Source organism: Gemella sp., from assembly GCF_057272915.1.
This window is the reverse complement of record NZ_DBHIUF010000006.1, coordinates 1-109,308: the sequence shown is the minus strand read 5'-3', so window position 1 is coordinate 109,308 and position 109,308 is coordinate 1. Positions and strand designations below refer to the sequence as shown.

90 protein-coding genes, 1 other RNA gene, 1 riboswitch and 2 other annotated features are annotated in these 109,308 nt (G+C 30.3%); of the genes, 77 read left to right on the top strand and 14 right to left on the bottom strand.

Annotated elements, in window-relative coordinates; translation table 11 throughout:
• The 10 genes from ACO6OL_RS04110 to ACO6OL_RS04065 form a co-directional block, all read left to right on the top strand.
• Positions 1–966, top strand: a 966-nt coding sequence (locus ACO6OL_RS04110) for an energy-coupling factor transporter ATPase (RefSeq protein ID WP_485502225.1), incomplete at its 5' end; no start/stop codon positions are given.
• Complete coding sequence (locus tag ACO6OL_RS04105) at positions 951–1,838, top strand: energy-coupling factor transporter ATPase (protein WP_485502224.1); 888 nt, start codon at positions 951–953, stop codon at positions 1,836–1,838. The genes ACO6OL_RS04110 and ACO6OL_RS04105, both read left to right, overlap by 16 nt.
• Complete coding sequence (locus ACO6OL_RS04100; RefSeq protein ID WP_485502223.1) at positions 1,831–2,619, top strand: energy-coupling factor transporter transmembrane component T family protein; 789 nt, start codon at positions 1,831–1,833, stop codon at positions 2,617–2,619. Before ACO6OL_RS04105 ends, ACO6OL_RS04100 begins: the two co-directional genes overlap by 8 nt.
• A 25-nt stretch (positions 2,620–2,644) precedes the next feature.
• The gene (locus tag ACO6OL_RS04095; protein WP_485502222.1) at positions 2,645–3,676 is read left to right on the top strand and encodes an L-threonylcarbamoyladenylate synthase; all 1,032 of its coding nucleotides are present in this window, start codon (positions 2,645–2,647) and stop codon (positions 3,674–3,676) included.
• Between the two features lie 15 nt (positions 3,677–3,691).
• Entirely contained in the window at positions 3,692–4,654 is a 963-nt protein-coding gene (locus tag ACO6OL_RS04090) for a glycosyltransferase family 2 protein (RefSeq protein WP_448905292.1), read from the top strand.
• A 6-nt stretch (positions 4,655–4,660) separates the two neighbouring features.
• Positions 4,661–6,229 (top strand): hypothetical protein, encoded by a 1,569-nt coding sequence (locus tag ACO6OL_RS04085; protein WP_485502226.1) that lies wholly within the window; start codon positions 4,661–4,663, stop codon positions 6,227–6,229.
• The gene (locus ACO6OL_RS04080) at positions 6,210–7,409 is read left to right on the top strand and encodes a leucine-rich repeat domain-containing protein (RefSeq protein ID WP_485502221.1); all 1,200 of its coding nucleotides are present in this window, start codon (positions 6,210–6,212) and stop codon (positions 7,407–7,409) included. The genes ACO6OL_RS04085 and ACO6OL_RS04080 overlap by 20 nt, the downstream gene beginning before the upstream one ends.
• 339 nt (positions 7,410–7,748) lie before the next feature.
• Positions 7,749–9,692: a threonine--tRNA ligase gene (thrS, locus tag ACO6OL_RS04075; RefSeq protein ID WP_314161150.1), complete on the top strand. Its 1,944-nt coding sequence runs from the start codon at positions 7,749–7,751 to the stop codon at positions 9,690–9,692.
• A 209-nt stretch (positions 9,693–9,901) separates the two neighbouring features.
• A complete protein-coding gene (locus tag ACO6OL_RS04070) occupies positions 9,902–10,486 on the top strand; it encodes a peptidylprolyl isomerase (protein WP_314161151.1) in 585 nt (194 codons plus the stop codon).
• 263 nt (positions 10,487–10,749) lie between these two features.
• Complete coding sequence (locus ACO6OL_RS04065) at positions 10,750–12,030, top strand: solute carrier family 23 protein (RefSeq protein ID WP_060914076.1); 1,281 nt, start codon at positions 10,750–10,752, stop codon at positions 12,028–12,030.
• Positions 12,031–12,162: 132 nt separating this feature from the next.
• Here ACO6OL_RS04065 and ACO6OL_RS04060 read toward each other — a convergent pair whose 3' ends face one another.
• A complete protein-coding gene (locus ACO6OL_RS04060) occupies positions 12,163–13,380 on the bottom strand; it encodes an MFS transporter (protein WP_485502220.1) in 1,218 nt (405 codons plus the stop codon).
• 74 nt (positions 13,381–13,454) lie between these two features.
• Positions 13,455–13,889 (bottom strand): ArsR/SmtB family transcription factor, encoded by a 435-nt coding sequence (locus ACO6OL_RS04055; RefSeq protein WP_448905498.1) that lies wholly within the window; start codon positions 13,887–13,889, stop codon positions 13,455–13,457.
• Positions 13,890–14,091: 202 nt separating this feature from the next.
• Between ACO6OL_RS04055 and ACO6OL_RS04050 the strand changes: the two genes are divergently transcribed.
• The 15 genes from ACO6OL_RS04050 to ACO6OL_RS03980 all read left to right on the top strand — a co-directional run bounded on the left by ACO6OL_RS04050 (position 14,092) and on the right by ACO6OL_RS03980 (position 25,947).
• Entirely contained in the window at positions 14,092–14,976 is an 885-nt protein-coding gene (locus tag ACO6OL_RS04050) for a YidC/Oxa1 family membrane protein insertase (protein WP_485491669.1), read from the top strand.
• A 264-nt stretch (positions 14,977–15,240) separates the two neighbouring features.
• Positions 15,241–15,312, top strand: a sequence feature (ribosomal protein L21 leader region).
• Between the two features lie 19 nt (positions 15,313–15,331).
• Positions 15,332–15,640 carry a 50S ribosomal protein L21 gene (gene rplU, locus ACO6OL_RS04045; protein ID WP_003144981.1) on the top strand — a complete coding sequence of 103 codons (309 nt, stop codon included), beginning with the start codon at positions 15,332–15,334 and terminating at the stop codon, positions 15,638–15,640.
• A gap of 2 nt (positions 15,641–15,642) precedes the next feature.
• Positions 15,643–15,972 (top strand): ribosomal-processing cysteine protease Prp, encoded by a 330-nt coding sequence (locus ACO6OL_RS04040; RefSeq protein WP_314160904.1) that lies wholly within the window; start codon positions 15,643–15,645, stop codon positions 15,970–15,972.
• A 5-nt stretch (positions 15,973–15,977) separates the two neighbouring features.
• Positions 15,978–16,259, top strand: a complete 282-nt coding sequence (rpmA, locus tag ACO6OL_RS04035) for a 50S ribosomal protein L27 (RefSeq protein ID WP_003145565.1) — start codon at positions 15,978–15,980, stop codon at positions 16,257–16,259.
• A gap of 221 nt (positions 16,260–16,480) precedes the next feature.
• Entirely contained in the window at positions 16,481–18,115 is a 1,635-nt protein-coding gene (locus ACO6OL_RS04030; RefSeq protein WP_485502219.1) for a Na/Pi cotransporter family protein, read from the top strand.
• A 239-nt stretch (positions 18,116–18,354) separates the two neighbouring features.
• Positions 18,355–20,442 (top strand): polyribonucleotide nucleotidyltransferase, encoded by a 2,088-nt coding sequence (pnp, locus tag ACO6OL_RS04025; protein WP_060914082.1) that lies wholly within the window; start codon positions 18,355–18,357, stop codon positions 20,440–20,442.
• A 9-nt stretch (positions 20,443–20,451) separates the two neighbouring features.
• Positions 20,452–20,715: a DUF2129 domain-containing protein gene (locus ACO6OL_RS04020; RefSeq protein ID WP_314160268.1), complete on the top strand. Its 264-nt coding sequence runs from the start codon at positions 20,452–20,454 to the stop codon at positions 20,713–20,715.
• A 97-nt stretch (positions 20,716–20,812) separates the two neighbouring features.
• Positions 20,813–21,367, top strand: a complete 555-nt coding sequence (gene rsmD / locus ACO6OL_RS04015) for a 16S rRNA (guanine(966)-N(2))-methyltransferase RsmD (RefSeq protein ID WP_485502218.1) — start codon at positions 20,813–20,815, stop codon at positions 21,365–21,367.
• Between the two features lie 2 nt (positions 21,368–21,369).
• The gene (gene coaD / locus ACO6OL_RS04010) at positions 21,370–21,861 is read left to right on the top strand and encodes a pantetheine-phosphate adenylyltransferase (protein ID WP_274459379.1); all 492 of its coding nucleotides are present in this window, start codon (positions 21,370–21,372) and stop codon (positions 21,859–21,861) included.
• Positions 21,862–21,863: 2 nt separating this feature from the next.
• Positions 21,864–22,946, top strand: a complete 1,083-nt coding sequence (locus tag ACO6OL_RS04005) for an undecaprenyldiphospho-muramoylpentapeptide beta-N-acetylglucosaminyltransferase (protein WP_485502217.1) — start codon at positions 21,864–21,866, stop codon at positions 22,944–22,946.
• A 1-nt stretch (position 22,947) separates the two neighbouring features.
• Positions 22,948–23,550, top strand: coding sequence for a phosphatase PAP2 family protein (locus tag ACO6OL_RS04000; RefSeq protein WP_485502216.1), 603 nt, complete (start codon positions 22,948–22,950; stop codon positions 23,548–23,550).
• Entirely contained in the window at positions 23,543–23,797 is a 255-nt protein-coding gene (locus tag ACO6OL_RS03995) for a YhdT family protein (RefSeq protein ID WP_314160272.1), read from the top strand. The genes ACO6OL_RS04000 and ACO6OL_RS03995 overlap by 8 nt, the downstream gene beginning before the upstream one ends.
• The gene (gene panF / locus ACO6OL_RS03990; protein ID WP_485502215.1) at positions 23,787–25,241 is read left to right on the top strand and encodes a sodium/pantothenate symporter; all 1,455 of its coding nucleotides are present in this window, start codon (positions 23,787–23,789) and stop codon (positions 25,239–25,241) included. The genes ACO6OL_RS03995 and panF overlap by 11 nt, the downstream gene beginning before the upstream one ends.
• A gap of 45 nt (positions 25,242–25,286) precedes the next feature.
• Positions 25,287–25,463, top strand: coding sequence for a DUF6501 family protein (locus ACO6OL_RS03985; protein ID WP_003146501.1), 177 nt, complete (start codon positions 25,287–25,289; stop codon positions 25,461–25,463).
• A gap of 16 nt (positions 25,464–25,479) precedes the next feature.
• Positions 25,480–25,947 carry a LysM peptidoglycan-binding domain-containing protein gene (locus ACO6OL_RS03980; RefSeq protein ID WP_314160274.1) on the top strand — a complete coding sequence of 156 codons (468 nt, stop codon included), beginning with the start codon at positions 25,480–25,482 and terminating at the stop codon, positions 25,945–25,947.
• A 38-nt stretch (positions 25,948–25,985) separates the two neighbouring features.
• Here ACO6OL_RS03980 and ACO6OL_RS03975 read toward each other — a convergent pair whose 3' ends face one another.
• From ACO6OL_RS03975 to ACO6OL_RS03955, 5 genes are all read right to left on the bottom strand, one after another.
• Positions 25,986–27,197, bottom strand: a complete 1,212-nt coding sequence (locus ACO6OL_RS03975; protein ID WP_485502214.1) for an L-lactate MFS transporter — start codon at positions 27,195–27,197, stop codon at positions 25,986–25,988.
• 116 nt (positions 27,198–27,313) lie between these two features.
• Complete coding sequence (locus ACO6OL_RS03970) at positions 27,314–28,495, bottom strand: aminotransferase class I/II-fold pyridoxal phosphate-dependent enzyme (protein WP_314160276.1); 1,182 nt, start codon at positions 28,493–28,495, stop codon at positions 27,314–27,316.
• 21 nt (positions 28,496–28,516) lie between these two features.
• A complete protein-coding gene (locus ACO6OL_RS03965; RefSeq protein WP_314396645.1) occupies positions 28,517–29,344 on the bottom strand; it encodes a MetQ/NlpA family ABC transporter substrate-binding protein in 828 nt (275 codons plus the stop codon).
• A gap of 20 nt (positions 29,345–29,364) precedes the next feature.
• Complete coding sequence (locus ACO6OL_RS03960; protein WP_485490275.1) at positions 29,365–30,045, bottom strand: methionine ABC transporter permease; 681 nt, start codon at positions 30,043–30,045, stop codon at positions 29,365–29,367.
• Positions 30,035–31,054: a methionine ABC transporter ATP-binding protein gene (locus ACO6OL_RS03955; protein ID WP_485502213.1), complete on the bottom strand. Its 1,020-nt coding sequence runs from the start codon at positions 31,052–31,054 to the stop codon at positions 30,035–30,037. Before ACO6OL_RS03955 ends, ACO6OL_RS03960 begins: the two co-directional genes overlap by 11 nt.
• A gap of 45 nt (positions 31,055–31,099) precedes the next feature.
• Positions 31,100–31,313, bottom strand: a binding site (T-box leader).
• Positions 31,314–31,569: 256 nt separating this feature from the next.
• Between ACO6OL_RS03955 and uppS the strand changes: the two genes are divergently transcribed.
• The 24 genes from uppS to ACO6OL_RS03835 all read left to right on the top strand — a co-directional run bounded on the left by uppS (position 31,570) and on the right by ACO6OL_RS03835 (position 66,151).
• Positions 31,570–32,334 carry an undecaprenyl pyrophosphate synthase gene (uppS, locus tag ACO6OL_RS03950; protein WP_485502212.1) on the top strand — a complete coding sequence of 255 codons (765 nt, stop codon included), beginning with the start codon at positions 31,570–31,572 and terminating at the stop codon, positions 32,332–32,334.
• Positions 32,324–33,097, top strand: a complete 774-nt coding sequence (locus tag ACO6OL_RS03945; protein WP_485502211.1) for a phosphatidate cytidylyltransferase — start codon at positions 32,324–32,326, stop codon at positions 33,095–33,097. The genes uppS and ACO6OL_RS03945 overlap by 11 nt, the downstream gene beginning before the upstream one ends.
• A gap of 20 nt (positions 33,098–33,117) precedes the next feature.
• Positions 33,118–34,410 (top strand): RIP metalloprotease RseP, encoded by a 1,293-nt coding sequence (rseP, locus tag ACO6OL_RS03940; RefSeq protein ID WP_485502210.1) that lies wholly within the window; start codon positions 33,118–33,120, stop codon positions 34,408–34,410.
• Positions 34,411–34,705: 295 nt separating this feature from the next.
• Complete coding sequence (locus ACO6OL_RS03935) at positions 34,706–35,845, top strand: exonuclease SbcCD subunit D (RefSeq protein ID WP_485502209.1); 1,140 nt, start codon at positions 34,706–34,708, stop codon at positions 35,843–35,845.
• A complete protein-coding gene (locus tag ACO6OL_RS03930; protein ID WP_485502208.1) occupies positions 35,832–38,858 on the top strand; it encodes an AAA family ATPase in 3,027 nt (1,008 codons plus the stop codon). Before ACO6OL_RS03935 ends, ACO6OL_RS03930 begins: the two co-directional genes overlap by 14 nt.
• 26 nt (positions 38,859–38,884) lie before the next feature.
• On the top strand, positions 38,885–42,730 hold the full coding sequence (locus ACO6OL_RS03925; protein WP_485502207.1) for a PD-(D/E)XK nuclease family protein: 3,846 nt from the start codon (positions 38,885–38,887) through the stop codon (positions 42,728–42,730).
• 227 nt (positions 42,731–42,957) lie between these two features.
• A complete protein-coding gene (dltA, locus tag ACO6OL_RS03920) occupies positions 42,958–44,460 on the top strand; it encodes a D-alanine--poly(phosphoribitol) ligase subunit DltA (protein WP_485502206.1) in 1,503 nt (500 codons plus the stop codon).
• A gap of 1 nt (position 44,461) precedes the next feature.
• Positions 44,462–45,619: a D-alanyl-lipoteichoic acid biosynthesis protein DltB gene (gene dltB / locus ACO6OL_RS03915; RefSeq protein ID WP_485502205.1), complete on the top strand. Its 1,158-nt coding sequence runs from the start codon at positions 44,462–44,464 to the stop codon at positions 45,617–45,619.
• 21 nt (positions 45,620–45,640) lie between these two features.
• Complete coding sequence (dltC, locus tag ACO6OL_RS03910) at positions 45,641–45,874, top strand: D-alanine--poly(phosphoribitol) ligase subunit DltC (RefSeq protein WP_485502204.1); 234 nt, start codon at positions 45,641–45,643, stop codon at positions 45,872–45,874.
• Positions 45,875–45,878: 4 nt separating this feature from the next.
• Positions 45,879–47,045: a D-alanyl-lipoteichoic acid biosynthesis protein DltD gene (gene dltD / locus ACO6OL_RS03905; RefSeq protein WP_485502203.1), complete on the top strand. Its 1,167-nt coding sequence runs from the start codon at positions 45,879–45,881 to the stop codon at positions 47,043–47,045.
• 318 nt (positions 47,046–47,363) lie between these two features.
• The gene (locus ACO6OL_RS03900) at positions 47,364–48,194 is read left to right on the top strand and encodes an alpha/beta hydrolase (protein ID WP_485502202.1); all 831 of its coding nucleotides are present in this window, start codon (positions 47,364–47,366) and stop codon (positions 48,192–48,194) included.
• Positions 48,195–48,224: 30 nt separating this feature from the next.
• Positions 48,225–48,965 carry an esterase family protein gene (locus ACO6OL_RS03895; RefSeq protein ID WP_485502201.1) on the top strand — a complete coding sequence of 247 codons (741 nt, stop codon included), beginning with the start codon at positions 48,225–48,227 and terminating at the stop codon, positions 48,963–48,965.
• Between the two features lie 25 nt (positions 48,966–48,990).
• Entirely contained in the window at positions 48,991–50,154 is a 1,164-nt protein-coding gene (locus tag ACO6OL_RS03890; RefSeq protein WP_485502200.1) for an ATP-grasp domain-containing protein, read from the top strand.
• 302 nt (positions 50,155–50,456) lie between these two features.
• The gene (locus tag ACO6OL_RS03885; protein WP_485502199.1) at positions 50,457–52,403 is read left to right on the top strand and encodes a fructose-bisphosphatase class III; all 1,947 of its coding nucleotides are present in this window, start codon (positions 50,457–50,459) and stop codon (positions 52,401–52,403) included.
• A gap of 491 nt (positions 52,404–52,894) precedes the next feature.
• Positions 52,895–53,073, top strand: a riboswitch (Lysine riboswitch).
• An 88-nt stretch (positions 53,074–53,161) separates the two neighbouring features.
• Complete coding sequence (locus ACO6OL_RS03880; RefSeq protein WP_485502198.1) at positions 53,162–54,658, top strand: amino acid permease; 1,497 nt, start codon at positions 53,162–53,164, stop codon at positions 54,656–54,658.
• A gap of 393 nt (positions 54,659–55,051) precedes the next feature.
• Entirely contained in the window at positions 55,052–57,229 is a 2,178-nt protein-coding gene (locus ACO6OL_RS03875) for a RelA/SpoT family protein (RefSeq protein WP_485502197.1), read from the top strand.
• 8 nt (positions 57,230–57,237) lie between these two features.
• On the top strand, positions 57,238–57,690 hold the full coding sequence (gene dtd, locus ACO6OL_RS03870) for a D-aminoacyl-tRNA deacylase (RefSeq protein WP_314160932.1): 453 nt from the start codon (positions 57,238–57,240) through the stop codon (positions 57,688–57,690).
• A gap of 1 nt (position 57,691) precedes the next feature.
• Entirely contained in the window at positions 57,692–59,137 is a 1,446-nt protein-coding gene (locus tag ACO6OL_RS03865; RefSeq protein ID WP_314160933.1) for an N-acetylmuramoyl-L-alanine amidase, read from the top strand.
• 159 nt (positions 59,138–59,296) lie between these two features.
• Positions 59,297–59,761: a MarR family winged helix-turn-helix transcriptional regulator gene (locus ACO6OL_RS03860; RefSeq protein ID WP_485502196.1), complete on the top strand. Its 465-nt coding sequence runs from the start codon at positions 59,297–59,299 to the stop codon at positions 59,759–59,761.
• Complete coding sequence (locus ACO6OL_RS03855; protein WP_485502195.1) at positions 59,748–61,901, top strand: ABC transporter ATP-binding protein; 2,154 nt, start codon at positions 59,748–59,750, stop codon at positions 61,899–61,901. The genes ACO6OL_RS03860 and ACO6OL_RS03855 overlap by 14 nt, the downstream gene beginning before the upstream one ends.
• Entirely contained in the window at positions 61,894–63,684 is a 1,791-nt protein-coding gene (locus tag ACO6OL_RS03850) for an ABC transporter ATP-binding protein (RefSeq protein WP_485502194.1), read from the top strand. Before ACO6OL_RS03855 ends, ACO6OL_RS03850 begins: the two co-directional genes overlap by 8 nt.
• Positions 63,685–63,859: 175 nt before the next feature.
• On the top strand, positions 63,860–64,267 hold the full coding sequence (locus tag ACO6OL_RS03845) for a MarR family winged helix-turn-helix transcriptional regulator (protein ID WP_485502193.1): 408 nt from the start codon (positions 63,860–63,862) through the stop codon (positions 64,265–64,267).
• Positions 64,268–64,328: 61 nt separating this feature from the next.
• On the top strand, positions 64,329–65,375 hold the full coding sequence (locus tag ACO6OL_RS03840; RefSeq protein WP_485502192.1) for an LLM class flavin-dependent oxidoreductase: 1,047 nt from the start codon (positions 64,329–64,331) through the stop codon (positions 65,373–65,375).
• A gap of 92 nt (positions 65,376–65,467) precedes the next feature.
• Entirely contained in the window at positions 65,468–66,151 is a 684-nt protein-coding gene (locus tag ACO6OL_RS03835) for a YjjG family noncanonical pyrimidine nucleotidase (protein ID WP_314160509.1), read from the top strand.
• A 75-nt stretch (positions 66,152–66,226) separates the two neighbouring features.
• On the opposite strand, the gene ACO6OL_RS03830 is transcribed toward ACO6OL_RS03835, so the two are convergent.
• Positions 66,227–67,132, bottom strand: a complete 906-nt coding sequence (locus tag ACO6OL_RS03830) for a cation diffusion facilitator family transporter (RefSeq protein ID WP_314160508.1) — start codon at positions 67,130–67,132, stop codon at positions 66,227–66,229.
• A 171-nt stretch (positions 67,133–67,303) separates the two neighbouring features.
• Here ACO6OL_RS03830 and ACO6OL_RS03825 point away from each other — a divergent pair, with 171 nt between their 5' ends.
• The gene (locus ACO6OL_RS03825; protein ID WP_448912409.1) at positions 67,304–67,951 is read left to right on the top strand and encodes a GDSL-type esterase/lipase family protein; all 648 of its coding nucleotides are present in this window, start codon (positions 67,304–67,306) and stop codon (positions 67,949–67,951) included.
• A gap of 1,151 nt (positions 67,952–69,102) precedes the next feature.
• Here ACO6OL_RS03825 and ACO6OL_RS03820 read toward each other — a convergent pair.
• On the bottom strand, positions 69,103–70,425 hold the full coding sequence (locus ACO6OL_RS03820; RefSeq protein ID WP_485502191.1) for an APC family permease: 1,323 nt from the start codon (positions 70,423–70,425) through the stop codon (positions 69,103–69,105).
• A gap of 533 nt (positions 70,426–70,958) precedes the next feature.
• Between ACO6OL_RS03820 and lysS the strand changes: the two genes are divergently transcribed.
• The 10 genes from lysS to yajC all read left to right on the top strand — a co-directional run bounded on the left by lysS (position 70,959) and on the right by yajC (position 80,336).
• On the top strand, positions 70,959–72,458 hold the full coding sequence (gene lysS / locus ACO6OL_RS03815; protein WP_371452952.1) for a lysine--tRNA ligase: 1,500 nt from the start codon (positions 70,959–70,961) through the stop codon (positions 72,456–72,458).
• Positions 72,459–72,628: 170 nt separating this feature from the next.
• Entirely contained in the window at positions 72,629–73,690 is a 1,062-nt protein-coding gene (gene ftsY, locus ACO6OL_RS03810; protein WP_485502190.1) for a signal recognition particle-docking protein FtsY, read from the top strand.
• Between the two features lie 216 nt (positions 73,691–73,906).
• Entirely contained in the window at positions 73,907–74,410 is a 504-nt protein-coding gene (locus ACO6OL_RS03805) for a PTS sugar transporter subunit IIA (RefSeq protein WP_485502189.1), read from the top strand.
• Between the two features lie 40 nt (positions 74,411–74,450).
• The gene (locus ACO6OL_RS03800) at positions 74,451–75,890 is read left to right on the top strand and encodes a tetratricopeptide repeat protein (protein WP_485502188.1); all 1,440 of its coding nucleotides are present in this window, start codon (positions 74,451–74,453) and stop codon (positions 75,888–75,890) included.
• Positions 75,891–75,900: 10 nt separating this feature from the next.
• The gene (locus tag ACO6OL_RS03795; protein ID WP_314160502.1) at positions 75,901–76,101 is read left to right on the top strand and encodes a YqgQ family protein; all 201 of its coding nucleotides are present in this window, start codon (positions 75,901–75,903) and stop codon (positions 76,099–76,101) included.
• Between the two features lie 6 nt (positions 76,102–76,107).
• Positions 76,108–76,395: a DUF1507 family protein gene (locus ACO6OL_RS03790; RefSeq protein ID WP_485481156.1), complete on the top strand. Its 288-nt coding sequence runs from the start codon at positions 76,108–76,110 to the stop codon at positions 76,393–76,395.
• Position 76,396: 1 nt separating this feature from the next.
• Positions 76,397–77,611: an FtsW/RodA/SpoVE family cell cycle protein gene (locus ACO6OL_RS03785; RefSeq protein WP_485502187.1), complete on the top strand. Its 1,215-nt coding sequence runs from the start codon at positions 76,397–76,399 to the stop codon at positions 77,609–77,611.
• A 164-nt stretch (positions 77,612–77,775) separates the two neighbouring features.
• On the top strand, positions 77,776–78,804 hold the full coding sequence (gene queA / locus ACO6OL_RS03780; RefSeq protein WP_314160499.1) for a tRNA preQ1(34) S-adenosylmethionine ribosyltransferase-isomerase QueA: 1,029 nt from the start codon (positions 77,776–77,778) through the stop codon (positions 78,802–78,804).
• 22 nt (positions 78,805–78,826) lie between these two features.
• Positions 78,827–79,981, top strand: a complete 1,155-nt coding sequence (gene tgt / locus ACO6OL_RS03775; RefSeq protein WP_314160498.1) for a tRNA guanosine(34) transglycosylase Tgt — start codon at positions 78,827–78,829, stop codon at positions 79,979–79,981.
• 91 nt (positions 79,982–80,072) lie between these two features.
• Complete coding sequence (gene yajC, locus ACO6OL_RS03770; RefSeq protein ID WP_314160496.1) at positions 80,073–80,336, top strand: preprotein translocase subunit YajC; 264 nt, start codon at positions 80,073–80,075, stop codon at positions 80,334–80,336.
• Positions 80,337–80,769: 433 nt separating this feature from the next.
• On the opposite strand, the gene ACO6OL_RS03765 is transcribed toward yajC, so the two are convergent.
• The 4 genes from ACO6OL_RS03765 to glyA all read right to left on the bottom strand — a co-directional run bounded on the left by ACO6OL_RS03765 (position 80,770) and on the right by glyA (position 85,674).
• Complete coding sequence (locus ACO6OL_RS03765) at positions 80,770–81,240, bottom strand: S-ribosylhomocysteine lyase (RefSeq protein ID WP_003145014.1); 471 nt, start codon at positions 81,238–81,240, stop codon at positions 80,770–80,772.
• Between the two features lie 114 nt (positions 81,241–81,354).
• The gene (locus ACO6OL_RS03760; RefSeq protein ID WP_485502186.1) at positions 81,355–82,668 is read right to left on the bottom strand and encodes a uracil-xanthine permease family protein; all 1,314 of its coding nucleotides are present in this window, start codon (positions 82,666–82,668) and stop codon (positions 81,355–81,357) included.
• Between the two features lie 34 nt (positions 82,669–82,702).
• Entirely contained in the window at positions 82,703–84,064 is a 1,362-nt protein-coding gene (gene guaD / locus ACO6OL_RS03755; RefSeq protein WP_485502185.1) for a guanine deaminase, read from the bottom strand.
• 392 nt (positions 84,065–84,456) lie between these two features.
• On the bottom strand, positions 84,457–85,674 hold the full coding sequence (glyA, locus tag ACO6OL_RS03750) for a serine hydroxymethyltransferase (RefSeq protein ID WP_485502184.1): 1,218 nt from the start codon (positions 85,672–85,674) through the stop codon (positions 84,457–84,459).
• A gap of 669 nt (positions 85,675–86,343) precedes the next feature.
• On the opposite strand from glyA, the gene ACO6OL_RS03745 reads away from it, so the two are divergent.
• The 6 genes from ACO6OL_RS03745 to murB all read left to right on the top strand — a co-directional run bounded on the left by ACO6OL_RS03745 (position 86,344) and on the right by murB (position 93,673).
• Positions 86,344–87,294, top strand: coding sequence for a ribose-phosphate diphosphokinase (locus ACO6OL_RS03745; RefSeq protein WP_304094048.1), 951 nt, complete (start codon positions 86,344–86,346; stop codon positions 87,292–87,294).
• A 95-nt stretch (positions 87,295–87,389) separates the two neighbouring features.
• On the top strand, positions 87,390–87,947 hold the full coding sequence (pth, locus tag ACO6OL_RS03740; RefSeq protein ID WP_314160921.1) for an aminoacyl-tRNA hydrolase: 558 nt from the start codon (positions 87,390–87,392) through the stop codon (positions 87,945–87,947).
• Positions 87,948–88,015: 68 nt separating this feature from the next.
• The gene (gene mfd / locus ACO6OL_RS03735; protein ID WP_485502183.1) at positions 88,016–91,567 is read left to right on the top strand and encodes a transcription-repair coupling factor; all 3,552 of its coding nucleotides are present in this window, start codon (positions 88,016–88,018) and stop codon (positions 91,565–91,567) included.
• The gene (locus ACO6OL_RS03730) at positions 91,560–92,123 is read left to right on the top strand and encodes a DNA-3-methyladenine glycosylase I (RefSeq protein WP_485502182.1); all 564 of its coding nucleotides are present in this window, start codon (positions 91,560–91,562) and stop codon (positions 92,121–92,123) included. The genes mfd and ACO6OL_RS03730 overlap by 8 nt, the downstream gene beginning before the upstream one ends.
• Positions 92,124–92,256: 133 nt before the next feature.
• Positions 92,257–92,778: a GrpB family protein gene (locus ACO6OL_RS03725; protein ID WP_485502181.1), complete on the top strand. Its 522-nt coding sequence runs from the start codon at positions 92,257–92,259 to the stop codon at positions 92,776–92,778.
• Positions 92,771–93,673, top strand: coding sequence for a UDP-N-acetylmuramate dehydrogenase (gene murB / locus ACO6OL_RS03720; RefSeq protein WP_485502180.1), 903 nt, complete (start codon positions 92,771–92,773; stop codon positions 93,671–93,673). The genes ACO6OL_RS03725 and murB overlap by 8 nt, the downstream gene beginning before the upstream one ends.
• A 157-nt stretch (positions 93,674–93,830) precedes the next feature.
• On the opposite strand, the gene ACO6OL_RS03715 is transcribed toward murB, so the two are convergent.
• The gene (locus tag ACO6OL_RS03715; protein ID WP_485502179.1) at positions 93,831–95,078 is read right to left on the bottom strand and encodes a replication-associated recombination protein A; all 1,248 of its coding nucleotides are present in this window, start codon (positions 95,076–95,078) and stop codon (positions 93,831–93,833) included.
• A gap of 155 nt (positions 95,079–95,233) precedes the next feature.
• Between ACO6OL_RS03715 and ssrA the strand changes: the two genes are divergently transcribed.
• The 11 genes from ssrA to ACO6OL_RS03660 all read left to right on the top strand — a co-directional run.
• Positions 95,234–95,590, top strand: a transfer-messenger RNA (tmRNA) gene (ssrA, locus tag ACO6OL_RS03710).
• Positions 95,591–95,733: 143 nt separating this feature from the next.
• Positions 95,734–96,453: an MBL fold metallo-hydrolase gene (locus tag ACO6OL_RS03705; protein ID WP_485502178.1), complete on the top strand. Its 720-nt coding sequence runs from the start codon at positions 95,734–95,736 to the stop codon at positions 96,451–96,453.
• Between the two features lie 6 nt (positions 96,454–96,459).
• Positions 96,460–97,083 carry an NfeD family protein gene (locus ACO6OL_RS03700; protein WP_485502177.1) on the top strand — a complete coding sequence of 208 codons (624 nt, stop codon included), beginning with the start codon at positions 96,460–96,462 and terminating at the stop codon, positions 97,081–97,083.
• Between the two features lie 21 nt (positions 97,084–97,104).
• Positions 97,105–98,094 carry a flotillin-like protein FloA gene (floA, locus tag ACO6OL_RS03695; protein ID WP_314397549.1) on the top strand — a complete coding sequence of 330 codons (990 nt, stop codon included), beginning with the start codon at positions 97,105–97,107 and terminating at the stop codon, positions 98,092–98,094.
• Positions 98,095–98,117: 23 nt separating this feature from the next.
• Positions 98,118–98,597 carry a crotonobetainyl-CoA--carnitine CoA-transferase gene (locus ACO6OL_RS03690; RefSeq protein WP_485502176.1) on the top strand — a complete coding sequence of 160 codons (480 nt, stop codon included), beginning with the start codon at positions 98,118–98,120 and terminating at the stop codon, positions 98,595–98,597.
• Positions 98,597–98,896, top strand: coding sequence for a hypothetical protein (locus ACO6OL_RS03685; RefSeq protein WP_485502175.1), 300 nt, complete (start codon positions 98,597–98,599; stop codon positions 98,894–98,896). Before ACO6OL_RS03690 ends, ACO6OL_RS03685 begins: the two co-directional genes overlap by 1 nt.
• Before the next feature lie 17 nt (positions 98,897–98,913).
• On the top strand, positions 98,914–99,462 hold the full coding sequence (locus ACO6OL_RS03680; protein WP_485502174.1) for a hypothetical protein: 549 nt from the start codon (positions 98,914–98,916) through the stop codon (positions 99,460–99,462).
• 55 nt (positions 99,463–99,517) lie between these two features.
• Complete coding sequence (locus ACO6OL_RS03675; protein ID WP_485502173.1) at positions 99,518–100,822, top strand: thymidine phosphorylase; 1,305 nt, start codon at positions 99,518–99,520, stop codon at positions 100,820–100,822.
• Between the two features lie 9 nt (positions 100,823–100,831).
• Complete coding sequence (gene deoC, locus ACO6OL_RS03670) at positions 100,832–101,470, top strand: deoxyribose-phosphate aldolase (RefSeq protein WP_485502172.1); 639 nt, start codon at positions 100,832–100,834, stop codon at positions 101,468–101,470.
• Between the two features lie 456 nt (positions 101,471–101,926).
• Positions 101,927–107,545, top strand: coding sequence for a ZmpA/ZmpB/ZmpC family metallo-endopeptidase (locus tag ACO6OL_RS03665; protein WP_485502171.1), 5,619 nt, complete (start codon positions 101,927–101,929; stop codon positions 107,543–107,545).
• Positions 107,546–108,527: 982 nt separating this feature from the next.
• Positions 108,528–109,308 (top strand): YSIRK-type signal peptide-containing protein (locus tag ACO6OL_RS03660; protein ID WP_485502170.1); only part of this gene is annotated, 781 nt, incomplete at its 3' end.

Genomic DNA, 109,308 nt, shown 5'->3' with positions numbered 1-109,308 from the left:
ATCAGAATGTCATTTATTATAGGTTCGTGTCACAAATGTTTGACAACTCTAGAAATATATTTAATAGCTATCCGTATTTGGTTTGAGAAAAATCGGGATATTTGTTATAATAAAAAGATATTCTGTAGAAAATTAGGTAATAAAATGATAAAATTTGAAGATGTTTTTTTTCAATATTCTAGTTCTAAAAAGACTGCATTATCAAATATAAATTTAGAAATAAAAGAAGGGCGCTGGCTTAGTGTTTTAGGAAAAAACGGAAGCGGGAAGTCAACGCTTATGAAGTTGATTTATGGGCAGAATTTAGCAACTTCTGGGAAAGTAACTTTTAATAATAAAGAATACAATAAAGAACTTTATGATGATATAAAAGATAAAATAGCTATTGTTTTTCAAAATCCTGATAATCAATTCGTAGGATCTACTGTAGAAGAAGATATAGCATTTGGACTTGAGAATAGAAATGTTCCTCAAGAAAAGATGGATGAGATAATAGGTAGAGTATTAGAAATTGTTGATATGACGGACTATAGAAAATATGAGCCCTCATCATTATCAGGTGGGCAAAAACAAAGGGTGGCAATAGCATCTTCGCTAGCTTTAGATCCTGAGATTTTAATATTGGATGAGGCTACGAGTATGCTTGATCCTAAAGCTAAAAAGTCTATTTTAGAGTATATAAAAAAAATAAATAAAGAAAAAGGAATAACTATAATCTCTATCACTCACGATGCAGAAGAGAGTGTTTATTCAGATGATATTGTCATATTGGAAAGCGGAGAAATAGTCTATCAAGGGAATTATACAACGTTATATGCTGATACTGAAATTTTAGAAAAATATAGCTTAGAGGTTCCTTTTGTAGAAAGAATAAAAAAAGATTTAAACAATTACCTGAATCAAGAAATATTTGAAATAGAAGAAGACGAGGGGAGTGTAGTAAGAAAAATATGCAAATTAGTTTAAAAAACATAAGCTATACTTATAATTATAAGACCCCATATGCCAGAGAAGTCTTAAAAGATATAAACTTGAAGATAGATGAAGGAAGTTATACGGTAATAGTAGGTAAGACAGGTAGCGGAAAGTCTACCCTTATAGAGCATATTAATGGCTTATTATTACCCACAAAAGGAGAAGTAGCAGTAGATAATATATTGATTACTAATCCACAGAGTAAAAAAGAAAGAAGAGAATTAGCTAAAAAACTGAAAATATTAAGACAAGATGTTGCGGTATTATTCCAGTTTTCTGAACAGCAGTTATTTGAAACAAGCGTTCTAAAAGATATTATCTTTGCGCCCTTAAATTATGGAGTCGCAGAAGAGAAAGCTATCTTAAAAGCAAAAGAATTAATAAAATTAGTAGGACTTGATGAAAGTTACTTAGATAAATCTCCTTTTGAATTGTCAGGAGGAGAGATGAGAAAAGTTGCCTTATGTGGTGTACTTGCCTTAGAACCTAAAGTACTAATATTAGATGAACCTACAGTAGCTCTAGATTATCAGAGTCGTGAGGAAATCATGGCTATGGTGAAAAGACTTAAAGAAGATTTTGATATGACGATAGTACTTGTAACTCACAATATGGATTATGTATTAGAATATGCGGATAAAGTTTTCGTCTTGAAAAATGGAGAAATTAGTTTTGAAGGTAAGGTAGAAGACCTTTTCTTGAATGAACAAGTACTCAAGGAGAATTCATTAGAATTACCAGAAGTATTGAAGTTTTACAAAAAATTAGAAGCAAATAATATAGTATTGGATGTATTTCCTAGGAAATATGAAGAATTAATTAATGCTTTAAAAAATAAGATAGGAAGTAGTAGAAATGAATAATTCGTTAATAAGCAAGTATATTCCATTAAATACTATTATTCATAATCTTGATCCGCGAGTTAAAATATTTTTTGTAATTTGGTACTTAGTAGATGTCTTTATTGCATATAATGTGTTAGAATTTTTTATCTTATTTTTAATGTTGGTGGCGATAGTTATACTATCTAAAACGAGTCCGGCATTTTTAATTAATAGCGTAAAAGCTATTAGTATACTAATTTTATTTACTTCATTGATTCACCTTGTTTTTAATAAAAAAGGTACCGTGTTGTATGAAGTATTAGGTTGGAAGATTTATAGCAGTGCACTTTTAGGAATTGCATTGATTACAGTCAGGTTTATTTTAGTTGTTGCGATAATGGTTGTCTTTATGGCTACTACCTCACCAACAGAAATAACAAGCGCTATAGAAAAGAGTCTTGGGTTTCTACAGAAGGTAGGGATGCCAATCTCGACTTTTGCGTTAGTATTATCTATATCGCTTAGATTTATTCCGACTATATTAGAAGAAACTAATAGAATAATAAATGCACAGGTTTCACGTGGTTCAGATTTTAATGAAGGAAGCCTAGCACAGAAAATAAGGAAGTTTATTCCTATACTGATACCATTATTTATAGCTACTTTGAAAAGGGCTGATGAGCTTGCTACTGCAATGGAAGTAAGAGGCTATTCTACTACCGGTGTAAGAAGTAAGTATAAAGTACTAAAATATAATAAACTAGATTATTTAAGTTATATATTAATAATAGTTATTACAATATTTATAATGTTAGTGTAGTATGAAATTTTAGAAAGGAGATAGGATGGAAACTGAAATAATTAATATTTCGAAAAGTAAAAGTAAAGAAGAAATATACAGTAAGTTAACTGAGTATTACAAAAAAGGAAAGCTTGTAGCTATTCCAACAGAAACTGTTTATGGCTTAAGTGCTAACGCTATGGATGATGAAGCGGTGAGTAAGATATATGAGGCAAAAGGTCGTCCGAGTGATAATCCATTAATTGTTCATTTTTATGAAATGAGTCAGCTAGATAATATCGTTGATTATAGTGATGAAAATGTTAAGAAACTGATAGATAAGTTCTGGCCAGGTCCTATGACTTTAATTTTAAATGTTAAAGAAAATAACGGTATTTCTAAAAAGGTTACTGCGGGCTTAAATACGTTAGCTGTCAGAATGCCGTCTAATGTTACTGCTCGAGAATTATTAAAAGAAACTAAAGTTCTATTAGCAGCACCAAGTGCTAATACAAGTGGAAAGCCATCTCCGACAAAATTTGAACATGTGTATCATGATTTGAATGGGAAAATAGATGTAATAATCGAAGATGAACAATCGGATATCGGCTTAGAAAGTACGGTTATTGATTGTACAAGATATCCACTTGTTATTGCGCGCCCTGGGGATATTACTAAAGAAGACATTGAGTCTGTATTAGGAGAAGCTAGTGTGAAGTATAATGAAGAAGTACTTACACAGAATGCCGCACCTATATCGCCGGGAATGAAATATAGACATTATTCTCCTGAAGCGGAATTAGTATTGTTTAATGATTCGTTTGAAAATTTAATAAATATTTTAAAAGATAAAAATCAAAAAACAGGTTTTATTACATACAAAGAAATGGAATCTAGAGTTAATGATTTAAATGTTTCTATAAAATATTTAGCAGATAATGAGAAAAGTGTTGAACAATCTAATAAAAATTTATATAATATTCTAAGGGAGTTTGATGAAGAAAAGGTAGAGGAGATTTTTATACTACCAATCGAAGAAACGAAAGAGAATAAAGCTTTGTTGAATAGACTTAATAAAGCTATAAGTAAAAAATAAAATAGGAGATTTGTAATGAAAAAGTTATATGTAGTTATACCTTGTTACAATGAAGAAGAGGTATTAAACGAAACTGCAAAAAGATTAGAAGTTAAAATGAATTCTATGATAGAAGAAGATTTAATTTCAAAAGATAGTCGTGTTGTCTTAGTGAACGATGGTTCAAAAGATAGAACATGGGAAATGATAGAAGAACTTCATGAAAAAAATCCATTATTCAGTGGTATTAACTTAAGTAGAAATAGAGGACACCAAAATGCACTTTTAGCAGGACTTATGACTGTTAAAGATCACTGTGATGTAAGTATCTCAATGGATGCTGATTTACAAGATGATATTAACGCTATGGATGAAATGATGAAGAAGTATCTAGCTGGTGCTGATGTAGTTTATGGTGTTCGTTCTGCAAGAACTACGGATACATTCTTTAAACGTTTTACGGCTGAAGGTTTTTACAAAGTGATGGAAAAACTAGGAGCAAATACAGTGTTTAACCATGCTGACTATCGTTTAATGAGTAAACGTGCGTTGGAAGGATTAGCTCAATTCAAAGAAGTAAACTTATTCTTACGTGGTATTGTTCCTATGATTGGATATCCAAGTGACATCGTTACATATGAACGTGCAGAAAGATTCGCTGGAGAAAGTAAGTATCCACTGTCTAAGATGTTGGCATTTGCTTTTGAAGGAATTACTTCTTTATCTGTAAAGTTAATTAGATTTATTACTATAGGTGGAGCATTAATGATATTTATTGCTGCGATAGTATTTTTCTACACATTGTATAGTTATTTTGCAGGTTTTGCAAGACCAGGATGGTCAAGTTTAATGATATCAATGTGGTTTATCGGTGGAATGATTATGATTTCATTAGGTATTGTGGGTGAATACGTAGGTAAAATCTACTTAGAAACAAAAGGACGCCCAAGATTTATTGTTGAAAAATTCTTAAACGAAGAGAAAAATGAAGAGGAATAATTGACAATGAACAAGGAAATATTAAATAAATTTTCTAACTTTTTAGTAAAAGTTATAGCTGTAATTTTCATGGTGCTTATGGGGATAAACTCTTTATTAGTATTAACAAAAACAGCGATATTTCCGAAAGATTATCAAGAAACTTTATATTATGAAAATGTCAGTGCTATACTAAATATTATGTTCCTTATAATATTTAGTATAGTTATCTTAATATTAGCAAGATATTTGAAAAAAATAATAAGTGTCCAAAGATTAGTATTGATAGTTATGATCTATGCCTTTATTATTAGTATCTTGTTTGCAATATTAAGAAGAGACTATGTTCAGTTTGATCCATTTAACGTAATAGATCAAGCTAATAATTTCATAAGAGAAAACTACAGTGGTCTTGATAAAGGAAATAACTATTTATACATATATTCACATCAAATTACAACAGTATTTCTTTTTCAGATAATACTATCATTATTTGGTAGAGCAACATTTATTCTATATATAATGCAAAGTTTTTCAATAAGTTTTATTATCTTTATGTTATATAAAATAGCTAATATAATGTTTGCTGATGAGGATACGAATTATCTAGTTGTAATTCTTAGTGGTCTATGTTTTCCGTTAATATTTTATGTTGCATTTGTTTACGGATTGTTACCGGGTATGTTTTTAACACTACTGGCTTATTATTATTTTATAAAGTATACTAAATATAAGCAGTGGTACATGTTGGTAATAAGTGCTATAAGTATTAATGTTGCTATACTATTTATAGGTAATAACTTAATACATATGTTAGCTATATTCTCGGCGGCAGTTATTTCTCTTATTAGAGTAAGGGATAAAAAAGCCATTGTGTTTATGGTCAGCTGTCTGTTTTTAATGAGTGCCTCTAAGAGTTTAATCTACAACTATTATGAAGTGAAAAGCCAAAAATCAATAGCTGATGGTGTTCCGAAAATCACATGGATAGCGATGGGAATGCAAGAAGGTGATCGTGAAGCTGGTTGGTGGAATAGATTTAACTATGATATTATGCCAGAAGAAGACTATGATGCGAAGCGTATAACTGAGATTTCAAAAGATTCTATAAAGCAAAGATTAGATGTATTTAAGAAAAATCCTAGATACGCTGTAGATTTTTATCAAAGAAAGTATGAAAATCAGTTTATAGAACCAACTTTCCAGAGTTTATTGGTAACTGCACCTCAAAGGAATTTTGATAATGAAACTAAGTTAGAAAAAGTAAAGGACTTTTTTATAAAACAAATTTACTTTGATGGAACTCATTACGTACTTACTTTTATTATGAAGGTATTTCAAGTATTTGTTTATGTATTTTCTGTAGTATTTGCAGTAAATGTTTATAAGAAGAAAAAAGAAATATTAATGATAATTCCTGTAGCCTTTATTGGTGGAACGTTATTCCATATGATATGGGAAGCAAAAAGTAGATATGTATTTCCGTACTTTATATTTTTAATTCCACTTGCTGCATATGGATTAATAATTGTAAGAAATAGAATAACTGAATATAGAAAAAATAAAGAGGAAAAAAATGAAAAAGGTAATATATAAAGCTTTTATCATAATGTTATTAGGATTAACAGTATCTGCTCCAGCGATAAAAGCTAACGATGTTTATGTACCCTTTGGAGAAAAGAAATTTGCAGAAATTGAAAATAGTGAAAAAATAGATTTCGATGATCTTAATCTTAAAGCCGCCTTAATAGAATACTATAAGTTTCATATTAATAAAGACTTTAAAGGTGAGGAAATAACTGTAGGTATGATGGAGCAATTTACAAGTCTGTCATTACCTTGGAAAAACATTTTTTCTCTAAAAGGGTTAGAGCATGCTGTTAATCTAAGAAATTTAAACTTATCTAATAACTTTATTGAGGATATTACACCATTAGAAAAGTTAGTAGAGTTGGAAGATTTGAATCTTACTAATAATAAAATAAAAGATCCAAAGAGCTTAGCAAAATTAACAAAGTTAAGACAACTAGTTCTTAGAAAAAACCTAATGAATAATTTAGATTTTCTGAATGACTTAAAAGTAGAATCATTAGATATTTCGATGAACAGTGTTTTAAAAGATTATATTCCGAATAATTTAAAACTAGAAAATCTAAGAAGTCTAAATATTTCAGGTATAGGTTTAGATAATATATCATTTTTAAAAAATGCAGGGAAACTTGAGAGTTTAGTTGCTGAAGAAAATGTTATTAAAGATTTAACTCCTCTAGCTGAGTTGAAATCTCTTAGAGTACTTTATTTGGATAGGAATAGTATAAGTGATATTTCAGCGTTAAGAGATTTGGTTAGCTTGGAGGAATTACTATTATATAAAAACAATATCGAGAATATAGATGCGTTAAAAGATAAAAAATATCTATATCGATTAATGTTAAATGATAATCTAGGTTTAAAAAATATAGATGCATTAAAAGATGTGCCGAATATTTCTAGCATAGATATATCTAATACTTCGGTAACCGATATTTCAGCATTAAAGGATGCTAAGTATCTATATTATATCGCTTTGAAAGATACTAAAATCAGTGACGGTGATATAACTTCATTCGAGAAAAGTAATCTAGAGGTTAAAAAATCTAATAACATAGATAAAAAGCTAGAAATAGTAAAAACAGAAGCTGCGAAATATTTTAGTATTAAAAATTATATTTTTATGGTGTTAATACTAATTTTCACTTTTAGTGGTATTAGAAGCTACTGGAGAAAAAATAAATAAAATGTAAAAGATAGATGAGTTTCCCCTTGAAATTCATCTATCTTTGTGCTAGAATTACATTAATGAAATAAATCAATATATACTTAGGACACGATATATATTTAACTTATTTAAGAGAGGGTATGGTGCTGAAAATACCTATAAGCAGTATATATTACTACCTAGCTAATAGTATTAACATAGTTAGTGAGCTTTATTCACAAAAGAGGAAGTAAATTTACTTCGAATTTGGGTGGTACCACGAAAAGATTCGTCCCTTCTTTAGTTTCGGCTAGAGAAGGGATTTTTTAATTTTTGAGTAAGTTAGACTAAGTATATAAAAAAGAAGGAGACCTTAATATGGCTAAATTAGTTTTTCCAGATGGAAATGTAAGAGAATATGATAATAAAACACCATTAGAAATCGCTGAGAGTATTAGTGTAAGTCTTAAGAAAAAAGTGATTTCTGCAAAATTAGATGAGGATTATATCGAAGTTAACAAACCAATAACAAAAGATGGTCACTTAAAACTTATCGTTGCAGATGATGAAGATAAAGACAGTTTATATGTATTACGTCACACTTGTGCACACGTATTAGCGCAAGCATTAAGAAGATTATATGGTAAAGATGTACACTTCGGTGTTGGTCCAGCTATCGATGGTGGATTCTACTATGATTTTGACGCTGAATATAAAGTGACAGAAGAAGACTTTAAAGCAATCGAAAAAGAAGTTAAGAAAATTATTAGCGAAAATCATGCAATTGAAGGTCGCGAAGTAAGTAAAGAAGAAGCTTTAGAAATCTTTAAAGAAGATCCTTATAAAGTAGAATTAATTAACGATCTTCCAGCTGATGAAGTTATCACAGTTTACACACAAGGAGATTTCACTGATCTTTGTCGTGGTGGACACGTAAGTGCAACTTCAAAAATTAAAGAATTCAAATTATTATCTGTAGCTGGTGCATATTGGAGAGGTAATAGTGATAATAAAATGTTACAACGTATCTACGGAACAGCTTATTTCACTAAAGAACATTTAGAACAACACTTAGTACGTCTACAAGAAGCACGTGAACGTGATCACAGAAAATTAGGTAAAGAATTAGGAATCTTCACAACAAGTCAAAAAGTTGGAGCAGGATTACCATTGTGGTTACCAAATGGAGCTACAATCCGTCGTACTATTGAAAGATATATCGTTGATAAAGAAGTAGAATTAGGATATGACCACGTGTATACTCCAATTATGGGATCTAAAGATTTATATATTACAAGTGGGCACTGGGAGCACTATCAAGAAGACATGTTCCCACCAATGGAGATGGACCACGAAACAATGGTTCTTCGTCCAATGAACTGTCCTCACCACATGATGGTTTATAAAAATGAACGTCACTCATACCGTGAACTTCCAATCCGTATCGCAGAGCTTGGAATGATGCACCGTTATGAAGCAAGTGGAGCAGTAAGTGGATTACAACGTGTTCGTGGTATGACTCTAAACGATGCTCACATTTTCGTACGTCCAGATCAGCTTAAAGATGAATTTAAACTTACTGTAGGACTTATTGAAGAAGCATATAAAGACTTAGGTATTAAAAACTTCAGTTACCGTCTATCATACAGAGATCCAGAAAACACTGAGAAATACTTCGATGATGATGCAATGTGGAATAACGCTCAACAAATGTTAAAAGAAACTGCTGATGAGTTAGGATTAGACTATGTTGAAGCTGAAGGAGAAGCAGCATTCTACGGACCGAAACTTGACGTACAAGTAGAAACAGCAATCGGAAAACAAGAAACATTATCTACAATTCAATTAGACTTCTTACTACCAGAGAGATTCGAATTAGAATATATTGGTGAAGATGGAAAAGCTCACCGTCCAGTAGTTATCCACCGTGGTATTGTATCAACAATGGAAAGAATGGTTGCCTTCTTATTAGAAGAGTACAAAGGAGATTTACCAACATGGTTATCACCAAACCAAGTACGTATTATCCCAGTAAACAATGATTACCACTATGATTATTCTAAAGAAATCATGCAAGAACTTAAAAAAGCTGGTGTTAAAGTAGCTATCGATGATAGAGATGAAAAACTAGGATATAAAATCCGTGAAGCTGCAAGCAAAAAAATTCCATATACTTTAGTAATTGGAGATAAAGAAGTAGAAAACAGAAATGTCAACGTTAGAACATTTGGTTCACACGATCAAAAAGAAGAAAGCTTTGCTGAATTCAAAGAAAATATCTTAAGAGAAATCAACGAAAGATTAATCGAGAAAAACGCATAGTAAAATAAATAGGGAGTGACTCAAAAATCGTGATTTCGGAGAAACAAGATTTTGTCGAGTCCCCCCCGCACAGTTTATTAGATATCTAAAAAGCTTTTATAAAGCGATTTTAGATATCAATAAACCACTGCGTCTATGTTTTTTCGTATGAACTTTATAAAATTTTAGAATTTTTGGGTAAGCTCATAATCATAATAAGGAGATATATAATGTTAACTCAATTAACAAAAAATGTAAAAAAAGGTCAAGTTAGAGTAAAAATTAAAACTACTCACGGAGATATGACTTTCAAACTATTTGAAAAAGATATTCCAAAAGCAGTAGAGAACTTTTTAACTCATGCAAAAAATGGATACTATAAAGGTATTATTTTCCACCGTGTAATTAAAGACTTTATGATTCAAGGTGGAGACCCAACTGGTACAGGTATGGGGGGAGAATCAATCTGGGGACGTAGTTTCGAAGATGAATTCTCAATGGATTACTTCCACTTCTACGGTGCGTTAAGTATGGCGAATGCTGGACCAAACACAAATGGAAGTCAATTCTTTATTGTTCAAAATTCTCACGTAGATGCTAGAACTTTACAAGCACTTGAACAAGGTGGTTGGCCACAAGAAGCTGTTGAAGGTTATGCTAAACTAGGGGGGACTCCTCACTTAGACCACCGTCATACAGTTTTTGGACACTTAATCGCTGGTGCGAAAACTCTTGAAAAAATTGCAGCAGTAAAAACTGGAGCTCAAGATAAACCAGTTGAAGAAGTTGTAATTCTTGATGTAGAGGTTAAATAATTATAAAACGCAAGGTTAATAGATTTAATCTTGCGTTTTATAATTTTTTGAAGAAATAATCATTATATAATTTTAGAATTTAGATTTGAAAGATTGTGGTAATTTAGGAAACAGAAGAGAATTTTTGTATTATAATGAAATATTATTAATTATTTTAAAAAATTTCAGGTGAAGCTTTTAAAAAAATAGAAAAAAACACTTTCAAATTGACTATTCATGTGATATAATTATGAAAGTTTGAATATAAAAAAAGGAGAAGAAGAATGGCAGAAAAAACAAGAGTAAAACCAATTCTAGATGTTCATGAAAAGCCTAACTTAGCTCTATGGGTAACGTTAAGCTTACAACACTTATTCGCAATGTTTGGAGCGACGGTGTTAGTACCGATTTTAACAGGATTACCAGCAAGTACTGCTTTAACGACATCAGGTATTGGAACACTTACGTATTTATTAATAACTAGAGGTAAAATTCCTGCGTATTTAGGATCTTCATTTGCCTTCATTAATCCGATTATTGTGCTTTCAACTACTCATAGTGTTGAAACAGCAATGCTTGGTGCATTTTTAGCCAGTTTAGTTTATGGGGTTGTAGCAATGTTAATTTACAAATTCGGTGTAAATTGGTTACTTAAACTTTTACCACCAGTTGTAGTTGGACCTATTATCATTGTTATTGGACTTGGAATTGCTCCTACAGCAATTAGTATGGCGATGTACAAAACAGTAGATGGAGCTAAAGTTTATGATTTAAAATACTTCTTAGTAGCTCTTATAACATTAGCAGCAACAATCTTCTGTTGTGTTGCTTTAAGAGGATTTGCTAAACAAATTCCAGTACTATTAGGAATTGTATTTGGATATATCGTTGCTGTAATTGCAGGATTAGTTGATTTCCAACCAGTTATTGATGCTCCTTGGTTTAGCTTACCGAAGTTCACTATTCCATTTGTAACATATGCACCAGAGTGGAATGTTGCAGCATTAGCAATGGTACCTATTGCTATAGTAACTATTAATGAACACATCGGTCACCAAATGGTATTATCTGAAGTGGTAGGAAGAAACTTCTTAAAAGATCCAGGACTACACCGTTCGATTTTAGCTGATGGAACAGCGATGATGTTTGCATCACTTTTAGGTGGACCACCAAGTACAACATATGGTGAAAACATTGGGGTTCTTGCTATTACACGTATCTTCTCTGTATTCGTATTAGGAGGAGCAGCTGTATTCGCACTTATCTTAAGTTTTGTAGGTAAGTTCTCAGCTCTAATCTCTACGATTCCATCACCAGTTATGGGTGGTGTATCTATCTTACTATTCGGTATAATCGCATCAAGTGGACTAAGAATGTTAGTAGATGAAAAAGTAGACTTAAGTATCAACAGAAACTTAGTAATTTCATCAGTAATCATTGTTTTAGGTGTTGGTGGAGCAATGCTAAAATTCGAAAGCATTAACTTCGAACTTCCAGCAATGGCTCTTGCAGCTATCAGTGGTGTGTTATTAAATGCATTCTTACCAAAAGAAGATAAAAAATAGAAATTAATTAAATAGTCAGTAACTTGTATTAATAAGTTACTGACTATTTTTTGTATAAAACAATATTTTAAATTAACATGTAGATTATATTTATAATAGTAAAGTATATTTCTAAGTAGAAATTATGATATTTTAATCTCTTATTTCTAGCAATTTTGAAAAACTAGGTAAATTCCTAATATTTTTATTGAATAACCAAAATAGAAAAATACTAAAAATTAATAAAGAAGTAATAATTATAATAGTTTTAATACTGTATTTTATACTTAATACTCCTGCTAATAGAGCTCCTAGCGGGCTAAATGCTACAGATAAACCAATCATAGTGGACATAGCGACATCTAATTTATCTTTACTTATGATGCATTGAATCATTGTTTGAGAATATGTGTTTAAAATCCCAATCAATATCCAGCCAAAAAGAAATAATGAAAAATTGATAATTTTGTTTGTAATAGAATTATTGTTAAGTATGCTAAGTGCTCCCCAAGAAAGACCGATGCCTAGTGTAAATGTAGTGTATAAAACGCTCAATCTTATATTTTTTAATATTTGGCTGTTAGAAAGAAAGGCTCCTATTAGGATACCAAGACCAGATGCACTAAGTAAAATTCCATAAAAATAACTAGTTTCTGAATACTCAGGAAGTAGTGTTAGTAACGAACTGGTAGAAAAATTAATTATTATAATTCCAATTAATAATGGTTTTAATAATGGTGTATTCCAAATTTTTATACCGCTACTTAATTTTGTAAAGTAATTTTCTTGTACAGTATTAGTATTTTTAGATAAATCATTTGATAGGAATATGAATATAGTGCTATTAATAAAAAATGTAATGCTATTTATGATGAACGCATATATTGTCCCAAAAGCTGTTATAATAAATCCGCCTATTGAATTAAAGAGTGCATCACTACCTTGATAAGCTATAGAAAATAATGAATTTGCTTTTACTAAATCTTCTTGTTTAACTATTTTTGGAAGTAAGGCAAGTTGAACAGGGTAAACAACTTGATTAATAAAACTAATACAAACGATAAAAATTATTAGCATAGTAATCTGTAGCTTATTTACGTAGATTAGATAAGTAATAGCGAGTAATATTATAGCTTGAAATAACTGTGAAATAATTAAAAACCTCTTCACATTAAATTTACTGATTAGCGGCGAGATAAATATTTGCAATATAGCGGTAAATGAGATTAAAAATAAAGTAATACCACTATAAAAGGTAGATTTAGTCAAGGTATAAATTAAAGTTAGAGTAGCTATTGAATATATGCTATCACCGAAATTAGTGATTAATCTACCGAATAGTAAAATTGAAAAGTTTTTATTTTTAAACATAGAGTCCACATCCTTTTTGTAAAATTTTTAAACGATAAAAAATATTTGACTGTTGATATATTATTTTACAGCTCTTAATGAGCTGTTGAAATAATACTAATACTAACACTATTTTTATTATCTGAGGAGAATTTCTTTTCTAGTTTTTTAACTTCATTCCAGAAATCTTCCATGTCTTCTTTATTTATGTTAAAATTAACTGAAGTATTGTTAAATAAGTCGTTGAAGATACTAGGTGAAGGTACAAATGCCTGTGCAGTCGGTAAATAATATTTTTGGATTATACCATTTATTGTATCTGTATCAACCACTTCGATAAAATTATTTTCCTCTAGAATATTAAGATGATAGTGTATTTTAGTTCTATTAATTTTTAATAGTTTAGCAAGTTCTTTTGAGTTTTTCTTTTCTGTACCGAGTGTTGTAAGAATACTTATTCTTAGAGGATCAGAAATGACCTTTAGTTTCTCGATATCTGTTATATATTGTATATCTTTAATGATAATCATCCCTTTCTTATTAATATTATATAACTAATATATTAGACTGTCAATTAATTTTGAACGTTATAATTATATTTTCGAAATATTAAATTTAGTAAAGTTAGTCAACAATAGTTTGACTAGCTCTTTTATATTTGATATAATTTACTAGGTATATTAGTTAGTAAGAACTTACTAAAACTACAAGAAGAAATAAAATTTAAGGAGAATGAAATTGAAAAAACTATCAGCAATTTTATTAGGTTTGCTTGGAGTAGTTACACTATCTGGATGTTCAGCAGACGATAGATCTGGAACATTTTATGAAACATTCGTAAAACCGATGGATATATTCTTAGCAAAAATTCATGAATATACTGGAAGTTGGGGTTGGTCAATTGTAATTATAACACTAATCATTAGATTATTAGTACTTCCATTGATGCTACACAACTATAAAGTACAAAATAAAGCAAGAAAAGGGCAAGAATTAGCTCGTCCAGAATTAGAAGTTGTACAGAAAAAACAACAAGCTGCGAAAGAAAAAGAAGCAAGAGCAATCTCTAATGAAGAAAAAATGCAAGCACGTAGTGAACTTATGGAACTACAAAGAGAACAGATGGCTATCATGAAAAAATATGGTGCAATGCCTATAAGTTTAGGTGGTTGCTTACCGATTCTTATTCCTTGGCCGTTCTTAATGGCGATATTCTACACGCTAACAAATCCATTATATTCAGCAGGGATTGTTGATTCAACGTTCCTAGGAGTGTTTAGTCTTGGAACACGTTCATATATATTACCAATAATAGCATTTGTAGTTTATGCTATTCAAACAAAATTAACTATGAAAATGATGCCGCAACCTACACAACCAGGTCAAGAACAAATGCAGCAAATGATGCAATGGCTATCACCGGTAATGATTGCAGTTTTTTCATTCATAGTAGCTGGAGCGGTAGCTGTGTATTATATCGTTGGGGGATTATTCATGATATTCCAAACATACCTAGGACACGCATTATACCCACCATATAAACCAGAAAAACAAAAGAAACAAGCTTTTGATCCAGAAAAAGTTACATTAGTTTCCAACAAGAAAAAACGTAAATAGTTGAATAAATGGTTTTGCGCCAATTAAAAAAGTTTATATGAATACTCATAGACGCAGTAGTTTATTGATATCTAAATTCGCTTTATAAAAGCTCTTTAGATATCTAATAAACTATGCGGGGGTGACTCTAAAAAATCGCATTTCTATGGCATCGCGATTTTAGAGTCACTCCCATTTTTTTCAAAAAAAAGTAAGAAAAGTTATCAATATAGTTGACGTTAAGGTATATATGTGTTAGAATTGTATTGTTGTGTAGCTCCTAAATAGCTACTACAACCGCACGTATAAGGTAAACAAGTGAGAAATCCACCTTATATGGCGAGTCTTAGTAAAAAATATTTAAGGAGGTGCAGATATGTACGCAGTAATTAAAACAGGTGGGAAACAACTACGTGTTGAAGAAGGACAAACAATCTTAGTTGAGAAGTTAGCAGCTGAAGTGGATTCTACAGTTACTTTTGACGAAGTAGTATTAGTAGGTGGAGAAACTACAAAAGTTGGTGCTCCTTTAGTAGCTGGTGCGACAGTAACAGCTAAAGTAGTTGCTCAAGGTAAAGGTAAAAAAATCACAGTATTTAAATACAAACCTAAAAAGAACAATCACCGTAAATTAGGTCATCGTCAACCTTTCACTAAATTAGTAGTTGAAAAAATTAACGCTTAATTATGATTAAGGTGGAAATCGTAAAAGAAGTTGAAGTTATTAGACAAGTAACAGTTGATGGACATGCTGACTATGCTGAACATGGTTCTGATATAGTTTGTGCAGGTGTTTCTGCTGTTGTATTCGGTTTAATAAATGCAGTAGATGAACTAGATGAAGATGTACAGTTTGACATTTCGTCTAACGAAGATGTGACTGGACATTTAACATATAGATCGTTAAAATCTACAGATAAAGAGCAACTTCTACTAAATGCAATGCTAGTTGCATTAAAAACAATTGAAGAAAATTATTCAGATTATATAACTATTGAAGTAAGAGAGGTGAAATAGACATGATGTTACAATTAAATTTACAATTCTTCGCATCTAAAAAAGGGGTAGGTTCTACTAAAAACGGACGTGACTCTGAATCAAAACGTTTAGGTGCTAAAAGAGCTGATGGTCAGTACGTAACTGCAGGTTCTATCTTATACAGACAACGTGGAACAAAAATTTGGCCAGGAACTAACGTAGGAAAAGGTGGAGATGATACACTATTCTCACTAGTTGACGGAGTTGTACGTTTCGAAAGATACGGACGTAGCCGTAAAAAAGTTTCTGTTTATCCACAAGCTTAATAAGCATAATAAAAAGAGGTATTTACTTTATGTGGATGCCTTTTTTATTTTGTTAAAATATTAGTGTTTTATAGTTAAAGTATAAAGTAATTAAAGTAAATATTTGTAATAATATTTTAATATTTCTTGTTTCAGATTTTGGTTGTACTTTTAAAATTTATATGGTAAAATTTACTTGTGTGTTATATGATACACGCAACATATACTAGGAGGACAAAAAAGTGTCAGCACTTTGGCAAGAAATTTTATTTTCTTTTTTAGGAGGTCTTGGATTATTCCTATTCAGTATTAAATACATGGGAGACGGACTTCAATTAATAGCCGGGGAGAAAATGCGATATGTTTTAGATAAATATACATCTAAACCACTTATGGCTGTCTTAGCCGGAATTATAGTTACGATACTTATTCAGTCAAGTACAGGAACAATCGTAATTACTATAAGTTTAGTAGGAGCTGGATTATTAAAAACGAAACAAGCAATTGCTATCGTTATGGGTTCTAATATCGGAACAACATTAACTTCATTCATTATTGGTTTTAATATTTCTAAATATGCACTTCCTTTGATATTCTTAGGAGCAGCGTTTTTATTCTTTACTCGTGCTAAAATAGTAAATAATATCGGACGTGTAATATTTGGTTTCGGTGGAATTTTCTACGCTTTAAAAATGATGTCTACAGCTATGGGACCGATGAGAGATATGTCGTGGTTCCAGAACGTATTAGCGCATATTAATGATAGTGCGGTAGTAGGGGTAGGAGTAGGTACATTTTTAACGGTACTTATTCAATCTTCAGCAGCAACTATAGCTATTTTACAAAACTTGTATGCAGATGGTGCTTTAAGTTTACAAGGGGCATTACCAGTATTATTTGGAGACAATATCGGAACAGCGATTACAACAGCTGCATTAGCTATGGTAGGTAGTAATATTGCAGCAAAACGTGTAGCTGCCTCTCACGTATTATTTAATGTTATTGGTACGATAATCTGCTTAATAGCATTAGTTCCTTATGGAGCATTCATTCAATTTTTAGAAACAACGCTAGGTTTAGAACCGAAAATGACTATTGCATCAGCACATGGTACATTTAATATTTTAAATACATTCCTTCAATTTCCATTTATTAGTCTATTAGTGGTTATTGTAACAAAAATTATTCCAGGTGAAGATGAGCAAATTAAATATAGTGCACAATATCTTGATAAATCACTTATTGCAAGTGCACCTGCAGTTGCACTAGGTCAAGTTCAAAAAGAATTTGTAGAGATGCTAATTTTATCTAAGAAAAGTTTACGAAACTCTGTAGAGTACTTTATGAATCGTGATGAACAATTACGAGAAAAAGGGGAAACTTACGAAGATGCAATAAATAATTTTGATGAACAAATGACAGATTACTTAACTCTGTTATTCAGAGAAAAATTAAGTCCTAAAGAAGGGTTAATAGCTTCAACATTACTAGATGGTACTCGTGATGTTGAAAGAATTGGGGATCACGCTAGAGATATAGTATTATCAGTAGATTACCAAATTAGAAAAAAATTGAAATTTTCGGATACGGCAAAAGCAGAAGTACAGGAAATGTATGATCTTTGTAATGATGTAATTTTAAAAACTATAAAATCGTTAGAGGAGAACAACATAGCTTTGGCGGGGGCAGCATTAGCAGCCTGCGAAAATATTTATGCACTTGAAAAAAATGCACGTAAAAATCATACTCAACGTATGAAAGATGGAATTTGTGAGATTCCGGCTGGCGTAGTGTATATGGATCTCATTCAGCATTTTACGCGTGTATGCGAACACACTAGAAATATTCTAGAAAAAGAGATACAAGGTAATTTATAATTATGTCAAATAAACAAAAAATATATATTATATTATTTGTTATTATGTTGTTAATAATATTAGTTTTATATAAATTATATCAATTACAATTAGTTTAGAAATTAATAAACGAAAATATAGAGAAATCAAAGTTATTTCTACTATGTTTTCGTTTTTTTTCTTTGTAAATACTAGTATTCGTGATATAATAAGGTAGTCGATTTATATAAAGTTTAAGAAAATATTGAAAGGAAATAAACATGTTTCAAGATAAAAAAGTTTATACAACACAATGGGCTGGAAAAACATTAACAGTTGAACTAGGTGAAATGGCTCGCCAAGCTAACGCAGCAGTAGTAGTAAAATACGGAGATACTGTTGTATTAACGACAGCTGTTGCTTCAAAAGAAGCAAAAGATGTTGATTTCTTCCCATTAACAGTTAACTATGAAGAAAAAATGTATGCAGTAGGGAAAATTCCAGGAGGATTTTTACGTAGAGAAGGTCGTCCAGGAACAGAAGCGACTCTTGCTGCACGTTTAATCGATAGACCGATTAGACCATTATTTGAAGATGGATTTAGAAACGAAGTACAAGTTATTTCAACTGTATTATCAGTAGAGTATGATTGTGATCCAGTAATGGCAGCAATGCTAGGAAGTTCACTTTCACTATCAGTATCAAATATTCCATTTAAAGGACCTATCGCTGGAGTGACAGTTGGATATGTAGATGGAGAATATGTAATTAATCCAACGGTTGAGCAAATGGAACGTTCTACAGTTGATTTAAAAGTAGCTGGAACAAGTGATGCTATTAATATGGTTGAAGCAGGAGCTAAAGAAGTATCTGAAGAGATTATGTTAAATGCTATAATGTTTGGGCATGAAGAAATCAAACGTTTAATCGAGTTCCAACAACAAATCGTTAACGAAATTGGGCAAGAAAAAATGGCTGTTGAGTTAAAAGTTATTGATGAGACTATTTACAATGAAGTACTATCAATGGCATTAGCTCAAATGAAAGAAGCAATTGCTATTAAAGATAAACAAGCACGTGACGAAGCTATTTCTGCTGTTAAAGAAAAAGTTCTTGAAGTATTCGAAGAACGTGCAACAGCCGAAGATGAGTTAGATATCGTTAAAGAAGCAAAATTATCATTAGATAAAATCGTAAAAGATGAGGTTCGTCGTGAAATCACTGAAGATAAAGTTAGACCTGATGGACGTGCATTAACAGAAATTAGACCTTTAGCATCTAGAGTGGATGTATTACCTAGAACACACGGTTCTGCATTATTTACTCGTGGACAAACTCAATCTTTAGGTGTTGTAACATTAGGTAACTTATCAGATGAACAAATCATTGATGATTTAACTCAAGAAGAAAATAAGAGATTTATGTTACACTATAATTTTCCAGCATTCTCAGTTGGTGAAGTAGGATTCAGTCGTGCTCCAGGACGTCGTGAAATTGGTCACGGTGCTTTAGGAGAACGTGCATTAGCTCAAGTTATCCCTTCTAAAGAAGATTTCCCATATACGATTCGTATCGTATCAGAAATCTTAGAATCTAACGGTTCAAGTTCTCAAGCTACAATCTGCTCTGGATCTATGGCTCTTATGGCAGCTGGGGTTCCGATTAAAGCTCAGGTAGCTGGTATTGCAATGGGATTAGTTAAGAAAGATGAGCACTACACAATTTTAACTGATATTCAAGGTATGGAAGACCACCTTGGAGATATGGACTTTAAAGTAGCTGGTACTGCTGACGGGATTACTGCGCTTCAAATGGACATCAAAATTGATGGTTTAAGTGAGCAAATCTTAAAAGAATCACTAGAACAAGCGCGTGTAGGTAGATTACAAATTCTAGATCACATGAACAGCATTATCGCTGAACCTCGCCAAGAAGTTTCTACATTTGCACCGAAAATTAAAATTATTAAAATTAAACCTGAAAAAATTAAAGATGTTATTGGTTCAGGTGGTAAAGTTATCAATGAAATCATTGAAAAAACTGGTGTTAAAATTGATATCGAACAAAATGGTGATGTATTTATTTCTTCACCTGAAATTGAAGGAATTAATAAAGCAATTGAAATTATCGAAAATATTACTCGTGAAGCAGAAGTTGGTGAAATCTATCTAGCTGAAGTTAAACGTATTGAAAAATTCGGTGCTTTCGTTGAATTATTCCCAGGAGTTGATGCTCTAGTTCACATTTCTAAATTAGCTGAAGAAAGAGTAAATAAAGTTGAAGATGTTGTAAAAGTTGGAGATACTCTGAAAGTTAAAGTAATTAAAATTGATGAGAAAGGTCGAGTAGACGCAGCAGCTCATTTCTAGGAGAAATTTATGGAGTTATTTGAAAAAGAAAGACGTGGAATATATGTCTATTTTAAAAGTTTTAAAGACTTAAATAAATTAGAAAAATATGGGAACTTTATTTCTTATTCTAAAAGAGGAAGATATGCCTGTATATATGTTGATGAAAACAGATTAGCTAGCATAGTAGAAGAACTTAAGAAAAAGAAATTCGTAAAAAAAGTAGAATTATCAGGAATGTCCGACTTACATTTAAGTTTTGAACATTTAGATAAAGATTTACAAACAAAATAAAAATATTAAAATAAGGGGGAAGCTAAAGCTATATTCTCCCTTATTTTAAAGATATCATTAATAAATACAGTATATTAGATATTTATTGCGAGGAAACATGAGAGTTATAGCAGGAAAATACAGATCTATAAAATTAAATGCTGTTGAAGGAATGAATACAAGACCGACAACGGATAAAATTAAAGAAAATTTATTCAATATGATAGATTGCTATGATTGTAAAGTATTAGACCTTTTTGGTGGGACAGGAGGCTTGGGAATAGAAGCGTTAAGTCGTGGAGCGAAGCACACAACTTTTATAGATGGAAGTAATAATGCAATAAAAGTCATTAAAAGTAATATTGAAAAATGTAGAATAGATGCTACAGATTATTCTTTATATAGAAATGATTTCAAACGAGCATTGAAAATTTTCGGAAAAAAAGAAGAGAAATTTGATATTATATTTCTAGATCCACCGTACGATAAAGGTTTAATAGATGAAGCATTACAGTGTATTTTAGATAATAATCTATGTAATGATGAGGCGTTAGTAATTTGTGAAAAGAGCAATACAGAAGAAATCACTATTACTGATGTAAAACTTGAAGTTATAAAAGAAAAACAGTATGGAATAACAGATATAGTAATCTTTGAATATATGGAGAAATAAAAATGAAACGAAAAATAGCGATTGTACCAGGTAGTTTTGATCCTATTACTTATGGACATATAGATATTATAAAACGAAGTTCAGAGTTATTTGATGAGATTATAGTAGCTATCTTGGTAAATCCTGATAAGAAATATTTATTTTCACTTGATGAAAGAGTGGAGATGATTGAAGAAACAATAAAAGATATTCCAAATGTTAGAGTGGATGCATTCTCAGGATTATTAGTAAACTATGCAAAGAAGGTTGGTTCAAGTGTCATAGTTAGAGGTCTAAGAGCCGTATCTGACTTTGAATATGAGATGCAATTAACATTTATGAACAAAGCTTTGGATGAAGGTATTGAGACATTTTATATGATGGCTAATAAACAATATTCATTTATTAGTTCTAGTATTGTTAAAGGTGTTTCAGGTTTTGGAGCGGATTTATCTAAGTTTGTTCCTAAAAATGTAGAAGAGCGTTTGGAAAAAAAGATGAAAGAGAGAGGATAAAGGTGAAAAAAATCCTATTTACTGGAGGCGGTTCGGCAGGTCATGTATCTGTAAATGTGGCTTTGATTCCAGAATTCAAGAAAAATGGATATGAGATTTCTTATATTGGGAGCAAAACCGGTATAGAAAATGAGATGATAGGAAAGATTCCAGAAGTAAAATATTACAAAATAAGTTCAGGTAAATTAAGAAGATATTTTTCTTGGGAAAATTTTATAGATCCATTCAAAGTAATGAAAGGAATTGTAGATTCTTTATTAATATTAAAAAAAGAGAAACCAAATTTTGTTTTTTCAAAAGGTGGATTTGTTAGTGTTCCGGTTTGTGTGGCAGCTAAGTTACTAAGAATTCCAGTAGTCTTACATGAATCAGATCTTACACCAGGACTTGCTAATAAAATTAATATTAAGTTCTGCAATCATATCTTTACAACTTTTGAAGATACGCAGAGTTTTTTACCGAAAGGTAAGGCTAGTTTAATTGGTGCTATTGTAAGAGATGATATTTATACAGGGGATAGGCAAAAAGCTTATGAATTAACAGGGTTTAATGAAGATAAACCTGTGTTATTAGTAATGGGTGGATCTTTAGGATCAAAAATTTTAAATGATTATATTTGGGATAATATTGATAATCTTACTGAAAAATATCAAATTGTTCACCTAGTTGGAAAAGGACTATTAAATAATAATATAGATAAAGTAGGGTATAAACAATTTGAATTTCTTTCAAAAGAATTGTTTGATGTACTAAAAATTACAGATTTTGTTATTTCAAGAGCAGGTGCAAATTCAATATATGAGTTTTTAGCGTTGGAATTACCTCCGATTCTTGTTCCACTTGGAACTAATCAAAGCAGAGGAGATCAAATTGAAAATGCTAGATTCTTTGAAAAAAATGGATTTGCAAAAGTAGTTGTAGAAGAGGACTTCGCAACACTTCCTATTTCTCAAATTGATGAATTTTATAATAATTTAGAAGATTATAAACATTCTATGCAAGTTTATAAAAATGAAAAACATGTAATAAACGACGTAAATGATTTTTATAGCAAGATTTTGGATAAAGTAGGAGGTGAAAAATAGGATGAAGAAATTAAGCGTACTTACGTATGTGAAGATATTAGTTTTCATAGCGTTAGCAGTTGTAGCGATAAAATTTCCAAATAATGACTTTGATAGAATAATTGCTGATTTACTTGAAATAAAAGCTTTGGGGCAAATAGCTAAAATAATATCACTTGTTTTTAATGATAAGTTATTATTATTAATAATGATTTTATTAACAGGATTTTTAGTTTGGATAAAAGAGCTTAAGAAAGCTGTATTTATATTCTTTAGTGCAGGTTTCGGAGGATTCTTCTTATCAGCATTTAAGTACAGTATTCAAAGAGTTAGACCATTACCAGAACTTCATGATGGTTTTAGTTTCCCTAGTGGTCACTCTACTTTTGTAGCATTATTTTTCTTAGCATTAATTTTTGTAATTAATAAAAAAGAAATACTAACTGTAATTGCTACCTTTGCAATTATTGCAGTGCCAATTTCAAGAATGATTCTAGGTGCGCACTTTATTAGTGACGTAACAGCGGGATTATTACTTGGAAGTATCATAGTTGATTTTATGAAAGTTTATTATGAAAATATCTATAATATATTAATGAGGTTATTAGGAAAGACAAATGAATAAATTAAAAAATAAAGAGGGGATAGTTGCACTTTGCTTAGCAATTGTACATTTTGCTCTATGGTATTACTTTGCTTATATTAAGTTTGATGTAAATAATGTAAAATCATATAAGTATGTGTTAGGACTTCCCGAATGGTTTTTCTATAGTTCTATAGTAGTTAGTGTTCTGATAATAATCTTAGTTATTGTCTTAACAAATCTTTTACTAAATGATGAGATAAAAGAGGAGGAAAATAATGACAAGTAATTTAGATTATAGAATATTAATTCTCTTTGTAACTATATTTTTAGGAATAATACTATTACCATTATTTATGAATCGTATTAGTAAAACAGAACAGAACGGTGGTTTCTTTGAAAAGTATTATTTAGCAGATAGAAAGGTAAGTGGTATTGTCTTAGCGATAACATTAATGTCTACTTATGGCTCTGCTTCTACATTTTTAGGAGGACCCGGTGTTGCTTATAAACTTGGTTATGGTTGGGTGTTACTTGCTGTAATTCAAGTGGTAACTGGCTATTTTGTACTGTTAGTTTTAGCTAAAAAGTTTAAAACAGCTGCACAAAAAATAAATGCAATAACAATAAGTGATTATTTAAAAAATAGATATGAATCTAAAGTAGTAGCTTTCATATCAACACTTGCTATGATTGTATTTTTAATTGCTGCGATGAGTGCCCAGTGGGTAGGTGGAGCTAAGTTATTAGCAGCCTTCATGGGAATTGAGTATAAGACTGGTATTGTTCTTATCTCAGTAATTATTATATTCTGTGTAGTATTTGGTGGATTAAAAAATATACTAATAACTGATATGATTCAGGGACTAATAATGATTTTCTCTACAATAATTTTATTATTTGCTGTAATTAATTATGGTGGAGGTATTGATCAGATTACAGCCAACTTGGTTAATATAAATGAAAAAATACTAACTCCGTTTGGGGCAAATGGTAGCTTAACACCAAGTTATGTTAGTTCATTTTGGGTATTAGTCGGAGTAGGGGTTATTGGTATTCCACAAATTGCTATTAACTCGATGTTATATAAAAATAAACGAAGCTTAAAACAGTCTATTATTGTCGGATCAATTGTTATCTTTATAGTAATGTTTGGAGTTCATTTAATAGGAGTTATGGCAAGAGGAGTATTCCCAGATATCAAAGACTATGATTCGGTTATTCCGATAATAACTTTAAAAGTACTTCCTTGGTATTTAGCAGCATTAGTTCTTGCAGCACCAATGGCAGCAATCATAACTACAGTAAATGCTCAATTCTTATTAATTTCATCTGCATTAATAAAGGATTTACTATTTAATAATAAATCCATTAAAGAAAAAATTACAGGTAAGAAAGTTCCTATCTTTGTATATGGTGTTAATATTCTTGTGATTTTATTGATAATGTTACTAAGTATGAGACCACCTAGTCTAATAGTAAATGTTAATCTATTTGCATTTGGAGGATTAGAAGCAACTTTCCTATGGCCGATTTTATTAGGATTATACTGGAACAAAGCTGAAAAATACGGAGCACTTAGTTCTATAGTTTTAGGATTAGTAAGTTATATACTTATAAAAACTGTGTATGTAATTAAATTTATAGAACCAGTAGTGATTTCGTTATCAATATCTCTAGTAGCTTTTGTAATAGTTTCATTATTAATGAGTAAAAAACAATTGAAAAAATAGTTATATTGTAATAAAATAAAAAATAAAGAGTAAGGAGGAATAAAAATGTCGAAAAAAGTTATAGTTAAACATACAGATGCTGAGAAATTCACTGTTAGTAATATGCTAACTGTGGGCAAAGAATATGAAGTAGTGAATGAAACAGAAGAATATGTATTTGTAGTAGATAACAGTGGAAAAGTAGGCGGATACTACCACGATTATTTTGAAGAAGTAAAATAATTCAAGGGGTAAAATGATGAAAAAAAATACTATAAAGAATACAGTTCTAGTTGGATTATTTATAATACTAGCACCACTTATTTTAGTAGGAGTTACTGCTTTAGGGAATTCTCTTGGAGGAAAGGCAAAAGATAAGGTTGTTCAGACAACAGAACAAACTGCGAAGGTTCCAGAAGAGACAAAAGCAGAAACTAATAAAGATATACCAAAAGCTAATGATTCAAAAGTAACTGAAGAAAATACTAATAAAAAAGAAACGACAGCTAGCGAATCAGAAAAGGGTGAATCAACAGGAGTAGTTAGTGCAACCCCTGTTGTAGGTCAAGATTATATTATAAAATCTGGAGATACGTTATTCACTATTGCTTCAAAGGCGTATGGAGAAGTTAATTCTCAAAGTGGTGTAGAAAAAATTAAAGAGGCTAATAATATTAGTAATAATAATATTGCAGCTGGACAAAAAATTCAAATACCGAAATTATAAAAAAGAAATCATCTCATTAGTGGAGATGACTTCTTTTTTTATTTTAATTTACGTTTTGTGTATATTGAGTAGATAACGCTAATAACAAAGCCAATAAGAACTAGTGAAATTGCTACATAAAATGCCTCTGTGAAATCTCCATTATTTTTAGCGGCTATTCCAGCAGCGTATTTAGGTGCAAAAAATGCAGCGGTAGAAAATCCTATAAAGACAATTCCATAGTTAACTCCCTGATTAATAGGTCCAAATGTTTTCATAACTAATGGAGCAAAAACTCCCATAATTCCACCAAAACATAGACCAAGGAGAACAAGACCGACTGTCAGACCAACGGTAGTTCTAATGTTAACTAGAGTTAATAATGAAATAGCAATTACCGAATATATTGCAATAAGAGTCTTCTCATGTCCTATTTTATCTGAAACAACGCCCCATACAACACGTCCGAAGGTATTTGAAAGAGCGTAAATACTAACAAAAGTTGCAGCAACTGAAGCAGTTAGTCCGAACATAGTTTGGCTTATTACTGATGCGTTTGATGCTACCATAAGTCCAGAGAATGCTCCAATAGCAAACATTGAAATAATAAAGTAAAATGATAAACTCATTAACATTTGTTTCCAATTTTTATTAGCAGCCTCTTGTTTAATTTCTGCAACAGGTTGAATCCAACCTTCAGGTTGATAATTCGCAGGAGCAACTTTTATGAAGAATAGAGCTATTATAATAATTACTAAGTATGCACTACCTAAGTAGATAAATGCATTATGAACGCCATAATTAGCTATAAGATTATGAGCGATTGGAGCAGCGATAACACTAGCACCACCCATTGCTCCCGTTATTAAACCAGCAGCTAATCCCCTTTTATCTGGAAAGAATCTAAGCGCATTACTTATAATTCCAGAGTAAGCAAATGCTTGTCCAACTCCAGATAATACACCATAGCTAAAATATAACATCCCTTTTGTAGTTGCAAATCCAGTAAGTATGAATCCAACAGCAAATAAGATTCCCCCTAAAATAATAGAGATATTTGCTTTTCCTTTATCAGTAATAAAACCTCCAAGAATAGTAGGGATAGGAGCAATAGCTGCGTTAATAGTAAATGCTAGCATTACATCGGGCATACTCCATCCTTTCGATACACTTAGAGGCTTTGCAAAAACACTAAAAGAATATAGCGAACCTGCACATAGTAAAATTGCCATTGAGGCGATTAAGACAGTCCATCTTGTATTTTTGTTCATTTAATCATCCTTTCGAAATAATCTGTTTATGTAAAGTAATATGTTAACATTAAAAATTCGGCTAATCAATAGATTAGTCGAATTTTTATGAATATATAATAAAGATTTTAATAAAATTAGCTATTATTTAAATCATTATTTAGCAATTCTAATTTTTCTATTAAAATATCAATTTGCTCATCTGAGAGACTTAAGCTTAGTCTAATATAATTTTCACCACCGTGACCGAATACATGTCCAGGCATAGTAACAATTCTATATTTTTTTAATAATAATTCAAAGAAACTTTGGCTATCATATCCGTCTTTAACTTTTAACCAGATGAAAATTCCACCTTCAGGTTTAAAATAGGAATATCCTAGTTCATCAAGTTTTGCAGTAATTTTATCTATTCTTTTTGTATAAGTTTCTTTTATATGACTAGTCAAGTGTTTGTGATTTTTTAATGCTGTAATTACTACATCTTGAACGGCACCATAAATATTTGCATGGAATATTGTATTATATTCTTTTAGACCACGAATTATTTCTTTATTACCTACTGCAAAACCGATTCTTAGACCTGAAATTGAAAAATTCTTAGAAAACGAGAAAAATTCAACTCCTACTTCTTTAGCTCCAGTAGTTTGCATAAATGCAGGAGAGTAGCCATCTTTATAGTAAAAGTCTGAATATGCATGATCTTGAAGTACCACTATATTATGTTCTCTCGCCCAACTTACAGTTTCCTCATAAAATTCTTTTGTAGCAACAGCTCCAATAGGGTTTGAAGGATAGTTTAGAAATATAAGTTTAGCGTCTTTAACTGATTTTTCAGGAATGTCAGAGTAGTCTACTAAATAATTGTTTTCTTGTTTTAATTCTATCTCTTCATATTTTGCTTGAGCTAAAGCAATTCCTTGAATGTAGTCAGGATAACTTGGTACTGGTAATAATACAGTATCATTTGGATTAAGAAGTACCGAAGGAATACTAGATAGTCCAGATTTAGTACCAAATACTAAAGCAATTTCATCTTTAGGATCTGCGTCTATATTATAGTTTTCTTTAAGCCAATGTGAAATTTCATTAAGTAATGTTGCTTTTCCATCAAATGCTCCATATCTCATGTTTTCAGGTTTTCTTATAGCTATTTCTAATTCTTTAAGTAAAAGTTCAGGGGTATCAGAGTCTGGAACTCCGATACCCGCATTTAATAATGGATTACCGCTTGAACTTTCCTCAGAGATTAATTTGAAAATAGGATAGAATACATTTTCAGGAATATTTTTAATTGTATTTGATAATTCAATTTTCATAATTAATCACTTCCTTGTTAATTATTTTCCAGGTTTGTCAAATCCTTTGAAATCTTTGTTGATGATTTCATCAAATTCTTTAGATTGAACGATTTCTACTAAATCTTTAGCAAATTGTTTGTCTTTGTTTGCTGTAGTTACTACAACGTTGTTACGGTTGTTTTCGTTCATTTTTTCTAAGATTAATGCTTTTGTTAAATCGAATTTAGCAGCAAGTGCGAAGTTACCAGGGACTGCAGCAAGTGTAGTACTGCTTAATGATCTAGCAAGTTGTCCAGCTTCTAATTCTGTAAATTTAAGTTTTTTAGGATTTTCTACTACATCGTTTTTAGTGATTTTTAGTACATCAGTATTAGGTTTGATTTTGATTAAATCAGCAGCAGCTAATAATGCATAAGCACGAGCAGCGTTTGAAGGGTCGTTTGGAAGAGTTACTTCAGCACCTTCTGGTAAATCTTTAAGATCTTTAACTTTATCAGAATATAATCCCATTGGAGCAGTTGGAACAGGAGCAAGAGCTGTTAAGTCCATTCCATTTTGTTCAGCAAATTTTTTCATGTAAATTTTGTGTTGGAACAAGTTTGCATCTAATTCACCGCTGTTTAACGCTTTGTTAGGTTGGATGTAATCTGAGAATTCAGTAACTTTAACTGTGTATCCTTTTTTCTCAAGAAGTGGTTTAAGTGCTTTGTTAACCATATCAGCATAAGGACCAGATGTTGCACCGATTTTTACTTCTTTTTTCTCTCCACCGTTATTATTGTTTGAGCTTGTAGCTCCACAAGCAGCTAATGTAATAGCTAAAAATGCTGTAAAAACAACTGTTAATATTTTTTTTAGTTTATTCATAAATATAAATCTCCTTTAAATTAATTTTTTTTGAATTTTTTTGAAATTGAATTTCCTATATATTGTGTAATTTGGACTAAGATAATTAATAGAATTACTGTAATCCACATTGTAAAGTTATCAAAACGATAATAACCATATCTGATGGCAAGGTCTCCGATTCCACCACCACCAACAACACCAGCCATTGCAGAAAAGGCAATTAGGTTGATTAATGTTAGTGTAATTGATTGAATAATTCCGAACATAGCCTCAGGTATTAATACTTCTTTAACTATTAATTTTAGAGAAGCACCAGAAGCAACTGCTGACTCGATAACTCCGTAGTCTATTTCATTTAGAGAAGTATCAACTAGTCTCGTAAATAGAGGAATAGCTGCAACTGTAAGTGGCACTATTGCTCCAGTAGGTCCAGTTGATTTTCCTAATAAAAATAGAGTAAATGGTATTAAGAATACCAAAAGAATAATAAATGGAATAGAACGAATTGTATTAACTAGGAAATCTACCGTTTTATAAATAATAACATTTTTAAATAAAAGTCTATTACTAGTTAAGAATAAAACTACTCCTAAAAACAATCCAACTATTACTGTTATTATAATAGAGACACTTATCATGTATAATGAATCAGCAAATGATTTTATTAATTCTGGTTGTAAATTTTTCCATTGTTCTGCTAAACTTAGATTATTTTCCATATACATTCACCTCCACATCATTAACTTGATCAATTAAGTGATTTACAAATTTTTCTGTATTATCAGGCTCACCAATTACTGAAAAAGTTAAACTTCCTAACTGTTTATTTTGAATGTATTCAATTCGACCAGCAAGTATGTTAGTAGTAACATTATATTTATTTGCTAAAGTCTGAATTAAAGGTTCTTTAGTAGCTTCACCTTTAAAAATAACCCTTATTACAGTTTCATTTTTATAATGTTCGGCAAGATGTTCTTCAAAATCTTCGTCATTGTGTAAATTAGCTATAAATTCTTGCATTAATTTTGTTTTAGGATTTGAGAAAATCTCATAAACAGAATTTAATTCAATAATTTCACCATTCTCCATTACGGCTACATTATCACAAATCTGTTTAATAACTTCCATTTCATGAGTAACAAGAATAATTGTAATTCCCAACTTACGATTAATTTCCTTCAATAAAGACAAAATTTGTTTAGTTGTAACAGGATCTAATGCACTCGTTGCTTCATCACAAAGTAATAATTTGGGATTATTTGCAAGAGCTTTAGCAATACCAACACGTTGTTTTTGACCACCTGAAAGTTGACTTGGATAAACATTTTTTTTATCAGAAAGTCCTACAAGTTCTAACAATTCATCAATTCTTTTCGGAATATCTTTTGAATCTACCTCACCTGCTTTTAAATTGAATGCAACATTTTCACCTACAGTCTTTGAACTTAGTAGATTGAACTGTTGGAAAATCATTCCGATTTTTTGCCTGTAAGAGCGTAAATCCTTTCTATTAAGTTTGTTAACAACTTGGTTATCTACAATTACTTCTCCTTCAGAAGGAGTTTCTAATAAGTTAAGGCATCTAAGTAAGGTGCTTTTACCAGCTCCTGAGTAACCAATAATCCCAAATATTTCTCCAGCTTTTACATGGAGATTAGTAGGTTTAAGTGCTTGAATTTCTTTACCTTTTTGATAGAAGGTTTTACTAACGTTATTAAGATTAATCATATATTTCTCCTTTCTTTATAATAAAAAGACGTACTCTAGCTTTTGCTAAAGGACGTCTTAACGTGTTACCACCTTTATTTATACAATAATCACTTATTGTACCTTAGTAAGTTACAAACATAACTTTTGCTATAACGGGCAATACCGTAGTAAAAACTATATGCTCAAAGTCCATTTCTCTTACTCCTGACTATTCTCTTTCACCAACCGAGAACTCTCTAAAAGTAGATAGTAAGATTCTACTCATCAACGCATTTAATTGTTAATGACTATATTCTAGCATAAATTTTCTGACAATGCAATATAAAAATTCAAAAGTTTATATAAAAAAAGTTAATTTTCGGGATAATAATCATCTTTAATTAAGAAGATTGTGATTTTGTTATAATAGTTAAAATGCTTAATATGGTTAGTTACCTTATAAAATTATTAATATATTGGAATACAAAATTTATTAAAAGTTTGTTGCATTAAGTCTTTTATGATATAATGAAGTGTGTTACATAGGAGGAATTATGTTTAAATTTTTTAGAAAAAATGAATCAGTGGAAAAAAATGACAAACAAGAGTTGAAAAAAATTCCGACACACGTTGCTATTATAATGGATGGTAATGGACGTTGGGCTAAAAAAAGAAATATGCCTAGAATTAAAGGACACTATGAAGGGATGCAAACTGTAAAAAAAATAACAAAATATGCATCAAGACTAGGTATAGAATATCTAACATTATATGCTTTTTCTACAGAAAATTGGGCGAGACCTAAAGAAGAAGTTAGTTATTTAATGGATCTTCCTGAAAAGATGTTCAGTAGTTTTATGCCAGAACTTATGGAAAATAATGTAAAAGTTGAAGTCATAGGTGTTGTAGAAAAATTACCAGAAAACACAAGAAAAGCAGTAAATGATGCAATAGAACAGACAAAAAATAATACTGGATTAAAGTTAATTTTTGCATTGAACTATGGTTCTAAAGATGAGATGTTAAGAGCTATTAAGCAAATTGCTAAAGATGTTCAAGATAATAAATATAGTGCAGATGAAATTTCTGAAGCTCATGTAAGTGAAAATCTATTTACGGCTAATACTCCAGATCCAGATTTACTAATTAGAACTTCGGGAGAACAAAGAATTTCAAACTTTTTACTTTGGCAAATTGCTTATAGTGAATTTTTATTCACTAAAGTTGCTTGGCCAGACTTTACAGAAGAAGAATTTTATCGAGCTTTATTAGAATATCAAAGTAGAGATAGAAGGTTTGGAGGGTTAAATGAAGACTAGGGTAATAACTGCAATAGTGGCATTAATTGTTTTCCTACCATTACTATTTTTAGGTGGAGATTATTTCAAATTTACAACATTTGCACTTGGTGTGATGGCTATGTATGAAATAGTAAGAATGACTTTTAAAGAAACAAATATAGTAGTTTTAGGGTTATCTTCTTTAGCAGGTGCATTATTATTTTTACATGAAGAGATTTCACAGTTACAAGTATATGGTTTACTATTTTTAATTTTAGTTGGTATGTTAGCGACTGTAGTTGCAACAGGGCATAAAATTAAATTAGTTGAAATTGGTTCGATTATATTTATAACTGCATATATTTTTATAGGATTTTATTGTTTATTTATGTTAAGAAACTTGAGTTTGTCGCATGTAGCTTACTTATTACTTACAATTTGGTTTACTGATAGTTTTGCATATTTTGGTGGAATGAAGTTTGGTAAGAATAAACTTTCACCGAAAATAAGTCCTAACAAATCCATTGAAGGTTCAGTAATAGGTAGTCTATCATCAATAGTAATAGCATTATTGTTTTTCTATACAACTAATATATTTTCTAATCTATTAGTTGCGATTGTTGTAACTTTAGTAGTAAGTGTCATCGGTCAATTTGGTGATTTAATTGAATCAGCATATAAGAGAGAATATCAAGTAAAAGATAGTAGTAATTTATTACCAGGGCATGGTGGTATTTTTGACAGATTTGATTCTGTAATATTATCAGCACCATGTTTAATAATATTACTAAGTTTATTTTAAAATATAGAGAGGGGTATTAGATGCAAGGTATTATAGCATTTATATTAATATTTTTTGTAGTAGTAACTGTTCACGAATTTGGTCATTTTATAGTTGCGAAAAGAGCAGGAATATTGTGCCAAGAATTTGCAATAGGAATGGGACCTAAAATATTTCATAAAAAAATTGGAGAGACTAACTTTACAATAAGACTTCTTCCAGTTGGTGGATATGTAAAAATGCCAGACAATGTTTTCGATTTTAATAATGATGTGTCGGTATATGATCTAAAAAAAGGAATGAAAGTTAGTTTAAAATTAGATGAAAATGATAAGGTCGAAAAAATAGTTTTAGATAAAAGCAATGATATGGATTTACTTCCATTAGAATTAAATGAATTTGATCTAACTGAAAAATTATTTGTAGAAGGTTTTGTTGGGGATAAAATTGAACGCTATGAAGTAAGAAAAGATGCATGCGTTGCATTTGGTGGAATGGAAGAGCAAATTGCACCAGTTGAAAGAATGTTTTCTTCACATTCATGGGGGAAAAAATTCTGGACATTATTTGCAGGACCGTTGATGAACTTTATATTGGCCTTAGCAATTTTCTTAGGTATTTCAATTTATAGTGGAGTTCCATCAAATACTACTCGCTTAGGTGAATTAGCATCTAATTACCCAGCTTACTCTTCTGGATTAAAACAAGGAGATGTAGTTGAGCAGGTGAATGGTAAGAGTGTTACTACATGGAAAGAAATGACTAATGAGATAGTAAATTCTAATGGAGCTGAGCTTACTTTAAAAGTTTCTCGTGACGGTTCACAACAAGAAATTAAAGTTACACCAAAAGAAGAAATAACTGTGAAAAAAGGTAAAGAAGTTAAAACATATAAACTTGGAATAGACCCAGCTTATGAGAAAGACTTAGCGGGTTCTATTAAGAGTGGTTTTGAACAAACTCTATATTACGGAACAGCGATTTTCATGGGAATTATTAATCTGTTTGCTTCATTATTTAGTGGTGGGTTTAGTCTAAACCAACTTGGTGGTCCTGTAGCGATTTATGAAATGTCTTCTGCAGCTGCACAGAGTGGTTTAATTACAACATTAAAATGGACAGGAATTTTAAGTGTTAACTTAGGTCTTATGAACCTAATCCCTATTCCAGTTCTTGATGGGGGACGTATCATATTTGTAATATACGAAGCAATCTTCAAAAAGCCAATTAATAAAAAAGCCCAATATTACTTAACTGTGGCATTCGGATTATTAATGGTTGCGTTAATGCTAGCAGTAACATGGAATGATATCCAAAGATTATTTGGGAAATAGATAATAAAAAAAACGAGAAGTTGATTTACTTCTCGTTTTTTATATCTTTAAAAGAAAAGTTAATTTTAAAAATTGCAAGTATAAATTTTGAAATTTATACTTTAGTTTATTTAATAGGGAATACCCTTTTAAATATATTCTATATGAGAACTCACAAACGTAATTGTATATTGAAATCTATAGGTGACTCGACAAAATAGATTACTTCAAAATAACGATTTTTGAAACACTCCCTACTATTTTTAACTGTTTTAAGCTATAATATAATAGAGAATATATAGGAAAAGGTGATAATATGGTTAAATTTTTACATACTGCTGATTGGCACATTGGAAGGAAATTACAAGGAATAGATTTATTGGAAGATCAGCAAGGTGTGTTAGATAATCTAATAACTGAAATGAAGAAAATAAATCCTGATTTTTTAATTATTGCAGGAGATTTATATGATAGAAGTGTTCCTAGTAAAGAAGCGACTACACTCCTACAAGAACTTTTAGTCAAAATTAATATAGAGTGTAATGTGCCAATTTTTGCTATTAGCGGAAATCATGACAGCAGGGAAAGACTAGCGATTGGGGATGCTTGGTTTAGCAAACATAAATTTTATCTTCACACAAGATTAGAGCAAGCTTTTGATAGAATTTCTTATGTAGATGCTGATATATATTTATTACCATATTTTGAACCTTTTGAAGCGAGAGAATATTTTGAAGATGCTACATTAACAACGCATAATACAGCAACTAAAAGAGTAATTGATGAAATTTATAAAAATTTAGATACTAATAAGACTAATATTTTAGTAGCTCATACTTTTGTTTCTGGTGGATTAGAGACCGATTCTGAAAGAGAAATATCTGTAGGTACTGTTGAAAATGTGGCTGTGGAAGTCTTTGATAAGTTTGATTATGTAGCTCTAGGTCATCTTCATAATCCGAATGCAATAAATGAGGAACGTTTGAAATATAGTGGAAGTCCAATGGCGTACTCATTCTCTGAAGCTTCTCAAACCAAAGGTATGAGAGTTATAGAGGTAACAAAAGAAAGTTATAGTGAAGAGTTTATTCCATTAAAACAAAAAAGAAAGCTACATAATATTAGTGCATCTTATGAAGAAGTTTTAACGAAAGAATTTCAACAAAATTATGATTTTAAAAATGATTATTTTAGTATGGAGCTCAGCAATCTAGAGGGAATAACAGATCCGTTACCTAGAATTAAAGAATATTATCCTAATACTCTGATACTAAAGCAAAAAAGAAATACTAGTATCGATAATGAAGTAAAATTAGATAGAGAGATGCTAACTAAGAGTCCATTACAGTTAATAGAGGGATTCTATAATGAACAAACTGGTAGTGAATTAACTGAAGGTCAAAAACAAGTACTGGTAAACATTATAGATAAGGTGAATCAAGATGAAACCAATTAGATTAGAATTAAAAGAATTTGGTCCATATAAGAACGAAATAATAGAATGGGATAAAATAATAAATGAACCGATATTTCTAATTACAGGAAAAACTGGTTCAGGGAAATCAACACTATTTGATGCTATTACTTATGCATTATACAATAAGACAACTGGAGGAAAAGACATAGCCTCACTAAGAACGAAGACAGCCTTGGATAAGGAGAAAACACAGGTTAACTTTGATTTTGAATTAAGTGGAAAAAAATATAGAATTGAGAGAACTCTGGCGTATTTGAAGGCTGGTAATAAAAACTTAACTTCGGGGAAAGTTGCTTTAATGCAATATGATGATGAAAAATTAGAAGTAATCGCCACAAAAGAACAAGAGGTAAAAGAAAAGGTAGAAGAATTGATAGGTTTAGATGATAAGCAATTTTGTCAAATAATTATCTTACCTCAAGGAAAATTTAAAGAGTTCTTATTATCGAAATCGAGTGAGAAAAAAGAAACTTTGAGATCGTTATTTAATACTTATTTCTATCAAAAATTCGTGGATCAATTACAAGAACAAGCCAAAAAATTGGATAGTTCACATAAGCAAAAAGAAAAAGAGTTGATTACTAGATTTGAACAGTTTGATATTGAGGAAGAATTTACAAAGTTTGAATATTTAAAAGACGAAAATTTTGAAGAAATACTAGGTATTATTAACTCACAAGAAGAAACAATAAAAAATGAGAAAAAAGAATTATTAAAATTAGAACGTAGTTTTTCTAAAGAAAAAGAGAAATTTATAGAATTAAGTAAGCTCAATGATAAATTTACTCAACTTAAAAATAACAAGTTAGAACTAGAAGAATTAAGTAAAAAAGAAGATTATTATAGTAAACTTCAATTAGAAGTAGAGAAGTTAAAAGAGTTACAAAAGAGTAAAGATAAGATTATAGAGTACGCTTCTTTATTAACTAAGAAAATGCAGTTGAAGAAACTTGAAGAAGCTTTATTAAATGAGGAAGATAAATACAAATTAGATTTAGATACTAATAAGAAATTAGCATTAGAATTAAATGCACAAAAAACTGATATAGAAGAACTTAGAAAGGAAACTATTGATTATAAGTTTTTCTATAATAATTTTGATGAAATAGCTTCTGCTAAAACTAATATTGAAATATATAGTAAAAAATTAAAAGAGCTTATTTTGAAAAAAGAAACTTTTAGTGAATTAGAATCTAACATAAAAGATGAAAAAGAAGGTCATTTAGAACTTAACGAGGAAAAGAATATACTAGAAAGCGGTATAGGTAAGTTAAAATTAGAAATTTTAAAGAAAGAGCAAGAAGTTGAAAAGTTAGAAGAATACAACAATAGGTTATTGGAATTAAACGAAAAAAAATCAAAACTTGATTCAGATAAAAAACAATTAGAAGACTTGAGAATAGATAAGGAAAAACTGGAGAAAGAGTTCTTATTGTTAAATAAAAATAAAGAACAAGAAATTTTAAATAATTTTCTATTGAAATTGCATGAGGGGGATGATTGTCCTTTATGTAAACAAAAAATTGAACACTTACCAGAAATCCCTAACTTAGTTGTGATTGATAATAATATAGAAAATTCACTTCAAAAAATTAATAAGGATATAATTCAACTAGAAACTCTTATTGAAAAAAATGAAGAAGATATAGAACAATTAAGTAAGCTTTTAAAAAATCAAGAAGAGAGTATAAACTTTAAATCTAAGGAAGAACTTTACCAATTAGAAGGTGAATTAAAGGATGAAAATACTAAATTAACTGATATTAGTAAAGCAATCAAAGTATCCGAGGATAAGATTAAGGGACTTGCTCAAGAAATAGAAGAACTTTCAGAGTTATTTAAAAATGAAGATGATATTAAACAAAAACATCTAGAAGCAAAAAGTAAAATCGAACAATTTGAAAAAAATGTGAAAGTAGAGTTAGATGAATTTGCAGGTTATTATGAGAAAATACAATCACAGGTTGAAGAGTTCGATAATACCTACAACCTTCTACAAAATAATAGTAATGAACTATTGGTGAGAAAAATGAAACTAGAAACAGAACAGAAAAATAATAAGACGAATTTACTGGAAGTTAGTAAAAGAATAGAAAATATTGTTGATAGTTTCACTAATTCTAAGCTTAATAAGTATTACGTAACCTTAGAAATGGCAGAAGAAGATATCGAGAAATTGAATGATTTAGAAGACTATGAATCTCAGATTAATAAATTTGAAGATACTAAGAAAATTATAGTAAACTCAATAGAAAAACTTGAAGAAGAGCTAAAAGAGTTAAATCAACCAGATTTAGAAGAAGAGCAACAGAAACTACAAGATATTGAATCTCAAGTCAATGATTTTATAGAAAAAGTTGCAATTCTTAATACAAGATTAGAAAATAATAAGAAATTATATAAAAAAATTCATAGTGAGTATATTGAACTTTTAGAATCATCTAAAGAGATAAGAGAAATCATAGCATTTAGTGATGTTGTCAGCGGAAAAACTGAAAATAGAAAATCATTAGAAACGTACGTTCAAGGATATTATCTAGACTTGATTTTAGTTGCGGGAACTAAAAGATTATTGCAGATGACAAATGACAGATATAGATTCATTAGACGTGATGAAAAATCAAAAGGTGGAGGACTTCAAGGATTAGAGATAGAAATACATGATATTTATCTAAATAGTACTCGTATTATTAGCTCTCTTTCTGGAGGAGAATTATTCTTAGCTTCTTTAGCTCTCGCTTTAGGGTTAGCCGAAGTTATTCAAAATGAAAGCGGGGGAATATCACTTGAAACTATCTTTATCGATGAAGGATTTGGATCATTAGATGCTGAAACACTTGATATTGCACTAACAACGCTAATAGATTTACAATCATACGGAAGAAATATCGGTATTATTTCACATGTCAGTGAGCTAAAAGAAAGAATTAGACCGAAGGTAGAAGTCTATTCTAAAGATAATTATGCGAAGATTAAAATGACTGGAATATAAGGTGATATAAAAAGAAAGGAGAAAACATGAACTTAGAATTATTAATTGGTCCAAGTGGTGTAGGGAAAACGAACTACATATTAAATGATATTGAGTTAAATAGAGATAACCATAAAATAATTGTATTAACTCCGGAACAGAACAGTTTTAATTTTGAAAAAATGTTATGTGATAAATTCGGTGGTACTTTTAATATTGATGTTATGAATTTCTCAAGCCTAACTAGAAGACTATCAAAACAATTGGGAATGGATAATCTTAGTAGATTAGGAGATAATATTAAGCCATTTTACTTTTATAAAGCTGCCAAGAACTTAGAAAGTAGTGGGAATTTTTTAGTTAAAAGAATTATACAAGATGTTAATTTTATAGAAGTTGTAGAAGAAATTATAAATGAATTAAAAGAGTATAAGGTGAGTATTAATTTATTAGAGGAGTATTTAGAGAAAAATACTAATCTTGAAAGTAGTCATAGAGAAAAATTAGAAGCTATTTTAGAAATATATGTTGAATATTCGAGATTATTAAAAGAACAGGGGACTTTTGATAAAGTAGATTATATAAATGAATTATTATTGTATCTAGAATACATAGATTTAAGTGATTATATTTTTTATGTAGATGCTTATTACAACTTCACAGCGCAGGAATATTATTATATTGAAAAACTTGCTCAAAAATCTAAAAAGTTAATAATTAGTGTTATAAGTGATGCAAATAGATATTTTAATTTTGATTTATCGCAATTACTCCAAGGTTACGAACTAGAAAAGATGAAATATAATGATTTTTATCTATCTGATTTATATAGTGAAGAGAAATATAAGCTTGATATTTTTAGAAAATCTCATGAGATTGTTGCTAGTATGAATGAAATAGTGAAAAATAATAAAGATGTGAATTTTTCTGTAGTAGCATTTGTAAAAAAAGAAGAGATAAATACTCTGAAATTTAAAATAAAAGATAATAATGTAGAGGAATATGAAGTTCTAGAAACTCATAGAGGTCGCTTCAATGGGATTTCTAATGATGTTCTTGCTGATAAATATTATAAAAACTTCACAGCACAGTATGAGATTGATGATAGTATTGAGATTATATGTGCAAAAAATAAGGAGTTAGAGGTTAAACAAATTGCTCGTGAGATTGTGAAACTAAATCATAATAATATTAACCAAAATGAAATAGCAATTCTTTATCGTGATAATACATACGAAAATTATTTAAATATTTTTAAAGATTATAATTTAGAGGTTCATTTGGATAAAAATATTGAAACTAGCAATCATCGTTTAGTTAAGTTTATACAAGAAACACTATATTTTGATGAAGGTAGTTTTAAAACTAGATTATTAAATTTACTGAAAACTAGGTTAACGAATTTTGAGAATATTTATCGTCAAAAAGCTATTGCACATGTTTTACTAGGAGATTCAAATATTGATGAAAAACAACTAGAAAACGATATTGCAGAGTTAGATGAAACAGTAATAAAGGATAAATTTGCAACTAGTAATTTAGTAAAAAATCTTGGAAGAAAATATGGATATAGCGATTTATTAGAAAAAGTTAGGGTAATTTCAATAGATGATCTTGAAAATATATTAAATGAAAAATTGGTAAATACGCATGGTGATATTTTAAAAGATTACTTTATTGAAGAGACGATAAAATATAAGACTGAACAACTTGAAATTTGTAGACAAGTTTTATTAGAACTTATTAATAAGGTTTCAGAAGTTCCAGCTAAGAACAATCTTCAGGCTAAGAGATATATAAAAAAATTAGTGGATGTTTTTGACCATTGCAAGATTAAAATGTATCTTGATAAAGAAGATGGTGAGTATGATAATATAGAAGAGCTGAAAATTGATAGTATAGATAGACAGGTTTATAAAAAGATTCTTGAATATATTAATGATATAAATGAGAACTTTGGTAGTGAAAAGTTTGAATATAAAAAATTTGTATCTCTATTTAATACTGGATTAACATCTATTAAGTATCGTTCAATACCAGAAATAAATAATTCTATTATTATGTCTACTATGGATTTAGCAAAAGTAGAAAATAAAAAAGTTGTTTTTGTCTTAGGATTTAATAAAGATGTGTTGCCAGTATCTAAGAGTTCGGGATTAATAGATGATAAAGATAAAGAAAGATTAATTAACGATAATATCTTTTTATCACCGACAAAAGAAGCGGCGCTTATAGATGAAGAGTTTGTAGCTTATATTGCTATGACAAGAGCTCAAGAAAAAACATATATAAGTTACAACTTACTTGATAAAAGTTTTAAAGAAAATTTTGCATCTCCATACTTGAATACAGTGAAATCTCTATTCCCAGAATTAGAAGAAAAGCAAACTTCAAAAATTTTAGAGTTTTCTATTGCTGATTATAATTACTATTTAGAAAATATTTCAGAGATAGTTTCATCTAAGGAATTTAATTATTTATTCGCAAAAATTTATCGCAGATTTATGGAAGTGAAAGATAGTAAGACAAGCGAAGTTGAGGTTTTAGTTGAACTTATGATTAAGTTTTTAGAACAGTATCAACTTACATCAGTAAATGAAAATTATGAGAATTATGAAGTTCTTGATGAATTAAATGACAGAGTATTTTTCTCTAATGATACTAGTATTAAAAATTACTTATCTAAAATAATTAGAGATTATAAGTTTGAGCTTAATCGTGGATACATTGATGAATTTTTAGAAGTTAAGAAAGATAGTTTTTCTAAGTTTAGTATTTCAAAAATTTCTGATTTTGAAAGAAATCCATATCAATTCTTTGTTAAACGAGTACTTGGCATTGCTGAAGAAAGGGATATTGATATAGACAGTCTTGTTACCGGGAAATTCTTTCACGCAGTAATGTCAGAAAAGAGAATTACTAATTTTATAGCTGAATGTGGAAATAAATTTGATATAGACATGCTAAAAGATGAAGATATTATAAAGAGATTTAATATTAAAGAAATCTTGAATGATGTTATTTATTCAAGTGATAATAAAGATATATTAGAAGCCTTGCAGTTGATAGAATTATTAAACACTCATAAGTATATTTTTAATAATATGATTCTAAGACTTGAACTAGCCGTAGCAATAGAAATAAAATATTTTGCTTTAACGAGATTTATGCCAACGTTCTTAGAAAGACAATTTAGTCTGGAAATTGTAGACAATGTTATTACATGTGAAAATGAAGAGACTGGTGAAATTAATAAGAAAGAACTGAAACAGAAATATAATATACCACCAATTAAATTTACAGGGGTAATTGATAGGGTTGATGTAAATGGAAAAAATATTTCAATAATAGATTATAAGAGTAGTCAAAGCGATTTTTCTTTAGACAGTTTAGAATTAGGATTTATTTCTCAAATTTTGACTTATGCATTGGCATGTGAAATGATGTTTGGTAAAAATTCAGAAGATATCTTAGGAATATTTTATAGAGAAATAGCAAAATTAGGAAAAGATTTAAAGACATACAGATTAAGAGGGTTAGCTAATAGTGATCTAATATTAGATGATGAATTTTATGAAAAAGCACCGGATATTATGTATGTTAGAACAACGAAAGCTAAAAAGATTCACGGAGCGGATAGTCATAAAGCGTTCACGAGTCCTGAACTTGAAAAATTAGTTAATAAGAATCTAGATAACATAATGAAATTATTAGAGAAAATCATTGCATTTGATTTTTCTTTGGATAATTATGAAATTGATAATCAGTATTGCACAGAAAAACAAACTTTATTTAATTTTGCAAGTAATTGTGATACTCGTTTGAACTACAGGGAAATCGTTGAACTTAAGCCGAAAGAATTAAAAGAAAAGATACTTAATGACTTAAGATAATCCCGTTTTAGAAAAATTTTATGAAAATTGATTTGTTGTTTTGAAAATAAAAAGCAACAAATCAATTTTTTTTTATAATTTTTTCTATTTTTTAATCACATTTGACAAGTTTTATATTATAATAGTATATGGAATATAATGTCAGCTTTTAAATCAAATTATTTGTATTGATTAACTTGAGTTGAAATATGTTAACGAATAGATATAGAGGCAAGGATAAAATAAATATGAAATTAACTTTTTTTGAAAAACTAGAACAGTTTAAAAACAGTTCTAAAGAAGTATATATTAATAATATATATCAGAATGAAAATTTAACGTATAAAAATTTAATAGAGTATTCAGATAGACTTGCGTCTTATCTTGAAGAAAAACTAGGAGAAGATAAAAATCCTATAGTAGTGTATGGACATAAACATCCATTTATGTTAGTGTACTTTTTAGCGTGTGTAAAATCAGGAAGAGCATTCTGTCCAGTAGATATAAACACACCAAAAGAAAGAGTAGAAGAGATAGTAGAAACAACAGACTCAAAAGTAGTACTAGTCACAGAAGAAATAGAACTATCAATAGAAATGCTTGATGTAGAGTTAGCTAAAGAAATAATCTCAAGTAATCAAAACTCTATTTCAAAAGAAAACTACGTAAAAGATGAAGATATATTCTATATAATTTTCACGTCAGGAAGTACGGGAAAACCAAAAGGAGTATGTATTACATATAACAACCTAAATAACTTTTTACACTGGTACACAGGGTACTATGATGAAAAAGAAGAATTAGTATTTTTAGGACATCCACCGTTCTCATTTGATCTATCGGTAATGTCATTATGGCCAAGTATTTATCTAGGAGCTACTTTGGTACAAATAGATAGAAAACACCAAGAGAACTTCAAAGTAATGTTCGAAGAACTAAATAAATCAAATGCAACGATATGGATTTCAACACCATCATTTATAGAAATGTGTTTTATAGATAAAAACTTCAATCAAAACCTAATGCCGAAGGTAAAACAATTCGTCTTTTGTGGAGAAAAACTATTCAGCACAACGGTAGAAAAAATTCATAAAAACTTTGAAAATGCACAGGTAATAAATACTTATGGACCAACAGAATCAACAGTAATGGTCACATGGGTAGAAATAACAAAAGAAGTGAATAAAAAATACTACGAGAACCTCCCAGTTGGAGAAGTAAAATGGGGAACAAAAGTACACCTAGCAAATCCAGATGAAGAAAACAAAGGTGAAATAGTAATCACAGGAAACACAGTAGCAAAAGGATACTTCAAAAATGACGCTATAACAAATGAAAAATTTGGTCTAGGAGAAGTAGACGGAAAAGAAGAAAGAAGTTACCTAACAGGAGACCTAGGATACTTCAAAGGCGGTATGCTATTTTGTGAAGGGCGCATAGACTTTCAAGTAAAACTACATGGTCACAGAATAGAACTTGAAGATATAGATAATAATCTACTTAAAAATAAAAAAATACGCCAAGCAGCGACAGTGCCAAGCTACGAAGATGGAAAAGTAAAAGCATTGACATCATTTGTAGTATACAACGAAGAAATAGAAAAACGCTTCGAAGTAACAAAACAAATAAAACAAGAACTAAAAAAATTAGTGCCAGAATACATGATACCGAAAAAAATAGTATTCCTAGAAGAAATGCCATTAAATAACAATGGAAAAATAGATAAGAAAAAGTTAAAGGAGTTAGTATAGAATGAGCTACTTTGACGGAAATGAATTTTTCTTTTTCTTAGCTATAGCACTAATCATAGGATTTATAATAAACTATCTAGGTAAAAAAATAGAATATTATATATTGGCATTATCAGTAATATTTGCCATAGCGGTATATGGTAAAAGTACGATAATGTTAGCGTACCTAGTAGGTTTCATCCTATATGAATACATATTAGTATTAATAGCCCAAAAAACAGAAAGCAAGAAATACTTAAAAATCTTAGTAGTACTATCAATATTACCACTAGTAATAAACAAAGTATTCGCAATTACTCACCTACATTTATTAGCCTTTATAGGAATATCGTATATGTCATTTAAGACAATACAAATTATGATAGAAATCTCAGATGGGTTAATAAAAGAAAAAATTAGTGCTGTAGAATACATACAATTCTTATTATTCTTTCCAACTGTAAGCGCAGGTCCGATAGATAGAAGTAGAAGATTCATGAGCGAAATGAAAGAAAGAATGCCGAGGATAGAGTACTTAGAATTAGCTGGAGAAGGAGTCTACAGACTAATATTAGGGTTACTATATAAAATAGTATTCTCGACATTAAGCTACCATTATTTAGTAGGTTTAACAAACCATGGCACATTTGTCTATTCTATGAAATACATGTATTTATATACATTGTACCTATTCTTTGACTTTGCCGGATACAGTTTAATGGCGGTGGGGAGCAGTAACATCTTAGGAATAAGAACACCGATGAACTTCGACAAACCATTCCTAAGTATAGACATAAAAGACTTCTGGAATAGATGGCACATAACACTATCAACGTGGCTTAGAGACTTCATATTCTCAAGAGTCTTTATGGAAGCAACAAAGAAAAAGAGATTCAAGAAAAGACTAAATACAGCAATGTATGCCTACATGGTAAACATGGTTCTTATGGGATTTTGGCATGGTTTAACAATAAGCTATATAGTATATGGATTCTACCATGGAATACTTATGGCAGGATTTGAGTACTATCAAAAGAAAAGTAAATTTTACAAAAAGAATAAAAATGAAACATGGTACAAAGTACTTAGTTGGTTCATAACGATTAACTTAGTAATAATAGGTTTATATATCTTCTCAGGAGAACCGTATAAACTAATAAGCCATGTACTAAAAAAATAATAAAGAGTTAGGAGAACAAGCATGATAAAAGAGCAAGTATTAGAAATGTTAGAAGAAATCTGTGAAGACGAAGTAGTAAGAGAAAATTTAGACATAAACATGAAAGAAGAAGGACTAATGGACTCTTTAGCTTTCGTAGAAATGTTAGTGAAAATCGAAGAAATTTTCGGATTAAGCATAGCTCCAACAGAAGTAACATACGAAGAAATCGATACGCCAAATAAAGTAATTTCATATATAGAAAATAGGAAATAAAATCATGATAAGATTAAAAGCATTTTTAATATCAATAGTATTGGTATTAATTACACTTGTAATTTTAGACATGACCCTTCTAAAGAAGATTGAAACTTATTATAAAGTCAATGATAATAGCGTTAGATACAGTACCTCTTTTGAAAAGTACAAAAGTAGGGATATAATAGTCGAAAATATGACTCCGAGAACACTTTTACTTTTGGGGTCTTCAGAGTTAACTACAACGATTAATGAAAATTATCATCCTAAGAAAATATTTAATTATGAAGATTTTAATATTATGCAAGTAGGGGTAGGAAATTCTCAAAACATTATTCATGCAGCAACTATAGGTTCTATAGGTAATGATGTGAGGAATAATGAGATAGTAATGATTCAATCTATTCAGTGGTTTGATAATAAGAATGGTATTTTAAAGGATGCATTTCTATCTAGAATTTCTAGTGAGCATGTTTACAATACTATGAGAAATGATAAAATAAGCTATCAAACAAAAGAAAGGTTTATAAATAGAGTTATAGAACTTTCAGCTTCTAACAAAGAATTAAACAAAAAATATAAGAGTTATAAACGATACTTCTTGAATGGAAAAGGAAATAAATTTACAGAAGAATTTATAAAATTAGATAATTATTTTTATGTTTTAAAAACTAAATTGAATTTTTATAAAAATAAAGGTAAAGAAAATTATCCAGTTAGTGGTGAAAATACTCCAAATTATAATTGGGAAGAATTAGATAAACAGGTAATCGAAGAAGCTAAAGACCGAACTAATAATAATGATTATCAGATTGACAATACGTACTATGATAAATATATAAGAGCTAAGTACGATCAGTTAAAAAATATTTCAAAGAATACAAAATATGATGATTCTGAGGAATATGAGGATTTAGACATACTATTATCTATCGTAAAGGATTTGGATTTAAATATTAAGTTTGCTATTCTTCCTGCTCACGGGAAGTGGAGTGATTATACTGGAATAGGTAGTGAGAAAAGACAAGTTGCCTATAATAAATTAAAAGAAATTGCCAAAAAGAATAACATAGAAGTAATGGATTATTCAAGTAAAGAATATGAAGACTATTATATGTATGATGCAATGCATGTAGGTTGGAGAGGATGGATTGATTTTGAAAGAGATCTTTACAAACTTAAAAAGTAAATTAAGCTATAAACAAAGACTAACACTATGGATATTATTCTTTTATGCAGTAATAATGGGAATAATAATATATTGTTTTGTGACTGATTTTTCGAATGTCCAAGAATATGTATATAGTGAATTTTAGTATATAGGAACGGATTACCATGTGGTAGTTCGTTTTTTTATATTATGTTAAATATGAACATTACACTAGTATATAAATAATCAATTAAAATTAGTTTTCAGAAAAATCATGAAAAATTACACTCAATTAATTGATTTTATAAGAGAAATAAGGTAGAATTATAGCTATAATAATTTAAAAGGAAAATATTAATGAATAGAGATGCGTATTTTTATTTAGAAATGAAAGAGCATGAGTTAAAAGTTCCATATACGGGAAAAAATCGTCGTATAAGAGTACTTTTACCAAAAGGTTATGCTCAAGATGAACATAAACACTATCCTGTAGTGTATATGAATGATGGACAAAATGTTTTTTATAGTGGCGAATCGTTTAGCGGACACTCGTGGAAAGTTATACCAGCGATTAAGAGAAATCCTGATATGCCAAAAATGATAATAGTTGGAATTGATAATGATAATGAGGGAAGAATGAATGAATATGCACCTTGGAAGTTTTCAAGTTTACCGATATTAAATTTTGGTCTGACATTAGGTGGATTAGGTTCTGAGTATGCTGATTTCTTTGTAAATGTAGTTAAACCATTTATAGATAGTACTTATCGAACTAAACCACAACGTGAATATACGGCGATGATTGGTAGTTCTTTAGGGGCTAATATATCGCAATATATTGGTTTAGAACATAAAGATGTCGTAGGATGTCTTGGGGTATTTTCATCTGCAAATTGGTTGAATAAACGGGAATTTGATAGATTTATTTCAAAACATAAGGTCTCAGATCAAAGAGTGTATATCGAAGTTGGAACGAACGAGGGAGATGATACAGATAAGCAATTGGCAAATGGTAACTTAAAACAGTTATATATTGATGCAAGTTTAGATTATTATCGTCAGCTAATTGATGCTGGTTTATCTACAAGTGAGTTGAAATTAAATGTTGTAGCTAATGGTGAACACAGTGAGGAGTGTTGGGCTAAATATTTACCAGAGTGTTTAAGGTTTATAAGTGAAAACTGGTAATAATGTTTTTAGAAAATGGAGGTTTTTAGATTGAATATAGAGAATTTAAGTCATTATAGTGGAAATTTAGGAAGAGAAATGGTTCTTAATAGGTATGGTCATGCGGGATTACCGATTGTTGTGTTTCCGTCATCGGGTGGAACACACAATGAGTATTATGATTTTGGAATGATTCATGCTTGTGAAAGTTTTATAAATGAAGGAAAAGTACAATTTTTCACATTATCTAGTATCGATAGTGAATCGTGGTTATGTGACTGGAAAAATGGTCATGACAGAGCGTTAGCTCATACACAGTATGAAAAGTATGTTATTGAAGAAGCTATTCCATTTATTAAACATAAAACAGGTTGGTTTGGACAAATGATGGCTACTGGTTGCAGTATGGGAGGATATCACTCGTTTAATATTTTCCTACAACATCCGGACGTATTTGGAAAAGTAATTTCACTTAGTGGAGTTTATGATGCTAGATTTTTCGTAGGTGAATATGGAAATGATGAGTTAATATATAGAAATTCACCTAGTGATAATATTTGGAATCAAAATGATGGGTGGTTTATTGACCACTATAGAAACGCTGATATTATTGTATGCACAGGGCTAGGTCCATGGGAACAAGATGGATTACCATCATTTTACAGTTTGAAAAGAGCATTTGAAGAAAAGAATATTTCAGCATGGTTTGATGTTTGGGGCGAAGATGTTGCTCATGACTGGCCTTGGTGGAGAATTCAAATGCCATACTTTTTAGATAAGTTAAATTTATAATAAAGTTAAGAGGAGACAAAGATTTATGAATTACATAGTTATATCACCATATTACCCACACAATTTTCAAAAATTTTCTATTGAGTTAAAAAATCAAGGTATTAATGTACTTGGAATCGGTGAAGAGCCATACGAACAGTTAGATCAAAGACTTAAAGAAGCATTAACTGAGTATTTTAGAGTAAATAGTCTTGATGATGTTGATGAAGTAAAACGTGCTGTTGCATTCTTATATCACAAACATGGGCACATTGATAGAATAGAATCACAAAATGAGCACTGGATGGAATTAGATGCAGCTTTACGTACACAATTTAATGTGTTCGGTTTAAAAGAGCACGATCTTAAAAAGACAAAACATAAATCAGAGATGAAAAAATACTTCGAAAAAGCAGGAGTTCCTGTAGTACCAGGTTTCTTAGTGAAAAAAGAAGGCGATATCGAAAAAGGTGTGAAGAAATTAAAATTACCGTTAATAGCTAAGCCAGATAATGGAGTAGGAGCATCAGCAACTTATAAACTTAAAGATAAGAAAGATGTAGAAAACTTCAAAAAAGAATGGGATGGTACAACACGTTATTTCTTAGAACCTTTCGTTGATAATTCTGATATTGTAACTTTTGATGGATTAGTAGATGCTAAAGGGAATATTGTATTTTATACAAGTATTGTATACTATCACACTCCATTAGATTTATTGAATAATAATACGCTAGATTGGGTTTATTATATCGATAAGGATTTAGATCCAAAATTAGTAGAATATGGTAAAAATGCAGTAAAAGCATTTGGTATGAAAGAAAGATTCTTCCATATTGAATTTTTCAAAACTAAAGATGATTATATAGCAATCGAGTATAATAACCGTCCAGCGGGAGCTTTTGCAGTAGACGTATATAACTTTGCACATTCAACAGATTATTTTAGAGTTTATGCTGAAGTTGCTAATGGAACATTCAATGGATTAAATATTGATGAAAAATATGGATTAGCTTCAACACGTCGTGATTATAAAGATTATGTATATTCAGATGAAGATATTAGAAATAAATATCAAGATAAATTAAAAGCTGTTTTAAGAATGCCTGAAGCTTTTGCTGAATTACAAGGTAATACAATGTATGTTCTTGTTGCTGATACTCTTGAAGAAATGAAAGAGATGGAAAGATTCGTAGGAAAGTTAAAATAAATTTATAGTAAAGTAGGACTGTCCCAAAAGTCCTAAATTTTAACAAAGTGTATATGAGAACTCATAGACGCAGTGGTTTATTGATATCTAAATTTGCTTTATAAAAGCTTTTTAGATGTCTAATAAACTTTGCGGGAGTGACTTGAAAATTGCGATTTTTGAGCACTCCCGTATTTCTTTTATTTTTCCCCAGAGAATAGTGTGTGGTAATCTGTTTAAGTTAGTTTGATAACGTGTACATTTCTTGAATTACTAAAAGAAGTGTGTTAAGATTTAAATGAAAATTATAAAAGGAGAATGGCATGAAAATATCTAAGGAACATTTAGAATTATTAGCAGAAAACTTTCAGAGTATAGATGAAACAACTAAGGAAATAATTAATTTAGAGGCTATATTAACGCTTCCTAAGGGGACAGAACATTTTTTAAGTGATATTCATGGAGAATATGAAGCATTTGATCATATTTTAAGAAATGGTTCGGGTATTATTAAAGAAAAACTTAAAGAAGTGTTTGGTAATAGACTTCCTAGAAAAGATTTAAATCTTTTAGCTACTATTATTTATTATCCAGAAGAAAAACTAAGTCTTATAAGAAAAGAATATGATATATGTGATTATAAAGAGTTTCAAAAGATTACCCTTCTTCGTCTATTAGAGGTAACGCAAGTAGCAGCAAGAAAGTACACGAGATCAAAAGTTAGAAAAATTTTACCAAAAGATTTTAAGTATATTATTGATGAGTTACTTTATAAAATGCAAAGTAGTGATAAGAGTGATTATTATGATAAAATTCTTGAGAATATCATTGAATTAGGTGCGGGTGATAAGTTTATCATTGAATTATCATTAAGTATTCATAAGTTAACAATCGATCACTTGCATATAGTTGGGGATATTTATGATAGAGGTCCTTTTCCGGATAAAATAATGGATAGACTATTAGATTATCATTCTGTAGATATTCAATGGGGAAATCATGATATGTTATGGATAGGTGCTTATCTTGGAGATAGAATATCATTAGCAAATGTAATCAGAATATGTGCAAGATATGATAACTTAGATATTATAGAAGATAGATATGGAATTCCTATTAGAAATTTATTAAACTTTAGTGAAAAGTATTATAAAGATGATGACTGTAAAGAATTTCTACCAAAGCTTTCTAAAGATGATGAGTTAAAATATAGTGAGCATGAAATTATGCAGATAGCTAGAATGCATAAGGCTATGGCAATAATTCAATTCAAATTAGAAAAACAGATTATTGATAAACATCCTGAGTTTGATTTGGAATCAAGAGCATTATTAGATAAAATTGACTTTGAAAAAGAAACTGTAAAAATTTATGGTAAAGAATATCCATTAACGTCATGTAATTTCCCAACAGTTGATAAAGAAAATCCATATTTATTAACGGATGAAGAAGAAAAGATTATTAATAGATTAAAAGAATCATTTATAGCAAGTGAAAAATTAAAAAAACATGTTGAATTATTTATTAATAAAGGTGGCATGTATTGCTGCTATAATGGGAATCTACTTCTTCATGGTTGTATGCCAGTCGATGAGGATGGAAACTTCCAGGAATTTTCTTATGGAGGAAAGAAATATGCAGGTAAGAAGCTACTAGACTTTTTCGATAAAAAAATTCGTAGCATATTTTATTGTGGTTGTAGAGAAGATAATGGGTTGTTCTTTTACTTATGGCAAGGAAGATATTCTCCATTATTTGGTAAATGTGATATGACAACGTTCGAAAGATATTTTATAGAGGATAAATCTACTCATGAAGAAGTAAAAAATGCGTATTATAAACTTAGAGATGATGAAGAGTTTTGCATTAAGTTATTAAATGAGTTTGGTTTAACTAGTGAAGGTCACATTATAAATGGGCATACTCCTGTTAAGGAAACAAAGGGAGAAAATCCAATAAAAGCTAATGGTAGAACGATTGTTATTGATGGTGGAATGTCTAGAGCTTATCATAAAACAACAGGTCATGGTGGTTATACTTTGACTTATAATTCTTATGGTTTACAAATAATGAGTCATGATATATTCCAAAGTAAAGAAGAGTCAATCAAAAACGAGACAGATATTATTTCAACTAAGAGAGTTGTAGATAAATTATGTCGAAAAAAAGTAGCTGACACAGATAGCGGTGCAAGAATAAAAAAACAAATTGAATTACTAAAAATTTTATTAGAAGAATATCGCCAAGGGGCAATTTGTGAAAGATATTAGTTAATATAAATTGATATTCTGACTTTCTATGTATTTAAGGGGGAGAGATATGATGAAGATTCTATTAAGTATACTAGAAATTTTAATGCTAATAGGAATAATAACAAACTATAAACTATTGAAAAAAAGAAAAGAAGAAAAAGAGAAGACTGATTAATTATTGCTTATCTAATTGATAAAAGAAAATATTTCTTGTCAGTATTATAAAATCAAGTGGACTGAGTAAAAAGTCCTAAATTTTAACATGGTTTATATAAAAACTCATAGACGCAGAGGTTTATTGATATCTAAATTCGTTTTATAAAAGCTTTTTAGATATCTAATAAACTTTGTAGGGGTGACTCGACAAAATTGATTTCTACGAAATCACGATTTTTGAGTCACTCCCAATAATTCAAGTGAATTTTTAGAAAAATTAAAATTTTTATTGACAACTATAAAAAAGTATATTATACTAATAAACAGTTAATTGAATATGTACCTCACAAAGTAAGTGAGGTAGAGGTTGCGATTTTTATCAGTAAGGTAATTGAAAGTGTAGGACTTGATGATATTACTTGAAAGGAAACGTCGCCGAAACAATATTAATCCTATGTTAATATTGTTGGGGCTATACTGAACTAAGTATAGAACTGTCATAGTCGTGAGGCTATGTTGCGCTACTAATATCTTGTTTTGGAGAGATAATGTGAAGTATAACTCCGTGCAAATATGGTAGAAGGTTATGCTTTTTTATTTTTATCAAGGAGGTTTTTATTATGACAAACAACAGCAATAACAATAATGCAACAGAAGTAAAAAGAAATTTACGATCACGTCATATTAGTATGATTGCTATCGGAGGATGTATTGGTAGTGGATTATTCATGACAAGTGGTCAAGCAATTCAAAGTGCGGGACCTGGGGGAGCTATTGTAGCGTATCTATGTATCGGGCTTATGGTATATTTCTTAATGACATCATTAGGGGAAATGGCAACATATCTTCCTACATCAGGGTCATTTAGTACATATGCTACACGTTATGTGGATCCTTCATTAGGATTTGCTTTAGGATGGAACTATTGGTTTAACTGGGTAATTACAGTAGCAGCTGACGTAGAATTATCTGCATTAGCTATTAGTTACTGGGAGCCTATGCGAGTACTTCCTCACTGGGCTTGGAGCTTATTATTCCTAGTTATTATTATCGCTTTAAACTCACTAAGTGTTAAAGTTTATGGTGAAAGTGAATATTGGTTTGCACTTATTAAAGTAGTGGTAGTTATTATCTTCTTAGTAGTAGGATGCCTAACTATCTTTGGTATTTTAGGTGGTGAATACATTGGATTCAAAAACTTAACAATCGGTGATGCACCATTTATCGGTGAAGATTCTTCATTATCAGGACAAATCCTTGCAACTCTTGGAGTATTCTTAATCGCTGGATATTCATTCCAAGGTACTGAGTTAATCGGTATTACAGCTGGAGAAAGTGAAAACCCAGAGAAAAGTATTCCAAAAGCTGTAAAACAAGTATTCTGGAGAATTTTAATTTTCTACGTGCTAGCTATCTTAGTAATCGGATTATTAATTCCTTATACTTCACCAGATTTATTAGGAGCTGCAAGTGCTGAAGAAATTGCTAAATCACCATTTACAATTGTCTTCAAAAATGCAGGATTTGCTTTAGCAGCAAGTGTAATGAACGCAGTAATCTTAACATCAATCCTATCAGCTGGTAACTCTGGTATGTATGCATCAACAAGAATGCTTTATGCTATGAGTAAAGAAAAATTAGCTTATCCAATATTTGGACGTGTAACAAAATACGGAACACCAGTTATCTCATTAATCGCAACTGCTGTAGTAGTATTCTTAATCTTCTTAATCCAACTTACAAATGCTAATGCTTATACTTATATCGTAGCAGCGAGTGGATTAACAGGATTTATCGCATGGTTAGGTATTGCATTAAGTCACTATAGATTCAGAAGAGCATTTATTGCTCAAGGTAGAGATTTAAATGACCTTAAATATAGAGCAAAATGGTTCCCAGTAGGTCCAATTATCGCTTTAGTATTATGTATCATCGTTATTATCGGTCAAGACACAGAGCTTATTACTAAAGGAGTGGTTAACTGGAGTGGAATGTTAACAACATACATGGGAGTTCCAATCTTCTTATTCTTCTATCTATATCACAAAATTAGATATAAAACAAAAATGATACCTTTAGATAAAGTTGACTTATCTCAAGATGTAGATGTAAAATAATAAAAAATTTAATCCTAGTTCGAATTCGAACTAGGATTTTTTGGGAGTGACTCAAAAATCGTGATTTAGGAGAAACAAGATTTTGTTGAGTCATCCCCGCACAGTTTATTAGATATCTAAAAAGCTTTAATAAAGCGAATTTAGATATCAATAAACCACTGCGTCTATGAGTTATCATATGAACTTTGTTACATTTTAGGACTTTTGGATAAGCACTTTTTTGATGAACCTATAAATAAAGATGTAGAAGTAGTTTGAATTTTAAATTTATAGGTAGTGAAGATTTGATATAAATACTTAAAATTTGAAATATTATAGTTGAATTACAGGAAATTTTCTCGATTTTATGGTAAAATGAAGGGTAGATTAAATTTAGAAAGAGGAGGAATTTCTGTGAATCTTGAATACCCATATAGTTATCAAAATGTAGAAGATATGGCGAGTAAATATTTATCAGAGGAGCAAATTAAAATTGTAAGAAACGCTTATGAATTTGCAAAAGTTGCTCACGAAGGACAATTTAGAAAATCAGGGGAACCATATATATTACACCCAGTTCAAGTTGCAGGAATTTTAACTGAGCTTAAATTAGATTATGCAACGATTTGTGCTGGTTTCCTGCATGATGTTGTGGAAGATACTAAGTATACGTTTGATGATATTAAAGAAACATTCGGTGAAGATATAGCGGTAATAGTAGATGGAGTTACAAAACTAGATAAAGTAAAATTCCGTTCTAAAAAACAATCACAAGCAGAAAATCATAGAAAACTTTTTGTATCGATAGCGAAAGATTTACGAGTTATTTTTGTAAAACTTGCTGATAGACTTCATAATATGAGAACTATGAAGTATATGCGTGAGGAAAAACAACGTGAAATTTCTAGTGAAACACTTGAAATTTATGCACCGTTAGCTCATAGATTGGGGATAAGTTCAGTAAAATGGGAACTAGAAGACACCTCTCTTAGATATTTACATCCATCACAATATTTTTCAATAGTAGGGATGATGAAACAGAAGAGAAGTGCAAGGGAAGAGAGTATAAAAGATGCATGCTCTAGTATAACATCAATTTTAGCTGATAATAATATAAAAGCACAGGTTACTGGAAGACCAAAACATATTTATAGTATTTATAAAAAAATGGTTAAACAAAATAAAACTTTTGACCAAATATATGATCTCCTTGCGGTGCGTGTTTTAGTAGACAGTGTAGCTGACTGTTATGCAACGCTAGGACTTGTAAATAATCTTTGGGTTCCAATTCCAGGAAGAATTAAAGACTACATCGCAATGCCAAAACCGAATATGTATCAATCGCTTCATACTACGGTAATTGCACCTGATGGACAAACTTTAGAAGTTCAAATTAGGACTTATGAAATGCATGAAATTGCCGAGAAAGGGATTGCTGCACACTGGGCATATAAAGAAGGTAAGAAGGTTAATAAGAATAATAACTTTTATGAAAAATTAAATTGGTTCCAAAAAATTGCAGAAAATGATGAAACTGAAGCAACTGCCGAAAGCTTTATGGAATCATTGAAAGTAGACTTATTAAGTGATAAAATCTATGTGTTTACGCCAAATAGTGATATTATAGAATTACCAAAAGGTTCATGTATTGTTGACTTTGCATATGCAATTCACTCAGAAGTTGGTAATAAGATGGTAGGAGCTACTGTAAATGATAAAATAGAACCATTCGATTATGTGTTATCAACTGGTGAAATTTGTGATATTCGTACTAGTAAAAACTCTACAGGACCAAAACGTTCATGGCTAGAAATAGCTACATCATCACAAACTAAATCGAAAATTAAAGCATTCTTTAAAAAAGCAGCGCGTGAAGAAAATCTAGTTAAAGGTGAAATCTTGTTAAAAGATGAGATTAAAGCTAATAACTTTGATATTGATGAAGTTCTTACAGAAGAAAATATTGCAATTGCTTTAAATAAATATAAATTTGCTAATCTTGAAGAAATGTATGTTGCCATAGGATATGGAGGAATTACAGCGAATAAAGTTTTTGCAAGATTAACAGAAAAAATTAGAAAAGAAAAGATGACTCAAGCAAAAATTGAGAAACTTTTCAATGCAGAAGAAACTAAAAAAATAGTAACTGAAACAGGGGTTTATGTAAAAGGAGTAGATAATATCCTTGTAAGATTATCTAAATGTTGTCAGCCGATTCCAGGAGATGATATTGTAGGTTTTATAACAAAAGGTCGTGGTGTTACAGTTCATAGAAATAATTGTCCTAACTTAAGTGAAGAAGATAATGCAAGATTATTGGATGTTGAATGGGTTGAAAGTCTAAATGCTCGTCGCTACAGCGTTACACTACAAATTCATGCTTTTGATAGAGAACTGTTATTGCAAAACGTTCTATTAACATTGAGTGAAAGTAGAGTTGAGATTAAAAAACTTAATTCTGAATCTAAAGCTGATAAGACATGCGTTATTACGATAGGAATATATGTGAAAAATGTTAATGAATGTGATTATATGATTAAAAAATTACGACAAATTCAAGACGTATACAGCGTAGAAAGAATAGTAAAATAGGTGAATGTATGAAAATCATATTACAAAAGGTAAAAAAAGCTAGTGTTAGTGTTGATAATAAAATTGTGGGAAGTATAGATAAAGGATACTGTCTTTTAGTAGGAGTGCATAAAGAATCTACAGAGGAAGATGCGAAATACTTAGCTAAAAAAGTTGCGCAAGCTCGTTTATTTGAAGATGAAAATGACAAAATAAACCTGAGTCTTAAAGATGTTGATGGGAGTATTTTATCAGTTTCGCAGTTCACCTTATATGCTGACACGAAAAAAGGCAATAGACCTAGTTTTACGAATGCTGCTGGAGCAGAAAAAGCTAATGAATTATATGAAAAATTTAATAAATTTTTAAGAGAAGAAGGAGTAACGGTAGAAACTGGAATTTTTCAGACTATGATGGAAGTGAACATAGTTAATGATGGTCCTGTTACTATTGTTTACGAAAAACTATCAACAGGAAATTAATATGAGAATAAAAAGAAGAAACAAGAATGGAGTATTATTTTTAATATCTGTACTTTTATTAGTGTTAGTTGTAGGTGGAGTAGTTACGTATATTGGAGAAAAGATGAGCTTATCCGCTGAATCTGAAAACAATATTACTATTTCGAAAGAGATTGAACTTAGAACTGGGCCTGACGATACTTATCCTACATTAAAAAAGGTAACAGCTGGTGATAATGTAGAAATGTTAAGTAAATCAGATACTTGGTATGAAGTAAAAACGAAGGATAGTTTTGTTGGCTGGATACCGGGATGGAGTATTTTGGGAAGTGGTCAGAAAAGTCCAGAAGATCAAAATAAGGAAAAGTTAGCTTCATATTCAGTATTATTGAATCCAATTATAAAACAAGATGATAGTTCTGATTATAAAGGAGTATCTTCTAAATCTTATAATTTGAAAACAGCTAAACAGCTAAAAGAGATATTAGAAAAAGATGGAGTAAAAGCAATACTTACAAGGGAAAGTGATGAAACTTATCCTACAAAAGAAGAAATCGCAAAACTTGCCGCTGAAAACTCAGTGGAAATGTTAGTAGATATTGATACCAATAATGATAGTAATAAAGATGTTTTTGGTGTGAAGGTTTATTACTTAACGCAAGAATCAGCTATAGTTGCTAGAAGTATCGAAAAGAATCTTTCAGAACATTATATTTCAAGAGTATCATCATCAGAAAAACAGTCAACTTTTGCGCAACTAAGCGATAAACTTCCACAAGTTAAGCTGATTTCTGGTAATATCGGAAATAAAATTGATGCTGACTTACTAAATGATGAGATTGCCAATAAACAATTCATAGAATCTTTAAAAGATGGTGTTGAAGGGTATTTATACTATTTAATCAATATCGATAATTATAATGCAAAACGAAAAGAACAGTTACTTAATTTACCACAAAAAGGACTTTCTGTGCCTATGTATTATATGAAACAAGATGCATATAAAAATATAGCGTATGGTCTTGATGGTAAGAAAACGATTGAAGATAATGGTGATGCTATTGTTTCGCTAGCGATGATTGCAAAATATATCGGTAAAGATGAAGCAACTGTGGAAGAACTTGCTTCTTGGGCAGGTAATAAATACTACATCAGAAATCAAGGGACTCAACCTACGATTATTACAGCTTTCGCTGAAAAATATAATCTAAAAGTTGAACGTGTTGAAACTGATAAATTAGTAGAAAACTTGGAAGATGCACTGAAAGACAATAAACCTATACTTGTTAGACTAAAATCAGGTGTATTTGGTGATAGAGTAACATATAAAGTTATTCGAGGTTACGAAGATGATAAATTCTATATAAATGATCCGAATGACGATGATGTTAAACTTACAAGTTATAATGGTTTCACAGAAAATGATATTAAAAATAACCTAGCTCAAGCATGGGTATTTAGCAAATAGAAAAAAAGATTAATCTAGAAAAATTCTAGGTTAATCTTTTTTATTGAAATAATTAAATTATCTATTGACTTAAAGATTAAAATAAAATATAATAGTTAACGTGGTTAACTAATTAGTTAACGTTGTGAACTAAGTGATTAAAATAGAAGGAGGGTACAAATGAGTAAAAGTGAAATTTCATATCATAAAGCAATGGATATGATGGAAGAATTTAGGTTGATAATGAAAAGATTTCATAAGAAAAGTGATGCACCGTATAGAAAACCTGAATTTCAAGCAATGTTATTTTTGTCTTGTAAAGAAAAAATTACGATGCAGGAATTAGGGGAAGAACTACATGTGACAAAACCTAGAGTCACAGCACTTGTAAGTGAATTGTTAGAAAAAGATTTTGTTGTTCAAAGTACGGATGAAAAAGATAAAAGGAAAAAATATCTTAGTTTATCTGAAAAAGGAGTCGAATGTATAGAATCACATAGAAAAGCTTATGAAGAATGGTTCCAATCTATCTGGAATAAATTTGATGTAAGGGAAAAAGAAGCGTTTGATATATTATTATCTCGAGTAAATGAGATTTTTAGAGAAGAATTATCTGATAAGGAGGAAAATAATGAAACTAATTAAATATTTAAAAGGTTTCTTGGTGCCGATGATATTTTTAGTTGCGATATTAGGCGTTCGTGTTGTAGCAGAGCTAGCGCTTCCGACATATACAAGTAATATTGTCGATAAAGGTATTCAACAAAGCGGTATCCAAGATGCTGTACCAGAAAAAATAAGTGAAAAATCATTTAAAGAGTTACAATTATTTATGACTGATGATGAGATTAAAAAAGTTACGGCTAAATACACTAAAGATGGTGATGTTTATAAACTTGATAGTATAAGTGAACAAGAACGTAGCGAACTAAATGATATATTTAAAAACGCTATGACTGTTGTATCTGGTGTAAAATCTGAAAACTTAGATTTAGATAAGGTTGCAGAAGGTGTCAAACTAGGACTAGTCAAGAAAGATAGTTTAATAGAACAAAAAAATAAATCAATTAGTGACTTAGGAAGTTCAGCTGATATGATAACAAAACAAGCTGGTATTCGTTATGTTAAAGAAGAGTATAGAAATAATGTAGGAATTGATACTAATGAGATTAGAAAAAATTACCTAAAAGAAGTTGGAATAATGATGATAATCGTAACATTTATTTCAGGTATTGGAAGTATTATTTCGAACTTTATAGCGAGTAGAATATCTTCGAAAATAGCTTATAACTTACGAGAAAAACTTTATAACAAGGTATTATCATTTTCTAAACAAGATATCGATAAATTTTCAACTGCTTCATTAATTACAAGAAGTACAAATGATATTCAACAAATCCAAAATGCTTTAAATATGATGTTATTTATCGCAATATATGCGCCGATGATGGCAGTTTACGGAGTTTATAAAGTTACACAAACCGATACTGGAATGACTTGGATAATTGCATTAGGTGTAGGTGTCTTAGGTTTAACATTAGGAATAATTTCATTTTTAGTAATGCCGAAATTTAAAATTATGCAAAAGCTAATTGATAGAGTAAACTTGGTAACTCGTGAAGCATTAACTGGTATTTCTGTAATTCGTGTTTTTGGTCGTGAAAAATATGAAGAAGAAAGATTCGATAAAGAAAATACAGTTTTAAAAAATGAGCAACTTTTCATCAATAGAACTTTATCAGCGCTTATGCCAATGATTATGCTAATTATGAATGGTATTGCATTATTAATAATCTGGGTTGGTGGAAAAAATATAGATGCTGGTAGTATTCAAGTTGGGGATATGATGGCGTTTATAACATATACAATGCAAATAGTAATGTCATTCTTATTCTTTACATTCTTAATGATGCAATTACCTCGTGCGGAAGTCGCAGCTGGTCGTATTAATGAAGTACTGGAAACAGAGGTTACAGTTGTGGATAGTGAGAATATTGATGATAGTAAACTTCAAGATGTAAAAGGCACACTTAAATTTGATAATGTTAGCTTTACATTTGATGGAGCTGATAGTCCAGTGCTTAGTAACATTAGTTTTGAAGCGGAAGCTGGAAAAACTACTGCAATTATAGGAAGTACTGGTAGTGGTAAATCTACATTACTTCATTTGATTCCTAGATATTTCGATGCTAGTGAAGGTGAAATCTCAATTGACGGAGTCAATATTCGAGATATAAGCTTAAATAAATTAAGAGACATTTTAGGATTTGTTCCTCAAAAAGGAGTTTTATTCAGTGGTAATATTAAATCAAATATTAAATTTGCTGATGAAAATATTACTGATGAACAAATGAGAAAAGCCGCTGAAATTGCTCAAGCATTAGAGTTTATTAATGAAAAAGAAGATAAATTTAATAGTGAGATTTCACAAGGTGGATCGAATGTTTCAGGAGGACAAAAACAACGTCTTTCAATTGCTCGTGCCTTAGCAAAAAATCCTAAGATACTTCTTTTTGACGATAGTTTCTCAGCATTAGATTACAAAACAGACGTGAAATTAAGAAAAACTCTAAGAGAAGAAATGTCTGGAGTGACTACTATTATAGTTGCTCAGCGTATAGCAACAATTTTAAATGCAGATAAAATTATCGTAATGAATGAAGGTAAGATAGTGGGCGTTGGAAAACACCAAGAGCTGCTTGAAACTTGTCCAACATATTTAGAAATTGCAGAAAGTCAACTTAGCGAAGAAGAATTACAAAAAGGAGGTAAACATCATGGCTAAAGATCAAAAAATAGAAAAAGCTAATAATTTTTCTGGAACGTTAAAAAGAATCATCAAATTGATGTTTACACAGTATAAAGTTTCAAGTATTTTGATAGTATTCTTTGCATTAGCAAGTACAGTATTTGGTATTGTAGGACCTAAGATTATGGGACATGCAACTACAGAATTATTCGAAGGATTAGTTGCTAAAATTAGTAATGAAGGTAGTATAAATTTTGAAAAAATAGCAGGAATTTTACTTACTGTATTAGGTTTATACATACTGTCATCATTGTTTATGTTTATTCAAGGATGGCTGATGAGTAATGTTTCTCAAAAAATGACATACGATATTCGTAAAGATATAAGTAAAAAAATAAATACTTTACCTGTTGGCTATTTTGAACAACGTACAGTAGGTGAGACTTTATCACGAGTAACTAATGACGTAGATACGCTAGGACAATCACTAAACCAAAGTTTTACTCAGATAATTTCCAATACTGCAATGGTACTTGGGGTGTTGGTAATGATGTTTACGATAAGTCCTATAATGACTCTAATTGCGTTAGCTTTAATTCCTGTTTCAGGAATACTATTAGGAGCTATAACAAAATGGAGTCAAAAATATTTCAAAAGTCAACAAGACATGCTTTCTGATGTAAATGGACAGGTTGAAGAGAGTTTCTCAGGCCAAAATATTATTGCAGCATTTAACTATAAAGAAAAAAGTGTTAAAGAATTCAATGATAAAAATAACCAATTATATACATCATCATGGAAAGCAAACTTCTTCTCAGGACTAATGTTCCCAGTGATTAACTTTGTAGGAAACCTTGGTTATGTAGGTATTGTATTCTCAGGTGGATTACTAGTTTCTAAAGGAACTATTGGTGTAGGGGATATTCAAGCTTTTATCCAATATATTAGAAACTTTACCCAACCAATAGGTCAAATAGCTCAGTCTATGTCAGAAATTCAAAAAATGGCAGCTGCAGGTGAAAGAGTATTTGAGTTCTTAGATGCTAAAAATGAAGAAAATGCAGAAGTTCTTGAAACAGTTACTAATAAAGAGGGTAATGTAGTATTCGATAAAGTAAAATTTGGATATGTAGAAGATCAAATAATTATTAAAAACTTTACTAGTGATGTTAAAAAAGGAGAGATGGTTGCTATCGTTGGTCCTACGGGTGCAGGTAAAACAACGATGATTAAACTTCTTATGAGATTCTATGATATTAATGGAGGAAGTATCTATATTGATGGAAAAGATATCTCTAAACTTGACAGACCCGAATTGCGTTCTTACTTCACAATGGTACTACAAGACACTTGGTTATTTAAAGGAACGATAATGGAGAATCTTCGTTATGGTCGATTAGATGCTACAGATGAAGAAGTAATAGAAGCGGCTAAAGCAGCTCATATTCACCACTTTATTAAAACTTTACCGGGTGGCTACAATATGGAATTAAATGAAGATGCTTCAAATATTTCACAAGGTCAAAAGCAACTTTTAACTATAGCTCGTGCAATTCTTGCTGATAAACCTATATTAATTCTTGACGAGGCAACTTCGAGTGTAGATACACGTACAGAAGTATTAATCCAAAAAGCTATGAATAAACTTATGGAAGGTCGTACTACATTTGTTATTGCTCACCGTCTGTCAACAATTAGAAATGCAGATAAAATATTAGTATTAAAAGATGGAGATATTATTGAACAAGGTAACCATGATGAATTATTAGAACAAAAAGGTTTCTATTCAGAATTATATCAAAGTCAATTTGCGGAATAAAACTTAAATTAGTTAGGAGTGACTCGATAAATCGTGATTTCGGAGAAACAAGATTTTATCGAGTCACTTCTTTTTAATATTATTTCTTTGACAATGAAAAGTCAATGAAGTATAATTATCTCATATTCGAGATAATTACGGTGTGAATATGTGTAAATAAGATAGGAGAATCCTTATGAATAATGAGTTTAAAGCAGTTATTGGAATTATGAGAGCAAGTAATTTATTAGTAGGTGATTTAAAGAAAACTTTAAAGAATTATCCAATAAATGCGACTGAATTTTCTGTTATGGAATTTTTATATAGTAAAGGTGAGAAGAGTATTCAAGAAATACGTGATAGAATATTACTTGCTAGTGGAAGTGCTACATACGTAGTCGATAACCTTGAAAAAAAAGGATATGTTAATAGAAAGGTTAGTCAAAAGGATAAAAGAGTAACTTACATTAAGTTAACTAAAATAGGAGAAAATTTAATGGATGATATTTTCCCTATTCATAAAATAAATACAAAAAAGATTTTCGATGATTTAACTGAAGAAGAATTAGATGCATTGAAAAAAATACTAAAGAAAATTAATTAAAAATTATTTTCTTTTATTATAAAATAATATCTTGAAATTGAGATAATTTAGGAGGATAAAAATGATAGAGTTAGGAATTAGTACATTTGGTGAAACAACTGAAATAGAAGGAACTGGTATAACACCAACGCATGATGAGCGTATTAGAGATATGATAGAAGAGATGAAACTTGCAGATGAAGTTGGTTTAGATCTTTACGCAATTGGTGAGCATCATAGAGAAGATTTTGCTGTTTCAGCACCTGAGATATTGTTAGCAGCAGGAGCAGCTGTTACGAAGAATATAAGATTAAGTTCTGCGGTAACAGTACTTTCATCATCGGACCCTGTAAGAGTTTATCAACAGTATGCAACTATCGATGCTATTTCTAATGGTAGAGCAGAAGTCATGGTAGGTCGAGGTTCTTTTACAGAATCATTCCCATTATTCGGTTATGACTTAGCAGACTATGAGGAATTGTTTGATGAAAAATTAGCAATGTTGGAGAAAATAAAAGCTAATGAAAAGTTAACATGGGAAGGAAAACATACACAGAAGGTAGAAAATAAGGGAGTATATCCAAGGAGTGTTCAAAAAGATTTTCCAATCTGGGTAGCGACTGGTGGAAACATAGAATCTACAATAAAAATAGCTCAGAAAGGCTTGCCTATAGCGTATGCTATAATTGGTGGAGAGTATAGAAGATTTAAAGGACTAGTAGATTACTATAAAGCTATTGGACGAAATGCAGGTCATAGTGATGATCGTTTAAAAGTTGCCTCACATTCATGGGGATTCATAGCTGAAACTGATGAGGAAGCTATTAAAAAATATTTCCATCCAACAAAACAAGTAGTGGATGCAATTTCGAAAGATAGACCATTTTGGAGACCACTTACTTTTGAACAATATTTAAATAGTGTAGGGCCAGACGGATCTATGTTAGTAGGAAGTCCTGAGACTGTAGCGAATAAACTTATTGATATGATAGAAACATTAGGATTGGATAGATTTATGTTGCATCTTCCACTTGGATCTATGCCACATGAAGATATAATGAAAGCTATAAGGTTATTTGGCGAAGAAGTAGCTCCACGAGTTCGAGAATATTTTAAATCTAAAAAATAAAATTTAAATTTATAAATCAAATAAATATATTTTTTCTAAATAATTGATCTCTATGTTATAATGAGTAGATAATAAACATATGGAGTGAAACGATGATATTAGATAAGTATAAATATTTATTATTTGATTTAGATGATACCTTATTGGATTTTGGTAAGGCACAAGTATTAGCTTTTAAAAAATTATTAGAAGATGAGAATATTGAGTATAATGATGAGCTATTTGAAAAATATGAAACGATAAATAAATCTTTATGGAGAAGTTTTGAACGTGGAGAAATTTCAAATAAAGAAGTTACGAGTGAAAGATTCATAAGATTTTTTTCATTGTTTGATAGAAAAATCGATGGTAGTGAGGTAGATAATAGATATAGAGGTTATCTTGCTGAGGGGAATCAACTTTTTGATGGAATTATAGAGATGTTAGAAAAATTAAGTTTAACTCATAAACTATATATAGCATCTAATGGTATTGGAATCACTCAACATACAAGACTTAAAAATAATAATCTTAATAAATACTTTGATAAGATTTTTATTTCCGAAGAAATTGGTAGTAAAAAACCAGATAGAGAATTCTTTGATATTATCTTTAAAGAAATTGGTGTTAAAAATAAGGATGAAGTTTTAATGATAGGTGATACTCTAACATCTGATATACTTGGGGCTAATAATGCAGGTATAGATAGTTGTTTAGTAGATATCCATAAAACTTCTAATTCAGATATAGTGCCTACATATAAAATTGAGAAGACGGTTGATATCTTTGGTATTTAACAAAATAAAACGAGGACAACTCTATAAAATTGATTTTAAGAAATCATGATGATATAGAGTTGTTCCTCGTAATTTTTATAAACTATGATCGTTATATTTAATATTTTCTAATGCGATGAAGCAATGTTCGATATCGTATTCTTCTTTAAGTAATATTTTAACATTTTCTACAATTGTATAATCATTACTTGTCTTGTATTCGTTTAGTAAAATATGCATTGCAGCGTTGATTTCATTTGTATCAGTGTGCCAAATATGAAATTCGTGAATATCAGCAATGCCTTCCACTTCTTTAATTTTATTGTAAATTTCCTCAGTATCTAGAGTAGTAGCTTCCATTAAAATAACAAATGATGATTTAGTAATTTTATAACCACCTTTGAAAAGAATTATACTGATGATAATACTCATAATAACATCGACGATTTGATAGTTTGTAAAGTAAATAATAGTTGATGAAATTATGATTCCGATAGAACTGATTAAATCACCAAGGAAATGCCATAGAGCACTTTGAATATTCAAATTATCTTCTTCTTTTAGACTTTTTGTTAAAATTATAGTAACAACAATATTAAAGATTAATCCGATAGTTGATATTATAAGCATTGATTTGAAATCAATATCTTTAGGATTGAAGAATCTCATAAATCCTTCAAATATTAAATAAATAGAAATACCAACTAGCATTAAACCATTGATAAAGGCTGCTAGTACTTCTAATCTGACAAAACCAAAAGTATATTTTTTATTAGGTTTTTTAGAGCTGAATAGCAATGCTATTAAACTAAATCCCAATGCAATAACATCAGAAAACATGTGAAAAGAATCTCCTAGAAGTGCTAATGAGTTAGAAAGAAGTCCTCCAATGTACTCTAATAATGCAAAGCTTGTTGTTAAAATTAATGTTATATAAAGTATTTTTTTTGAATATGCTTGAATTTTATAATGTTTTTTATGATGAAAATTTGTTTGTATCATTTATTTCTCCTTTTTTATAGAATATTGTTATTATAACCTATATTTAGTAATATTACAAAAATACAGCATTGATAACAATTATTAGTACTTTTATCATTAAGGTCTATTGATTTTTTGGTGTTAGTTTGCTAAAATTAAGAAGAATTTAGAAGAAAAAAGGTGGAAAAAATTATGCGTATTTTATGTATTGGGGACAGCAACACTTGGGGGTATGTCCCTGGTGAAGATGGAGTAAGAACTCAAAAAAGATGGACTAATTTACTAGCGGAGCTTCGTCCTAATGACACTATAATAGAAGAAGGTCTTTGCGGGAGAACAGTAATTGCAAAAGACACAATTGTACCCGTTAGATGTGGAATTGATACATTACCAATTTTAATGTTAAGTCACGTACCCGTTGATTTAGTAATCATAATGTTAGGTACAAATGATTTGAAAAAACAATTTAATCCAAGTGCCAAACTTATTGCTAAAGGTATAGAAGAATACATTAAATATATTAGAAATCCACATTTAATAGCTGGATATAAGATTCCAAAAATTCTTGTTGTATCACCAGTTCCATTGCGTGATGAAATAGTGGATAGACATAGTTTATTTGGTGAATTCGATGAAAATAGTTTGAAACAATCAAAATTCTTAGCACAAACATTTAAAGAAGTTAGCGATAAATATGAAGTTGACTTTTTAAATGCTGGACGTGTAGCAGAAACTTCATTAGTGGATTGCATTCACCTAGATGATAAAAATCATGAAAAATTAGCGAAATATATCGCTAGTAAAGTGGCTGAAGTGTTAGATTACGAAGAAGCAAGATAAAAAAGTAGCAAACTTTCTAAATTTGAAAGTTTGCTACTTTTTTATATTGTTTAAAACATTGATTACTTATGATGCTACAAGCGTAACACGGTAGAAAGTATTTCCAGTCGTATTCTAAAACAAAAAATAAATTGATAAATATTAACTCTAATATTGTAAAATATACACCAATTATGTAGGTATTCCCCGACTGTTTTGTTAAAGTTCTATCGATTGTTTTAAATATTCTTCGATAGATAGTTAATAAAAGAATAAATACTATACTAATTAACAAAATTATTTTTGTAGTAATATTTATTTTTAAATCACTTAACCACAAACTAACAGCTATGGTGTTAGTAATTATAAATAAATGACCAGTTAAGTGATAGAAATTTATATCTCTTACATGAACACTTCTAGAGATGAAGCTTGGGAATAGTTGACTTATAGTAAAGGTAAGAAGTATAAACCAGTAACAATAATCTATAAATATTAAACCTAATAATAAAGAAAGTGTACGACCTGTGTGAATATAACAAAAGGGTTCTGTTAGTTTTTTTATCATTAAGTTCTTTTTATCGGTAAGAATATATTCTGTTATGTGTTGGATACTAAGTATTACTGATAGTAGGATTAATGTTGCAAGTATGTATTTAAGATTTAAAGAATTTCTCATTAGTAAATTCAATATAATAAGTATTTGTGAAATTAAAAAGAAGTAATTGATAATACTATCTTTGCCATATCGATTCAGATGAACTACTTCTAACAACCAGCTATTAAAGAAAATAATAAATAGTAGTATAAAATGAAAAAAACTAAATATTGATTTCTCTAAAAATAGATAATTTATCGAGAATTTACTTATTAATAAAGACAATGAAATTGTATAAAAAGACGTTAAAATGGTCTCTTTTTTTAAAATAAAACTCAACATAAAATTTCCTCCTTACTACTATAATAACTTTAATTTGATAAAAAAATATTGAAGTTATCCGTAGCAAGAAACTAGGGGGATAACTCCAACCTTCTAAACAAAATTGAAAGAAGTTATAATCATATTTTATCAAAAATAAATGTAAATATCAATAAAAGAAGAAGCGATTCAAATCTTGAATTTGAAACACTTCTTCTTAATTTATAATTTATTTCAAAACTAAATTAATTCATTATTTTTTGAATTTTTTATGAGTCTCTGTGTAGAAAATTAGTCCTGCTAATGTTATAATTGCACCACTAATGGCTAACGTAAATTGTGTTATCAAAGCAGAAACAACGATGTAAATTCCGCCAATTATAGCAATTAGAGGAACTATCGGGTATAGTGGAACTTTATAAGGTCTTGGTAAATTCGGTTCTTTCTTTCTAAGAATGAATACTGCTAAGAATGTTGCAATAAAGAAAATCCAAATGGTAAATAAAAGGAAATCTGTTAGTGCATCAAATCCACCTGTAAACATCATTGCAATTGTTAGTACTAAAGTAGCCAGAGCACAGAAGTACGGAATTGAAAACATATTTAGTTTTAACCAATATTTTCTTAATGGTATTTGATTTTTGAGTGCCATTGCATAAGGTACACGAATCGCAGTCATAGTGAAGCCATTCATTGTTCCGTAGACACTAACCATAATCCCGATTGTTATGATTTTTCCACCATTAGGTCCAAATAATTTAGTGGCAATATCATTAGGAACATTACCGTTACCAGCAATTTGCTCCATCGGCATAGTTAATAGGTATGCAATGTTTATAAGTAGATAGACTGCAGTAATAACTAGTAATCCGTATAAAATTGCTCGTGGTAAATCTTTTTTTGGATTTCTCATTTCTCCAGCAATAGTTCCAACATTACTCCAACCATCATAGCCATACATTGCAGCAAGCATTGCGGCCCCAAGAGCGGCTAGCGAAGAAGTGTTGATAGTTGAATTAACTGAACTACTTGGAATTAATTCAATAGTAGTAGGATTAGGTTGTAATAATCCAAAAATAATAATCGCAAATATAGGGATAAGTTTACCAATTGTTGCAGCAGTTTGAATTTGGCCGCTTGCTTTACTTCCAAGTAAATTTAAACCTGTAACTGTAATTGCAGCGCATGCACTTATTAAAATTGAATATTTTTTATCGATTTGGAATAAATTTAGAAATTGCGTTGCAAAAATAGTTGCTGCAGCAGCAATACTCGCTGGATAATAAATAACAGCTTGAGCCCAACCTAATAAATATGAAAAAGTTTTACCATAGGCTCTCTCTACCCAAACTATCATTCCTCCAGTTTCTGGCATAGAGGCTGCTAGTTCTGCTGTTGTTAATCCGGCACAAATACTGATAATTCCAGCAAGTAGCCAAGCCAGCAATCCTAAACTGACACTACCTGTTGTTTTATAAATAACTGCTGCTTTAAAGAATACACCTGATCCAATAACTACACCAACTACCGTTGAAAATGCACCAAAGAATCCTATATCTTTTTTTAATTTTGTCAAAATGTACCTCCTAAAAAATATTATAAATAATGACATGTGTATTAACAAAAATACTTTAAATGATTAGGCTGATCCAAAAGTCCTAAAATGTAACAAAGTTCATATGAGAACTCATAGACGCAGTGGTTTATTGATATCTAAATTCGCTTTAAAAAGCTTTTTAGATATCTAATAAACTGTGCGGGGGTGACTCGACAAAATCTTGTTTTTTAAGAAATCACGATTTTTGAGTCACTACCATATTTTAATATGTATATTAAACTTTTATTCAAGAGTACATTATATATTATTTTTTTCTATATAACAATAGTTTGTGAGAAAAATATCAGGAGTATGTTAGAAAATCGAACATGAAGTATTAAGGAGAAAAAATACATTAATATTGACTATAAGTTATTTATAGTATTAGTAACTAATTATAGTAAGAAATTTTAGTAAAATTCTTCTTAAAGATTTAACAAAATAATTGAAAATATGTTATAATAGAGTGTATCTGATTAAAAATACTAGATTATACTAGAAAGGAATTTAACATGACAGAAGAAATTAAAGTAGATGTACAAGATTTAAATGATCAAATGCTTGTTCGTCGTGAAAAAATGGAAGCTATGAGAGAAAGTGGTTTAGATCCATTTGGAACTAAATTTGAAAGAACTCACCTTTCAAATGAAATCGTAGCAGAATATGATAAATATAGTAAAGAAGAACTAGAAGAAAAAAATATCTCTGTAACAATAGCAGGACGTATTATGACAAAACGTGGTAAAGGTAAAGCAGGATTTGCTCACGTTCAAGATCTAGGTGGTCAAGTTCAAATTTACGTTCGTCAAGATAGAGTAGGAGATTCTTATGAGTACTTCAAGACTCTTGACCTTGGAGATATCGTTGGTGTAACAGGAGTATTATTCAAAACTAACGTAGGCGAATTATCTGTTAAAGCTGATAAATTCGAAATTTTAACAAAAGCACTACGTCCACTACCAGACAAATTCCACGGACTTAAAGACGTTGAAGAGCGTTACAGAAGAAGATACGTAGACTTAATTATGAATGAAGAAAGTAAAGAAACATTTATTTTACGTTCAAAAATTATTCAAATTATGCGTAGTTACTTAAATGAACGTGGATACCTAGAAGTTGAAACTCCAATGATGCACTCTGTTGCAGGTGGAGCTGCAGCTCGTCCATTCGTAACTCACCACAATGCACTAGATATGCAATTATTTATGCGTATCGCACTTGAATTACCATTAAAACGTTTAATCGTTGGTGGTCTAGAAAAAGTATATGAAATTGGTCGTGCATTCCGTAACGAAGGTGTTTCAACACGACACAACCCTGAATTCACAATGATCGAGTTATATGAAGCATATGCCGATTACAATGATATTATGGACTTAACTGAGTCTATGATTGCATACATTTGTAATGAAATTCACGGTACTACTAAAGTTATGTACGGTGAAGATGAAATTGATTTAACACCTAAATGGCGTCGTGTACATATGGTAGATGCTATTAAAGAAGTAACTGGTGTTGACTTCTGGCCAGAAATGACAGATGAACAAGCTCATGCACTAGCAAAAGAGCACAATGTTCCTGTTAGAAAAGATATGAAAGTTGGACACATTATTAATGAATTCTTTGAAACATTTGTAGAGGAAACATTAGTTCAACCGACATTTGTTTATGGTCATCCTGTAGAAGTATCTCCATTAGCTAAAACTAATGCTGAAGATACAAGATTCACTGATCGTTTTGAGCTATTTATCGTTAGACGTGAACACGCGAATGCATTTAGTGAGTTAAACGATCCAATCGATCAAAAAGAAAGATTCTTATCTCAAATGGATGAAAAAGATGCTGGTAACGAAGAAGTTTATGAAATGGACGAAGACTTCGTAGAAGCATTAGAATACGGTATGCCTCCAACAGGTGGATTAGGAATTGGAATTGATAGATTAGTTATGTTATTAACTAACTCAGCTTCAATCCGTGATGTATTACTTTTCCCATACATGAAACATAAATAAGAAAACGTTGATATATCAAGGTTTAAATAGAGTACCTGATAAAAAAAGGGCAAAAAAAGGGCAAATATTTATAAAAATTAAATCTCCCTAAAATTTAGGAAGCTTTAATAGAAAATTAAAGGGAGCTTAGTCTCCCTTTTTGTATATAATAAAATAGTAAGGAGTATCTAATGGCAAGCTTTTTTGAAAGATTAAAAGAAAAATTTTCTGCTAAAGAAGAATTAAATGAGGAACTGATTTCACTTGATGAATATGAAGAGTTGGTTGAGAGTCAGTTTGTAACTGAAAAATTTAAAAAAGGTCTTAAGAAATCACGTGATAATTTCTCTAATGCACTTAATAACTTAATTAGTTCATATAGAGAGATTAATGAGGAGTTTTTCGAGGATTTAGAAGAATTGTTAATTCAATCAGATGTTAGTTATAACACTGTATTAGAATTAGTTGATTACTTAAAAGCTGAATCACAAAGACAAAATTTAAAAGAACCAAGTGAACTACAAAGTATGATTATAGAAAAACTTGTAGATGTCTACATGGAAGGAACTGTAAAATCTGAATTAAACTATGCACCAGAAAAAGAGCTTTCAGTGTTCTTATTTGTGGGAGTTAATGGGGTAGGTAAAACAACTTCTATTGGTAAACTAGCCCATAATCTTAAAAAAGAAGGGAAAAAAGTACTTATAGCTGCTGGTGATACATTTAGAGCAGGTGCAATTGATCAGCTTGATGTATGGGCTAAACGTAGTGGTGCTGATATAGTTAAATCACATGAAGGAGCTGATTCAGCAGCGATAATCTTTGATGCGATTCAATCTGCCAAAGCAAAAGGTTATGATGTATTATTATGTGATACAGCTGGTCGTCTACAAAACAAAGATTACCTAATGAAAGAACTTGAAAAAATTGTTCGTGTAATTAAGAAGGAAGTTCCAGAAGGTCCTCATGAAGTACTATTAACAATTGACGCGACAACAGGACAAAACGGTATACTGCAAGCTAAAACATTTAAAGAAGTTAGTGATGTTACAGGAGTTATCCTTACTAAACTTGATGGAACTGCTAAGGGCGGTATTGTTATAGCTATTAAGAAAGAATTAGGAATACCTGTTAAACTTGTTGGTTTAGGTGAAAATATTGACGATTTAGAAGTATTTGATCCTGAACAATATATCTATGGATTGTTCTATCAAGAAAATACTGAGAAAAATGAAGAACAAACAGAAGAATAAAAATTAATAATAAGTTTCTAATTATCCACTTTATAGGACAATATAGATCTGTAAAGTGGATATTTTTTATTATATATTTTTATAAAATTTTTATAGTGAACAGATAGAAATATTTTAATATTAAATTTCAATTATTTACTTAAAATTAATTGAAAAAAACGTAATAAAAGTATATAATAGATATATTAAGAAGGCAATCATATATGGAGGATTAAAATGGGATTTTTATCTAAATTATTCGGAAAAAAAGAAGAACAAGTACAAGAGTTAGTATTAAACTCATACATGAAAGGTAAAGTGGTAGAAATTACTGAAGTACCAGACCCAGTATTTGCTCAAAAAATGATGGGAGATGGATTTGCAATTATTCCTGAAGAAGGAAAATTAGTATCTCCAGTTGCAGGAGAAATTATCCAAGTATTTCCAACAAAACACGCGTTTGGTATTAAATCAGGTGAAGTAGAACTTCTTATCCACGTTGGATTAGAAACAGTTGCGATGAAAGGTGAAGGTTTCGATGTAGCTGTATCTGCGGGAGATAGAGTTGAAGTAGGTCAAACTTTATTAACTTATGATTTAGAATTAGTTAAGGAAAAAGCTAAGGATATTATTACTCCTTGTGTAGTAACTAATATGGATGCAGTAGCTAGCATCGATGTATTAAAATTAAATGAATCTGTTGATTTCTCACAAGAAGTAGCAAAATTAAAACTTAAATAGACCTAGGTCTATTTAAGTTTTAATCTTAGTGGCAAAATTTATGAATGACAAAAAATTTTGGAAGATTATTTATCTATATATAACTAAATATAATTATAATATATTATATTATAGACCAGAAAAGAAAGACGTCTGGCTTATTAATGAAGATAATGAATTAATAAGATTTATATATGGAGATAACTTTAAATCAACAGAAATAGATAGTATAGTTTCTAATGTAATTAGAAATGAAGTTAGACTAAAAAAAATGTTTAAACTGAGTAGTTTAAAAATGAAGATTCTTTATGTTTCTCCAGATTTCGATGAAGTTTTAGATGATTACAAGAAATATAGAATTTCAAATAGCCTAATTATTGAACGTGTACTTTATAATGAAAAGAACAGTAAGCTATTTTTAAAAGAAAAAGATTTTAGATTTATAGAAGATACACCCGATACTTTAAGATATAAAAATAGAGTGGTAGAACTTTATAAACGTCAGGCATTAGATAGAAATGTATTTAATATAAAATATAATGTCTTATCAGGAATTTATTTATTGTTATTTTTAATGAATTTTATAGTAATTTCCTTATCAAGTAACAATTATTCGTTATTTGATTATATAGACTATAGTTATCAAAAAATAATAAGTGGACAATTTTATAGAATGTTCTCAAGTGTTTTTATTACTGATAATTCTATGAAGTTATTAATAATATTGGCATCTATTTTTGCAAGTTCTATTCTTTTCAATAAAACGTTGAATATTTTAAAAAGTATAGGAATATTATTTGTAGTATCATTTATTTTTAATTTATTATTGATATTTGGGTATTCAGGGATACTTGATATTGCATTGATTTCAAATATAGCATTATTAGGTTCGATTTTTATGGAGCAACTTAGTAAGAAAAATGATAATTTGAAATTCATGTACTCTGGAGCGATGTCAATAGTTTATTTGGCACTAGTATCTTTATTATTTGAGACTTCAATAGTCCTGTATATATTTTCTTTTATATTAGGGGTCTTTTTAGAACTGATATTAATGAAAAAAAGGAATATAGTGCTTGTGCTTGCAGCTCTACTTGTTTTTAGCTTTTTAGGTGAAGTATTACTATTAGTAGGTGTTAATACTAAGGGCTTAGTGAATAGATATAGAGTAGGTAGAGTTGATAATAGATTGGTGAAAGTATACACAGATGATGATATATTTAATTTAGAAAAAGAGTTAACATCAAAAAACAAATCTGTACTTACATATTACGAGTTAGGTATGGTAAAAATGACTAGTGCAACTAAACAAGATGCAAAGAAAGTTTTCCTAGAAGGGGTAAATTTTGATAATTCATTTGCACCGATTTACTATAATTTGGCAATTATTGAACGTCAAGAGGGTAATTATGATAAGGCTAAGGAATATGCTCAAAGGGCTTATGAGTTGGATAATAGAGAAAGAAATAAAAATCTAGTAGATGAGTTGAATAAATTTTAAGGTGATGTAAATGATAAATTTTTACGATTTGCAACAATTTTTAAAATCTTTTGGTATAATAATATATATGAAAGATAGAAAACATACATTAAGTATGGTAGAATATGAAGTAAGAGAGCTAAGACGCTTAGAATTAATTTCAAAAGAAGAATTTATAAGAGCAATAGCAATTATACGACATGAAGTTAATTACGAATTATCAAAAGGATAGGTGAAAATGATGGAAAATAACCTTATTTTTATTAAGGTACGAAAAAGAATAGAAGAAGATGTTATGAAGATAGAAGAGATGATTAATGCTTGTGTATCTGTAAAAGGTCAGAGAAAATGTCCACTGTATCAAGATGTTATAGATACTCAAATTTATGGTCTTTCTAAAGAAATAAATATAGCGGTAGAAATTGGGTGTATTTCTGAAGAAGCTGGTCGTATTATTTTAGCTGATTTAGAAGATAAAGCTAGTGAAATGTATGCTAGTGTAATCGCAGAAAGTAAAGCAAATTAATATGAACTTTTTAAAGAAAATACATAGATCTATTAAACATGAAAAAAGACATGTAAGATTAGATTGGATGGTTGCATTAACATTATTAGTTTTATTAGTATTGAGCTGTATGATGGTTTATAGTGCGAGTATGATAGGAAATAAATACGGAACATTTACATCGGGTGTACCAGTTAGTGAAACTTATTTTCTACAAAGACAGGCTATGTGGGTAGTGATTGCTTATTTTGCATTTTTATTTTTTTCAGTAGCTATACCGTTTGAAGTTTTTAAGGATAAGAGGGTACTGAAAAATGGGTTTATTGTGATGGTAATTTTGCTGTTTATACCTCTACTTATGCCAGCTATTAATGGAGCGAAATCATGGATAAGAATAGGAGGTTTGAGTTTCCAACCATCAACATTATCACAGTTATTTATCATTATGTACATGGCATATATATTAGAAACTAGAAAAGAAAAATTACGTCAGATTTGTACTAGCTCGGAGTTACTAAAAATATTTAGTATTCCTCTTGCTCTTGTAACGTTAATTGCAGTGCAAAATGATACAGGAATGATGCTTATTACATTATCTGTAATGGGGATAATGACTTTTTGTTCGAATATGCATTCGCAAAATGTGAAAAAAATTATTTCACTTGCTTTAATCGCTGGAGCCGCAGTACTTATGTTGTTTATGCTAAAAAGTACGCTTTTTGGCGGTGGAACGTCTTATAGAACAAATCGTCTTAAAGTGTTTTTAAATCCTTTTTCAGAAGATTTGGCAGCAGCAGCAGATCAAGTTATAAACTCGTATGTTGCTTTTGGTAATGGTGGATTATTCGGAAGAGGCTTGGGTAATTCTATTCAAAAATTAGGTTATCTACCTGAGGCTCATACGGACTTTATCTTAGCGATTATTGCTGAGGAATTAGGATTCATCGGAGTACTATTTGTAGTATGTTTATTACTTATAATAATAGGGAAAGTTATTTTTTCTGGTACGAAATCTAGAAATACTTTCTCAGCTATGTACTCTATAGGATTTGCTAGTTTACTAATAGTCCAAGGGGTAGTTAACATTGGTGGTGTAACGGCATCTATTCCAATGACGGGAGTTCCGTTACCGTTTATTAGTAATGGTGGTAGTTCTATTTTAATACTTAGTATAGGATTAGGAATAGCTACCAACATTTTGGCGCATGTTAAGTATTTGAGAAGTAATAAGAAATAAGAATAAAAATTCGAATTGATATGCATAATATTGATTCGAATTTTTTATAATTTTTATTTTGAAATTATAAGAAATTGAAAAAATTATAATTTCTAGTGGTGAGACTTGCTAACTTAAGACAATCAAGCTATAATAGTAAAGGTAACTTTTAAAGGAGATTTTAAATGAAATTAGAACAATTTGATTTTTATTTACCTGAGGAACTTATAGCACAGACACCTCTTTTAAAAAGAGATACGAGTAAGTTGCTTTGTGTAGATAGAAAAAATAATTCACATGAACATAAAGTTTTTTCGGATATTATAGATTATTTTAATCCTGGAGATACTTTAGTATTAAATAATACTCGTGTAATGCCAGCGCGATTATATGGTGCTAAAAAGGATACGGGTGCTGCAATAGAAGTGCTTTTATTAAAAAATCTTGGTCATAATGATTGGGAGTGTCTTGTAAAGCCTGCTAAAAGAATAAAAGAAGGTAGTATAGTATCTTTTGGTGATGGTATAATGGAAGCAGTCTGTACCAAAGTATTAGATGATGGATTTAGACATTTTGAATTTAAATATGAAGGGATTTTCCAAGAAAGATTAGATGAACTTGGGACTATGCCATTGCCACCATATATTAAAGAGAGATTAACTGATAAAGAAAGATATCAAACAGTGTATTCGAAAGAGGTAGGAAGTTCAGCGGCGCCAACAGCAGGCTTACACTTTACGAATGAATTATTAGAAAAAATAAAAGAAAAAGGTGTAAATATAGCTTATTTAACCCTTCATGTGGGACTTGGAACATTTAGACCTGTAGCTGTAGAAAATATAGAAGACCATGATATGCATTCTGAGTATTATACTTTAGATGAAGATACAGCAAAAATAATTAATAAAACAAAAGAAAATGGTGGAAGAGTATTTTCTGTAGGAACTACTTCAACAAGAACATTAGAAACAATTGCACGAGATAATAATGGGAAGATTGTTGCGGCTTCAGGATGGACCAATATCTTTATCTATCCAGGATTTGAATTTAAATGTGTTGATGGATTGATTACAAATTTCCATTTACCTAAATCGTCGTTAATAATGCTTGTCAGTGCATTTTATGATAGAGAAAAAGTTATTGAATTATATAATATAGCAGTTAAAAATAAATATCGTTTCTTCAGTTTTGGAGATGCGATGATAATAATATAGTTATTGAAAGGAAAAATTTTATATGAGAGATGTAAAAGAAAATGCAGTTTGGTATGAACATATAAAAACTTGTAAACAATCGGGTGCGCGATTAGGGATAGTACATACACCTCATGGTAGCTTCGAAACACCTGTATTTATGCCAGTTGGGACGCAAGCTACTGTAAAAGCAATGTCACCAGAAGAAGTAAAAGGAATGGGAGCAGATATTATTTTATCTAATACATACCACCTTTGGTTACGTCCTGGTGAGGAGATTGTTGAAAAAGCAGGGGGACTTCATAAATTTATGAATTGGGATGGAAGCATCCTAACGGACTCAGGAGGATTCCAAGTATTTTCTCTAAGTGAGATGAGAAAAATAGAGGAAGAAGGAGTTCATTTTAAAAATCATTTATCCGGAGAAAAATTATTCTTATCACCGGAAAAAGCTATGCACATTCAAAATGCACTAGGTTCTGATATAATGATGGCTTTTGATGAATGTCCTGATTATAACCATGATTATAAATACATTCGTCAATCTGTAGAAAGAACAAGTCGTTGGGCTGAGAGATGTCTACAAGCGCATAAAAATCCAAAAACACAAAGTATTTTTGGTATTGTTCAAGGAGCAGGATTTAACGACCTTCGTGAGCAAAGTGCTAAAGACTTAGTAAGTATGGACTTTCCTGGATATGCTATTGGTGGTTTATCTGTTGGTGAACCAAAACATGAGATGTATAGAGTTTTAGAACATGTGACACCTTTATTACCAGCTAATAAAGCGAGATATTTAATGGGAGTAGGATCTCCTGATGCTTTATTTGAAGGGGTGCTAAGAGGAGTAGATATGTTTGACTGTGTGTTACCAACGCGTATTGCACGTAATGGAACATGTATGACTTCAGAAGGGCGTGTCGTAGTTAAAAATGCTAAATACGCAGAAGACTTTACACCACTTGATCCCGAGTGTTCTTGTTATTGTTGTAAAAATTATACAAGAGCTTATCTTCGTCATTTATTTAAAGCTGATGAAATCTTTGGAGCAAGATTAGCGACAACTCATAATATTCATTTCTTAATCAATATGATGAAAGATATACGTCAAGCCATTAGAGAAGATAGATTATTAGATTTTAAAGAAGAATTCTTTGAAAAATACGGACTAAATCAAGAAAATCCTAAAAATTTCTAAGAATTTAGTAGAAAAAGAACATAAAAGGTTTATTTTTTACTGAGTATATAGTAGAATAAATATATATATATTAATCAACCGGAGGTAAAACATGCAATATTCATATATTAATATTATTATGATTGTAGTTCTTTTTGCATTCATGTATTTCATGATTATTAGACCACAATCTAAAAGAAATAAAGAATTAAAACTTCTTCAAGATTCATTAAAAGAAGGAGATAGAATTGTAACTTTCGCAGGAATTTACGGAGACATCGTAGAAGTAGGAACAGTAACAGTAAAAGTAAGAATTGCACCAAAAGTAGAAATCGAAGTAGACAGAAATTCTATTCGTAGCTTAGTTGCAAAATAATAAATATTTAAGGGAGTGACTCAAAAATCGTGATTTCGAAGAAATCGATTTTGTCGAGTCCCCCCCGCAAAGTTTATTAGATATCTAAAAAGCTTTTATAAAGCGAATTTAGATATCAATAAACCACTGCGTCTATGAGTTTTTATATAAACCTTGTTAAAATTTAGGTTTTTTGGATCATCCCCTTATTTTTTTGAAAATTTTTGCTAAATTCTTAAGGGTTAGATTAAGTATAAAGAGCGAGAATGAAATTTAGTTTTTCAAAAATTCATAAATTAATATTTATACAGAGTAGTTTGTTGTTGTTTGAATTTTCTGTATAAGAAATGAATAAATTTAATTTTAAGATAAACAAAAATTTGTACTTTGTTACATAGTTAAGCAAAGAATCAAGAGATTAATTCAAAAGGTTAATCTCTTGATTCTTTATTTTTTATTTACTAAAAACGTTTTTCCATTCAGAACGTTTTTCTAAGAATTTTTTAGCTTCTATTTGAGCTCCTTCTAAAGAGTGAGATGCAGCCCATCCGCATTGTACTTCATTACATGCAGGAACTTCAGTAGCAACAAGAACATCTTCTAGCGTTTTCGCAAGTGCTTCTTCAACTTCTTCGTAACTATCATTGTTAATTACTGATAGGTAGAAACCTGTTTGGCATCCCATTGGACCAAAATCTAGTACATTATCAAGGTGATTTCTAATAAGTTCAGCGATTAAATGCTCTAAAGAATGTAGATTAGGCATCTCTAAGTGTTCTTTATTTGGTTGGCAAAATCTAATATCATATTTATATATTTTATCTCCATTATCCCCAGAATATACACCAACTAATCTAATATATGGTGCAACAACTTTAGTGTGATCTAGGTTAAAACTTTCAACATTCATTTTCTTTTCTGTCATCGATATATCTCCATTTCTGTAATTTAATTAGCAGTTATAATTATACTATATTTTTGGAAAATATAAAATTAATAAGAATAAAACTGATGCTCGTCTGAACATCAGTTTTAAATATTATTTTTCTAACGGAATAAGTTTATTCATTATTATTGCTACAATTGCACCAACAGCAATAGGAGAGCCTATTAAGTATTGAAGTAATTGTGGAGCACTAGCTTTTAATTCTGCTGGAATGAATAATAATCCAATTGTAAACATTAAAGGTACTCCGATAATGTATAATTCTCTTTCAGAGAAGTCTAGATTTTTAACAACTCTAAATCCGTTCAGTAGGATTATGATACATACCACTGAGAATACCCCACCGATAACTGCCGAAGGAATTGAATTAATAATAGCAGAAAGTTTACCTAAGAATGATAATCCGATAAACCAGAATGAAGCCATAACAAACACTTTTCTACTAGCCACCCCAGTAATAGAAATAATCCCAGCATTTGTAGAGTAACCAGTAACAGGAGTTGCTCCGACTAGAGCAGCAGCTAAACATCCGATTCCTTCCCCGATAACACCTTTGTTAACTTGAGTATCGCTTAGAGGCTCGTCAATAACTGAGCTTACTGCATACCAAGTTCCTGTAGTTTCAGCTAAAAGTACCATGTAAATAATAATCATTGTGATAATAGCAGAGATTTCAAAATGTATACTATAATCTAAGAATAATAGTTTTGGCATTGAGAAAAAGCTAGCATCTTTAATTCCTTGAGTATTAAAACCGCCCATTAAGTATGCAGAAAATGTTCCGATAGCTAAGGCGATAATTACTGAAGAAATTTGGAAAATTCTTTTGAATTTATTAACGTAATTTCCTAATGTAGAAAATAGAATTAAAGCAGCGGCTGTAATAAATGCTAATAATACATTTTGCTTCATTGTCAGACCATTTCCTTCGATGTAGATATTACTAACAAATGCTGAAGGAAGTAAAGTTAATCCTACAATCATAATTATTGTTCCACTAACAATAGATGGAATATAATTTTTTACTATATATTTATAAATACCAGAATATCCAAGTAAGATTACTAAAATAGCTCCGACAATACTTGCTCCAAGAACAGTACCAAGATTTTTAGTTCCCATATATATACCAATAATAGCTCCAAGAGGGATAAACGATGGGCCTTGACAAACCGGTAATCTTAGGTAGAATAATACCTGAATTAAAGATGCGATACCAGCACCTAGAAAAGTAGATTGTATTAAACCAGTAGCATCACCAGGTGATAATGCAATAGCTGTTGCTAAGATAAAAGGTGGTACGTAGACATCCATTGCAAGGACGTGTTGTAAACCAAGGATTAGGGACTGTGAAAATGGAATATTTTCTTCGACACCTATAGTTAAATGTTTATTTTGTTTCGTCATAAAAAACGTAATCTCCTTTTTTATTTTTATATTATTAATCTTTTTTTAGAATTTGTTTACCTTGAACCCAGACTTCACGAATGTTTTCTGAAGTAGAAAGGTATAATATTTTTTGAAGAAGGTGTTTGTCTTCTTCATTATCTAAATAATTTGGAAGTTTATTTGTCGGTATATTTATATCGATGACTTGGAAATCGCAAATATAGCCTTCTTTAAAAAGTCCAAGAGGTAATTTTAAAGCTTCACCCCCACCGGTAGTTGCAAGATAAAATGCTTCAAATACACTCACTTTAGAATCATGATTACCACGATAATGAGAACCAAGACTATTGTCAACTCCATCATTTAACATCCTACTAGCCATGACTGTATGTTTTATATTGTCGTAAAGGCTAGGGGAAAAACCTCCTGAGATATCGGTACCTAAGCAAATATTTAAACCTTGTTTTTTTAGTTTGTTAACAGGTAAAACTGCATTAGCAAAATAAGAGTTAGAAATAGGGCAGTGACAAACCGATGATTTATTATTTTTGAAAATATCAGCATCTTCTGAGTTAATAAAATTTCCGTGAGCCATTATTGATTTATCTGTCAGTAATCCAAATTGATTTAGGATTTCAGTATCTCTTTTTCCAAAGCGTTCAAGAACGAAGTTATGCTCCCAATCACTTTCGCTACAATGACTTTGTATATAGCAGTTATATTTCTTTGCTAATTTTCCTAACTCTAAAAGAGCATCGTCTGTACAGCTTGGAACAAAACGAGGAGTAATGACTGGATATACACCTTGAGGAACATCTTTTGAAAGTTTCTGCACATCATTAATAAACTTCTCGGTATTTTCAATAGCTTCTTTTGTACTATTATCTCGATAAAAATCAGGATTCATAGTTTTATCATCCATTACAACTTTACCGACAAAAGCTCTTTGTCCCAGATTAGCACAAATTTTCGTTAATTCGAGTGTAGCCTCATTATGGATAGTTCCAAAGTACATTGCAGATGTAGTACCATTAGCTAATAATGTTTTTACTAGGTCACTATAGACTTCTCGAGCGTAGTTGATATCTTCATATTTTGATTCTAAAGGGAAGGTGAAATTATTTAGCCAGTGGCTTAATTCATCGTCTAAGGCAAGTCCGGCTTGTGGCCATTGTGGTGCATGGATGTGTAAATCAATAAAACCAGGCAAAAGCACTTTATCTTTAAAATCAATAAAGTTATTGTCTTTTGAGTATTTATCTAATATTTGTTGATAATTTTCATCTTCTTTTCTAATAATTTTAGAAATAATTCCATTATCAGAAACTAAAAGTACAGTATGTTCTAGAAATTCAATTTCGCCATACTTTGGACTATGAAAAAAAGATGCCTTAATAATTTTTTCGGTTTTCATATTTTTATTTCTCCTAAAGAATTTTTATAAATATAACATAAAAAACGAACGTTGTCAACACGATAATATAATTTTTAAAAATATTTTTTTATAAAACGAATATTATATCTATTTTAAAAATATAAAGTTCGTAAAAAACGGAAGTGACTCAAAAATCATGATTTCAGAGAAATAATATGTACCCCTTTCACTGATTTGTTCAGTAAAAGGGGTACATATTAAACATGATTTTATCGAGTCACTTCCCGCAGTATTTTATTAGATATCTAAAAAGCTTTTATAAAGCGAATTTAGATATTAATAAACCACTGCGTCTATGAGTTCTCATATACACTTTTTTAAAATTTAGGATTTTTGGGTCAGCCCCGTTTGCAATATTATTGATGATATTTTTATCTAAATTCTTTTCTTTCTTTTGCTACTAGAGTTGCTACTCTTTCTTGAGCTTTTTCTAGATAGCTTTCACCTTGTTTTAATAAATCACAAATGATATTTGTAATTTCAACAAAGTCTTCTTCTACATAACCTTTAGAAGTCATAGCAGCAGCTCCTAGACGCAATCCACTAGTTTTCATAGGTGGTAATGTATCGAACGGAATACCATTTTTATTACATGTGATTTTAGCTTTACTTAATAGGCTACTAGCATCGTGTCCAGTAACATTATAAGTAGAGTATGTGTCAATAAGACATAGGTGGTTATCACTACCATTTGATACGACAGGAATATTGTTAGCTTTAAATGCTTCTACCATTGCTTTCATATTTTTAACAACTTGTTGTTGATATACTTTGAATTCTGGTTTAAGAGCTTCGGCGAAACAAATCGCTTTCGCAGCAACAACGTGCTCTAATGGTCCACCTTGTGCACCAGGGAAAATCATTTTATTAATTTTAACTGCGATTTCCTCATTGTTAGTAAGGATAATACCACCACGTGGACCTCTTAATGTTTTATGCGTAGTAGATGTAACTACATCAGCATAAGGTACTGGGTTTGGATGTAAGCCAGCAGCTACTAAACCAGCGATATGAGCCATATCAACCATTAAGTAAGCACCTACTTCATCAGCAATTTCTCTAAATTTAGCAAAATCAATTACACGAGAATATGCACTTGATCCAGCAATAATCATTTTTGGTTTGTGTTCTTTAGCAACACGAAGGACTTCGTCGTAATCGATAAGATGCGTATCTTTTGTCACTCCATAAGAAACAGCATTAAATAGTTTCCCTGAGAAGTTAACTTTGCTACCGTGAGTTAGATGTCCACCAGCATCCATACTCATCCCTAAAACTGTATCACCAGGTGTTAATAAAGATAAGTAAACTGCGATGTTTGCACTTGATCCTGAGTGTGCTTGCACGTTTGCGAATTTAGCATTATAAAGTTCTTTTAATCTATCGATTGCAAGAGATTCTATTTCGTCAATTACTTCACATCCATCATAGTATCTTTTTCCAGGATATCCTTCAGCATATTTATTTGTTAAAATACTTCCTGTCGCTCTTAGAATATCTTTCGAAACAAAGTTTTCACTTGCGATAAGTTCAATGTTAGTATCTTGTCTATGTTGTTCTTTTTCAATTAATTCAAAAATTTTATCCATAATGGTACTCCTTTAATTAGTAAAAATTAAGAATAAAGGAAAATAATGCTCTTAGAAAGGGAGTGACTCAAAAATCGTGATTTTGAAGGAATCGATTTTGTCGAGTCCCCCCCGCAAAGTTTATTAGATATCTAAAAAGCTTTTATAAAGCGAATTTAGATATCAATAAACCACTGCGTCTATGAGTTCATATATGAACTTTGTTAAATTTTTAGGACTTTTGGGTCAGCGCCATATTAAAAACTATCTATACTATATAAAAAGATATAATTTTTTAAAAAGCTAAAGCAAATTAAAATTTCTTTTATTCTTTGTTTAATAATAATATCATAGTATGAGAAATAAATAAACTAAAAAATAATAGAAATAGTCAAAATAATTAAAAAATACCATCAGGTATACATAAAATACGAATATTATAATCGTTTGCTATAAATATTCTTGATAGAGTGTTTTTATTATAAATGCTATTTTAGAGATAAAATATATTAATATAGTAATGAAAAATGAATTTTAGAAATATGTATGGTAGAAAATAGTAAAAAAATTAATGGATTTTAATTGGTCTATACCTGATATTAGTAGAAATTATCTAATATTTATGCTATAATAATTTACGGAATACATCTGTATTACTATCGAACCAAATTTTAAGGAGAAAAATTTAATATGCTTGTAGATAAACCATTAAAGCTGTTTTCATTAAATGCTAACATTCCATTAGCACAACAAGTAGCGAAGTCACTAGGAGTAGAATTAAGCAAATGTAGTGTAAAAAAATTCAGTGACGGTGAGGTTTCAATTAATATAGAGGAAAGTGTACGTGGTAGCGAAGTATTCGTACTACAATCAACTAGTGGTCCTGTAAATGACAATTTAATGACTTTATTAATTATGATAGATGCACTTAAACGTGCTTCAGTGGACACTATTAACGTTGTAATTCCTTATTACGGATATGCGCGTCAAGATAGAAAAGCAAGAAGTCGTGAACCAATTACTGCTAAATTAGTAGCTAATCTACTAGAGGTAGCAGGAGCAGATCGTATAATTGCATTAGATCTTCACGCTCTTCAAATTCAAGGTTTCTTTGATATTCCAGTTGATCACCTTATGTGTGTACCAATTATTGCGAAATATTTCAAAGAAAAACTTCCAGATATGGAAGAGGTGGTTGTTGTATCACCAGACCACGGTGGTGTAACACGTGCTAGAAAACTGGCAGATGCGTTAAATACACCAATCGCAATTATCGATAAGAGAAGACCAAAACCAAATGTTGCTGAAGTTATGAATATTGTAGGTAACATTGAAGGAAAAACTTGTATCCTTATAGATGATATTATTGACACAGCAGGAACAATTACTTTAGGAGCTCAAGCACTTAAAGATAGAGGAGCAAAAGAAGTTTATGCAAGTTGCTCACATGCTGTGTTAAGTGGACAAGCATTAGATAGAATCGAAAATTCTCCAATTAAAGAATTAGTATATGCTAACACAATAGATATACCAGAAGAGAAAAAATTAGATAAGATGGTACCGTTATGTGTAGGTGATTTAATAGCTAAAGCTATTTACAAAATCCACAATAACGAACCTGTAAGTGTTCTTTTTGAATAATAATTAATTAAATCAAGCTCTGAGAAGGCAGCGGTGTCCGTTGCCTTCTTTAAGTCATATATTCGATAGTAAATAAAATAATGAGAGGATAACTTATGAAATTAATAGTAGGATTAGGAAATCCAGGTAAACAATACGAAAATACAAGACATAACATTGGTTTTATGGTTCTAGACGAACTAGCAAGATCATGGAATGTAAATTTTGATAAAACTAAATTCAATGCAGAATACGCTATGACGTATCACAATGGAATTAAATATTTATTAGTAAAGCCAACAACATATATGAATTTATCAGGAGAGGCAGTAGGAAAGTTTTATGATTATTTTGAAATTGATATAGAAGATATTTTGATAATCTATGATGACTTAGATACAAAAACTGCAAACTTTAAACTTAAAGCAAAAGGGAGTAGCGGGGGACATAACGGGATTAAGAGTATCATAAGTCACCTTGGAACAGAAAAATTCAATAGACTTAAAATTGGTATAGATAGACCAACTCCACCTATGAAGGTTGTTGATTATGTATTAGGAAGATTTTCAAAAGATGAAATGGTTGAAATTGGAAAAATTTATTCGAAAAGTATAAATTGTATTGAAGATTTTTCTAAAATGAATTTTGTAGATTTGATGAATAAATATAATTAAAAGAATAAATGCAGCATTAGAGGAAGGAAGTTCCCCTCTGCTGCTATTTGTCGTAGGAAGGAGCGTACATGATAAAAGAAAGTCTGTTAGAAATAGTTGATTTGCAATTTGAAAAAAAATATAAACACATAGGGATTTATGGACAAAATCTAACAACACGTGCTTTGGAAATATATAACGAATATAAACAAAGTAATAACACTGTTGTAGTGCTATCTCAAAGTAAGGCAGAGGCTGAAGAATTATTTGCAATTTTAAGTGATTTCGAAGGAGAAACTTATATTTATCCAGAAATAGATATATTAAAACGTCATACATCTAAAAGTAATGATCTAGTCCAAAATTCAATAAAAGTTCTTGAAAACTTGGTGAATAATATACAAAGCATAATTATTATACCGATAGAAGCTATCTATAGAACAGTAAAAAATCCTAGCGATTTTAAAAATAATAGTTTTGAAATTAGTGAAGATACTGTCATTAGTTTTGATGAGTTACAGAAGAAACTCGTAAATATGGGTTATCGCAGAGTTGAGAGTGTTGATGTAGTTGGAGAGTTTTCAAAAAGAGGTAGTATAGTCGATATTTTTAGCCCATTAAGTGAAAAGCCGATACGATTAGATTTCTTTGACGATGAACTTGATAGTATGAGGATTTTTGATGAAATTACACAAAGATCTCTAGATAGAATTGATAGTGCAGTTATTTATCCAACAAGTGATTTTTTCCTTACTTCTGAAGAAAAAGACATAGTTGTTGAGAAAATACTCTCTAAGTTGGATGATAAAAAGATACAAGAAGATGAAAATTATCAAGAAATTAGTACTTATCTTAAAGAAAAAATAGAAATCTATAGAGCAACAGGAGATTTTAGTGACTTAGAGAGTTTCTCAAATTTAATTTATGAAAATTCATTTAGTATTGTAGATTATTTAAATGATGATACTATTATCTTCTATGACAATTATTACAAAATCTTAGAAAAAATAGAAGGATTAAGAGAGTACTTTTTAACGAGTTTGCAGGAAATGAATAGAAGCTATATCTATCAAGATGTAATAGACAATATAGCATTTGAAAAGATTCAAAATTTAGATAGTAGAAAATACTATTTATCTACTTTAAAATTAAATGATAAAATTATTGAGAAAAACTATAACTTAGATATAATTGACTTAACATATTATTCAAGTGAAGAGTATTTAGCTAAGGAAATTAGAGAAAAATTAACAGATAATTATAAGGTAATAATTTCATTAAATACTCAAAAGCAAAGAGATTATGTCGAAAAAGTTCTGTTTGATAATTATTTTTATGATGATATTTACTACGGTGTTAAAGAAGGGAAAATTTTTATTGATGTAAATAAATATCACCTTAAGGGGTTAGAGGATAGAAAGAATAAAATATTTTTATTAACACCTCGTGAACTTTTTACCGAAGAAGAGAGAAAAAAACGTCGCGTAAAATTCAAATATACTAACTCAGAAAAAATACGAAATTATCAAGAGTTAAATATTGGTGATTATATTGTTCATGTTAGCCATGGGATTGGACTTTATGAGGGTATAGAAAATGTCGAAGTAGGAGGAGTATATAAAGACTTCTTAAAGATCGTCTACGATGGTGGAGATATTATTTATGTAGATATAAATAATATGAACTATATTCAAAAATATACAGCTTCTACAGACAACAGAAAACCTGCACTGAATAAACTGGGTACTAAAAATTGGCAAAAGACTAAGAGTAGAGTTCGTAAAGAAATTGAAGATATTTCTGAGGACTTGATTAAACTGTATATCAAACGTGAGTTGAGTTCGGGATATGCATATAGTTTTGACGGTAGTATGCAGGCTGAATTTGAAGCTGATTTCGCATTTACTCCAACTGAAGATCAGGTAAAAGCTACTGAAGAAATCAAAAGAGATATGGAAAAAGAACGTCCAATGGATAGACTCCTTTGCGGAGATGTTGGATTTGGTAAAACGGAAGTAGCGATGAGGGTTGCGTTTAAAGCTGTTACCGATAATAAGCAAGTGGCTGTTTTAGTACCAACAACACTACTTGCTGAACAACACTATGATAACTTTGTAAGTAGATTTGCGAATTTTCCTATTAATATAGAAGTTGTTAGTAGGTTTAAATCTGCAAAAGATATTACAGAAATTTGTAAAAAACTTGAAGAAGGTAAGATTGATATCATCGTAGGAACGCATAAACTATTAAACGATAAGTTTAAATATAGAGATTTAGGTTTATTAATAATAGATGAAGAACAACGTTTCGGAGTTAAACATAAAGAAAAAATTAAACATCTAAAAAATACAGTAGATGTACTTACTCTTAGTGCTACACCTATACCAAGAACACTGCATATGAGTTTGATTGGAATTAGGGATTTATCTGTAATAGAGACACCACCAAGAGAACGACAACCTATCCAGACATTCGTAACAGCTCAGAATAAAATGGTTATTAAAGAAGCGGTTATGAATGAGGTGAATCGTGGAGGACAGGTATTTTATGTTTATAATAGAGTAGAGACAATCGATGAGAAGTATTTAGAGCTAAAAAGATTATTACCTGATATTAATATCGCTTATGCCCATGGTCGTATGAGTCAAAGAGAACTTGAGAATATTATGTCAGATGTTATCGATAGAAAATATGACATGTTAATATCAACGACTATTATAGAAACTGGTATTGATATTTCAAATGTAAATACTTTGATTGTCGAAGATGCTGATCGTTTTGGATTAAGTCAGTTGTATCAACTTCGTGGGCGAGTTGGACGAAGTAACAGAGAGGCCTATGCATACTTAATGTACGAACCGTTTAAATCATTAACAGAAAACTCGGAGAAAAGATTATCAGCGATTAAGAACTTTACTTCTCTAGGAAGTGGATTCAAGATTGCCATGCAGGATTTATCTATTCGTGGAGCAGGGGATGTCTTAGGTGGAAGACAACATGGATTTATCGATTCGGTAGGTTATACGTTATATTCTCAAATGTTAGAACAAGAAATCCAAGCTAAAAAAGGAATTTTAGAACCTTTATTAGAAAAAGATAGAACGCAAGATGTGAGTTACTATGAAAATATTATTAAAGAAGCAGCCCCTTCAATTAAAAAGGATATTTTTGAAGTTGAGACTGATAATCTTGAAATCAAACTTAATGTAGATGCCTTTATTCCGAAAGAGTATATTTCTAGTGATGCAGATAAAATAGATTTCTATAAGAGATTGAACAATGTTGTTAGTGACGAAGAAATAGAAAGTATTGTTGAAGATTTAATTGATAGATTCTCTGATTTTGGAGAAGAAGTAAATAATCTAATAGATATTTGTTATTTAAAAGTTATGGCGAAAAATACTATGGTTACTAGTATAAAAGAATTAGCCAATAAAGTTGTTATAACATTCGATAAAGAAATTATGAATAATCTAAAAGGAAAAGAATTATTTACTGCATTAACTCCTCATAAAGATACACGCATTATTGCAAAGGATGGATTTTTCTTAGAAATTGATAAAAAAGAAAGATATTGCATTAGACGAATTAGAGAAATGCTTACTTTAGTAAATAGTAATTTGGAGGCTACGTATGAATAAACATAGATGTCCATGGGCAAAAGCTCCCTTAGATATTGAATATCATGATAATGAATGGGGCAGAGAAACTCATGATGAACAGATGCTATTCGAATATTTAGTATTAGAGGGTATGCAAGCAGGATTAAGTTGGTCGTTAATATTAAAAAAACGTGAGAACTTTAAACGTGCTTTTGATAATTTTGATTATAATATTTGTGCAAATTATACTGATGAATATTTAGAATCATTAAGGGAAGATGAGAGTATTATAAGAAATAAATTGAAAATCTATTCAGTTAGAAAAAATGCTCTTGCATTTATTAAAGTACAAAAAGAATTTGGAAGTTTTGACAAGTATATCTGGGGTTTTACAGATTATAAAAAAATCAATAATAAGTTAGAAAGCTACAAGGATGCACCGAGTGAATCAGAGTTATCGATAAAAATAAGTAAAGATATGAAAAAAAGAGGATTTAGTTTTGTAGGAAGCACAATCATCTATAGTTATCTACAGGCTATCGGTATAATAAACGACCATGAAAAAAGTTGTTTTTGTTATGAAGCATGCTGTTAGTGAAAAAATAAGATTATTAATATCAAAAGTATATTTACTCAGTTCAGCGATGAAACCCGAAAAGAGCTTTACTTTAAATAAAATAACGTCTATAATAGATTAGGATATTTAATTACAAGATTGGATTTTATAAATGGATAAGAGAATTGTTAAAATTGAAGAAATAAAAGACAATGAGGTCTTTGTTAACACATTTTTAGAAGAAATAAAAAAAATACAAGAGATTCCTAAAATGCCGAAGTGTGAGTTTTTGCACATTGGAGCGACGAGTACAACACAGGTATTGGGAGAGAAAATTGTAGATATGCTTGTTGTTGTTGAGAATTTACACGAGATAACAACATTTGATGAGAAAAGGTTAAACAATATAGGTTATCATAGAATAGCTCATAATGGAATAAAAGGTGTAATTAAGTACGCTAGAATAATTGATTATCTAACAATGAGCTATGATGTAGTATTAAATGTAGTTCAACGAGATACAGAAATACACAAAGATTTTATAAAAGTTAGAGAAGTTTTTAATAATGAAGATTTAAAAAATGACTATAATTCATTTAAAAAGAATAATAAAGAACTTTCATTTAAAGATTATTCAGCACAAAAAATAATATTTATAAATGAAATGTTAAAAAGGATTGAAAATAATGATTAAGATAAAAAAAATTGAGGAGATTCTTCAAAGTAGTGAAGTACTGTATAATGAACCTCTAAGAAATTATAGTTTCACAAAAACAGGTGGAAATGCTGAGATTTTAGTGAAAATTAACAATGAAAAAGATTTACAAAATGTAATAGCATATAGCAACAAAAATAATATTGAATTGACTATACTTGGCAATGGTTCGAATGTATTAATTTCTGATAACGGAATTAGCGGGATTGTTGCTCTTACTAGTGACATGAATAATATTGAATTATTAGATGGTGATATTATTTCTTGTTATGCGGGATTAACATTAAAAGAATTAACAGAGTTTTGTATAGAAAATAGCTTAACAAATCTTGAATTTTCATGTGGTATTCCAGGAAGTGTTGGTGGAGCAATCTTCATGAATGCTGGTGCATACGGTGGTGAGATGAAAGAAGTTGTTCAAAAAGTTGAGGTTTTCACTAAAAATGGTGAAAAGAAAATATATACAAATGAACAAATGGAATTTTCTTACAGACATTCTGTAATTCAAGAAACTAAAGAAATCATTTCTAGAGTTTATTTCCAAATGAAAAAAGGAAATAAAGAAGAAATTGTCTCTAAAGTAGAAGAATTAAATAAAATGCGCTCAGATAAGCAACCTTTAGAATACCCTTCATGTGGTTCTGTATTTAAAAGACCAGAAGGATACTTCGCAGGGAAATTAATCCAAGATGCAGGATTACAAGGCTTAACTGTAGGAGGAGCGCAAGTATCAAAAAAACATGCAGGATTTATGGTTAATATAAATTCAGCAACTTGTGAAGATTATAAAAACTTAATAAAAGAAGTTCAGAAAAAAGTTTTTGAAGACTCAGGTGTTGAACTTGAGTGTGAAGTTAAAATATTAGGTGAATAAAAAAAGAAGTGACTCGATAAAATCGTGATTTTGGAGAAACAAGATTTTGTTGAGTCACTTTCGCAAAGTTTATTGGCTTTTAGATATTAATAAATCACTGCGTCTATGATTTCACATATGAACTTTGTTAAATTTTAGGGCTGGATTAGCCCTATTTTTATTTAATACTATCTATAAATTTTTTATATTGTGCTAGATTTTGCTCATTTTTATTGTTTGTTTTTGGAGTATAGAATGTTCTTCCTATTAAGTTATCAGGAAGATATTGTTGCTTAATATAACCAGTTGGATGACTGTGTGGATATTGGTAACCAACGCCACGATTTAGTTTATCAGCTCCGTAATAATGTGCATCTCTCAAGTGATCAGGAATAATAAATTTTGGATTTGTCTTAGTTTCATGTAGTGCATTATCGATTGCCATATAAGCACTATTAGATTTTAATGAAAGAGATAGTTGGATAACTGCGTTGGCTAATGGTATTCTAGCTTCGGGTAGTCCAAGCATCTTCGCACTTTCAATAGCAGCATGAACAAAAGGTCCGATATTTGGATTAGCTAGACCAATATCTTCATAAGCTATAACACTCATTCTTCTATATATAGTGTCCAAATCACCACTATCAATCAATAATGCTAAGTAATATAGTGAAGCATCTACATCACTTCCACGAATAGATTTTTGAAAAGCACTAATAATGTCATAAAAAGCATCGCCATCTTTGTCATAGGCTTTGAATTTTCCTAGGGATAAGTTTAATAGCTCCTCTTTTGTAATAATTTCACCTTCATTTGATAAATTATATAAAATTTCAAAAGTATTTAGTGAGAATCTTAAATCTCCAGAAGAGTTAAGAGCGATTGTTTTAAACACATCATCTTCGATTGATAATTCTTTGGGGAATATTTCTTTATTATTTGCTATTTTTTTTAGATATTCATAAATATCATCATTGGAAACTTGTTGTAATTCAAAAATAATTAAACGTGATCTAATCGCAGGATTTACGGTATGATATGGATTATTGGTTGTACATCCAATAACGTATATATTATCAAATTCGATTTCAGGAAGAAGTATATCTTGCATAGGTTTAGTTAATCTATGAAATTCATCAAGAAGTAAAATAACTTTTTTAAACCTTTTAGATTCTTCTATTACTGCAGTTAAATCTTTCTTAGTACAATTTACAGCATTTAGTATTTTAAATTTATAGTCTAGTTCGTTAGCAAGAGCATTTGCTATAGATGTTTTTCCAGTTCCAGGGGGTCCATATAATATAAAAGAAAACATTTTTTTGCTTTCTACTATTTTAGTAAGAACTTTTCCATCTCCAATTAAATGATGCTGTCCGATTATGTCGTTTATTTTAGTAGGGCGTAATCTATTGATAAGGGTTTCCATGGTACCTCCTTTAAAATTTTATTATCTAATGTTAATTATATCATAATTGAGAAGGTTGTTGTTAGAAAGTTTAACTAGACTAGGAGTGAGTGCAGAAGAAATAATAAAATTTTACATAAGTTGAAATTTATGGTAAAATAGATTAATCACAACTAGGGGATGTTTAGGATTCGACAGGGATGCTAGTCTTCTTGGTGGCATGTAGGAGGGTTGTCTTCTTTAACAACACATCAGTTAAATATAACTGGCGAAAAAACAAATTACGCTTTAGCAGCTTAATAAGCTAAAGGCTGATTACTTTGTTTGACTGTGACAAAGCTAATCGGTTCATTCTTAGCAGTCTACGATTTTTTTCTTCTGTTTGTAGAAAAAAATAAGAGATTAATCAAACTCGTTTTCCATTGCCTGTTTATCGGCTTAAGTGGAGAATTAAATTTAATAGGTAAACTAAACATGTAGAGGCTAAGGGGAGGTATTTTTGGACGCGGGTTCAAATCCCGCCATCTCCATTTTAATTAGAAGAAAGTAGACCATTTTGGTATTACTTTCTTTTTTTTATTAAAAAAACTACGCACACGAATGTTTAAATATATTTAATATACTTTATATTTTTAGTATGATATAATATACTTATAATCAAAAGGAAGAAAAAAGGATGCTAATTAAATTTTCAGATAGATTTTATTATACAAAACAACGATATATGTATTTAGAACCAACACTTGGTTATGTAAAAGGAGAGTATTTTTCAGTAATGTTAGATTCGGGAAATGGACCTACACAAGTGGCGAATTTTTTGAATGAATTAAAAGAAAATAACCTTCCTATGCCAAGTTATGTGATATTAACTCATCATCATTGGGATCATAGTTTTGGGGCTGCTTATTTGGATATTCCAGTAATAGCGACAGATAGAGCTAGAGATTCTTTAATTGAATTATCTCAGTTAGAATGGGATGAGGAGAGTTTATATCAAAGGGTAAAAGATGGAACCGAAATAAAATATAGTGCGGATGTTATAAGAAGAGTTTATGAAGATCATGAAATAAAAATTAGAATTCCAGATATGCCAAAGATGGCAGATTTTAATTTGAATCTAGGAAAGATTAAATTAAATTGTTTATATAGTGATAATTCTCATTCTAATGATGCATTTTTAATTTATATTCCAGAAGAAAAAGTGCTATTTTTAGGAGATAGCCATGCTAAAAATTACTATACGAAACCTATGGCATATAATAAAGAGAAGCTTCGCGATTATATAGATAAGATAACAGAACTTGATTTTGAACATGCTCTTCCTGGGCATGGAAATATATTCACAAGAGAGGAATTGTTAGAATATCTAGAAAAAGAATATACAAAAATGAGGTGATTATAAATGGATTTAATGATGTCACTCGATTGGATTCTTTTAGTTACAATGTCGTTAACTTTTTGCCAACAATTGTTCTCAAAAAAGTTTAACTTATTTGGAATATTATCTCTACTTAGTTTGGCGACATATATAGCCCTTCATTCTTATTCTACAGGATTAAGTATTTTTGTTCTTTTATTGTTTATAGGAGGACTAGCATTAATAGGACTTGAGATGTTCGTTCCTGGTGGAATAGTTGGGACTGTAGGAATTATTACCGTAGTATATGCAATAATTTATGTGAATAAATCAACATATTATATTGCTTTTATACTTGTAGTATCTCTAATTCTTGCGGTGATATTATATTATGTAAATCGAAATGTTTTCCATAAAAAACTGATGTTTTTAGATAGACTTGTCTTGAATGATTCTATTTCTACAGAAAATGGTTATGTAGCTAGTGAGAGTAGAGTAGAGTTAGTAGGGAAGAAATTAAAAGCATATACTGATTTACGCCCTGCAGGAGTAGCTATATTAGATAATGAGAAGTTAGATGTGGTTACTGATGGAGATTTTATAGAAAAAGGTAATGAAGTTGAAATTGTACGCGTTGAAGGAATGCGTATAGTTGTTAAGAAAATATAAATAACATAAGGAGGTAGTATTATGCCAGAATTAGTATTTACAGGTATTATTGTGGTAGTAGTGCTGATTGTGCTATCGATATTCTTTACTTTCTTTCCACTTGGTCTTTGGATTAGTGCGATTGCAGCAGGAGTTAAGGTTAGTATCTTCACACTTGTTGGTATGAGATTAAGACGTGTTATTCCAAGTAGAGTAATTAATCCGATGATTAAAGCACACAAAGCAGGATTGGCAGTTACTATTAATCAACTAGAAAGTCACTATTTAGCGGGGGGGAATGTCGATAGAGTAATTAACGCTCTTATTGCAGCTCATAGAGCTAATATAGTAAGTTTAACATTTGAACGTTGTGCAGCTATTGATTTGGCAGGGCGTGATGTTCTTCAAGCGGTTCAAATGAGTGTTAACCCGAAAGTTATTGAAACACCATATATTGCAGGGGTTGCGATTAATGGTATTGAGGTTAAAGCTAAAGCGAGAATTACAGTTCGTGCAAATATTGAGCGACTTGTAGGGGGAGCTGGAGAGGAGACTGTTATTGCCCGTGTAGGTGAAGGTATAGTTTCTACAATCGGTTCTTCTGAATCACACACAGTAGTTTTAGAGAATCCGGATAGAATTTCTAAAACAATTTTGGATAAAGGATTAGATGCTGGTACTGCATTTGAAATCTTATCAATCGATATTCTAGATGTTGACATCGGTCAAAATATCGGTGCTAATTTACAAACTGAACAAGCTATTGCTGATAAGAATATAGCACAAGCGAAAGCTGAACAACGTCGTGCTATGGCGGTTGCAGCTGAGCAAGAGATGAAAGCTAGAATCCAAGAAATGCGTGCTAAAGTTGTAGAAGCTGAAGCTGAATTACCACTTGCTATGGCGAAAGCTTTCCAAGAAGGTAATTTAGGTATTATGGATTATATGAATTATAAAAATATCGAAGCTGATACAGGTATGAGAGATTCAATTAAACGTATGTCACAACCTGAAGCAGGAGCAGGTAAATAATTAGATAATAAGGAGGGTGTGAAATGTCGTTTTTAATTTTCGCAGCGCCAATAATATTTATCATAATTTTTGCTATTTTCGCAGTTGTCTTCGCTTCTGACAGTAAAAGATACAGAAAAAATTTAGATAATTCAAAACAGATGGAATTAGACAATGCTCGAGAGCAGGCGTTAAAGGCAGTGGAAGAAATGAAAAGAATCAAAGAGGCAGCCAAAAATGGCTTAAATGATTCTGAAATCAAAGAAAAGGAATTAGAGAATCAACAAGTTTATAAGGAAGATATATATGAACAACAGGTTGATAGTTCTACTGTAAATAAATACCAACAGTATTATAATGAAAATTATAATAGAGGAAAAAATAGATTTGATATACAAAGAAACTTTCAGCAAATATCAATTAAACAAGAGGATACAAAAAAACTAGAATTTTCTAAAGAGAATCTTGTTCGCGGGATATTAGCTAACGAGTATCTTAATAGAAATACTAGGAGGGGACGATAATGAATTCATTAGTATTCATTTTGGTAATGTTTATTCTCTCGTTAGTTTTTGATAAGCTTAAACAAGCGAGAGTAAAAACCGAAGAGCTCCCTAAAAAGAAAAAAAAGGTGAAAATTTCAACTGATAAGGTAAGTAGTAATAATCCTAGAATTAAGGAAGAACCTTTAGAAAGAAAGCCTAGAGTTATAGTTGATAGAGAAAAAGAAATAGTTTCAAACACTTTAACTTTTGATAAAGAAAGAATTCTTAACGATATAATTTTTTCAGAAGTATTGTCAAAATCAAAAAGTAAAAGATAATAAATAGGAGGTGTAATATGAAAAAGCCATTTAACTATATTAGTTATTGTATTTATTCATTTATGCCTCTTTATTTTGTTTTGCTTATATACACATTTGTAAAAGAGGATATGGAAGCTTTACTTTTAACTATAGTACTTATAATTGTATCAATATTTGTGTTAATGCTTCAGGTTAATAGTAGACCTACAAATATATTCGTATGTGGAAAAAAAGAAATATCTAAACAAAACGGTATTGATCAATATTATTTAGTACTCATGATAATAGTTAACTTTTTGATTATTAATAATAAAATACATTTTTTATATAAAATAATAATTTTTGTAATTATATATTATGTGTTATCATTAATGTTATTTAAATATAAAAATTATACATTAACATTATTAGGCTACAAAATGTACATAATTCGTGATAAAATAGTATATAGCAAGAAAAGTCAAGAAGAGATATATAAAATATTAAAAGATAAGAAGAGTTTGCAGATAATAGAAGTATCTAATAATATTTATATTGAAAATGAAAAATATAGAATGACTAATTTTTATTGTAAAAACTTTTAGCTAGTAGGAGATTTTACCTCTATCATACAAGAAGAATAATTAAGGAGAATATGCTATGAGAGTTGTTGATATCATAGATAAAAAGAAAAAGAATAAGGAACTTACAAAGGATGAAATTGAATTTTTACTAGACGGATACCTTAAAGGAATAGTGCCTGATTATCAGATGAGTTCATTTTTAATGTCTGTTTATTTTAATAATATGACAAAAGATGAACTAACTAACTTCACTTTAACTATGAGGGATTCTGGAGATACAATCTACTTTGACGATTTAGATCACTATCTTGTTGATAAACATTCTACAGGTGGAGTAGGTGATAAGGTTACTGTGGTTCTAGGACCGATTTTATCAGCGGTAGGAATGGCTACGACAAAGTTATCTGGTAAAGGTTTAGGTCATACTGGAGGAACGATTGATAAGTTCGAAGCTATTAGAAATTTTAAATTTAGTACAACAAAAGAAGAACTAGTGGAAGTAGCTAGTAAAACTGGAGTGGGGTTAATGGGGTACAGTGACAATATTGTTCCATTGGATAAGAAAATCTATGCATTACGTGATGTAACAGCAACTGTAGATAGTATTCCATTAATAGCAAGCAGTATCATGAGTAAGAAACTGGCGATTCAATCTGATTTAATTATTCTAGATGTAAAAGTCGGTGACGGTGCTTTTATGAAAACTATAGAAGATGCTAGAGAGTTATCTCGTAGAATGGTTGAGATTGGAAATAGTGTAGGTAGAAAAACAATAGCAGTACTGACTAATATGGAAGAACCATTAGGATATAATATTGGGAATGCTAATGAAATTATCGAAGGAATAGAAGCTTTAAAAGGCAATTGGTCTAGCGATTTAAAAGAAGTTGTTTACGAAATTGTCTACCTAGCGTTAAAACACAAAGGTGAAGTTAAGACGTTTGAAGAAGCAGCTAAAAAAATAGACGAAGTTATTGCTAATGGTCGTGCACTAGAACTATTAAAACAATTTATTGAACTTAGTGGAGGAGACGGCGAAGTTATAAATAATTATGAACTGTTACCAACGCCTAAGTCAGTACTAGAAGTATTCTCAGAAGAAGAAGGTTTTGTAACAAAAATCAAAGCAGAAGAAATAGGTAAAGCAGCGATGGTTATTGGAGCTGGTCGTGCTACTAAAGAAGATGAGGTAGACCACGCTGTAGGAATTGAGCTTAAGAAAAAAGTCGGAGATAAGGTAGAAAAAGGTGATGTTATCGCTGAAATTTACTACAACGATGAAAAAAATGTTCAATCAAGTAAAGCGATGGTTTTAGATGCTTATGTAATAGGAAAAGAAAAAATAGAAAATATTAAAAATATATTAGAAGTAATAGAATAGAGGTAAAAAATGGGATTAAATAAATATATCGATCATACAATTTTAAAGGCGACAGCAAGTAGTGCTGATGTTCAAAAACTTTGCGCGGAAGCAATTGAACATAAATTTTATAGTGTTTGTGTTAATGGTTGTTACGTTGCAGATGCCAAGCATCTTTTACAAGGAACTGATGTTAAAGTTGCGGCTGTTGTAGGTTTTCCATTAGGTGCAATGACTACTGCTGCGAAAGTATTCGAAGCCAAAGAAGCGGTAGAAAATGGAGCAAGCGAAATAGATATGGTTATCAATGTTGCTAAATTGAAAGATGGTGAGTTTGATTATGTAGAAAATGAAATTCGTCTTATTAAAGAAGCGATTGGAGATAATGTATTAAAAGTTATAATTGAAACTTGTTATTTAACTGATGAAGAAAAAGTTAAAGCCTGTGAGTTATCATTAGTAGCTAAAGCAGATTTTGTAAAAACTTCAACTGGTTTTGGAACTGATGGTGCAACGTATGAAGATGTAAAATTAATGAAGTCTGTAGTAGGTGACAATGCAAAAGTTAAAGCAAGTGGTGGAGTTAGAGATAAAGAAACTGCACAAAAATATGTTGATCTTGGCGCAGAAAGATTAGGAACAAGTTCAGGAATAGAGATTGTAAAATAATATAATTTAGTAAAGGTCTAAATGTTAAAATGTTATTCTATTTATTGTAATTAAGAGAATTCTAGAGATAAGATAAAAAGAATTAAGTTAAACTGTTAAGAAGATGAAAAAGCTCAGATTAACATAAAAAAATAATTTAAATCAGTCTCAAGGTATTATATCTAATAAATATTATAAGGAGCGACGTACTAGTGATGATTTTTAAATCATTATTTTGGTGGACGCTCCTTTTTTTATTTGGAATTAATTATTCAGTACATATATATCTTTGTGTTTTCTAAAAGTGATAGTATTGTATTTATGTATTAACAGGGGAAATAGAGTATCATTTTTACCATCTATAAATAAAAAAGTTATTAATTGTAGCTTTATTTTGGGGTGTTTATTAAATTGTAATAGAAATATTATTTTGATAGAATAAAATTGTAATAATATGTATTTAGGAGCAAACGTTTTATGCGAGCACAAAATAAAAATAATAAAATTTTAAAGTTTTCAATTAGAAAATTATCATTTGGGGCAGCACCTGTTGTTATTGGCGCATTAATCTTTGGAAGCTATATGCCAACTAAAGCTTATGCAAGTGACAATGGTATAAATGTTAATTATACTTATCTAACTGAAAATGAACTTACAGAATCGGAAAAAAGCTTAATTAAAAATAGTATACCAAATGATTTAAAAAATAACGAAACCTATTATATGGTTTATAAGAAAGAAAGTCATAATGCTAGCGCTGATACACTGAAAACAAAATTATTACCTAATACTGGAGAAAGTTCACTCCCATTAGCTGGATTAGGTCTAGGAACAGCAGTTCTAGTGGTGTTTCTAATATCAAAAAAACATAGAAATAAAGTACTTAGTGTTGTTTTGATTGGTAGTTTAGGACAGAGTGCTATAGTACCTTATCATTCTTTTGCTTTAGAAAGCAAAGACTTAGTTCAATATAATACAAAAGCAACTATAAGTAATTCTTCTGAACTTGCCAAAGGTGTAATTCAAATAGAAGGATACAGATATATAGGATTTTTCACGCAAAATGATTTAGAAGAACACTCTCGAGTTACAGAAAAGATTCTCCCAAGTGAAACGAAAGAATCGTCAATTAAGAAGGGTAAATCATTAACTAAAACAGAAAAAGTTGAGAAAATTGAGGTACCTAAAATTGGATCTCGCAAACAAGATACAGAAATCTCAAAACCAAAGATTGAATATAAAACAACGCCAGAGGAAGGTGTACGTAACTTATCTATAAATAAACCAGAACTAAGATCAACTAAGGAAGTTATCCCTTTTGAAACTATTAGAAAATTTGACAATACGTTGCCAAAAGGTGAGACTAAAGTTCTTAAAGATGGTGTTAATGGGAAAAAAGTGGTGTTTAGCGAAGTAACGACGGTTGATGGCAAAGAGACTAGTAGAATCATTAAAACTTCTATTACTAGGAATGTTGTCAATAAAGTTATTGCTGTCGGTACTTTAGAAGTAGCAAAAGGTAAATCGTTAGTCCAACCAGAAAAACCGATAGGAGTGGTAAGCGAGAAAGGTGAATCGTTAGTACAGCCAGAGAAACCGAAAGGAGTAGTAAGCGAGAAAGGTGAATCGTTAGTGCAACCGGAGAATCCAAAAGGAGTGGTAAGTGAGAAAGGTAAAGCGCTAGTGCAGCCGGAGAAACCAAAAGGAGTGGTAAGTGAGAAAGGCGAATCGCTAGTACAGCCGGAGAAACCGAAAGGGATAGTAAGCGAGAAAGGCGAACCGTTAGTACAGCCAGAGAACCCGATAGGAGTGGTAAGTGAGAAAGGTGAAAGCCTAGTTCAACCAGAGAACCCAGAAGGGGTAGTAAGCGAGAAAGGCGAATCATTAGTACAACCAGAAAATCCAGAAGGAGTGGTAAGTGAGAAAGGCGAACCGTTAGTACAGCCAGAGAATCCAGTAAAAGAAATTCCAAAAGAGAAAAAACCACCTGTATTAACATTAGCTAAGATCGAAGAACATACTCTTGATCGCTCTGCTAACTTGACATATACTTTAGAAAATGAGGATTCAGTCGAGATTAAATCTATTATGGCGGAAGTCCGTGATGGTGAAAATGTAGTTAAACGATTAGATTTAACTACATCTAAATTAAAAGATATTGCAGATAATCTTAAATTGTATAAAGACTATATCGTCAGAACAACTATGATTTATAATCGAGGAAAAGTAGATGAGACTTCAGTATTAGAAGAAAGACCACTAAGGCTTGATCTAAAAAAAGTTGAAGTTAAAAATATCAAAGAAACAAGCTTGATACATGTTAACGAACAAGGTGAGGAATCTGATAGTAGCTTATTAAACGCTATTCCTGAAAATATAAAAGAATATTATTTGAAAGTGACTTCTCGTGATAATAAAACAACTAAACTTGCTATTGATAAAATAGAAGAAGTAAAAGTTGGAGAAGATTGGTTTTATAAAGTTAGTGCAAAAGCTCAAGACTTAGTGCGAAGAACGAGTGAAAATAAAATAGAGGATACTTATTCTTATTATATCGCGAAACCCAAACCACATATTGGTGATGTGTATTATGATTTTAAAGATTTAATAGAAGCTATGCAAAAAACTCCTTCGGGAACATTCAAACTTGGGGCTGATTTAAGCGCGGTTAGTATAAAACCACTCGGAAAATCTTATGTTACTCAGAAATTTACAGGAACATTAACAAGTGTTGATGATAAGCACTATTCAATTCATAATATACAACACCCTCTATTTAGTAAATTAGAGAATGCAACTATTAAGAATGTAAACTTAGAGAATGTAAATATTAATTTACCAGGAACAAATGATGTCGCTTCACTTGCACAGATAGCAAAAGGTGGAATTATTGAAAATGTTAAAGTAACGGGTAGTGTCATCGGGGCAAACGAAGTGGCTGGTATTGTTAATAAGTTAGATGAAGGGAAAATGACTAATATTGCATTCATTGGCAAAGTTCAAGCAACAGGAAATAGGGGATCTAATCTTGCTGGAATAGCAGGTGATGTTTGGCGTGGTAATATTGAAAAAGCCTATGTTGATGCTGAAATTACAGGTGATAGATCACGAACGGGAGGAATAGCAGGTAACATAAGCCATGGTTTAAATTCTGATGGAATAGGTAGATGGGGATATATAAGAAATTCTGTAGCAAAAGGTACTATTGATGTTCCTAATAGTGGAGAAAATGGAGGTCTTATAGGTAAGAACTGGCCTTGGGGTGTTATTGAAAATACTGTTACAATGATGGATGTTAAGAAGGGTGACGTATTCTTTGGATCAAGAGATATGGACGATGAAAATGTTACCGATTGGGTTGTTAATAAGAATTTCACAGTAACAGGTATTAGCAAAGGTGGAAAAACTCATAGAAACTCTCATAGAATCAAAGATATTACTAAAGATGAAGCAGATGCGAAAATTAAAGCGATGATGATTACTGCTGATAAATTAGTTAGTACACAACCAACTGTAGATAAGCTTAACAACAAAGTTTCTCATGAAGATGAATATAAAAATATTCAAGATTACCAAGAAAAGCGTGATCAGGCATATCGTAACATAGAAAAACTACAACCATTCTATAATAAAGATTGGATAGTAAATCAAGGTAATAAATTAGATGAAAATTCTAATCTTGTAACTAAGAGAGTTTTATCGGTAACAGCTATGAAGGATACAGAATTTGTAACAGATTCAGAAAATGCTAATAAAATCATGGTTCACTATGCTGATGGAACAAAAGAATTGTTTAATATTTCAGCAAAAGAATCTCAAGTAGCTCAAGTGAAAGAATATAGTATAGAAAACTTAGGAGATATAGTATATACGCCGAATATAGTTATTAAAAATAGAGATACTTTAGAAGCTAAAGTTAAAGAATTATTGCTATCTGTTGAGTTACAGTCTCAAGCTGTTCGTAATATTCTTGAGAAGAGAGATACTAAAAATGATCCTACAGCCAATAGCGAAGCTCGTCAAAATGGATATATTCGTGATTTATTCTTAGAAGAAAGTTTCAAAGAGGTTAGAGATAATATCGATAAGTTTGTTAAGAAACTTGTAGAAAATGAAGAACATCAATTAAATGATGATGAGTCTGCTAAACTTTCATTAATTAAAAAAATCGAAAAAAATAAAACTAATATTATGCTTGCTTTAACATACTTAAATAGATATTACGGAATTAAATATAATGGTGTAAATATAAAAGATATGATGACTTTCAAACCTGATTTCTATGGAAAAAATGTAGATGTGCTTGATAGACTTATCAAAATTGGTTCTAAGGAAAGTTACATAAAAGGTGATCGTACGTATGATGCATATAGAGAGGTTATTGCAAGTGCTACAGGTAAGGGGAATTTACATGAATTCTTAAACTATAATATGAGATTATTTACAGAAGATACAGATTTAAATGATTGGTTTAAACACGCAACAGAAAAAAATGTTTATATATCTGAACCTACTACCACAACTCAAGATTTTGTAAATAAAAAACATAGAGCTTATGATGGATTAAATAATTTCATACATGGTCGTATGATTTTACCGTTATTGACTTTAAAAAATGCTCACATATTCTTGATTTCAACATATAATACTTTAGCGTATAGTTCTTTTGAAAAATATGGAAAATATACAGAAGAAGAACGAAATAAATTTAAAGAAAAAATTGATGAAGTAGCAAATGCGCAACAACGATACTTAGACTTTTGGTCTCGTCTAGCCTTGCCAGTAGTAAGGAATAAACTATTGAAGAGTGACAATATGGTACCAACTGCAGTTTGGGATAACCAAAATTATAGTGGAGGCTCTAACCGTTATGGCTTCGCTAATAATGGTAGAGATATAGTAGCTCCTGTACGTGAGTTATATGGACCAACATGGCGTTATCACAATACAAATGGAAGCATGGGGGCTATGGCTAGAATCTATGGAAGACCATATGAAGATGATGCAGTGTTCTTTATGGTGACAGATATGATTAGTCCATTTGGTATTTCAGCATTTACTCATGAAACAACCCATGTAAATGACCGCATGTTGTACTATGGAGGTAACTGGCACCGTGAAGGTACGGATCTTGAGGCGTATGCACAAGGTATGCTACAAACACCTGATAGTTCTACGACAAATGGAGAATATGGAGCTCTAGGATTAAATATGGCATATGTTCGACCAAATAATGGGGATCAATGGTATAACTATGATCCTAGTAAATTAAAAAATAGACAAGAAATAGATGCCTACATGAAACGCTACAATGAAGCGATGATGATGCTAGATCACTTAGAAGCTGACGCAGTCATTAGTAAAGGGCTAACTGATAATAGTAAATGGTTTAGAAAAATAGATAAAGAATATCGTTACAAAGATTCATTTAACGAACTACTAAAACCTAATCAATGGGATAAGGTAAGAGATTTGAGAGATGAAGAAAAAACTAAACAATTAACTTCAATTAATGATTTGGTAGACAATAACTTTGCGACTAAACATGGTGTTGGAAATGGACGTTATCGTCCAGAAGATTTAATGCCAAATTCTGCATACGTAAATGTAAATATGATGGCAGGTATTTATGGAGGTAATTCAAGCGATGGGGCACCTGGTTCATTATCATTCAAACATAATGCATTCCGTATGTGGGGGTACTATGGTTATGAAGATGGATTTATCAGTTATGTTTCAAATAAATACAAAGATGCAGCCAATAAAGAAAAATTACCAACTTTAAGTGATAAGTATATTATCAAAAAAGTATCTAAAGGAGCTTTTGAAACTCTTGAAGCATGGAAAAAACATTGGTATGGAGAAGTCTTAGCGAAAGCTAAACATGGATTCGCTGAGATAGATATCGATAATGTGCATATAACATCTTATGATCAACTGCAACAAATGTTTAACGATGCAGTTCAAAAAGATTTAGACCAAATGGCTAAAACTGGTAAAGAATCTTATGGAAATACAGTTGCACTTAAAACTAAGGTGTTTAAACAATTACTAAAAAATACAGATGGATTTTCTAATGATTTCTTTAATAAATAATTTTTAGAAGTAGTTTATAAGAGTCTTTTCAAATAATTAAGTTTATGTTTAAAGGGTTTAAAACACAAAAGGGAGTGATAAAAAGTCCTAAAGAAAAAAAGTTTATAAGAACAACTCCAAGACGTAGTGGTTTATTAATAGATAAATTCGCTTCGTAATAGTTTTTAGATATCTAATAAACTTTACGGGAGTGGATTTACAAAATATTATTGCTAAGAATTTGTAATTTTTAGTCATTTCGTTAAGTTCGATTGATTAAGAAAATAGGAGAAAGCTATGCTGCATTAGGAGGTCTAGCTTTTTTCCTGTTTTGTACGAAGTAGATGGAATATGGGCTGACCCAAAAGTCCTAAATTTAAAAAAAGTGTATATGCTAACTCATAGACGCAGTGGTTTATTGATATCTAAATTCGCTTTATGAAAGCTTTTTAGATATCTAATAAACTTTGCGGGGGTGACTCTAAAAAATCGATTTCTCTGAAATCGCGATTTTTGAGTCACTCCCGTTTATAAGGAAAATAGTCGATGTGCTTTTGTGTTCCTTGAAATGCATAAAAGCTGAATATACAAGGAATATAAGAGATATTTTATTCAAATAATTTCAAAAATATTAACTACATTTTAACTTCATAATATAGAATATGTTCTTATGAGGAATTTATATTTGGATATCGGGATTTGTTTTCTATATCCAAGTGCTAATTATCGCTATATTTGATAGGTTTTTGTTAGACAAAAAAATGCTAGTTTGATATAATAGTGACACTAAGGTTAATTGTAAAATAACATTGTTTTTTAATAAAGGTTACAGCTAAATAGTAAGTTGTTTCAGAATTTAAAGAATACGGTAATATCATATTATTATTATTATTATCGGCGCGCTCTATAGCGATAAATATGGTTATTTAATATTTCAATGTGAAAGGTATTTATTTTTAACTTCAAATTAAATTAATATTTTAAAAAATAAGGAGAATAAAAAATGATAGGAAAAAATAATTATTATTTGAAAAATACAAAAGAGGGTACAAAAGTAGAGTCGTACTCAATAAAGAAATTTAAAGTAGGTGCTGCGTCTGTAGTAATAGGTGCAAGTATCTTTTTTGGTGCTGGAGCAGTAGCTCAAGCTAGTGATTCTATTTCAAACAACACAGCAACAGATGAATCATTAGGGGCAGATAATAAACTAGAAGTCACACCAAAAGCACAAGCCAAACCAGTAGTAGAAAACACTAGAGAGAGTGTGGCAGCCGCAGTAGCTTCAAAACTAGAGAATTCAGAAAAAGAAACTCTAAATAAAACAGCCTTAACAAAATTAATTGAAGAAATTGACGGGAAATTTACCAACGGGAAATATACTTCTAAAACAGAAGATAGTGTAAACCAATTGAAAACAGCTTTAGAAGAAGCAAGAGTGGTTTTAAGTAACGCAAAAACACAAGCTGAATTAACACAAGCACACGCTAAATTAGTTACTGCAACAACAAAATTACAAACAAAACCAGAAGAGAAAAAAGAAGCACCAGCAGTAGATACGACAAATGGAAAAGCTACTGTAGGTAAAACAGCAACTAATACTGAAAAAGCAGCAGATACGAATTCAATCGCAAACTCAGGTTCTAGAGATGAACGTCATGGGAAAGCATTGGATAAAAATAATCCATTCCGTACAGATGCGGCTACTACGGATACAGATCCATCTGCGAACCAAACGTATACATTGCCAGGAGATAGTGCGAGTGTTGCTGAATTAGCTAATAGTT

Excerpts from the sequence above, each read along its gene's own strand:
- rseP (WP_485502210.1), top strand. The coding sequence starts at position 33,118 with ATGCAAGGTATTATAGCATTTATATTAATATTTTTTGTAGTAGTAACT.
- ACO6OL_RS03795 (WP_314160502.1), top strand. The coding sequence starts at position 75,901 with ATGATAAATTTTTACGATTTGCAACAATTTTTAAAATCTTTTGGTATA.
- ACO6OL_RS03800 (WP_485502188.1), top strand. The coding sequence starts at position 74,451 with ATGAATGACAAAAAATTTTGGAAGATTATTTATCTATATATAACTAAA.
- rsmD (WP_485502218.1), top strand. The coding sequence starts at position 20,813 with ATGAGAGTTATAGCAGGAAAATACAGATCTATAAAATTAAATGCTGTT.
- ACO6OL_RS03705 (WP_485502178.1), top strand. The coding sequence starts at position 95,734 with ATGCTAATTAAATTTTCAGATAGATTTTATTATACAAAACAACGATAT.
- mfd (WP_485502183.1), top strand. The coding sequence starts at position 88,016 with ATGATAAAAGAAAGTCTGTTAGAAATAGTTGATTTGCAATTTGAAAAA.
- ACO6OL_RS03690 (WP_485502176.1), top strand. The coding sequence starts at position 98,118 with ATGTCGTTTTTAATTTTCGCAGCGCCAATAATATTTATCATAATTTTT.
- ACO6OL_RS04055 (WP_448905498.1), bottom strand. The coding sequence starts at position 13,889 with ATGATTATCATTAAAGATATACAATATATAACAGATATCGAGAAACTA.
- ACO6OL_RS03860 (WP_485502196.1), top strand. The coding sequence starts at position 59,297 with ATGAGTAAAAGTGAAATTTCATATCATAAAGCAATGGATATGATGGAA.
- rplU (WP_003144981.1), top strand. The coding sequence starts at position 15,332 with ATGTACGCAGTAATTAAAACAGGTGGGAAACAACTACGTGTTGAAGAA.
- ACO6OL_RS04020 (WP_314160268.1), top strand. The coding sequence starts at position 20,452 with ATGGAGTTATTTGAAAAAGAAAGACGTGGAATATATGTCTATTTTAAA.
- ACO6OL_RS03935 (WP_485502209.1), top strand. The coding sequence starts at position 34,706 with ATGGTTAAATTTTTACATACTGCTGATTGGCACATTGGAAGGAAATTA.
- ACO6OL_RS03835 (WP_314160509.1), top strand. The coding sequence starts at position 65,468 with ATGATATTAGATAAGTATAAATATTTATTATTTGATTTAGATGATACC.
- ACO6OL_RS03840 (WP_485502192.1), top strand. The coding sequence starts at position 64,329 with ATGATAGAGTTAGGAATTAGTACATTTGGTGAAACAACTGAAATAGAA.
- rpmA (WP_003145565.1), top strand. The coding sequence starts at position 15,978 with ATGTTACAATTAAATTTACAATTCTTCGCATCTAAAAAAGGGGTAGGT.
- ACO6OL_RS04105 (WP_485502224.1), top strand. The coding sequence starts at position 951 with ATGCAAATTAGTTTAAAAAACATAAGCTATACTTATAATTATAAGACC.
- ACO6OL_RS04040 (WP_314160904.1), top strand. The coding sequence starts at position 15,643 with ATGATTAAGGTGGAAATCGTAAAAGAAGTTGAAGTTATTAGACAAGTA.
- pth (WP_314160921.1), top strand. The coding sequence starts at position 87,390 with ATGAAATTAATAGTAGGATTAGGAAATCCAGGTAAACAATACGAAAAT.
- ACO6OL_RS04085 (WP_485502226.1), top strand. The coding sequence starts at position 4,661 with ATGAACAAGGAAATATTAAATAAATTTTCTAACTTTTTAGTAAAAGTT.
- glyA (WP_485502184.1), bottom strand. The coding sequence starts at position 85,674 with ATGGATAAAATTTTTGAATTAATTGAAAAAGAACAACATAGACAAGAT.
- dltA (WP_485502206.1), top strand. The coding sequence starts at position 42,958 with ATGAAATTAACTTTTTTTGAAAAACTAGAACAGTTTAAAAACAGTTCT.
- ACO6OL_RS04060 (WP_485502220.1), bottom strand. The coding sequence starts at position 13,380 with ATGTTTAAAAATAAAAACTTTTCAATTTTACTATTCGGTAGATTAATC.
- ACO6OL_RS03985 (WP_003146501.1), top strand. The coding sequence starts at position 25,287 with ATGTCGAAAAAAGTTATAGTTAAACATACAGATGCTGAGAAATTCACT.
- queA (WP_314160499.1), top strand. The coding sequence starts at position 77,776 with ATGAAATTAGAACAATTTGATTTTTATTTACCTGAGGAACTTATAGCA.
- ACO6OL_RS03925 (WP_485502207.1), top strand. The coding sequence starts at position 38,885 with ATGAACTTAGAATTATTAATTGGTCCAAGTGGTGTAGGGAAAACGAAC.
- ACO6OL_RS03790 (WP_485481156.1), top strand. The coding sequence starts at position 76,108 with ATGATGGAAAATAACCTTATTTTTATTAAGGTACGAAAAAGAATAGAA.
- lysS (WP_371452952.1), top strand. The coding sequence starts at position 70,959 with ATGACAGAAGAAATTAAAGTAGATGTACAAGATTTAAATGATCAAATG.
- ACO6OL_RS03675 (WP_485502173.1), top strand. The coding sequence starts at position 99,518 with ATGAGAGTTGTTGATATCATAGATAAAAAGAAAAAGAATAAGGAACTT.
- ACO6OL_RS03830 (WP_314160508.1), bottom strand. The coding sequence starts at position 67,132 with ATGATACAAACAAATTTTCATCATAAAAAACATTATAAAATTCAAGCA.
- ACO6OL_RS03865 (WP_314160933.1), top strand. The coding sequence starts at position 57,692 with ATGAGAATAAAAAGAAGAAACAAGAATGGAGTATTATTTTTAATATCT.
- ACO6OL_RS03725 (WP_485502181.1), top strand. The coding sequence starts at position 92,257 with ATGGATAAGAGAATTGTTAAAATTGAAGAAATAAAAGACAATGAGGTC.
- murB (WP_485502180.1), top strand. The coding sequence starts at position 92,771 with ATGATTAAGATAAAAAAAATTGAGGAGATTCTTCAAAGTAGTGAAGTA.
- ACO6OL_RS04070 (WP_314161151.1), top strand. The coding sequence starts at position 9,902 with ATGTTAACTCAATTAACAAAAAATGTAAAAAAAGGTCAAGTTAGAGTA.
- dltB (WP_485502205.1), top strand. The coding sequence starts at position 44,462 with ATGAGCTACTTTGACGGAAATGAATTTTTCTTTTTCTTAGCTATAGCA.
- guaD (WP_485502185.1), bottom strand. The coding sequence starts at position 84,064 with ATGAAAACCGAAAAAATTATTAAGGCATCTTTTTTTCATAGTCCAAAG.
- ACO6OL_RS03955 (WP_485502213.1), bottom strand. The coding sequence starts at position 31,054 with ATGATTAATCTTAATAACGTTAGTAAAACCTTCTATCAAAAAGGTAAA.
- ACO6OL_RS03825 (WP_448912409.1), top strand. The coding sequence starts at position 67,304 with ATGCGTATTTTATGTATTGGGGACAGCAACACTTGGGGGTATGTCCCT.
- ACO6OL_RS03900 (WP_485502202.1), top strand. The coding sequence starts at position 47,364 with ATGAATAGAGATGCGTATTTTTATTTAGAAATGAAAGAGCATGAGTTA.
- ACO6OL_RS04000 (WP_485502216.1), top strand. The coding sequence starts at position 22,948 with ATGAAGAAATTAAGCGTACTTACGTATGTGAAGATATTAGTTTTCATA.
- ACO6OL_RS03885 (WP_485502199.1), top strand. The coding sequence starts at position 50,457 with ATGAAAATATCTAAGGAACATTTAGAATTATTAGCAGAAAACTTTCAG.
- uppS (WP_485502212.1), top strand. The coding sequence starts at position 31,570 with ATGTTTAAATTTTTTAGAAAAAATGAATCAGTGGAAAAAAATGACAAA.
- ACO6OL_RS03855 (WP_485502195.1), top strand. The coding sequence starts at position 59,748 with ATGAAACTAATTAAATATTTAAAAGGTTTCTTGGTGCCGATGATATTT.
- ACO6OL_RS04080 (WP_485502221.1), top strand. The coding sequence starts at position 6,210 with ATGAAAAAGGTAATATATAAAGCTTTTATCATAATGTTATTAGGATTA.
- ACO6OL_RS04090 (WP_448905292.1), top strand. The coding sequence starts at position 3,692 with ATGAAAAAGTTATATGTAGTTATACCTTGTTACAATGAAGAAGAGGTA.
- ACO6OL_RS03995 (WP_314160272.1), top strand. The coding sequence starts at position 23,543 with ATGAATAAATTAAAAAATAAAGAGGGGATAGTTGCACTTTGCTTAGCA.
- ACO6OL_RS03665 (WP_485502171.1), top strand. The coding sequence starts at position 101,927 with ATGCGAGCACAAAATAAAAATAATAAAATTTTAAAGTTTTCAATTAGA.
- ACO6OL_RS03765 (WP_003145014.1), bottom strand. The coding sequence starts at position 81,240 with ATGACAGAAAAGAAAATGAATGTTGAAAGTTTTAACCTAGATCACACT.
- ACO6OL_RS03715 (WP_485502179.1), bottom strand. The coding sequence starts at position 95,078 with ATGGAAACCCTTATCAATAGATTACGCCCTACTAAAATAAACGACATA.
- ACO6OL_RS03975 (WP_485502214.1), bottom strand. The coding sequence starts at position 27,197 with ATGAACAAAAATACAAGATGGACTGTCTTAATCGCCTCAATGGCAATT.
- panF (WP_485502215.1), top strand. The coding sequence starts at position 23,787 with ATGACAAGTAATTTAGATTATAGAATATTAATTCTCTTTGTAACTATA.
- ACO6OL_RS03970 (WP_314160276.1), bottom strand. The coding sequence starts at position 28,495 with ATGAAAATTGAATTATCAAATACAATTAAAAATATTCCTGAAAATGTA.
- ACO6OL_RS03730 (WP_485502182.1), top strand. The coding sequence starts at position 91,560 with ATGAATAAACATAGATGTCCATGGGCAAAAGCTCCCTTAGATATTGAA.
- coaD (WP_274459379.1), top strand. The coding sequence starts at position 21,370 with ATGAAACGAAAAATAGCGATTGTACCAGGTAGTTTTGATCCTATTACT.
- ACO6OL_RS03700 (WP_485502177.1), top strand. The coding sequence starts at position 96,460 with ATGGATTTAATGATGTCACTCGATTGGATTCTTTTAGTTACAATGTCG.
- tgt (WP_314160498.1), top strand. The coding sequence starts at position 78,827 with ATGAGAGATGTAAAAGAAAATGCAGTTTGGTATGAACATATAAAAACT.
- yajC (WP_314160496.1), top strand. The coding sequence starts at position 80,073 with ATGCAATATTCATATATTAATATTATTATGATTGTAGTTCTTTTTGCA.
- dltC (WP_485502204.1), top strand. The coding sequence starts at position 45,641 with ATGATAAAAGAGCAAGTATTAGAAATGTTAGAAGAAATCTGTGAAGAC.
- ACO6OL_RS04095 (WP_485502222.1), top strand. The coding sequence starts at position 2,645 with ATGGAAACTGAAATAATTAATATTTCGAAAAGTAAAAGTAAAGAAGAA.
- ACO6OL_RS03680 (WP_485502174.1), top strand. The coding sequence starts at position 98,914 with ATGAAAAAGCCATTTAACTATATTAGTTATTGTATTTATTCATTTATG.
- ACO6OL_RS04065 (WP_060914076.1), top strand. The coding sequence starts at position 10,750 with ATGGCAGAAAAAACAAGAGTAAAACCAATTCTAGATGTTCATGAAAAG.
- ACO6OL_RS03960 (WP_485490275.1), bottom strand. The coding sequence starts at position 30,045 with ATGGAAAATAATCTAAGTTTAGCAGAACAATGGAAAAATTTACAACCA.
- ACO6OL_RS03980 (WP_314160274.1), top strand. The coding sequence starts at position 25,480 with ATGAAAAAAAATACTATAAAGAATACAGTTCTAGTTGGATTATTTATA.
- ACO6OL_RS03685 (WP_485502175.1), top strand. The coding sequence starts at position 98,597 with ATGAATTCATTAGTATTCATTTTGGTAATGTTTATTCTCTCGTTAGTT.
- floA (WP_314397549.1), top strand. The coding sequence starts at position 97,105 with ATGCCAGAATTAGTATTTACAGGTATTATTGTGGTAGTAGTGCTGATT.
- pnp (WP_060914082.1), top strand. The coding sequence starts at position 18,355 with ATGTTTCAAGATAAAAAAGTTTATACAACACAATGGGCTGGAAAAACA.
- ACO6OL_RS03890 (WP_485502200.1), top strand. The coding sequence starts at position 48,991 with ATGAATTACATAGTTATATCACCATATTACCCACACAATTTTCAAAAA.
- ftsY (WP_485502190.1), top strand. The coding sequence starts at position 72,629 with ATGGCAAGCTTTTTTGAAAGATTAAAAGAAAAATTTTCTGCTAAAGAA.
- ACO6OL_RS03845 (WP_485502193.1), top strand. The coding sequence starts at position 63,860 with ATGAATAATGAGTTTAAAGCAGTTATTGGAATTATGAGAGCAAGTAAT.
- ACO6OL_RS04050 (WP_485491669.1), top strand. The coding sequence starts at position 14,092 with ATGAAATTGAAAAAACTATCAGCAATTTTATTAGGTTTGCTTGGAGTA.
- ACO6OL_RS03965 (WP_314396645.1), bottom strand. The coding sequence starts at position 29,344 with ATGAATAAACTAAAAAAAATATTAACAGTTGTTTTTACAGCATTTTTA.
- ACO6OL_RS03850 (WP_485502194.1), top strand. The coding sequence starts at position 61,894 with ATGGCTAAAGATCAAAAAATAGAAAAAGCTAATAATTTTTCTGGAACG.
- ACO6OL_RS03785 (WP_485502187.1), top strand. The coding sequence starts at position 76,397 with ATGAACTTTTTAAAGAAAATACATAGATCTATTAAACATGAAAAAAGA.
- ACO6OL_RS03745 (WP_304094048.1), top strand. The coding sequence starts at position 86,344 with ATGCTTGTAGATAAACCATTAAAGCTGTTTTCATTAAATGCTAACATT.
- ACO6OL_RS03945 (WP_485502211.1), top strand. The coding sequence starts at position 32,324 with ATGAAGACTAGGGTAATAACTGCAATAGTGGCATTAATTGTTTTCCTA.
- dtd (WP_314160932.1), top strand. The coding sequence starts at position 57,238 with ATGAAAATCATATTACAAAAGGTAAAAAAAGCTAGTGTTAGTGTTGAT.
- thrS (WP_314161150.1), top strand. The coding sequence starts at position 7,749 with ATGGCTAAATTAGTTTTTCCAGATGGAAATGTAAGAGAATATGATAAT.
- deoC (WP_485502172.1), top strand. The coding sequence starts at position 100,832 with ATGGGATTAAATAAATATATCGATCATACAATTTTAAAGGCGACAGCA.
- ACO6OL_RS04100 (WP_485502223.1), top strand. The coding sequence starts at position 1,831 with ATGAATAATTCGTTAATAAGCAAGTATATTCCATTAAATACTATTATT.
- dltD (WP_485502203.1), top strand. The coding sequence starts at position 45,879 with ATGATAAGATTAAAAGCATTTTTAATATCAATAGTATTGGTATTAATT.
- ACO6OL_RS03760 (WP_485502186.1), bottom strand. The coding sequence starts at position 82,668 with ATGACGAAACAAAATAAACATTTAACTATAGGTGTCGAAGAAAATATT.
- ACO6OL_RS03880 (WP_485502198.1), top strand. The coding sequence starts at position 53,162 with ATGACAAACAACAGCAATAACAATAATGCAACAGAAGTAAAAAGAAAT.
- ACO6OL_RS03930 (WP_485502208.1), top strand. The coding sequence starts at position 35,832 with ATGAAACCAATTAGATTAGAATTAAAAGAATTTGGTCCATATAAGAAC.
- ACO6OL_RS03805 (WP_485502189.1), top strand. The coding sequence starts at position 73,907 with ATGGGATTTTTATCTAAATTATTCGGAAAAAAAGAAGAACAAGTACAA.